This window comes from uncultured Maricaulis sp. (genome assembly GCF_947259345.1).
Lineage (GTDB): Bacteria > Pseudomonadota > Alphaproteobacteria > Caulobacterales > Maricaulaceae > Maricaulis.
Genome location: NZ_CAMYLS010000018.1, coordinates 1 through 99590, shown reverse-complemented (window position 1 = coordinate 99590; position 99590 = coordinate 1). Strand labels below are relative to the sequence as shown.

The following is a 99590-nucleotide window of genomic DNA, read 5'->3' as shown; positions in this document are numbered from 1 at the left end:
GCGTGCGATCAGGTCGCGGGGCACTAAACGACCGACCCCATCTACCTGGCGTGTTGGAATCGGGGTGGAGACAGCCCGGGAAAACTCCGCGGACGGGATGTCGGCGATGTCACGTTATTCAAATCAAACCGGTTGACGGCATTGGCCGGCATCCCGTTCCCCCTCCCATCCTTCCGGCGCGAAAGCGTGCGGGGACAAAGGCGTGCGCGCCCGAAACACCTGCTGCTTGACACATATAAACATATCTTTATACGTGAAGCTGCGCCGATTTGATGTCTAGCTTGCGGGCGCGGAATAAGTGCGGCTAAAGCGGATCGATCGAGGCACGGCAGACGCCATCCTTTTCATTCGCCTCGTCAGAATCCCGCAATCGGCGTGTCCGCGCTTTCCGCCCAGACGGAATGTGGAAGAATGTCTCTGGTTGCGGCACTTGATTATCCCCTCGATACGCCCCCGACGACGGCCCTGACGCCGCGCCTGCGCGTTGTCCTGCTCGGTTGCGGCACAGTGAATGCCGGCGTGCTGGCCGGTCTGGAAGCGATGGAGACCCAGGTCGAAATTGCGGCCATCGTCACCCGCAAGCCGCGACGCAAGGGCGATGAACGCTATGCCTGGCTGACCGATTTGACCGCGGCCTTCGACACCGGACCGGATCTCGTCATTGACGGCCTGCCCGATTGCGCCGCAGCCGAGAAAGCCCTGACCCTCGCAGTCGAGCGTGGCATTCATGTCATTTCCGCCAACAAGGCCGTCATCGCCCGACGCCCCGACCTGGAAGCCCGGGCCCGGAAGGCCGCCACAGGTTTCGCCTATTCTGCTGCAGTCTGCGGCGGTGTCCCCGTGCTGGAGACCGTGGCCCGGCTGAAGGCGGCCGGCGAAAGCGTGACCCGGGTTCGCGGCGTGCTCAACGGCACCTCGAATTTTGTCCTCGGCCTGCTTGAAAAGGGCGTCGGCTTCGACGAGGCCATCGCGGCGGCCCAGGCTGCCGGCTTTGCCGAGGAGGACCCCAGCGCTGATCTCGACGGGCTGGATGCCGCGGCGAAGCTGGCCCTGATCGCCCGCGCCGCCTTTGACATTGCGCCCGATGCCTATGCCATCCCGGCCGACAGCCTGTTCGACCTCTCGGTCGGCCAGATCCTCGGGGCGCGGGAAAACGGATTGCGTTATCGCCAGGTCGCCGAGCTGGAGACGGGTGAGGATGGCGTGACCGCCAGTGTCCGCCTGATCGCCCTGCCGGCCGATCATCCCCTCGCCCGGGTCGAGAATGAGGAAAATGCCGTCGAGGTCAGCTGCGCCAGCGGCACCACGATCGTGCTCAATGGCAAAGGGGCCGGTCAGACACCGACCGCCGGCTCGGTCCTGTCGGATGTGCGCGCCCTGCTCGCCGAGGGCCGCCATCAATGAGCGTGACACTGGAACACCCCCCGGCCCTGCGATGTCGGGATATCTCCACCATCGCCCTCACTGGCACCGGCTCGCCGGTCAAGGTCACGGGCCGCGTGACCGGGCCGGACGGCGCCCCTGCCGTGCTGGTCCTGGGCGGCATTTCCTATGGCCGGGTCGTTGCGGACACGGCGCAGGAAAATGGCTGGTGGCGTCAGCAGGCCGGACCCGGCAAGCCGATCGACACCAATCGCTACCGCATACTCTCCTTTGATTTCATCGGCGCGGAGGTCCACCCCTATCCCACGACACAGGACCAGGCCCGCGCCATTCTGGCCATCGCCGACGCCGCCGATATCCGCGATGTCGCCATTGTCGGGTCTTCCTATGGCGGCATGATCGGCCTGGCCTTGGCCGAGCTGGCACCGGAACGGGTGCGCGAACTGGTTGTGGTCTCGGCGGCCGACCGGGCCAGCGAGATGACCAAGGCCTGGCGGTCGATCCAGCGCGACACGGTCGAGCTGGCCTTGCGCCTCGGCGATGGCAAGGCGGGGCTGGACCTGGCCCGCCGGATCGCGGTCACCACTTATCGCACGCCGGAGGAATTCGAGGCCCGCTTCGCGGCGCCGGATCCGGACAGCCGCGACGCAAACGGCGTCACCGGCTATCTCGCGGCCCAGGGCGAGCGCTATGCCGACCGGGTCGACCCGGCGCACTTTTTGGCCCTGTCACGCTCGATGGATGAACATCGCGTCGATGTCCGCGCCATCGCCTGCCCGGTGACCTGGCTCGCGGTCGTGGAAGACCGCCTGGTCCCGGTCGACCAGATCGCCGACGCTGCCAAACGCACGCCCGACAGTCGCCTGATTACCTTCAGCTCGCTTTATGGCCATGATGCCTTCCTGAAGGAGGATGCCATCATCGCCTCCACACTGAACGAGATTTTCGGGAGCTGACATGTCGAGCGATCAACGTACCAAGGCCGTCCGGGCCGGGCTGAACACCGACCGCAGCTGGAATGCCGTCATTCCCCCACTCTCGCTCTCGACCGCCTATCGGCGCGAGGACCCGGCCATCCAGCCGGCCTTTGACTATGCCCGCACCGGCAATCCCGGACGCACCCTGCTGGCCGACGCCATTGCCGAGCTGGAAAATGCCGCCGGCGCCATCGTCACCGGATCGGGCATGTCGGCGATCGATCTGCTCCTGCACGGCCTGCCGCACGGCGCCCGGGTGCTGTGCTCGCATGACGCTTATGGCGGCACGCGGCGCCTGCTGGACGCGCGCGGTCGCGGCGGTCGTCTGGTGCCGGTCTATGTCGAGACCAGCGATCTCGACCAGGTCGCCAATGCGCTCAACCAGGACGCCGCCCTGATCATCGCCGAGACGCCGTCCAATCCACGCCTGCGCATCTCCGACCTGAAGGGTCTGGCGCGTCTGGCCCGCAATGCCGGGACCGAGCTGGCGGTCGACAATACGGTGATGTCCCCCATCCTCCAGCGACCGCTGGACTGGGGCGCCGACTATTCCGTCCAGTCGGTGACCAAACTGCTCAACGGTCATTCCGACATGGTCGGCGGAGCCGTGTGCTGCGCTGACCCGGAGCGGGTTGCCGAGCTTGCCTGGTGGGCCAATTGCGTCGGGGTCGGGGCGGCCGCCTTCGACAGCTATCTCGCCCTGCGCGGCCTGCGCACCCTGCCTTTGCGGGTGCAGGCCCAGTGCGAAAGCGCCCTCGCCGTCGCCCGCTGGCTGGAGGCCGATCCGCGCATTGCCCGCGTCGATTATCCCGGACTGGAAAGCCATCCGGGCCATGAACTCGCGGCCCGTCAGCAGGACGGGTTTGGCCAGCTGATCAGCCTGGAACTGGCCGAGGGCGCGCCCGACCCGCGCGACGTCGTGGCCTCGCTGGAGATTTTCACGCTGGCGCAATCGCTGGGCGGGGTGGAAAGCCTGTGCTGCATCCCGGCCCTGATGACCCATGCCTCCATGTCGCCGCAAGCGCGCGCCGAAGCGGGTGTCGCCGACAGCCTGATCCGGCTTTCCATCGGACTGGAAAACGCCGAAGACCAGATCGCCGATCTCGACAAGGCCTTGTCGACGACCGACTAGACCGCGTCGGACCGGACCCGCGCCACGGCCTCATGCCAGCCCTTGCGATCAGCCGCGCGGCGATCCGCGTCGCCGCCGGGCGCGAAACTGCGGTCGGCTTTCCAGACCTTGCGGCCATCCTCGAGCGAGGCAAACAGGCCGCAGCCCAGACCGGCCAGGAAGGCCGCCCCCCAAGCGGTGGCCTCGACACTGGCCGGGCGGACGGTCTCGATCCCGGTCAGATCGGCCAGACGCTGCAGGAAGGCGTTGTTGCGGGCCATGCCGCCATCGACCCGCAGGCTGCGCGCCTCGACCCCGTCGGCGGCCATGGCGTCGAGCAGGTCGCAGGTCTGGTGGACCGAACTGTCCAGCGCCGCCCGGGCGATCTCGGCCCGGCCCGATCCGCGGGTCAGCCCGACCAGGGCGCCGCGGGCATCGGCATCCCAGTAGGGCGCGCCCAGACCGGTGAAGGCCGGCACGAGATAGACACCGCTATCAGGGTCGGCGCTATCGGCCAGCGCCTCGATTTCCGAGGCCTTGGCGATCAGGCCGAGCCCGTCGCGCAGCCATTGCACGGTAGCCCCGGCCGACAGGACCGAGCCTTCCAGCGCATAAGTCGTTTCGCCAGCGATACGATAGGCGATCGTGGCCAGGAGCTTGTTCTTCGAGCGGACGGGCTTGGCGCCGGTATTGATCAGCAGGAAGGCGCCCGTGCCATAGGTCGATTTCATCTCCCCGGGCTCCAGGCAGACCTGGCCGATGGCCGCCGATTGCTGGTCACCGGCCACGCCGCAGATCGCCAGTTCGCGGCCCAGCACGGTCTTTTCAGCCGTCCCGAAATCACCGGCACTGTCGCGCACCTCCGGAAGCAGGGCGGCCGGCACATTGAACAGGTCCAGCAGGTCCGGATCCCAGCGATTGGCGCTGATATCATAGAGCGCCGTGCGGCTGGCATTGGTCGCATCGGTGACGTGAAGCGCGCCGCCGGTGAGTTTCCAGATCAGCCAGCTATCGACGGTGCCGAAGGCCAATTCGCCCGCCTCAGCCCGGGCGCGGGCCCCGTCCACATGGTCGAGCATCCAGGCAATCTTGGTGGCCGAGAAATAGGGGTCGAGCACCAGGCCGGTGCGCTCGGAGACCCGCTCGGCATGGCCGGCCTGACGCAGGGCGGCGCAAGTATCGGCGGTGCGCCGGTCCTGCCAGACGATGGCGTTATGGATGGCTTCGCCCGTCGCCCGGTCCCAGACCAGCGTCGTTTCGCGCTGATTGGTGATGCCGATCGCCTCGGCCCGCCAACCGGCCTTTTCCGCCGCGGCGAGCGCTTCGCGGGCCGTCGCCCGGACGGTGGCCCAGATCACGTCGGCATCATGCTCGACCCAGCCGGGCCTGGGATAGATCTGCTCGAACTCGCGCTGGGCGGTGCAGATGACCTCGCCCTCGGGCGAGAAGACCACAGCCCGCGAACTCGTCGTGCCCTGGTCGATCGCCAGCAGCGCCTTGCGTTTGGAAAACATCGCCATCCTCCCCGATCGCGGCCGGTCTGCTTGCGGCCTGTCCCGCCCGTCGAGTGACTATAGCCCTGACGGCGGCCGAGAAAACGCGTTAGGTTCACCCCAAACGGGAGGATGCATGAGCGACGCGACATTCAGGCTCGAGCGGCTGGCCAGCCCCAGCGGCGCCGATCTGGCGATCTATGCCCAGGATGCCGAAGGCACGCCGCGCGGCATTGTCCATATCAATCACGGCCTCGCCGAACATGCCGGACGCTATGCCCGCATGGCTGACCAGCTGTCCCGGCGCGGCTATCATGTCATGGCCCAGGATCATCGCGGCCATGGCGCGACCGAGGCCGCTGATGGGGGTCCGCGCCGCTTTGCCGACGAGAATGGCTGGGACAAGCTGATGCAGGATGTCGGCGCGGTTCACGCCGAGGCGCGTCGTCGCTGGCCCGGCCTGCCTCTGGTGATCTTCGGCCATTCCATGGGCTCGGTGATCGCCTTCAACCATATCCTGAGAGCACCCGACAGCGTCACCGCGGCGGCGATCTGGAACGGCAATATGGCGCTGGGCGGCCTGAAGGGGGTGATGCGAATCGTGCTCTTTTTTGAAGCCCTGTTCGGTGGCGGCAAGCTGGCGACCAGCCATACGCTGGACAATCTCACCTTCAAGGCCTGGAACAAGCGCTTCCCGGAAGGCCGCAGCGATGCGGACTGGCTGTCGCGCGACACGGATGAGGTGGACGCCTATGTCAATGATCCGGTCTGCGGCTGGCCGTCCACGGTCTCGCTCTGGCGCGATTTCCTCTCCGGTGTCGCCTATGCCGAGGATGACCGCCATCTGGCCGCCCTGCCCAAGGCGTTGCCAATGCATCTGATCGCAGGCTCGAAGGACCCGGCGACCGAGGGCGGCAAATCCATGGAGGCCCTGGCCAAGCGCCTGAAGAAAGCCGGGCTCACCGATGTCCGTCTGGAAGTGCTCAAGGATTTCCGCCACGAGACGATGAACGAGATCGGCCGCGATGCCCAGATCGACGCCTTCGCCGACTGGCTCGACCGGGTCACCGGCTGATCCATGGCAGCCCGCGATGTCGTCATTATCGGCGCTGGCGCCGCCGGCCTGATGTGCGCCATCGAGGCCGGCAAGCGCGGTCGCTCGGTCACCTTGATCGAGCATGCAAAGGCCCCGGCCGAAAAGATCCGCATCTCTGGCGGCGGCCGCTGCAACTTCACCAACATGCACGCGACAGCCGAGAATTTCCTGTCGCAAAACCGGCATTTCGCCAAGTCGGCGCTGAAGCGCTACACCCAGTGGGACTTCGTTGACTGGGTCAACGGGCATGGCATTGCCTGGCACGAGAAAACGCTGGGACAGCTCTTCTGCGACCATTCGGCCAAGGACATCATCGCTGCGTTGTTGAAAGACCTGCGCCAGACGGGTGGCGAGCTGCGTCTGTCGACCTCGGCGACCTCGGTCGAGCGCAAGGGCGAAGGCTTTGCCATTGCGCTGTCGGACGGCTCAAAGCTGGACGCGACCTCCCTGGTCATTGCCTCGGGCGGCAAATCCATTCCGAAAATGGGCGCGACCGGGTTTGGCTATGATATCGCGCGCCAATTCGGGCTCGACCTCGTCGAGACCCGCCCGGGACTGGTGCCGCTGACCTTTGACCCCGACACGCTGGAGCGGTTCAAACCCCTGGCCGGAGTCGCTGTGGACGGGGCTGCCTGTCACGACAGGATCCGGTTCGAAGAGGCCATGCTCTTCACCCATCGTGGCCTGTCCGGGCCGGCGATCCTGCAGATATCCTCCTATTGGCGCGAAGGCGACGATATCCGCCTTCACCTTCGCCCGGATCTGGACTTCTACGCCCTGCTGCGCGAGGCGCGGCAGGCCAATGGACGACAGGCGGTGCAGACCGCGCTGGCCGAGCACCTGCCCAAACGTCTCGCCCTGATGCTGGTCGAGGAGGCGGCGATTACCGGCAATCTGGCCGACCAGTCCGACAGGCGCCTGAGGGCCTTTGCCGATCGACTGGAAGCCTGGCCGCTGACACCGACGGGCTCGGAAGGCTATCGCACAGCCGAAGTGACGCTGGGCGGGGTCGATACGGCGGGCCTGGACAGTCGCACCATGGCTGCGCGAAACGTGCCCGGCCTGTATTTTATCGGCGAAGTTGTTGACGTTACGGGCTGGCTTGGCGGATACAACTTCCAGTGGGCATGGTCGTCCGGCTGGTCTGCCGGTCAGGTCGTGTGACAAAAAAGACTGGGCGAGGACATTTCGCGGATTTGTTCTCGCCATGAAACGGGATGGGGGGTATCTCTAGGGAAAGTGAACGACGTTCGCTGGCCGGGCGACGCGTCGACCGTTTCCGACGAGACAGATTTGGTCATGAAGTTCAATTCGTCCTACCTTTATGCGGCCGGCATCTTTCTGGCCGTGGTGTTGCTGTTCACGGTTGGAACCGCCCTGCGCAGCGACGCCGTCATCCAGCCGGACGAAGCCTCAAGCACGCACCCACTGTTTGAAGTCGTCACCCGGACGGTCACTGCCTCGCCGCGCCCGGCCGAGCTGCGCCTGCGCGGCCGGACCGAGACGATCCGCGCCGTGACTGTCCGCGCCGAAACCGGCGGCCGCGTGGTCGAAGCCCCCATCCAGGAAGGCAGCCCGGTCTCGGCCGGCGATGTCATCTGCCGGCTCGACGTCGATGCCCGCGCCGCCGGCGTCGATCAGGCCGAAGCCGATTTGCGCGCCCGCCAGCTGGAATATGACGCCGCCGTCGAACTGATGGCGCGCGGCCACCGCTCCTCCAACCAGGTCGCCGCAATGGAGGCCGCTCGCGACGCGGCCCGCGCCCAGCTTCGCGCCGCCCGGGAAGAGTTGGCCAATATCGAGTTGCGCGTCCCCTTCGACGGTTATTTCGACGGGCGCGATGCCGAAATCGGTGACTTCCTGCGAACCGGCGATCCGTGCGGCACGGTCCTTCAGCTCGACCCCATCCTGGTCATCGCGGAAGTCGCCGAGCGCGATGTGATGGCCTTGCAACCGGGCATGCCTGGCAGTGCACGCCTGCTCAGCGGACAGCAGGTCGACGGGACGATCCGCTTTGTGGAACGCCGCGCCAATCCGGCAACCCGGACCTTCCGGGTCGAGCTGGAAGTGCCCAATCCGGATGGCGCAATCCGCTCCGGCATTACGGCTGAAATCCGCCTCAACCTGCCGCTGGAACCGGCCCACCGCGTGCCGGCGTCCATCCTCGCATTGAACTCCGACGGTGATCTGGGCGTGCGGATCATCGAAAATGGCGACACGGTCCGTTTTCTCCCGATCGAGCTCCTCAGCGATGATGGCGAGCAGGTCTGGGTGAGCGGATTGCCGGACACGGCACAGATCATCGTGCTCGGACAGGACTTTGTATCGGATGGCACGCGTGTCGAGGTGCGTGAGGAGGGAGCGAGCCGGTGACCGGTCTCGTCGATTTCGCCATCGGCCGGGCGCGGATGATCCTGGCCATTTTCGTCTGCGCGCTGATCGCCGGACTGATCGCCTTCGCAACACTGCCGCGCGAAGCCGACCCCGACATTCCCTTCCCCTTCGTCATCGTCGCCGTACCGCTCGACGGGATTTCCCCGGAAGACGCCGAACGCCTGATCGTCCGCCCGACCGAAACCGAGATGCGCGCGATCGAGGGCCTGGAAGAGCTCAATGGCACGGCCAGCCTGGGCGCCGGCACGCTGGTGGCGGAGTTCGACGTTCCCTTCGACGCCGACCAATCGGTGCTCGATGTCCGTGAAGCCGTCGACATGGCGCGCCGGGAATACCCGGAAGATGTCCGCGAGCCGGTCATTCAGGAATTCAATTCCGCGCTCGCCCCGACCATCGCCGTTCAGATCTATGGCGAGGCGCCGGAGCGCGCCCTTTACCGTACCGCCCGCGCCCTCGAGGACGAGCTGGAGGCTCTGCCGCAAATCCTGCAGGTCGACATTCAGGGCCTGCGTGAGGAAGTGCTGGAAATCGTCATCGACCCGGCGCGGCTGGAAACCTATGGCGTCACCTATGCCCAGCTCTTCAATGCGGTGCAGTCCAATAATCGGCTGATCGCCGCCGGCTCACTGGACAGCGGCGAGGCACGCTTTCAGGTCAAGGTGCCGGGCCTGTTTGAAGAGGCAGAGGATGCGCTCAACCTGCCCCTGACCCGATCCGGCGATACCGTCGTGACCCTGCAGGACGTCGCCACAGTGCGCCGGACCTTCAAGGATGCCGACAGTTTCGCCCGCTATAACGGCGCCCCGGCCTATACTCTCCAGGTCGTGCGTCGCTCCGGCGAGAATATCATGGACACCGCCGCCGCCGTCCGCGCGCTGACCAATGAGATTGCCGCGACCTGGCCGGAAACCATTCGTCACGATTTCTCCCTCGACCTGTCGACCTATGTCCGCGACAGCCTGCAGAGCCTGACTTCCTCGATCATGCTGGCCATCATCCTGGTCCTGATCATCGTGGTCGCGGCCCTGGGCCTGCGCTCGGCACTGCTGGTCGGCATCGCGATCCCATCCAGCTTCCTCTTCTCCTTTCTCCTGCTCGACATCTACGGGCTGACCGTCAATTTCATGGTCATGTTCGCCATGGTCCTGGCGGTCGGTCTATTGGTCGATGGTGCCATCGTCGTCGTCGAATATGCCGACCGAAAACTGGCCGAAGGCGCGACCCGCAAGGAAGCCTATGCCAGTGCCGGCAAGCGTATGTTCTGGCCGATCGTCTCCTCCACAGCGACAACACTGGCGGCCTTCGTGCCCTTCCTGTTCTGGGATTCCATCCCGGGCCAGTACATGGCCTTCCTGCCACTGACCCTGATCTTCGTTTTGAGCTCGGCCCTGGTCATGGCGCTTGTCTTTCTGCCGACCCTGGGCTCGGTCTTCGGTCGCAAGGGCGGGGTAGTTGATACCAACAGCGCGGTCGCGCATCTCAACGCCCAGGAAGATGGTGATCCCACCGACCTGCCCGGGCTCACTGGCCATTACGCTCGCCTGATCGCCCGGCTTGTCAAACGGCCGGTCATGGTCGCACTCGCCGCGGTCACCATTGTCGTCGGCGTTGTATTCAGCTTCGGCGCGACCGCCTCGAACATGCGCACGGAATTCTTCCTCGATGCCGAGCCGGAGCAGCTTTATGTCTTCGTGCGGGCCCGCGGCAATCTCTCCCCGGCCGAGCAGTATGAGCTGGCGCTGGAAGCCGAGACCCGGCTGGCCGGCATTGAGGGGATCAAGGGCTATTACACCGTCGCTGGCACACCGCCCGGCCGCTCGCCTTTCGACGGCGTCGGTGCGGCACCGGCGGATAGCGTGGCGCGCATCTTTGTCGAGTTCGAACCCTTTGGCCAACGCCCCAATGGCCGTCTGATCGAGCGGCAGATTCGCGAGGCCATGGTCGGGATACCCGGGGTTATCATCGAGGTCCGCCCCTTCCAGCAGGGACCGCCGGTCGGCAAGGATATCCAGGTCGAGCTGCGCTCGAATGATGCAGAGGCACTGGAGGCAGCCACTCGTCTCGTGCGCGGCTATGTCGACCAGATGGACGGGCTGGTCGATATCGATGACACCCTGCCGCTGCCGGGCGTGGAATGGCGGCTTGATGTCGACCGCGAGGAAGCCGGGCGCTACGGCGCCGACGTGACCCAGCTGGGCGCCGCCGTGCAGCTGGTCACAACAGGCACACTGGTCGGCCGCTACCGTCCGGACGATGCCGATGAGGAAGTCGATATCCGCGTCCGCTTTCCCGCTGCCGACCGCGACATTTCACGGCTCGACGATCTGCGTGTGAACACCCAGACCGGCGCCGTGCCAATCTCCAATTTTGTGACCCGGGAAGCGCGCCAACGCCTCGACTCGATCTCGCGCCGTGACGGCAAGCGCGTCCTCATTGTTCGCGCCAATGCCGATGAAGGCTATGCCGGCAATATCCTGTTGACCGACCTTCGCGGCTTCATTGCGGACCGCATCGCCGACGGCACCATTCCGCGCTCGGTCGAGGTCAATTATCTCGGTGCCGACGAGGAGAATGCCGAGGCCGGCGCCTTCTTTGCCAGCGCCATGGCCGCCTCACTCTTCATGATGGCGGTCATCCTGCTCTGGCAGTTCAACAATTTCTGGCATGTCCTGCTGACCCTGCAGGCTGTGGTGCTGTCGGTCATCGGGGTCTTGCTCGGCGTAATGCTGACCTTTCCCTATATCTCCATCCTCTTCCTGGGCACGGGCGTGGTGACGCTGGCCGGGATTGTCGTGAACAACAATATCGTCCTGATCGACACCTTCCAGCGCCTGCGCGGCCTCGGCATGTCGGTCGATGAGGCGATTGTTCGGACAGCAGCCCAGCGATTGCGACCGGTCATGCTGACCACGATCACCACGATTTTCGGCCTCTTGCCGATGGTCTTCCAGATCAATGCCGACTTTGCCCACGGCACGCTGTCGATCGGCGGTCCGGCCAGCGAATGGTGGGTGCAATTGTCCTCGGCCGTGGTTTGGGGCCTGGGCTTCTCGACCCTGCTGACCCTGCTGCTCACGCCGGTCATGCTCGGCGCGCCGTCCCGCCTGGCCGGCTTCTTCGGCTTCGCCCGCAAGGAGAGCGGGCCGGGGACGGCCGAACCGGCTCCGGCAGAATAAACCGCTCTAACGCGACACCCGGACCAGGCGCCCGTCCGCCTCGTCAGTGAGCAGCCAGACCGCGCCATCCGGAGCCACACGGACATCGCGGATACGGGCTTCCAGTTCACCGAAGAGGATCGCCTCACCGACGACTTCACCGCTCTGCAGATCGACACGACGGACATGGCCGGACGGGGTGTCGGCATCACCGGCGATCAGGGCCGCGACGAGCAGATCGCCCTCCCATTCGGGAAACATGTTACCGCGATAGAGCGCCATCCCGGCCGGCGCGATGGAGGGCGTCCAGACGTGCAGGGGTTCCGCCATGCCCGCATAGGCCTCAAACGGCGTCACCAGCGCCCCGGTATAGTCCGTGCCCTCGCTGACGATCGGCCAGCCATAATTGCGGCCCTCGATCAGGACATTGATCTCATCGCCACCGCGCGGACCGTGCTCATTGGCATAGAGAATACCGCTGACCGGGTCGAAGAGCACAGCTTGCGGATTGCGGTGCCCGATCGAGAAAACGCCGGGCGCGGCGCCTTCAAACGGGGATGGCATCGGCCTGCCATCCAGGGTCAGGCGAACGAAACTGCCGAGATGGCTGGACGGAATCTGAGCCTGCTCGCGAAAATCGAAACCGTCTCCAATGCCCAGCACCAGCGTTTCGGGAACCGGCGCATGGCTATCGGCACGATGATCCGTAATGCTGCCGGGCAGAAAGCTGATCCGGCCGCCATAATGGACATTGGATTGTCGGTGCGGCGCAGCTTCGAACAGAATTTCGAAGTCCTGAAGGGCTTCGCCCTCAAACCGGCCGCGACCAAGATAGAGCGTGTTGTCGTCCGGCTCACCCGCACTCCAGGTCAGATAGACCTCTTGATTATCCGCGAAGTCCGGCGCCAATGCCACGTCCAGCAGCCCACCCTGACCGGACCAGAGGACGTCGGGCACACCGCTGACCGGGGTGGAAAGGTCGCCATCAGGTGTGACAATGCGCAAGCGGCCGGGCTTCTCGGTGACAAGCATCCGGCCATCAGGCAGGAAGGCCAGGCTCCAGGGGTACTCAAGGCCCTCGGCCACGGTGTCCAGTTCTGGCGCGCGACTTTCCGACTGCCCGATTGCGGGCCCGGTCATCACCGCTGCCACCAAGGCCAGACTTGCCCAGATCATGCGCATCGCGCCACTCCCGAATTGTCGCAACCGGCGTCACCCTATAGGCTCCATCGCAGGCTGTAGAGGGCCCGGATGGGTCAGGAAGATGAACCGGTTGCGTATCACGGCAAGTTATCTGGCCGCCGTCCTGGTCGGAACGTTTCTCGTCAGCCTGGCCAATACGCATATCGATCTGCAGGCGCTGGTCGCAATCGGGGCCGACATTCCGCTGGCTGTCCGCCTCGACGCCCTTGGCCGTGATCTCGCCGGTTTCGGCCCGACGCTGGCCGCGCTGACCGGCATCGGATTTGCCATCGCCTTTCCGGTCGCCGGCCTTGTTTCCCGGGCATTGGGACCCGGCTGGCGCTCTATCGGATATTTTCTGGCGGGCGCCGTCGCCATCATCGTGATGATTTCGGCGATCACGATTTACTATCGCACCGCCCTCGGCTCGCTGATCACACCGGTCGCCTCAAGCCGGGAAATCAGTGGTTTGCTGATGCTGTCGATCGGCGGCGGCCTGTCCGGGCTTCTGTTCGCGCGTCTCAAACCGGCCGCACATTAACCGTGGCATTCCGCATTCTATTCAATTGAATTTCGAATTCGGTCGGGTTGGCAGACCGATCCTTAAATCGCCCCTGTCTAGCCTGCAGGTCACGAGAAGGGGTGCTGATGACACGTATTCGCGAAACCGTCCGGTCCGATCTGCGCAATATCGTCAAGGGCGGTGCGACCTCGCGTATCCTCGACCTGCACTCGATCGCTGGGCGCTACGGCGAATTCGACGCCCATGCCGACGCCCCCTTCTTTCTCAATTCCCGGCTCAACCGCTGCTTCATCGTCAAACATACCGTGCGGGCGCATGAGCGGCCCTATGTGATGTCGAGCCAGCCCGTGGTGACCAAGGTGCTTGTGCCGCTTGCCCATGATGATCTCGCGCTGGGCGGCCACGCCGTTTTCGTCGAGGAAATCGGCTTTGCCAACAAGATGCGCTCGCTGTTCGAGAGCAAGGAAGAGCCCCATCTGATGGATCTCGACATGATCCGCCTTCGTGAACTGGCCGCCCTGCCTTCCTTCGACCCTTTCCTGCTGGCCGAGCGGTTCCGCGATCATGTCCGCCCCATTGATGAATGCTACTTCAACATAACCGATGCCGAGGTGGAGCGGATGGAGCAATCCGTCGCCAAGCAGATTGTCTCAGTGGTAGCCTTGGCGTTCGGGACGACTGATGCCGGCCGAGATGACGAGCGTGCGATGCGCTTTACGCGCCAGCTCCTCTCCGGCGATCTGGACGGCCGCATGCAGGCTTTGCGCAAGTCGCTCGACATGACCGAAATCGAGTTCAAGACCGGCATCTTCGGCTGGAAAGGCATTCTCTATTATCGCTGGAGCATGGGCGAAGCACTTGATGCGCTGAAATCCTTCATCACCCAGCTCAAGGCCGTAACCATCGTCGGAGCCTCGGATCACGAGTATAACGAGCTTCAGCACATGCGCCGCTCCATAATCGAGGAAACCCGGCATCGCTGGAAAAGCCTGACCTCGGTGATGGATGAATATGAGCTCGTCTTCGGTCGCTTCTGTCGCGGCGAGGACGCCAACGGCTTCCGCAACTTCCTGCTGAAAGCCCCGAGTCTCTTCTACGACGTGGGAAGCGACCTCTCCGTTGTCAGTCATATCCCGGGCTATTGGACCTATTGGTCCAAGCAGAATTCCAAGGGTTTCCTGCAAGCGCGCGAGGCGGTGATGCTGTTCTCTGACTTCATCGCCAGCGTAACCCGGGTTTCGCCCGGCAGCGAAAGCCGCCTGGACGATGCTCGCCGGCGCACACATTCACCCATCCCTCACCCGGTCGTCCAGACGTTCAGCGCCGCCTGACCAATCCCACGCCCGTTCACGACCCGTCTGACAATGCGCCGCGCGCCCCGACCCGTCGAAAGATGACGGTCGACATGCGAGACCCGGACCTGCCCGGATCGAGCCATTCCCGTCCGCTGCCGAGCCGTTCGCGAACCGCCCCCTGCCGCGCCACGTCATCCTGCCCTAGGCCAAAGCTCTGACGAGCCGAGCCAGCCGCGACCTGTGCTGGACGGCTGAGTGTTCATGGTCCAACACAGGATGACGACAATGAAGTACGCAACCCTCATCGCCGCCACGGCCACCCTCTCCTTCAGTGCGATCGCCCATGCCCAGGAGGAAACCTATGTCTCCGGCCAGTTCGGCCTGCGCGCGGTCGAGGAAACTGACGCCAGCTCCGGTAGCGTCGATATTGAAAGCGAGTTGGGCAATGCCGCCTACTACGCCATCGCCGTCGGCCGCCGCTATGACGGCATGCGCTTCGAGATCGAGCTGGCGCGCCGCGGCGGCGAGATCAATAATTTCTCGATCGCCGGCACTGACCAGGCAGTGAGCGGGGAAGGGCTGGCCGCGACCAGCCTGATGGCCAATGCTTTTGTCGACTTCAATACCGACGGTCGGGTCTCGCCCTATCTCGGTGGCGGGCTGGGTCTGGCCCGGGTGACGGCCGATTATGCGGGCGCGGGTGGAACGGTTTCCGGGGACGCCTCCGCCCTCTCATTCCAGCTGATCGGAGGCGCAAGCATCCAGATCTCCGAGCGCGTCGAACTGTTCTCGGATCTGCGATACATGCGCGTGATGGAAACCGATCACGCGCTGACGGCCCCGCTCGGCTCGTCAGACGTATCCTTCCAGTATGACGGATACACGCTCGGGGCCGGCGTCCGCGTTTCCTTCTGACACCCGCCGATCTACTGGAAGAGCGCGCGCACCTGGCCGATGAGGGATCGGCTGACGGGCGCGCGCTCACCCGTTTTCAGGATCAGCTCGTGACGATTGCCGGGAAAGGACTCCAGGCGTTCCACGCCATCGAGCCTCACGATCCAGGACTTGTGCACCCGCATGAAATTGTCCGGCATCAAGGCGGCGAGCTTGCCGATCGACTTGTCATGCAGCTTCACGCGGCCATCACCCAGCACCACCTCGGCGTATTTGTCAGCGCCACGGACCAGGCTGACCTCGTCCAGCGACACCCGTTCGATGCGACGCCCATTGCGAAAGCTCAGATAGCGCGCCTTCTCTGATCGTGTTTCCGCCTTGCCGCGAAAGCGTTCAATGGCCAGCGCAATCCGCTCGGCCTCGAAGGGCTTGGTGACGAAATCCAGAACGCCATGATCAAAGGCCCGTGCGGCCTGGTCGGCATAGGCCGACACGATAATGGTATGGGCGGAATGGCTGGTCATGCGATCCAGAATCGAGAACCCGTCCTCGCCATGCAGATTGAGATCGAGCATGACCAGGCCGAAATCGCCGGTCTGCAATTGATCGACGGCCGCCTCGACACCATCGACCCGTTCGATCCGCCCGGCCCCCTCGCCCAGCGCGGCCCGACAATGGCGTTCGACCCGGCGGGCGACGATGGGCTCGTCCTCCACGATCAGAATATTGACCCGGCTCATTCACCCACTCCGGCGATATGGATCCGACTGACCCAGTCCTCCCCGTCCGGCGCCGCCTCGAAAGACCAGCGCCCGGGCGCGAACTCCTCCAACCGCGCCTCGATGTAGCGCGTGCCCGAACCCGAGCCGAGCGCAGATGCGGCGCGCGCGCCGAGGACGGGTACGCGCAGCAAGTAAGTGGTCCCGGACCCATTCGCTTTGGCGGTCAAGGACAGGGTCACGCGCTGGCCATCATAGCGATTATGGCTGATGGCATTCTCGATCAGCGTATGGAACAGGCCCGGCGGACATTCCGCCGTCTCCTCCAACCCCTCCGTCTCCAGGGTCAGCTGCGCCTCGAGCCGCAAGGCCATCATTTTCAGATGACTGTGGCACAGGGCCAGTTCCTCACGCAGGGTCACACGCGTCTGCTCGATCATGCTGGCCAGGGACCGGAACTCCTCGGACAGGGCCCGAATGAAATCCCGGGCGGCAGCCGCATCCGTCTCCTGCAATTCCAACGCGACGGTGAGGCTGTTCATGATGAAGTGCGGCTGGATATTGCGCTTCACCAAGGCCGCCTGCAGGCGCGAGGCTCGCAGCTCGGCCCGCCGAATTTTGATCTCACCCAACACGACATCGACGATCATGCTTACCGAGATCAGGGCAACGAGCAGGGCGAGGAATATCCGCAATTGCTCGCCGAACACGAGGATCGCCGCGAGGCAGATCAGCGATGCCGCGGCATAAATCGGGGCCTGACGCGGCCGACGCGACCAGGCTGACAGGCTCATTGCGCCGGCCAGAAGTGCCAGAAGCAGGAAAGCCTGCTGATCACTCTCCATGCCGCCGAAGGGCCAGGGCAGGAGCGCGACCACAAGGCAAAGCCCCGCGAGGACGGCCCAGAGCCGAGGACGACCGAGCATCAGACGCCGATGGATGATGGCGGCGGCAAGCGTATAAATCGCCATGCTGGCGAGAGTGAGAAGGATGACCGCGGCGAAAGGCGGCAGGAGCGGCACGGCGAAGGCGCGGCCGTCGGTATCCAGCAGGAAGATCACGATCGCCCCGGCGCAAAGGCCGACCACCATGATCAGCTCGATTCGGCGCGTGCCCCAGATCCAGATCCCGGCCGCGGTGAAGAGGAGGAAGCCTGCCAATAGCGCCGCCGCACCGTCCATCGCATCCCGTCGCCGATCTGCCCGCGCGACGGTCGCCGCCTCATCAAGTTCGAAGCGCAGAAAGGCCGCATCACCATCTGCCACGCTGGCGCCGTCGATCCGAAACGCCAGGACATGCCGCCCCTCGGTCAGCAGGCTCGCAGGCACACCGATATGGGTCAGCTCCGGCCGTTGCGCATCGCCCGGTTCGCCCGGGCGGCCACTCCCCCCGATTGCCCGCCCGTCCAGAAAGACCTCATAGGCCGCATTGGACCGGATGGAGAGTAGGGGGCTGTCCAGAGCGGGAGCGCCGAGGCGGGCGCGAATCCAGAACAGTCCATCCTGGGCGCCGGAATAGTGTGCCAGAGATTGCCAGTCACTGGTGTCGAGATCAGCGGCGCTCCAGCCCGGATCATCCCCGGCCTGCCACACAATGAGCGTCTCGTCCGACTGTGCCGTCGCTCCCGCCGCGGCGAGCAGGATGGCCGGGCCCAGCACGAGCAAAAGCAGGAAGCGGGGCATGATGATGTTTGGCATGGCTCCTCACGGGCTGCCAGCACAGGCCTTGATGAAAAAGGCCGACCCAGCGGGGCCGGCCTTCTCCCGATCCGGTTGAAAGACCGGTCTACTCGATCGTGACTGGCATCAGATTATCATCCGAATTGCGGTCGATCAGCTTGTTGTAAGGATCGATGCCGACATAGAGCGGCTCTTCATCGACAATCAGTTCGATGCGCATCGTGGTCTCGTTGATGCGGTGCTTGTCCATGTAGAGCACGTGATCATTGCCCTCATAGGCATCATCGAGATTTTCCGTGAAGACACCGATATCGATCATGTAATCAATGTCCTCCTCGGTCTGCTCACCGGCGCCATCGGCCTCGTATTTGTGAGCTTCGACCTCCAGAACGACATCCCAGCGACCATCTTCGCGTTCACTTGCCGTGGCCGAGGTCACATTGAGATCAAAGAGAACGATGCGCTCGAAGAAGTCGTGGATGATGGCCTCATGCTCGGGACCGGCCTCCTCGCGCAGGATACGCAGGAAATCCAGCGTTGTCGCATAAGGATCGGACGAGTAGGCCCGCTCGTCGATCAGGCGTTGCATGGTCCGGTTGACGGTCTCTTCACCGACATAGTCCTGCAGCGCATACATGATCACCGAGCCCTTGCGGTAATGGATGTATTGCTGGTTTTCGACCCGGTAGAGCGGCTGCTCCTCGATCGCTTCGGATCCCCGGCCCGACAGATAGCTGTCGAGCTCGAACTTCAGGAAGCGACGCATGTGATCCTCGCCATATTCCTGGCGCATGATCATCAGGGCCGAATACTGGGCGAAGGTCTCGATCAGCATCGTGCCACCCTGGACATTCGCGGACATGACCTGATGCGCCCACCACTGGTGCGCCGCTTCGTGAGCGGTCACGTAGTAGACATAATCAATGTCCTGCGGGTCCGAGAGATCGGCGATGAAGCCAATCCCTTCCGAATACGGGATCGTATTCGGGAAGGACTGGGCGAAAGTCGCATAGGCCGGGAATTCCAGGATGCGGTACTGGCGATACTGATAGGGCGAGAGGTGTTCGGAGAAATATCCGATCGAGTCCTCGCTGGCCTCCAGCATGCGTTCGACATTCCAAGCGTGATCGGGATGGTAGAAGACCTGGTAGAGAATACCGTCAGTCTCCCGCTCCGCCACTTCATATTCCGCCGAAAGCCAAGAGTAGAAGTTCAGGATCGGGCGATCCATGACGTATTCGAAACAGGCACGCGCCTGGCCGTTCTCACCCGTCTCTTCCCAGCTCCGCTCCAGATAACCCGGGGCGATCGCGGTCTGATCCGCCGACGTGCAGACTTCCGAACGGAAGGTCACATAGTCGGAATTGGTGATCCCGTTCTCATACCAATGGGTTTCATCCTCGAGCGGGAAAGCCCGTTCGATCGGCTCCAGGCCTTCGCGACGGCGTTGCTGCCGGTCGGTCAGGCGCCAATTGCCGTTAAAGCCGATGATCGGCATGGACTGACCATTATTGAAGAAGGTGCCGTTGTGATTGACGGTGGTCACATTCCCCGAATTGCGGAAGCCCGGATTGGCGTTCTCGACCGCAAAGTCGAAGCGCCGGGTTTCACCGGGTTCGAGCGGCGTGCCGAGATCGAATGAATAGAGGTAGAAACCCTCATCTGACGAGGCCAGCTCGCCGCCTTCAATCTCCTGCGAGAGTATGGTCGTGCCCTGGCCGTAGGAGATCCACAGCGTATCGATCGCCGTGTCTTCCTTGTTCTCCAGCACATAATGACCGCTCGCCGTATAGCGACGCTCACCGGGATAGATGTCGACATCATAGGCGGTCTCGACAATCGTCGGCTGCGGCACGTCCTGCAGGTGCAGATACTGACGCTCATACTCCGCCGCCAACCCCCGGGCATCCGGCCCGGAAATATAGGTGTTGAGGATGTTCGTGTTGTAGAAAATCCAGCCACCCGTGCCGCCAGCGCCGACAATGGCAATAATGGCGACAAGTCCGGTGGCGGGCGAATAGCCTGACACCATTCGACCGACGCGCTGGAAGATCGGGCTCAGGGCGCCCCGGCTCCACAGCTGATAGGCCAGGACCATCAGCAAGAGGGCCCAGAAGCTCCAATAAGCGGTGAACCAGAGCGAAATGCCGAGGAAATGGCCATATCCGTTCATGTCGGAGTAAGGCGCGCCCGGCAGGGCACCGAACTGGTAGAGATTATGGTCAAACCCGATCTGGCTCATCACCAGCGTCGCGATGAAATAAACCAGCATCGCCGCCATGCCGAGCCAGCGATTGTTCAGCACGACCTGGAAGAAAATCGCCAGGGCTGACAACAGGACGGACGGGATGATGAGCTCCATCACACCGCGTATGGCGTACTGGCCGATTTCCAGACCCGTATAGCCCATGGCCAGCTGCGACAGCATGCCGGCCACGACAGCGACCACGGCCAGTGAAGTAATCACCACCGCCATCGACACGAATTTCGCGGTGATGAAGACCCAGCTTTCCGTCGGCGTGGAGTCGGTAATTTCGTTGAAACCGAAACGGCGCTCGCGCCACATCAGTTCGGCTGCGTAATAGATCACGATCACGATCGGGATGATCGAATAGGCCCCGTTGATCGTGTTCATGATCACGCGCGTGACCGGGAAATTGTCGGTCCCGTAAATGCCATTGGCAAGGAAGAAGCCCGGGATCGTGTTGAACAGGCCGAGGGCCAGAATGATCCAGAAGGCGATATTGAGCACGACGCCCTTCACTTCGAAGCCGACCCGCGCCGCAAATTGCTGGCGCGATGCCGAGCCGCCCAGATTGGGCGTGGCCCGCGGCAGCTCGATATCCGTGATGGCATGGCTTGCACCCTTGGCAGCCACGGCCGACTTGCGCTTGGCGCCTCCACCGGCATTGCCGCGACGGAAGCGGAAAGTCACGAGATTGACGATCAATAATGCGAGACCAATCCCGATCCACATCAGGCGATTGGCCAGCAGCGTGCCTTCGAACGGTACCACCTGGCTGTTCTGTTCGAACGCCGTCCAGTAACGCGTCGCCTCACCGAATGTGTTGAAGCCGAAGGGGTCAATCAGAGCGAGGGTCTCGCGCAGGGTCGGTTCCTGACCGGCAATGGCTGAACCAACAAAATACAATACAAGCAGACCAACAAATCCGGCCCAGACCAGCATGGTCGAGCGCGTGAAATTGGCGACCGTGAACAGGATTGTCCCGACCACCCACATATTCACCAGGCCGAAGGCCAGATAGACATAGACGAACCAGTCCAGCCGCGTCGGGCCGATCAATTCCTGGTCCAGCCAGGGCATGACCGAGCCGATCAGGAAGGCCAGCGGGACGCTGGCGAAGCACAGCGCCGTTGCCAGAAAACCGCCAATGAAACGGCCAAGGACAAAGTCGAACTCCTTGATCGGACGCGAGAAGAAGAGCTCCTCGGTCTTGAAACTCCGATCCCGGATCACGCCGGAGGACAGGAAGGCCACCGGGATCAGGCCGCCGAAGAGCGAAAAGATCAGGACATTGATGGTGAGGGCGTTGGGCGAGTTGATATTGGTCGCGCCACCGCCACCGACCTGGATATTGTCGATCGTGACCCCGCCATAGACGAGGAGGAAGAAGATCGCGAAAACCGCGATGAAAACGGGAGAGAAAAGCTGGTAGCGGATCTCGAACCCGGCGATCTTGGAGAGCATGATGTGCTCCTTTCAGCTGGGTTGAGACTTACGCGGCCGCCGCGTCGGACTGGCCGCCGCGGATGGTCGAGAAATACACATCTTCCAGATCCGGCGTCGCCGCGGCGAAATCATCGCCCGGCTGGCTGTCGGCCAGCACGCGGATCATCACCTGACCCATGGTCAGGCGTTCGGAGATGACATTGTGGCGGGTGCGCAGTTCGGCGAGATCGGACTTGGCGGCGGTCTTGGACCACACCTTGCCCTCAAGCGCCTTGACCAGATCGGCCGGAACGCCCTGGGCGACAATCTTGCCCTGGTTCATGATCGCCATTTTCGGGCAGAGGTCGGCGACGTCCTCGACGATATGGGTCGACAGGATGACCACGACATTCTCGCCGATTTCCGAGAGGAGATTGTGGAAACGGTTGCGCTCTTCCGGGTCGAGACCAGCGGTCGGCTCGTCGACGATGATCAGCTGCGGATCACCCAGGAGAGCCTGGGCGATACCGAAGCGCTGGCGCATGCCGCCGGAATAGGAGGCGACGGACTTCTTGGCATGCTGGGAGAGATTGGTCTGTTCCAGCAGGGCTTCGACGACCTGTTTGCGCTCCTTGGCATTGGTCAGACCCTTGAGGACGGCGAGATGGTCGAGCATGGCCCGCGCCGACATGCGCGGATAGACGCCGAAATCCTGCGGCAGATAGCCCAGCGTGGCGCGCAGCGCCTTGGGATCCTTGACGATATCGATCTCATCAAAAGTCGCCGTACCGCTGTCCGGCGCCTGCAGGGTCGCCAGCGTGCGCATCAGCGTCGACTTGCCGGCGCCGTTCGGGCCCAAGAGGCCGAACATGCCTTTGGGTATGTCCAGCGTGACCCCGTCCATGGCGCGCACGCCATTGCCATAAGTCTTGGTGAGATTATTGATCGTCAGCATATGTGTCCCTCGCCCGCTCGCGCCGGCGTCCCTCTGAAATCGCTTTGGACCAAGCCTAGGCCTCGCCCGATTATGGCGCAAATGAGGCTTTGTTCAGGATTGGCGCTAGAGGGACGCTGAGAGCGGATTGTCCCCCCTAGCGAAATCCTGCCGGAAACGGGTGACCGGCGAGCCGCGGACTAGTATGCGATGGCTCATGGCTCCACCGCTTCTCACGCTTCAGAACATCCACCTCACCTTCGGGGTCACACCGCTGCTCGCGGGGGCCGAATTGCAGGTCGAGGAAGGCGAACGCCTGTGCCTTGTCGGGCGAAATGGATCGGGCAAATCGACCTTGCTCAAGGTCGCCGCCGGTCAGGTTGAGGCGGATGAGGGCGACCGTTTCGTCCACCCCAGCGCCACCGTCCGCTATCTGGAACAGGATCCGGATCTGACTGGTCACGCCACCTTGCGCGAGTATGTGATGGCCGGGCTGGCGCCAGGCGATGCGGATTATCGCGCCGACTATCTGCTGGAAAAGCTGGGCCTGACCGGTGAGGAGATACCCGGCGAAGTGTCCGGCGGGGAAGCGCGCCGCGCGGCGCTGGTCCGCGCCCTGGCACCGGATCCGGACATCCTGCTGCTCGACGAGCCGACCAACCATCTCGACCTGCCGGCGATCGAGTGGCTGGAGGAGGAGCTGCGTCATTGCCGCTCCGCCCTCGTCCTGATCAGCCACGACCGCCGCTTCCTGGAAAACCTGACCCGCAAGACCGTCTGGCTCGATCGTGGCCAGACCCGGCAGCTGGACAAGGGTTTCGGTGCCTTCGAGGCCTGGCGCGACACGGTGCTGGAGCAGGAACAGGACGAGCTGCACAAGCTCGACCGCAAGATCGTCCGCGAGGAAGACTGGCTGCGCTATGGCGTCACCGCCCGGCGCAAGCGCAATGTCCGCCGCCTGGGCGAGCTCAACGCGCTCAAGCAACAACGCCGCGATCATCGCGGACCGCAAGGTACAGTGAAGCTGGAAAGCACCGAGGCCGACGCCTCCGGCAAGCTGGTGGCCGAGGCGAAATCGGTCTCGCTGAGCTATGGCGACCGGGCCATCGTCAAGGATTTCTCGACCAAGATTGCCCGCCATGCCCGCATCGGCCTGGTCGGTCCCAATGGCGCCGGCAAGACGACGCTCCTGAACATCCTGACCGGCCAGCTGGCCCCGGATGAGGGCTCGGTCCGGCTCGGCACCAAGCTTGAAATTGCCTCGCTCGACCAAAAGCGCCTGGCTCTCAAGGATGACTGGACCCTGTCGGAAGCACTCACCCAAGGCTCGGGCAACCAGGTCGAAGTCGCCGGCAAGACCAAGCATGTCATGGCCTATATGAAGGACTTCCTCTTCCCGCCGGAACAGGCCAACACGCCGGTCCATGTTCTCTCGGGCGGTGAGCGGGCCCGGGTCATGCTGGCCCGTGCCCTGGCCCTGCCGTCCAATCTCCTCGTGCTCGACGAACCGACCAATGATCTCGACCTGGAGACGCTCGATCTCCTGCAGGGCCTGATCTCGGACTATGCCGGCACGGTCTTCCTGGTCTCCCACGACCGGGACTTTCTCGACCGCTGCTGCACGTCCGTCATCGTCTCGGAAGGCGATGGCATCTGGCAGGAATATGCCGGTGGTTATGGCGATATGGTCACCCAACGCGGCGCCGGCGTCAGCGCGCTCGACAAGACGGGCGGCAAGGCCTCAGGCGGCAAGGCCGGGTCAAAGGCGGCAGCCCAAGCCGCCCAGTCCAAGCCGGACCGCAAGCGCATGGCCAACAAGGATCGCTACGCCCTCAAACTCCTGCCCGGCGAGATCGACGCGCTGAGCGAGGAGATCGCCCGACTGGAAACCGAAATGGCCGATCCGGCCCTGTTCGCCGATAGCGCCCGCTTCACAAAGGTTTCCGAACGCCTCGGCGCTGCCATGCAGGAGCGGGCCGACAAGGAAGACCGCTGGCTGGAACTGGAAGCCCTGCGCGAAGAGATTGAGGGCGAGGGCTAGGCGCTAGCGCTGCGGCGGATTGGCCAGGACGAAGCCGATCCAGCGCTCTTCCGAGACAAAGCGGGGGCGTTCGTTCAGATGGACGAAACGCGGCCCCAAGCCGGCCTCGACGATCTCGGCCTCGCTCAGACCCTGCGCCGCCATCTGTCGGATCACTGAGACCGAGTTTCGCAGCTCGGCAGCCCAGCTCGCGAGGTCGCCCAGTGTTGCCACACGCGGCGCGGCGGGCCCGAATGTCGAATGGCCCGGGACGACGCGTGTCTCCGCCGGGAAGGTCTCGACCATCCAGTCGATATTGGCGAAATAGCCCGCCGGATCGCCGCCGCCGGCGACGTCAATGATAGGGTAGCGGTCGAGGAAGAAATGATCGCCCACGGCCAGCACACCCGCGTCCGGGAAATGGATCCAGAGATCACCTCCGGTATGGGCAGCGGCGTTCGGGAAGTTCCCGATCCGGACCGCACCGCCACCGAGCGAGATCTCACCGTCCACCGCGAGGCGCGTCATCCCCGGCTGGACGGGCAGATCGTCGAACTGATGCGCGGTCGCGATCTGGACGAGCGGACGCGGCAGGGCCGGGGCGGCGTCCATATGGTCCCGGTGGGCGTGGGTGGTGACCGCATAGAGCGTCCCCTCTCCCAGTTCGCCTGCCACCGTCTCGGAAAGCAGCTCCGCCGTGTGCTCGAGCCCCGGATCGACAACCAGCACAAAACCCTCACCGCGATAAAGCAGGGTCGAGGGATTCCCGACCGGCGTATTGGCGCGCAGGAAATCGAGATTGTCGGCCAAGGCCATTGGGGAGAAGTCCGGCGCGCCCTGGGCAGAAGCGGAAAGGGGGGAAAGAAGCGTGGCCGCCAGCAGCGCCACTGCAAGGCCGGAATACCCGGCACGCCATGTCATCATTGCAAACTCCGTCACCGGTCACGGCGCCAAGGCGCCGCGACCTGATTGAAACCGTTTGCCCGAAATCCTCAGCGCAGGGCGCGAGAGTGTGCCGGCCCGAGGAGTACCGCGTTCAGGAGCAGAAGGTCCAGCCCTTCGAGATAGGCGCGCGTTGTCGGTGATTGCGTGATGGCCACGACCTGACCGGCGCCCTGACGGGTCGACAGGACGAAAGGCTTCAGCGCCAGCTGGTCGGCATACTCCTCCCAGAGATAGCCGCCGGCGAGCAGCTCCTCACGCGCGGCAAAGCGCAGCGCGGTCGTCGCATCGCCCATCGAGACCGGGGCATAGATATCCGACCCCATCACCAGCGCCGCGGCACCATCCGTATATCCAGCCGACATCCAGGCATTGGTGTTGGCCTCAACATTGACAAGGGCCCCCGGCGAGGATTCGGGCAAGGCTCCCGCTTCCGCCTCGAGGACCTGCAACTCGCCCTCATTGGCCAGCACCGTACCATCGACGATCTCGCCGGACCCGGCAGACGCGTCGCGCGGGGCATCGGCGGCTCGCTCGCGCTGGGCCGGGATCAGGCCGGTATCGGAATCGGCCAGCCAGCGGGTGGCATCGCCCAGACCAACCAGGATGCCACCGCCGCGCACATAGGTGCGGATGGCGGCAGTCCCCGAACTGCCCAGCGCACCGGACAGGCCCGTCCAGCCCTGCTCGGGGATGATCAGCACATCGTAATTGTCCAGCTGGGCGCGGCTGACCGATCCGGTCCGGATCACCGAGACCGGAATGTCATAGCGGCGTTCGAGAACATAGCGGGTCGCACCGGCGGACGTCGGGTCCGTACCCTCGTCCCACAGCATGGCGACGCTGGGCGCGCGCAGGGTCAGGAAATTGCCGCTGCCCGGATTGGGGCCTTCATCAACCCAGCTCGACTCCATGCCCTCGAAATGCGCCCCGCTCTCGGCCGCGAGGCGGCTGATCAAGGCATCAAGATCCTCCGGTGCGCCATGGCGCGGAATGACGACAGAGCCGCGCGGGAAACGGCGATCTCCGATCCGGAAGGCCAGGTCACTGGTCCGCATCATCACGCCTTCGCGCCCGAGCGCGGCGACGAGCCGGGCCTGGCCGGCATCGGTCCAGGGAATGACATAACCCCAGTCAGCGCTGTGGTCCGTGGTCACCCGTTCAATCGGGGCTTCCGGCTCCACCGCCTCGGTCGAGATAGGCGGCGTACGACGGCAGGATGTGGCGTCGACATTGCTCATGAGCGGCAGCGACCAGGCGGTCACGTCATACAGCTCGTGTCCCAGCCCCTCGGCACGCCGCCGTTCCTGCTCGGCCATGAAATCGGCGGGCAGGTCTGTGGTCGGCACCAACAGGGTCCGGGCCAGGCGCCCGGCCGGCTGATCAAAGCGGACCAGGAAACCGCCCTCCTCAAAGCGGGCGCCACAGGCCGAGACGCCGGGTGCGACGCGGCCGACCTCAATGCCCTGCGCGGCGAGATTCCGGGCCATGCGTTCCGCGCCCCAGCGATTGCCGCTCAGGGACAGCATCATCGCCTGCGGATCAGTTGAACTGCTTGCCGCGCTGTCGCGGAAGGCGACAAAGTCTGACAGGAAGCGCTCGCGGTTTTCAGCGACGACCTGGGCTGTGGAAATGCTGGCCACGAAGTGGTGGTCCACCCCATCGCCATAGGTCAGCAGGGACCCGTCGCGGCGGCGCCATTCCAACCCGCGCGCCGAGCCCTGCTCATAGGTCATGGCCACGGCGCCCTGCAGGGTCGGCCACATATCGCCATAACCCGGATAGAAGGCGTCATAGACTTCACGCGTGAAGAAGGCATAGCCGAGGCGGTCAAACCAGTTGCCGTGATTGCGTCCGATCAGCTCCTGGGCATCGCGCTGGGATTGCACGATTTCCGGATTGAAGGGCTCGGCCGAGGGGGCAAAGAAATAGGTGCTGTCGCCGCTCATCTCGTGCGCATCCACCACGACGACCGGTCGCCAGTCGAGAATGGCCTGGGTGCGGCCACGGGTTTCCGGCTGGGTGCGGGCAAACCAGTCGCGATTGAGGTCAAACAGATAGTGGTTGTAACGTCCGCCCGGCCAGGGCTCGTCATGCTCGGCGGTGTAGCGGTCAGCGCTGGACTCCAGCCCGCGCGCGGCCCGGAAACTCTGGATGAAACGGTTGCGGCCATCGGGATTCTGGGTCGGGTCGACGACGACAATCGTGTTCTCGAAAATCGTCTCGACGATCGGGTCATCCTGCGCTGCCAGCAGGTGATAGGCCGTGCGCAAACCGGCATCTGTCGAGGAGATTTCGTTGCCGTGCACGCCGTAGGACAGCCAGACCACCGCCGGCAATTCTGCGATCAGCGAGGCGCGACTGGCCGCATCAAGGCCGCGCGGGTCGGCGAGGCTGGCAAGACCGGACTGGATCTCGTCAACACGGGCCAGCGTGTCGGGGCTCGCAATCACGGCATAGGCGAGCGGACGGCCTTCCCAGCTTCGGGCGTATTCAACCACTTCGACCCGGTCCGGCGCGGCGGCCTCAAGCGTGTAGAGATAGTCGATCGCGTCCTCGGGCGGCGTGATTTCCTCGCCAAACCCATAGCCGAAAGCCGCTCGGGAATCCGGGATGGCCGGATCATAGCGGGTCTCGAAGGGCGTCGTCTGCGCCAAGGCGCCTCCGCAAGCGGTGATGACGGCAAGGCTGGCAGCAAAAATGGCGCGGTACATGAAACCCCCCGGGCAAATTGATGGCGCAGTTAATCAGGTTTTGAGGCGCTGGCAAAAGCCCTGAACCAGCAATCTACGGCGTGACAATCGCAAATCCCGGATCAGGCTGTTCCAGCATGGCAAAAAAGCCAAACAGGGCGAGCCTGTCGCCGCTGACCGCGAACTCGTCCGAGCCGATCATCTCCATCAGCCCGGCCTCCTGCTGCAGCAAGCGCAGCCAGAAGGCCCGGGTAAGGGTGACACTGGCATCGGCCGCATCGACCGGCGGTCCAGCCTGATGGTGCATCACGCCGTTGGACAGACGGATCACGTAATGCTCATCAACATCGGTAAAGGCGAAATTGAAGATGCGGTCCTGCCGCGCTGCCGCCTCACCGTCCAACCGGGTCGCCATGGCGGCAAAGAACATGTCGAGCGGGATAGACTGCAGGATAGCCGTCCCGGCCGCCGTTGCGTCGAGCGCCTCGACGCCATGGCGCAACTCATAAGCGCCAGTCAGGTAGACATCACGCCAGGGGGCGCTTTCGGCGCGATAGCCCAATTGTTCATAGGACCGGGCCAGGAGTGAGCGCGCCGACGGCGAGTCCGGTTCTGCAAAGACAGCATGCTGGGACAACTCCGCCGCCCAGCGAAACTCACCCGACGCCAGGGCTTCATCGCCGAGTGCCAGTACCGCATCCAGACCGCCCATGGCCGCAACATAGCGATGCGCGGCCTCGCCCCTCGGCAGGGGATCGAGATGAGCCGGGACACCGTCATACCAACCGAAATAGCGTTGATAGACGGCCCGGGAATTATGTTTGAGCGTGCCGTAATAGCCCTGGACGGCGAAGACCGGCTGCAGGCTGTCCGGCAGGGTGATGGTTTCGGCAATCTCGTCCGGGCGGAGGCCTTGCGCAGCGAGACGCAGGGTCTGGTCGTGGATATATTTATAGACATCGCGCTGGGCGGTCAGGAATTCAGCGCTCTCGGACGCGCCCCAGACCGGCCAGTGATGGCTGTTGAAGATCACCTCGGTGCGCGACCCGAACCGCGTCAATGCCTCGTCAATCGCGTCCGACCAGGCCAGGGCATCGCGCACCTGGGCGCCGCGCAGCGTGTAGAGATTGTGCAGGGTGCGCGAAACCAGTTCGGCCCCGCACCAGGCCTCCAGGTCCGGGAAATAGACGGTCAGCTCGGCCGGTGCCTCGGTCTCCGGCGCATACTGGAATTCCATACGCACGCCATCGATCTCCAGCGTCTGACCTGTGTGATCAATAATATGCGTTGGCGCTGCGATCGTATGGGTGCCGAGCGCCGGGTGCTTGCCAAGTCCCGAACCGACATGGCCGCGTTCCGACCGCGGCAAGCGGGTCCCATACATATAACCGGCCCGCCGCCCCATCACGATGCCGGCCATGACATTCTCGCTGACCGCGGCCTCGAGAAATCCGGCCGGTGCAATCACCGGCGTATCCGGCCCGGCGACCGCACCGGCGCCGCCGAAATGATCGATATGGGAATGGGTCAGGATGACCGCGCTGACGGGCCGTTCGCCGAGTTCGCGATTGACCAGGTCCAGTGCGGCCTGCGCCGTCTCGACCGAGGTCAGAGGGTCTATGATGATCCAGCCGGTCTCACCGGCGATGATCGACATGTTCGCCAGATCATAGCCGCGCACCTGGTGGATACCCGGCGCGACCTCGAACAGACCATGCGCCTGGTTCAGCGCAGCCTGGCGCCACAGACCCGGATGCACGCTGTCCGTCGGCGCCGCCTCGAGGAAGGCATAGTCCGCCGGACGCCAGATCACCGCGCCGTCGGGATTACGGATCTCAAGATTCTCGTCGCGCCCGACAAAACCGCGCAGAACGAGGCGGTCGTCCTGCGACGGGTAGGCCGCCAGACGGGCGGAGGTTTCGGCATGGTCGCGCGCGACGCTCGGTGCTGCCGGCAGAAAACCGGCCGCGTCCGGCCCATCGGGCCCGCTGGTCGCCGCCGTGACCGGATCGCCCTCACCGCAACCCGCAAGCAGACAACACAGGCCTGCCAGAATGAGTATCGGTACCCGCATGACCGTCTCCCGAGAAAACACTGTTCACTTGAACCTAGCCGCCTTCCATCCGCATGGCGATGAAAAACCGAGCCCTCCGCAGGTCAAGCGCTAGAATTTGCTGGTTTTTTTGATGAAGCCCACTAGGTTTGTCGCCATGTTTCGCCACGCATACGTGGCAGTTGGGCCGCCGGGAAACCTCATGAAGCTCGATACGTCTTGGAATGAGGCCCTCAATGACCTGGGGGTTGCGGGCGCAGCGCCTCGCCAGGAGATGGTGGCCCGAGCGGACCGAACCCGTGTGTCCGCTGGCACAGCGATCATCGCCCAGGACGAAGCCGATGATCGGGTTTTCCTATTGCTCAGAGGACGGGCTCGGGTTGTCCTTTTGTCCGAGAACGGTCAGGAGATTTGGCTCGACGCTTTCGAGGCCGGTGCTGTTTTCGGCGAGCTCGCCGCGCTGACCGGAGCGCCGCGCATCTCCGGTATTATCGCAGAATCCGACTGTGACCTCGCCGTCTATGACGGCAGGACATTCTTTGATCTGATGCACCGGCATGGCGAAATAGGCTTGGCACTCGCTCGCATCCTGGCGCGACGTGTTCAGCACACCACGCAACGCATGTTCGAGCTTTCAGCCTTGTCGGCACCGGGGCGAATCTACGCCGAATTGCTGCGCATGTCCCAACCGGTCGGCTCGGACGGAACGGCGCGGGTTATCAAACCTGCCCCGTCCATGAAGGAATTGGCTTCGCGCGTGAACTCCACTCGGGAAACCGCCTCGCGCACGATCAATGACCTGCAGAGAAAAGGGCTGCTCCAGAAGCTTAAAGACCGGATCGAACTGGTTGATCCTGAACAGCTAGACCGGTTGCGCGGCTCCAGCTGATCGCGCACGTCTCAGCCGGGCCGCCGCCCGCAACGGCAGTGCGCGCAGGGCATAGAGCCTTTGCTCGGGCATATGGGAATCGATTCGGGTCTGGCCGACATACTCACTGCGAAAGTCAGAGGACGACATCGCCAGCGCCGCCGCAAAGGCTTCGCTGACAAAGATGGATCCGGGCACTGTCGCCGCCTCGATACGCGCCGCGACCGCCACCTGACCGCCAAAGAGTGAGGGGCGCTTTTGCAGCGGGTCCTTGCCTTCGTGAACCGGGCCAAAATGCCCGGCAATGCGCAATCCCAAAGAGGTCGGCAAGTCCTGGGCGCGCATGTCGATTCCGGCAAAGGCCAGCCTCAGGCTTTCCGCTGCCCGCGCCGCCTGCTCGACCGTCCGGAACGCCAGGAACATACCATCGCCCCAGCTGTCGGCATGCACGGGCAGGTCGGCAAGCGCGTCACAACATTCGGCCAGCGGTTTGAGCACCGACTGGACGAAATGCGGAACGCGATCATCCGGCACAGAGGATGAGCCGGCAATGTCCAGAAAGAGCATTGCCCGCATTGCGGGTCGGAAGCCGGGCTCCGGCGCAGAGTTCCGGGGCGCTGGCGGCGCTGTCTGGCGCGGACCGGGATAGGCGAGGCGGACCTGGTCAAGCCCGCACTCCAACCACAGCTCGCCATCGCGCCGGGTCCCGAATTCAGCATCAAGGCCGCGCTCCCCGCCGCCCTCGGCGATCAGCACCTGCAAGGGCCGTGTGGCGAGGACCTGCGCGCGCATACGGGCCATACCCATGGCCACCATGCTCGCGTAATTGATGGTCTCCGGTGACAAGATGCGCCGGTCGCTGGTCAATTCTATAACTTTCTCGGCCCTCTCCAGGCAGGCATCAAATCGGGCCCGCCAAGCGTCGCCGAAGGGATGGACGGACGCGTCGACAAACGCCGGCACCGGGACTGGCAAAACCAGATTCAGCTCGCAGCCGCGGGCCAAGGCCGACTCGGCGATGATAATGTCCGACCCGGCTGCCAGGGCGCCGTAGACCGCGCCGACATTGTTGCGCGCGAGGGTGATGTCGACGATATCCCTCAGCCGCGCCTCCGACCCTTTGGCGAGGCGCCCCTCCCCTTCACCCAGACCGAAGATGTGGCCGGCGAAATGGACAGGGCGAGGCGGCTCAAGCGCCCGCAACCAATCGGCGTCCATGCCGAGAACCGATACGAGCAGGCGAAGCTGACGCAAGGTTGTCGCATGGGCCAGGTGATTTTGCGGATCCTGCCGAAAAGCCTCTCTCAGTGTGGAGCGGGCCGCCGACAAATCCCCAAGCAAAAGATTGGCTTCCGCCTCGGATGCATAGCGATAATAGGCAGCTTCCGGTGTCGTGGCGGCATGTCCGAAACTGCCGAACAGGACTTCCCGCGCGAAACGTTCCGCCTGACCGGCCTCGCCCGCCAGCATGAACATGCTGGCGGCGTTAACGGCCGGATAGTGACCGCCCGTCCGAGAATAGACATCGGCATACTTGCGGCCGCTTTCGAGCGCCAAACGGGCAAAGTCCTGACCGTGGGCTTCAAGCGCGAGCGCCTTGAGCAGCCGCGCACCAACCGCGAGGCAGTCCTCGTCATCACGGACATCAGCGAGACGGTGATCCCGATACGCGGCAAAGGCGCGCTCCAGGGCGCCAGACCTTATCAAGCAGAGGACGGCCCTATGCTTCAGCCAGACGTCATTTGGCTGATCCTGTAGTCCTGCCTGGCAAAGATCATATGCGCGAGCGAGATCGCCGGTATTGAATCGGTTGATGATCTGTTCACGCACATCTGGTCTCCGGTCGCATGCCGCCGTGCGTGCTTCGATCTTTCCGATCAAGGCGGGTTAAGCTCAACGGATGGATCAATGATGATGCGCGTGGACTGATTGCCTGCATCCTGCGACGCGTTGATGAAGAGCGCGAATTCATATGTCGCAGGCGCCTCGACCGGCTTGGTTTGAAGTTGGAAGCTGTAAGGCTTGCAGTTTTCACCATTCAGCATGAGCCAGTCCAGTCCGCAGAAGGCGTGTGACGGATCCTTGCCTTTGAACTTGATACGAGCCGGTTCAAATCCCCAACCGGGCACATGGATATGGAATATCAAGCGTGTTCGACCATGGGCGGCCTGATCGAATGGGCAGGGCACATCGTTGGAGCAAGACGTCCACATACCCGCCAGTGCCGCCGAAACGGCGGTCCGCAGGGTCGAGGCGTCTGCGTTGGCGAAGTCATTCACGGTTTCCGCAAAGATTACGAAAATCTGAGAAATCTCGGTCTCGTCAAAGGCTTCCCGCCCGACATCATTGCCCGTCATGACAACAAAGCCATCGGAAGCGCGCGCGATCAGGCTGATCTGGGTCTGTATCGGGGCCAGATCACAAGCGCCCAGTAATTCTTCCTGGGTAACGGTCCCGTCAAATGCGTCCTTGTCGATCACAGCCATTCAAAATCCCCTGCAGTTATTTGGCGGGTCGCCTGATCGGGCAAATCAGCCAAATCCTATTCCGCATTCATCAGCGGCAGATCGAGTCGCTCATTGGCATAAGCGAGCTCGGCGATGGAATCGACGCGGAGACGATTCCGGATGGGCTCCAGTCGGCGGACAATATCGGAACGTATCCGTCGCGCCTGGGCAGTCTGGCCCTGCGCCGCCAGGGCATCGGCAAGCGTGTTGGCGCCTGCGGCGAAATAATAGGGCGCGCGTTCCAGCGCATCCGACCAGTTATCCACCTGCCCGAGAGTCGCCAGCATATGCTCGACCGATGTTTGCGCGGCCTCGTGATCACCACGCGCCGCGAAAATTCGCGCCTCGATCAGGCTCGCGTGCAATCGCGTGACAGCAAAACTGGCGCCTTCCGCACCGCCCCAGGCAGGATGGGCCATATAGCCCGTGGCAGCCACATAAGCGTCCCGCGCGCCAGACGGATCGCCGCTATAGAGCTCGGCCTGCGCCTGCCAAAGACGCTGCCGGACCGCAATCAGACGCCATTGCAAATTGTCCGGCTCGTGCGCGATCAGGGCTGAGGCCTCCAATGCGGAGGATTCGAGTATTGCCAGCGCCAATTCGATATCGGCATCGGTCGTGGTCTCGCTCGGCATGACCAGCAAGCGCGCAAGGGCATATTCCGCAGCGATCACGGTGCGCCGGACGCGCCAGTCCTCCGTCACATCAATGCGCCCGCTCTCATAAAGCTCCAATTGCTCGCGAAGCACTGCGATGGACGCGTCCCGGCCGTCCGTGATCTCCGAAACAGACGCGACCCAGGCGAGGGTCCTCGCGACATTCGACCAGGCCGGGTCATCGTCAGGCCGACCCGCTGCGATGACCCGGAATCGTTCGAGGGACGCTCTTGCCTCCACAAGCGCATCCGCCCACCGCCGCTGACCCACATACAAGGTCCCGATATTCGAGTGGGCATGACCGACCTCAGCCTGCCACTCGGCATTCTCCGGATCGGCTTCGATTAGCTGATAAGCGAGGTCTCGGTACTCGACGAAACGACGCTCCGCCATTTCCAGATCGCCCCGGCGCCAGGCGAAATACCCGACCCAATAACTGCTTTGAGCGTGCTCGTAGATACGTTCGGGCATCGTCGGATCGACCGCGAGAATACGGCTCGTGGACTCGTAGGCGATACGAAAATGCTGGTAGGCACTGTCCAGATCACCCTGCGCACTGTCGATTTCGCCCAGGAGATGGAAGGCGCGCGCCCGCCGGCCCAGCTCGTCTGTTGTCATGGCCGCCGGACCTTGGTTGTCGTAATACTCGATGACCTTGGCGCCCACGGCATCAAGTGCATCGAGCCGCCCGACCGGTTCCAGATTGTCTCGCAGATCATTCAACATGAACTCAATGAGGTCCTCGGCCTCGGCCTTGCGCCGTTCCGCCTCGGAGCGAGCCGAGACGGCCAGCAGCGTCAATGCCACCATGGTAACGGAAATTAGTACAGAGACGCCTGTGATGACGGTCACGCGGCGTTGCCGACGCTGGAGGTCGCGCTGGATCAACTGGTCCAGGCTAACCCCGATCAATCCTGCCACGAGTTTGAGCAGCGCCATGCGACGCCCGTCGGCCTGCCGCCGCATGTCGGCGGCGACCGGCTCGTTGACGACGCCATCAGCGCCGGGTTCCAGCAGGGCGGGCGGAAAGCAGGCGAGTCCCGGCTCAAGCTCCGGGTCTGCGTCAGGATCACCCGCCAGAACCGCGGCGAGTACAACACCGTCGGGATTGAGCTGACGATAGGCGCGGATCTCCTCATTGACCCAGCGTGACACCACGGAATCCGGCGAACAGACGACGATCAGTGTGTCAGAACTGGCCAGCGCTTCACGGACTGACGCTGTCAGGCTGCCGGTCGCGGCCAAGTCTTCCCGATCTCGAAATATCGGGGCCAATCTTCGAGGCACCGGCCCTTTCGGTGTCTCGCGTCCAACCAGCCGCGAGGGCACACGATAGGTTTCAAGCTGACGGTGCAGGGCACGCGCGAAATCCTGATCCCGATGGCTGTAACTGATAAATGCGCGGTAGCGCGTGCCCACACTCATCGCCTGTCCCCAAATCACGGACAACCATCATTGGTGTTTCGCAGCAGTCGTGCAACCGGGAGCCGTTACCCGCCAGCCTGGCAAACTCAGCTTTCAACACGTTTCCGGCATGCCCGCGCCAAGGCGCTTCGCTGGCAACCACAAAACCCGGCCCTCATTGCGCCGGGGTGGGCCAAGCGCGACGGGGTGCAAGGCGAAGTTGGGGCTTCGCATGGGCAAGGACTTGCACCCCGCCGTTCCCGGAACAGCAAGCTGCACGCGGGAGTTTGGGGCCGCTCGTGGAGCGGTTTGGAGAATCTAGCAACATGCTGCCTTGCAACATGTGATGGCGATCACGCCGGCATGGATTTTGACCTAGCCGCCAGCCAGCGGTTCGACCGCCAGTCCGGTCAGCTCGATTGTCACCCCCCCAAAGCCCGCGCGCGTATGCAGGCGCACCGGCAAATAGGCTGACTCTCCGGCGATCGGAGCGAGCCAGAGGACCAGCGGGTGCCGCAGTTCGGACTCACTTGGATAGTCTTCCGGATCATAGCCGGAAATCGGTTCATACCAGGCATGGCAGAGAAGTGCCTCGCCGCGCCAGGCGCGCGTCCGGACCCGGTCTGTCCCGACAGTTTCCAGACGAAGATCATAGCGCGCCTTGCCGTCGAATACGGCGAGACGGCCGTCACACCCCTCGCCGCCTTCCAGACGGCGCGACAATTCAAAGAAGGCCGTCATCGGATCGATCACATCTGTCCGGTCGCTGGCACTGGCCGGCGGCACGCCCCAGGAGCCAAAGGGCGGCTCCACATTGGATCGGGCCACATCATCCGCAAATTCAACCCGCACGGAACGGACTTTTGAACCGGTCCGCTCGACATGCTGATAAACGGCCGGCTCGCGGGCACCATTACCCCCCTGTCCGGAGACTTCTGCGCGAATATCGAAATCGGTGAAAAGCGCCGCGAGCCCGGCCGCCTCGATATAGCTTTCAGCCGCATATCCGGCGTCGCCGAAACGCGCATCGAGCGTGATTTCACCGACTTTGAAGAAGAGAACCGAAGACGCATAACGCGCCGAGACCCGCACAGCTTCGGATGCAGACCGGGGCGCAAGACCAGCCTCATCGCTGCCGGCAGCGCCCGTGGCCAGACCGAGACCCAGGCTCAGGCCGATTCCGGCCACAAGACAGAATTCACGCGTCGACATGACAACCCCCGGTACCAGGCACGCGACCAATCTCGCCCGGCCCTGCGACAGGATGATGGCAGGTCAGGCCGGAATCAATGCGTCATCGCGGTGCGACGCGACAGCAAGATCGGGGATCGCCAGCGCGCCCTCCTCAGCCGGCCCGGCGAGTTGGCGAAAGCCGGAGAACAGCTCCCGGCCCATGCCGATCTGGACCGCTGAAGGCGGCGTTGCCAGAGCGCGATTATCAAACCCGTCTGCCTTGATCTCGAGCGTGCCGGCGACCGCATCCAGGCGGACAAGATCATCATCAAGAACCCGGGCCAGCGGCCCGCCGAGCGCTGCCTCCGGGCTGACATGGATCGCCGCCGGCACCTTGCCGGACGCGCCCGACATGCGCCCATCCGTCACCAGGGCGACCTTGAAACCCCGGTCCTGCAAGGACCCCAGTGCCGGGGTCAACTTGTGCAATTCCGGCATGCCATTGGCGCGGGGTCCCTGGAAGCGCAGAACCGCGATGAAGTCGCGGTCAAGTTCGCCCGTCTTGAAGCGGTCGAGGAAATCATCCTGGCTTTCGAACACGACGGCCGGCGCCTCAACGATGCGATGCTCCAGCTTGACCGCCGAAACCTTGATCACGGCGCGGCCAAGTGGACCGTCGAGGAGTTTCAGCCCGCCATCGGCGGAGAAGGGCTCCGATACCGGGCGCACAATCTCGAGATCGCCGGACTCGGTGGCGGCCGGCTGCCACATCAACCCGTCGCCATCGGGGAAAGCCTCGCTGGCATAGGCGCGCAAGCCGTCGCCCATCACCGTCTTCACATCCTCATGCAGCAGGCCGGCATCGAGCAGTTCGCGGATGACATAGCCCAACCCGCCCGCGGCATGGAAATGGTTCACATCGGCCGGCCCATTGGGATAGACGCGGCACAGGAGCGGCGTGATATCGGCGAGCGCATCAAAATCGGTCCAGTCGACCAGGATGCCGGCGGCCCGGGCAATGGCGATCAGGTGAATGGTATGATTGGTCGAGCCGCCGGTCGCATGGAGGCCGACAATCGCGTTCACGATCGCCTTTTCGTCGACGATTTCGCCCATCGGGGCATAGGCGTCCTTGTCGGCGGTGATCGCGGCGGCACGCTGGGCTGCAGCCCGCGTGAAAGCCTCGCGCATCGGGTCGGCCGGGTTGACGAAAGCGGCGCCGGGAATGTGCAGCCCCATGATTTCCATCAACATCTGATTGGAATTCGCCGTTCCGTAGAAAGTGCAGGTCCCCGGCGAGTGGTAGGATTGGCTCTCGGCCTCCAACAGGGCATCACGGCCGACCTTGCCCTCGGCAAAGAGCTGGCGGACCTTGGCCTTCTCCGGATTGGGCAGGCCGGACCGCATCGGGCCGGCCGGTACGAAGATCACGGGGAGATGCCCGAAGCGCAGCGCGCCGATCATCAGGCCCGGCACGATCTTGTCACACACGCCCAGGCACAGGGCAGCGTCAAACATGTTGTGAGACAGGGCCACCGCCGTCGACATGGCGATCACGTCGCGGCTAAACAGGGAGAGCTCCATGCCCGGCTGGCCCTGGGTGACGCCGTCGCACATGGCCGGTACGCCACCGGCGATCTGGCCAACGGCACCGACCTGATTCAGCGCCTTCTTGATGATGTCCGGATAGGGTCCGAAAGGCTGATGCGCAGACAGCATGTCGTTATAGGCGGTGACGATGCCGACATTGGCCCAGCCACCATCTTTCAGGGCGCGCTTGTCCGCCCCGCCACAGGCGGCAAAGCCGTGGGCGAGATTTCCGCAGGACAGGGTCGAGCGATTGCGACCCGTCTCGCGGGCGGCCGCAATCTGGGCGAGATAGGCCGAACGGGTCGGCGCGCTGCGCTCGCGGATACGGTCCGTGACGGCGCGAAGGGTCGCCTTGATCGTCTGGGTCATCATCAGTCTTCCGTTCAGGCGGACGCGCTCAGCGCGTCCAGTGAATTTCGGGGCAATCGTCCGGCGAACGCAGTAGGACGCGGATCGGCATGTCTGCAATCGGGCCGGCCTCCATCGCGGCTTCAAGTGCGCGCTTCTTTCCGTCGCCGGCGACCAGAAGCAGGCTCAGCCCGGCGCCCGCCAGCGCGGCCCGGGTCAAGGTGATGCGATCCGTAAGCGCGCCGGTCACCGCGGTTTGCTTGGCCCGAATGGCGGCAACCGGCGGTCCGGTTTCGGCAAGCGCGACGTCCAGACCATCGGCCCGCGGGAACCAGGACGCCGTGTGACCATCCTCGCCCATGCCGAGGATCAGCACATCCGGCGGGAAAGACACGCCGACCAATGCGTCCTGCACGGCCGCCAGTCCGTCGAGCGGCGTCTCACCCGGCGCCTTGAGGCCGATCAGGCGCGCTGCCGATGCCGCGCCGATCATCAGGGTGGATTGCAGGAATGTCTCGTTTGACCCGCCCTCGCCAGGCTCGACCCAGCGCTCATCAACCAGAATGACCGTCACTTTCGACCAGTCGATCTCGGTGTCGGCCAGTCGACGATAGAGCCCTTCCGGCGTCGAGCCGCCGGATACCGCAAAGATCGCCTCACCCCGTTCAACAATTGCCGCAGCCAGGCGGTCCGCCACAGGCTGCGCCAGCGCCTCGGCCATGGCGGCCTTGTCGGCGTGTTCGGTGAAAGTGAGGTTCGGATTAGCGGTCAAGGCCATCAAACCACTCTCTCTCCTCACGGGCCAGCAGAAGCGCAGACTGGGTCGGGCCATCTGTGCCGGCCTGATAGCCATAGAGTTTGGCCTGGCTGTCTTCCCAGGACTGGATGATCCCATCGACCCAGCGCCACGCCGCCTCGACCTCGTCGCGGCGCATGAAAAGACTGAGATTGCCACGCACGACCGCCATCAACAGGCGTTCATAGGCATCCGGATAGTCCCGTTCGAAATGCTCGGCATAGGCCAGATTGAGCGGGACGTAGCGCAGACGGAGCCCGCCCGGCCCGGGATCCTTGGTCATCAGCATCAATTTGACGCCTTCATCCGGCTGCAAGCGGATGACCAGGCGATTGGGATGCATCGCGCCTTCCGCCGCGCCGACCACATCGTGCGGAATGGGCTTGAACTGGACGATGATTTCGGAGCGTCGCGCGGCCATACGCTTGCCGGTCCGCAGATAGAAGGGGACACCGGCCCAGCGCCAATTGTCGACATGCGCCCGCACGCCGACAAAGGTCTCGGTCTGGGTGGCCTGACCCACCTCCTCGGCATAGCCCGGCACGGTCTCACCCTCGACCGCGCCAGCCTGGTATTGGCCGCGGACCACATCCTGATTGACATTGGCCGCCGTCACCGGCCGCAAAGCCTTGAGCACTTTCAGCTTCTCGGTTCGTACCGCATCGGGATCCAGCGACGCAGGCGGCTCCATCGCCACCAGGCAGGCGAGCTGGAGGAGATGGTTCTGGACCATGTCCCGCAGGGCGCCGGAGCGGTCATAATAGCTCGCCCGTTTGCCGGCCCCGAGGGATTCCGCAACCGTGATCTGGACATGGTCAATCCCGTTGGCGTTCCAGATCGGCTCGAACAGGTAATTGGCAAATCGCAGGATGAGCAGGTTCTGGACGGTTTCCTTGCCCAAATAGTGGTCGATCCGGAAGATGTTGTTTTCTTTGAAAACTTCACCGACCTTGTCATTGATCGCGCGGGCCGTGTGGTAGTTTGAGCCGATCGGCTTCTCCAGAACGATGCGTGCGTTCGGCGTGTTCAGCTTGTGAGCCGCCAGCCCGGCGCAGATCGCCCCGTAGATCGAGGGCGGCAGCGCCAGATAATACAGCCGGATCTTGGTCTCATCCGGATCGAGTGCGGCAGCGAGGTCTTCCCAGCCAGACGTCTCACTGGTGGCGTCGACCGAGACATAGGTCAGGCGGCTTGCGAACCTGTCCCAGGACGCCCGGCGCTCTGGCGAGGTCTTTGCGGAAACAACATGAGTGGCGGCCATCTCCTGGAAGGCCGCCGATTCCATGGAATCCCGCGAGGCGCAGATGATACGGCTGTCATCGGTGATCTGCCCATCGCACCAGCGATGGAAGAGCGCCGGGATCAATTTGCGCAAGGCCAGATCCCCGGTGGCACCGAATACAACAATATCAAAGGGTTCGACGGGTACGAGTTCGGCCATATCCGGCTTCCTGCTTGACGCGCCGTGCCGTTGGTGCGTCGCGATCTACAATAATGTTACCCCTAACATAGGGCGGGCGACCGGTCGACCTTGATCTCCATCCTGGCACAATTCAGGCCGGTCTGCGCCTGCGCGCTTTGGGCGCATCCTCCAAAAGGTCGGGGCCGTCTAATTTCCCAATAAAATTGTGGAGACAGACGAGCATGACCAAGAATGCCCCGCGTTTTCTGGCCCGATACGCGCTGGAAACCGTACCGCGCTACACCTCCTATCCGCCCGCGACCGCCTTTCATGAGGGCATCGGACTGGCGGACTGGTCCGTCTGGATGCAGCAACAACCGGCAGGATCGGAACTGTCCCTCTACATTCACATCCCGTTCTGCAAATCCATGTGCTGGTATTGTGGATGCCACACCACCATCCCCAACCGGCATGACCGCATCGCTCGCTATCTCGATGCGCTGGACACCGACATCAAGCGCCGGGCCGCGCTGACCCCCGCCGACAGTCGCGTGTCTCATATCCATTTTGGCGGCGGCTCGCCGGATATGCTGCGACCGGCGGAGTTCGCACGCATCATGACACGGCTGCGCGCGCATTTCACGGTAGGGACGGGTGCCGAGATTGCGGTCGAGCTCGATCCTCGCGGGGTCACGCCGGACCTCTGCGCAGCATTGGCCGAACACGGCGTGACGCGGGCCAGCCTGGGCGTGCAGGACCTGTCCAGCGAAGTCCAGCTCCTGATCAATCGCATCCAGCCGCGCGGATTGGTCGAAGCCGCTGCAGACATGCTGCGCGCCGCCGGCATCCGGGCCATCAATATGGACATGATGTACGGGCTGCCCGCCCAGACCGAAACACGGGTGATCGCCACCGCGACGGCGCTGGCGGAGATGGGCGCAGACCGGGTTTCCGTCTTCGGTTATGCCCATGTGCCCTGGTTCAAGAAGCATCAGCGCGCCATCCCGGAGACCCGCCTGCCCGGCGCCTCGGCGCGTTTTGACCAGATGCTCGCCGCTGCCGCGACCCTCGGCCAGGCTGGCTATGACGCGATCGGCTTTGACCACTTTGCCTGCCCCGACGACCCACTGGCCGTCGCCGCTCGCGACGGCACACTGCGCCGCAATTTTCAGGGCTACACGACCGATGCCAGCGACCTCCTGGTCGGATTGGGGGCGTCAGCGATCAGCGAAACACCCCAAGGCTATGTACAGACCATCGCTGATCCGGTGCGCTATGCCGAGGCGGTCGAGTCCGGTGAAGACATGCTGACCCGCGGGGTCGCGCGGTCGCCGGAGGACTATGCCACCGCCACACGTCTTGCGGATCTGCTATGCCGTTTCGAGACCGAGCTGACCGCAAGCGATCGTGTCGATGCCCTCGAGCCCGTCATCGTCGACGGGCTGGCCCGGATCGAGGCGGGGCGGCTGATCGTCACCGCGCGCGGCAAGCCCTATGTCCGCAATATCGCCGCCCGCCTCGACCCGGCCTTCCAGCTCGCCGAAAACCGTCACAGCACCGCAGTCTGACGCCATAAAGGGGAGGACATCCCGCCTTGCGGGTCCTATAAAACCGGGATTGCGTTCCAAGGTGACCCGGTTGAAAACCGCCCTCCTCCCAGCCCTTGTCCTGTTGAGCTGTTCGGTAGCCCATGCCGAGCCGCTCGCGCGTGTCCAGGGCGTCCGGGATGCGGACCTCCTCGCCGCCATCGAGCTCGCCATCGGCGAGCGCGACACACGACCGGACACGCCGGCGACGAGTGCCATGCGCGATGCCCGGACCGCCGCCGACCGGACACGACGGCTCCTGCGTTCACGCGGATATTATGCAGCGCGTGTCGATACCTTCGTTGACGATGCCGGTGGCGCGCGCCTGCGAGTCCTGCCAGGCCCGCAATTCACCATCGGACAGGTCGATGCACAGACCGGTGATGCCAGTGACGCCCGCGCCCGTGCCCTCGAGGCGATCGACCTGCCGACGGGCGCGCCGCTTCTGGCCCAGACTGTCATGGATGCCGAGGCGCGTGGGCTCCGGTCGCTCCAGAATGAGGGCTGGCCGGACGCCGAACTCCTGGAACGCGAAGTGGTGGTCGATCATGCCGGTCCGGACGGGTTGATCACCTTCCGGTTCGAGCCCGGCCCCTTCTCGCGCTATGGCGAAATCAGCCGCGACACCGGTTCGTGGAATCCACAATTCATCGCGCGCATATCGCCGCTCGAACGCGGCGGCATCGCTTCACGCGAGGCGATGCTGGACTACCAGCGCCGCCTCGACAGCCTCGCAAGTGTGCGCTCGGCCCGGGTCACGCTCGGCCCGCCGGTTGATGGCACTGACGCACGCACCGTCGCGGTGGACCTGACGGCCGCCGATCGCCACACGATCGAGACCGGCTTGCGTTATTCGACCAGTGAGGGCGCCGGCGCGGATGTCGGGTGGACCCGCCGCAATGTCCTCGGCAATGACGAGACCCTGACTCTCTCGAGCACGCTGGCAACCCTGAACCAGTCCGCAACCGCGCGCCTGGAACGACCACATTGGCGGCGTTACGCCCAGACTCTTTTTCTGCATTCCGGGCTCACCCGTGAAACCACGGATGCCTACGATCAGGACGAAGTCGAGGCCGGGGTCGAGATCACCCGCCGCGTCGGCGAACGCCGCCTATATGGTGTCGGCCTGACGCTCGACAGCTCGCGCGTCACCGACATTGCCGGCGAGCGCGACATCATCACCGCCGCCCTTGATCTGAGTGGCGGTTATGACAGCCGCAATGACGCGCTCGACCCGACCGGCGGGCTGCGGGCCAGCCTGCGGGTCACGCCCGCACTGACCTTTGGTGATGTCGATGGCCGGTATGTTCGCGTCGAGGCCCGTGCCTCCGGTTATCACCCATTGAGCGACACGCTCGTGGCTGCGGTGCGGGCGCGGGTCGGATCGGTCCTGGGCACATCAGCTACCACACTTGCCGCCGATGACCGCTTCTACGCCGGCGGCGGCGGCTCGGCGCGCGGCTTCGAATACCAGTCTCTCAGCCCGATCGGATCGGACGGTGAACCCTTTGGCGGCCTGTCCGTCGTCGAACTGAGCACGGAATTGCGCTGGCGGGTCACGCCGCAATGGGGTGCCGTCGCCTTTATAGACAATGCCATCGCATCCGATCTCAACGCCCCCGAGTTTGGGGGCATGCGCAGCGCCATCGGTGTGGGTGCGCGCTATTATTTCGACTTCGCGCCGGTTCGCATTGACCTCGCCACACCGCTGGACCGCCGCACGGGCGAGCCAGGCTTCCAGATCTATCTCAGCCTCGGCCAGGCTTTTTGAGCATGGCGCTCCCCGCCCTCATACGCCGCATTGCCCTTCTGGCCGGCATGACGCTGATCATCCTTGGCCTGATGGCGGTCGGATTGCGTCTGGCGGCGGGGAATGCGCCGGGACGCTGGCTGGCCCACAGCCAGCTCGATGGTCGAAACCTTCCCGGCATTGGCCGTATCAGCGTGTCCGGGCTAAGCGGCGACCCGCTGGCCCGCCTGCATATCGACACCCTCACACTAAGCGATGATGAAGGCGTCTGGCTGACAGCCGAGGACATCACGCTCGATTGGCAGGCGCGCAGCCTGATGTCGCGACCGATCCGGATCAATGAGCTGATGATCAACCGGATTGCTGTGGCCCGCCGCCCCGTGCTTGCAGAGCCGGTTTCGCGGAACCGGTCCGGCTCCGACGGCGGCCTCCCCTCTCCGCCCGCCATCGATCTCCGCACGCTGGCGATCACGCGCCTTGTCCTCGCCGAGGGGCTGGCCGGGCCCGCAGCCGAACTCTCGCTCGAGGCCACTGCGCGCCTGCGTCCGGAGGTCAGCCGGATCGCGCTCGATGCCAACAGGCTGGATGCCCCGGGGGACCGACTGAATGCCGATTTCAGGCTGTCGACCGACCAGGTATCCGGAACACTGAGTGCTGTCGGCGCGCCCGATGGAACGCTCGCCGCCCTTCTGCGCATGCCCGGACACGCCGTACGACTGGATGGGAGCCTCGACGGGGACAGCGCCACGGGTCGCGGTACGGTGGACCTTGTCGCGGACGGCGAAAGCTGGGCGCGGGCGGAGTTGGCCTGGGACGCCACGCACTGGACCACAAGCTCACAGATTCAGCTCGCCAACTGGAGCCTCGTGCCGGACCGACTGACCGCCGAAGTCGAGACCGTTTCGGCAAGGGCATCGGGCCAACGAGGGGATGCCGTCACGATTGAGACGGTCACTCTGGAAAGCCGTGGCAGCCACGTCAGCTTGCGTGAGGTCACCTCGCCAGAAATCCTGGCGAACTACGAGATCAGCCCAGCTTTGCTCGACCGGCTGTCGGGCGGGCAAGCGGCCGTGGAATCGCTGACGGGACAGGCCGTCATCTTTCGCGGTACAGCTCCGCGCATCGTCCTCGAACCCGACCTTCGGGGCCTGATGTTCGACCCGGTCAGCGCGGCGCAAATCAATGGACGGGTCGAAGTCAGCCTCCCGAGCGGCCGCCCGCGGCTGGATTTGGATATCGAGATATCCGGGTTGGCAACGGGCCAGGCGGAGGCGGATCGCCTGCTTGGCGACGCTTTGCGGGTGACCGGGCGCGTGCATGACAGAGGTGGTGAGGACGGGTGGCAGATCGAGCCCGGCTTCTCGATCAACGCACCGCTGCTGACAGTCACCGCAAACGGCCATCTTCCACCGGGCACAAGCTGGCCAATCGGTGAAGCTCGGATCGAGATCGCCGAGACGCGGCAATTGCTCGATAGGGTAAGCGGCCCGGCCGCAGCCCAAATCACCTTCACCGAGAACCGGAGTTTGACCGCGCAAATCGACACCACAGCGATGACCTGGCCGGATACAACGCAGGGGCTGCTCGACGGATTACAGGCCGAGCTGCACCTTTCCGGCGAGGATGATGCCTGGACGATATCCCGGCTGTACGCCCGCAGCCCCGCGCTCGACCTCACCCTGACCGGCAATGCGCGCAACGCGCAGGACTGGCAGATTGGCGGCGACCTCGCCCTCGTCGGCGCACTACCGGTCGCCGCAGCCGAAATCGAGGGCGGCCTTGCGACGGCGTTTCGCCTTGTCCGGGATCCCGAGGCGCTGCGTATCCGCGCGGTGACCACCACGCGCCGGCTGCAGGCGGGACCACTGGATTTACAGTCGCCCCGGCTGGGCGTGCGCGGACAGTTAAGCCAGGGCCCGGACGAAATGAGCCGCCTGGAATGGGTCTTTTCCGCAGAGAGTGAAGCCGGGACCGCGCTGGCGATGAATGGGCGCTTCGAGTCCGGATCAGACCGCTTGGATCTGACACTGGCCAGCGGTCGGTATGGCGACGCCCGGTTTGAAGGTTCTGCGGGGATGGTCGGTAATGAATTGGCCGTCACCCTCAACGCCCTGCGAGAAGATCTAATGGCGCTCAATGCCAGCTATAGCGGCCACGCGGATGACCTTCTCGAAGGCCGGTTGGACGCCGAGCTCACACTCGAGTCCCAGCGTCTGGGCGCCGCCGACCTCAACGCCGCCAGCCTGACCCTGGCCGGCCCGCTCTCCGGCATGATACTGGCGGCCAGCGCGGATGGGCGCATGCGATCAAACGTCGATCTCAACGCGACCGGAGAGGCCGCCATCACCGCGGACGGGGTCTCGGTCAGCTTGTCTCCTTCGGGCAAATGGGCAGCCCACAACTGGAACACGTTGGAACCCATCCGCTTTACCACAGGCGCCGACGGCGTCTCGGCCTTCGCCTCCTTCACCCTCGGCGGCGGACGTCTCGACCTTGACCTCCAAACCTCCGGAATCAGCCCGGTCGCGAGTCTCACCATCGACAGCCTGCCAATGGGTGTGCTGGCCGACATCACCGCGATGCCCGCCACGCAGGGCGTGCTCTCCGGAAGCGCTGATCTGCGCGAGCGTGACGGAGTCTGGCGCGGTTCAGCGCAATTGGAAGCCACCGGCCTGCTGGCCGGTGATCTTCCGGACATGCCCGAGATGAATATGGTGCTGACCGCGTCGCTGCAGGACGAGGCCAATGCCAGCCTGCGCCTGACCGGCGGCGGCCTGGAGGCCAGCGGGGAGATCAACCGCGCCGGACCGACCCTCAATATCGCCCGGCCACAAGGGGAAGCAGATGCGCCCCTGTCCGGTCAGATAACGGCCAATGGCGAGCTGATGGCCCTGGCGGCGCTTGTCTTGCCGTCGGACATACTGATGGATAGCGGGCGCATCGACAGCGAATTCATCGTCTCAGGCACAGTCGGCGAACCCCGGTTGAACGGTACGGCCACCCTGCGCGACGGACAGATCAATGCGACCACGGCCGGCAGCCTCGTGACCGAAGTCGAGCTCGACCTCATTCTCAGCGAAGACAGCGCCGAGCTCACCCGCTTCTCCGCCTCTGACAATCGGGAGGGCCGGCTCTCCGGCAGCGGACGGGTGGCGCGGGACGCGGCCGGGCGTGTCAGCGGAGAGGGCCGCTTCACCTTCGAGCGTTTCGTGGCCGTTCGCCGCCCGGAACTGACCCTGCAGGCCAGCGGCGACCTCGCACTGACGCTCGACGAAACAGGGCTTCTGGTCAACGGCGAAAGCCGGATCGATCAGCTGCGGACCCAGCCCACACTCAATGGGGCAGGCTCCATTCCGCAATTGCAAGTGGTCGAGATCAATCTGCCGAAGGACCGCCGCGCAGCCAATGAGACTCGCATCCCGATCCGTCTGGATTATCGCGTCCGGGCCGAGAACGGACTGTATGTCTCGTCGCGCGCCTTCTCGTCGGAATGGGGTGTCGACCTGCATATCACCGGTCCGGAATCCAAGCCGGCGCTGAACGGGACAGCCAATCTGGTCGGCGGCACCGCCTTTGTCTTCAACCGCCGCTTCAGCCTCGCCAATGGGGTGGTGACCTTTGACGGAGCGCCTGGCGATGCCCGCGTTGATCTGACCGCCATCCACAGCCGCACGGGTTTTCGCGCCTCCGCCCGGGTCGAGGGGTCGGTCCAGGCTCCGACCATCACCCTGTCCAGTGATCCCGCCTTGCCTGAGGACGAAATTCTCTCTCGCCTGCTCTTCGACCAGTCGGTCAGCGAGCTGGGTGCTTTTGAAGCCGCTCAACTGGCAGCCCAGCTCTCCGGTCAGAACCTGCTGGACGTGGTCGGGCAATTGCGCGACCTGGCGGGCATAGATCGGCTCGACATCTCGACCAATGAGGATGGCAATCTGTCAGTTGTTGGCGGCCGACGCTTTGGCGACAATGTCTATGTCGAAGTCGGCAGCACCGGAGCTGCGGCCATCAATGAAGCCCTCATCGAATGGTCGCTGACCGCCGACCTGTCAGTCCTGTCGCGCGTCTCGGCTGACACCGACGCCTCCGTCGCCATTCGCTGGCGGCGCGATTACTGAGGCCTCGCAAGCGCTTGCCTCACACGGGAACGCGGAGTACGGCTGGGGTCAGCTTCACAGGCCGAACCTCGCTGAACTGATCGCCGCCCCTATCGGAAAGACGGACGCATGAAGACATTCTGGCTGTCGCTCATCAAGCCGAACGGTGCTTGGGCCGGGATCTTGTTGTTCCTGACCCTGGTCGCGATCGTCGTTGCCGGCACAACGGGGCATCTTGATGTCGTACGGGAATATCTCGATGCGCCCATGCTCACCTTCTCGGTCGGCAGCCTGTCGATCAGTGCTTATGACTCGCTGCGCGGCATCCTCGTGCTGGCGCTCGTCTTCTGGACCACGGCCATCGTCGCAGCCCTGGTGGAAGGGCGCCTGAGCAAGCTGACCCGGATGCGGCCAACCACGCGCATCCTGATTACCAAGGTCTTCCAGATCGCGCTCTACGTGGTCGCCTTCCTGGTGACGATGGACCTCATGGGCCTGGACCTGACCACTCTGACCGTCTTCTCCGGTGCGCTTGGAATTGGCCTTGGCTTTGGTCTGCAGAAGATTGCCTCGAACTTCATTTCCGGTCTGATCCTGTTGCTGGAGCGATCCGTCGAGCAGGATGACCTGATCGAATTGCCGGACGGCATAACCGGCTTCGTGCGCCGGTCGAGCGCCCGTTACACACTGATCGAGACCGTCGATGGCAAGGAAATCCTGGTTCCCAATGAGGACCTGATCACCAATCGCGTTACCAATTGGACGCTGACCAATACGCGCGGCCGGATCGAGATCGCGGTCGGAATCTCCTATGGCTCGGATCTGGAACAGGCCCAGGCCCTGATCCTCGAAGCCGCCCGCGAACACCCGTCCACGATCGAGGATCCTGCACCGCAATGCTTCCTGCGCAATTTCGGCGACAGTTCGGTCGATTTCATCCTGCTCTTCTGGATCGGTGATGTCGTGCAGGGCCGCTGGGCGCCGCAGAGCGAGGTCATGTTCACGATCTGGCGCAAGTTCCGCGAAGCCGGGATCGAAATCCCCTTCCCGCAGCGCGACGTCCATATCAAGTCGCCGCCTTCGCCAACGGAGGCCTGACATGGATGACAGCGCCGGCATTCTCTACGCGGCCTCGATCACCGGAGATGGCGGCGCCCATCCTCTGAGCGGCGAAGCGGTCGCCCATGAAATCCAGGATGATGCCCTCGCCTGGGTGCATCTGGATGCACGTCATGACGCTTCGCGGGACTGGATCGAGCGCGAGCTGGACTATCTCGACCCGCTCATCATCGACGCCTTGCTGGCCGAGGAGACGAGGCCGCGCATGCTGGAATTCGAACAGGGCGCGATGATGATCCTGCGCGGCGTCAATCTGAACGCTGACGCCCAGCCCGAGGACATGGTCTCGATCCGGCTCTGGGTCGATCCGCACCGGATCATCTCGGTAGAGCGGCGCCCGCTCAAGGCAGTGAAGGATATCCAGGACCGGCTCGCAATCGGGAATGGTCCCAAGGACGCCGGCGAGTTCATCGGCCTGCTCTCGGCCCGCCTGTTCGAGCGCATGGAACCGGTCATGACCGAGTTGCATGAGCGTCTCGACGAGGTTGAGGAGCGGGTCATGGAGGACCCGTCCATCTCCGAGCGTCAGGCGATCACCGCGCTGCGCAAGCAGGCCATCATTTTCCGTCGCTATTTTGCGCCCCAGCGCGATGTCATCGCCTATCTGCGCACATCAGAGCTCGTCTGGCTGAGCACGGCCCACAGGCGGCGTCTGCAGGAAAACCTCGATCGCATCACCCGTTATCTCGAAGACCTCGACGCCATTCGCGAGCGGGCGCAGATCGTCAAGGACGAGTTGGCCAATGCGCTGGCTGACCGGATGAACAAGAATCTCTATGTGCTGTCGCTGATCGCCGCGATTTTCCTGCCGCTGGGCTTCCTGACCGGTCTGTTGGGGATCAATGTCGGTGGCATACCCGGTGCCGACCTGCCCAGCGCCTTCTGGATATTCCTCGCCATCCTGACCGCGATCAGCGCGGTCCAGATCTGGGTTTTCCGCCTGTTGAAGTGGCTGTGAGCTAGCCGGCCGCCCGCGCATCATCGCGATCGGTGTCGGATTCGCTACCACGTTCCTGCATATAATCCAGGAAACCTGCGAGCGGCATCGGCCGACCGATATGATAGCCCTGCGCATAATCCGCGCCCATGCTGGCCAGGATGGCGATACTTTCCGCATCCTCCACACCTTCGGCCGTGACTTTCATACCAAGACTATGGGCCAGATCGATGGTCGATTTCACGAGAAGACGATCCGACTGCACCGTGCCGAGTTCCAGCACGAAAGCCTTGTCGATCTTCAACTCCTCCGCCGGGATCGAGCGCAGATAGGACAGCGAGGACAGGCCTGCGCCATAGTCATCGATCGAGACCGAAATACCGGCGTCGCGAAGCACATGGATGTTTTCCAGCGCCGCGTCCGGCTTGTTGATGACCGCGGTCTCGGTGATCTCGAAACAGATGCGGCCACTATGGCGGGAAAGCCGGTCCAATGCGTGACGAATGAACCGTTCGTCACTGACCAATCGTCCGGAGATGTTGATGGCAACCTGCAGGTCATGTCCCGCTGCCCGCATGCGTACCTGATCGGCGATCGCCCGGTCGAGCACCCATTCGGTGAGCGGCAGGATGTGGCCCGTCTCCTCGGCCAACGGAATGAAATCGTCCGGCCCGATGAAACCGCGCTCAGGGTCTTGCCAGCGCAGCAGGGCTTCGACCGCCGTGGTCTGTTGAGTGCGGAAATCGTATTTGGGCTGATAGGCGAGAAAGAGATGCCCGTTGCCCAGACCGTCCATCATCCGACTCATGAGCGACAGCTTCACGGTTGGATCACCATACCGTTCAGAATCGAACACGGTGACCGGCACATCGGCCTGACGCGCCTGGTCGAGGGCAACCGCCGAACATTCGATCACGCTCAAGCCGGTGTCGGCCGCCTTGTCGACGGAGACCAAGCCGACCGCAGCATGCACATCGACGCGCTCGTCCTCGATCGCAACAGCCTGGTTGGCGTTCGCGCACAGCTCGGCCGCGCCCCCCAATGCCATGCGAAAATCTGTCGCCGTCAGGACCACTCCGAGCGTATCGGAGGCGGTGCGACCGATGAAGGCCTCCGGACAGACCCGACACAAGCGTTCTTCGATCCGGGCAAGGATCCGGGAGGCCAGCCGGTAGCCGATGGCGGCCCGGATTTCGGCAAACCGATCAATCCCGATGGTCAAGGCGTAAACCTGATCGGCCGGGTGCGTGAGGAGCCGCATTTCGACCTCGCCCTCGAGCGCCGCCAGGTTCGGCAAACCTGTTTCGCTATCCCGCAGGGCCAATTCGCGAATGCGCTGCTCACGCGCGGCAATGGTTTCACCCATCGTGTTGAAGCTTGATGCCAGGCGGGCAATCTCGTCGCGACCGGCCAAATCAACCCGCATGGCCTCACCGTCGGCGAGCCGACGGGCGGCCCGCTCGAGGGCCTGGATCGGATTGGTCAGCCCGCGGGCCAATATCCAGGTGCCGACGATCAGGACCAGAAGTCCGGCCAGTCCGGCCGCGGCAATCGATACGAACATGCCGCGAAACGGCGCCATGGCCAGCGCGACGGGATATTCCAGAACCAGCGCGACGGGCAGACCGTCGATGAAGGCATCGATCGGCAGGATACTGGCCAGCGCCGCCTTGCCCGGTGTGTACCGGACCCCGCGGTCAAATTGCGCAATATCGATCTCGCCGCCCGTATAGTGGGTCAACCCCGGCGCGTCGGGATCCTGGGCCGTCCAGTCACCGTCCGACTCACGCCAGTACAGGCGGGCATCCAACGGGATGGAAGACAATTCTGTGAGGTCCGATAGCCCGGTTTCCGAGAGCCGATAGGCGAAGACCACCCAGCCGACCCGCGTGGGCGCCCGAACCGGTCTGGCCACCGCGTGGTGCGGAGCTCCGGCGATCAGCAGGACACCGCCCGCCGAATCACGACTGGACAATATCTCGAAGAGGGCACCGTCCCGCATTTCCAGACCGCTGGGCTCGACGCCGACGATTGAGCCGTTCTCGGTCATCACAAAGGCAAGGTCGAAGCCGAAACGCTGGCGCAGGTTTTCCAGCGCCGAGTCGATGGTCGGATCGTCCCGCGTGGCGACGGCGGCCCGAAAACCAAAATCGCGGGACAGGATGTCCGCGGCATCGCCCATCTGCTCGGCGTGCATGTCCCAGATGCGGTTGAACACGGCGGCGGTGGCCGACATCTCACCACGCACCATGCCGGTCGCACTGTTCTGAACCGTGAACAGCGCCGCGGCTCCGACACTGAGCAGCACAAGGCTGAACAGGCCGGCATAAATGACGGCCAATTTGGTGCGGAGAGAACGGAAGGTCAGCATCTTGGTCAGTGCTGCCCCAGAATGTCGAGCGTGACCTGCGGCGCCGGATCGACCGCCGGATCAAAATCCAGCGTCACCAGATTATTCTCGGCATTGCCATAGGGGTGCCACACGGTCAGCGTGGTCATGCCGGTCGGGACACCGGTCAGGACCGCAACACCATCTCCATCGGTCCGCACGGCGAAGGGCGTGTCGACGACCCGGATGAAGGCGATCATCTGGTCATGAATATTACAGCCCAGCGGCACGGCACCGGCAGCCGAAAAGGCGACGCTGCGTTCCTGCTCACGCCCGTAAAGCTCGAGTTCAAACTGATTTCCACGGGCGAAGGAATAGACGTGATGGCGCACCCGGTCACGATTGGGGAAGAACACCTCTGCGCCGCGCGGCACCACCAGGACGAAGGGGTCGAACTGGACGTCCACCTGTGCCATTTCAAGTGGTTCCGCCGGAATGAAATCCGCAGTCAACTCGCCAGGCAGGCTGACCACGGCGTTGGGCACGGGCTCGCCCGCTGAATTGGTGACACTGACCCGCAATTCCGCAGCGCCGGCAAGGCCCGGACAAGCGGCGAGACCGAGGGCGAGAAGCGCGAAGCGAAGCAGGCGACGTATCGAGATCATGACGAAGGCATACCTTGAAGAATTTAGGATTGCGTGAAGCGTCAGCGGGTCACGACATCGCCGTGCATGGGGGCGAGCCGCGCGAGGAAGCGATTCTGCATGGCGAAAGGAACACCCTCGGCATCCATCGCGTCCTGAAGGTTTTCAACCAGCGCGTTGAATTCTGCCGTGGTGACGCCGTGATCGACATGAACGGAGGCCATGGAGCGGCCAGTATAGTCACACGGACCACCCAGAATATAGCAGAACTGCTCGATCAGCGTCCGCCGCAGGCGCGGCCAGTCCGACGCGCGGAAAACACCTTCAATGCGCTCATCGGCCTGAATGCCCGCGATCAGCCCGTCCACGATCCGGGCAATACCGGCCTCGCCATTAAAGGCCGCCAGGACAGCCGGGTCCGTAATCGGCTCGGCACCGGCATTGGCGTTGGAGACTTCATAGGGATCCACTTCCAGTTCACCCGGCATGGCGTGCGGCGGCTGTGCTGCGTGGGCTGATACCGTGAAGGCGATGGACGTCAGGCCCGCGATCAAAATCGAGTTGAATGACATGGAGCGCTCCTAGAATCCGGCCTGGAGGGAAAGATAGAAGCCGCGCTGATCGTCGAAGGTCGCGATCGAGCCGAGGTCGACCCAGGCGGCTGTGACGGTCAGGTGCTGGTTGACCGCATAGGCGGCGAAGAGATCGACCCAGTCATCCTCGCCGGCAAAGCCGAGATTGTCCGGCTTGAACCGATACTCCGCCCCGATGATGAAGCGACGCGAGAGCATGTATCCGGCCGAGAACTCACCCTGAAGCGAGTGATCATTCAGCCCGCCATAACCCAGCAGGCCGGTCTGGTTGGCTTCCGTCCATCGCAGGGTCGCGTTCAGAAGGAGGCTGTGCTCGAGGAGGAGCTTCGTCGCGGCGAGATAGACGTCGTAACCGCTGTCATCTGCGGCCCCGACCGCCCGCACGATGGCGCCCTGATTGTTCGACTTGTGCTGAACGCCCAGTGCGACCTGCGGCACCCAACTGTCCTGATCATACACCGCATCGCCAAACAGGCGAATTTTCGCGCCGATCACGTCCTGCTCGAATGTGAAGCCCTGGCCCAGACCCAGCGCGGCGCCTGCGTCCTGTGTGTCGAAGCGCTGGCGCGTCCAGGACAGTTCGAAACGGTCATGAATACCAATCGCGAAACCGGCGGACTGAAAACGGAAATCCTCAAGCTCGACCTGGGTCGCATGGGCGGTCCCGCCAATACCACGCTCGGTCTCATTGCCGGTGATCAGCGCCCAGCTGGACAACCCACCACCACCCGACCCTTCGATCGTGCTGATGCCGCGGGTGAGAAGAAGCTTGCCGCCGGTTTCGAAATCCTGGGCTTGCGCCGTCGCGGCAAGGCTGGCGGCGGACGCCAGTCCCAGACCTGCGATCATGGTATGGATCAAAGTCAATTCGCCGGCTCCCCTTGCCACCTGGCGCGCCCACGCGCGCAGTCCGGATGGCAAGAGGGTTAACCGGCCGACGTTGAAATTTCCTTTATGCCCCAGCGCGCTGGTGCGGTATTTGGCACCGACGCTGCAGTCCTCGGCCGATGGCGCCTGCCGTCTCGAGACACCACAAGCACGAGGCGAAGGGCCGGCCGATCCATCGTGCCGCGACGGTCAACACTCATGTGGTCACCGGGGCGGTCTAGCCATTCTTCGAAATGTGGTAGAGCCATTGAAGGTGACGCTCGAAATTGCGCAGGACTTCGCGGATCAATTGGACCTTGGAGTAGCCGTAAACGCAGTAATGCTGGCCACCTTCCGACAGCATGACCTCGGCGCGGGCGTATTCCTCGTCCGGGCTCTCGGAGGCTTCCGCCGTCTCTTCGGACTCGGGCGTGGAGAAATAGGGCGCGTCATAGAGGCGTCTTTCCACACGGAACACGAATTCCGGCTTGTCTGAATCGTGGACACGCATGCCGGCCTCGCCCTTGGACTGGGTCAGCTCGACTTCATAGCCGTGCGTCTTCAGCTCTTCGGAAATTTCGGCCAATGCCGGCACAACGGTTTTCTCGATGTAGCCGTCAACCTCCTTGCCGGTCGGACGCGAGAACATGAGACGCAAGCGCGCCCGCCATGGCATGGTGGCGCCCTCGACCGGCAATTGGACCGCTGTCTTGACCCCCGCCTTGCGGGCTGTCTCGTGCGAGAAGGCCCGTATCAGACCGACAAAGGCGAGCAGCAGGATCAACGTAAACGGCAATGCCGCTGCGATGGTTGCCGATTGCAGGGCTGCAAGCCCGCCGGTGACCAGCAAGGCTGCGGCCACTCCGCCTTCCGCCAGCGCCCAGAACAAGCGTTGAGAGACCGGCGGATTGAGGCTGCCGCCCGACGCCAGGGTGGCTTTGACCAGTGAGCCGGAATCCGAAGAGGTCACAAAGAACGTCGCCACAAGGATGATCGCCAGCACCGAAGTAATAGAGCTGAATGGCAAATGTTCGAGGAAGGCAAACAGCGCCAGCTCGCTATTGCCATCCCTCACGACATTGACCAGCTCGTCCGCAACACCGGACAGGGCCAGGCGCAGGGCGCTGTCGCCATAAACCGTCATCCAGAAGAAGGTGAAGGCCGTTGGCCCGAGCAGGACGCCGAAGATAAATTCGCGGATTGTCCGGCCACGCGAGATGCGCGCGATGAACATGCCGACAAAGGGTGACCAGGAAATCCACCAACCCCAGTAGAACAACGTCCAGTCGCCGACCCAGGCCCCGTCGCCATAGGCGTCGAGATTGAAGGTGAGTGTGGCCAGTTGATCGAGATACTCGCCGATATTCTGGACATAGGCGGAGATCAGGAAAATTGTCGGCCCGGCCAGGACCACGAAACCGATCAGGGCAATGGCCAGATAGAGATTGAATTCCGACAAGCGGCGGATGCCAGCGTCCAGACCCGCAACGACGGACAGGGTTGCCAGCGCCGTGATCGCCGCGATCAGGATGAGCTGGATATCCGTCGAGATCGGGATCTCGAAAAGCTGATTGAGACCGGCATTGATCTGGGTCACCCCGAAACCGAGGGATGTCGCGACACCAAATAACGTACCCAGCACCGCAACGGTATCAACAACATGGCCGATCGGACCATAGATCCGGTCGCCGATCAGCGGATGCAGCGCCGATCGAATGGTCAGGGGCAGGCCGTGCCGGTAGGTGAAATAGGCCAGCGACAACCCGACCACGACATAAATGCCCCAGGCATGAATGCCCCAGTGGAAGAAGGTCAGCACCATCGCATGGCGCGCCGCTTCAACGGTTTCCGGGTCGCCTTCTGGCGGGAAGATATAGTGGGTCAGTGGCTCGGCGACCCCGAAGAACATGAGGCCGATACCCATGCCGGCGGAAAACAGCATGGCAAACCAGGGGGCAAAACCGAATTCCGGCTCACTTTCGTCCGGCCCCAGCTTGATCCGCCCCCAGTCCGAGAAGGCGAGGATCAACAGGGCCACCAGGAAGAAGCCCACGCTGACGGTATAGATCCAGCCAGTGGAATCCGTGATTGCGACGCGGAGGCTGTCGAAAATGCGTTCTGCCTGGTCGCCGGCAATGACCGCATAGGCCACACCAACAAGGGCCAGTATGGCAGCAGGAAAGAAGACGGCGGGTTCTATTCTACGCATTGGGTATTCCTCGCTTTCGCGTCAGCATCAGGCGTGGGTATGGTAAGCCTCAAGCGCTGGACCAAGCGCCTGTTTGAGCGGATCGAGATGGGTCTCGAATTTCTTCCATTGCGCGACGCCGCTATCGAAAATCGGTTGGCGTACTTGTTCCGAACTGGCGGTCCGCACCGCACGCTCGGTGGCATGGAAGTCGATACAGGCCTGCTCAAACGGCAGACCGCAAAAATCGAGAAGACGCCGCACCTGCCCGTCCAGGTCGGCGACGACGTCCTCATAGTTCACGCGGAGTATCTGGCCGGGCAGGACCCGATCCCAATGATCCATCAGCGAGACATAATTGCGATAGTAGTGCCCGATCTCTTCAAGGCCATAGGTGAATTCCTGCCCCTCGGCGAATAATTGCTTGAAGCCGGAGAAGCAGCAGGCCATCGGATGACGACGGGCATCAATGATCCGGGCATTCGGCAGGATCAGCTTGATCAGACCGATATGGCGAAAATTATTGGGCATCTTGTCGGTAAAGCGCGGCGCGTCGGCACGGTGGATGCGGGTATTGTCGATATAGTCCCGGCCCAGCTCCGCCAGCTGCTCTTCGCTCAACTCGTGCAGGATGCGCGGATAGCGCGTCTTGTCACTCAGGCGTTTGCGGCCGCGCAAACGATGCGAGAGGGCGAGGATATTGGGCAGTTCCAGTGTACCGTCCACCTGGCTGTGGGAGGCGAGGATTTGCTCCAGCAAGGTTGACCCGGCGCGCGGCAGGCCGACGATAAAGATCGGGTCCGGATCCATACAGCCCTTGCCGGACTGGGACTCGAACAGGGCGGCATCACAAATTTCGGCCTGGGCCCGGAGCTCGTCTTCCATCTGCTCGGTCGTGTAGCGGGTCTGGACCCGTTTCAGCGTATTGCCCTTGTCGTAGAAGGCGAAGGCCTCGGCGATCTCGTTGCGATCCTCGAAGGCCTTGGCGAGGGCGAAGCTGATATGGACGCGGTCCTGGAAGGCCAGGTCCGAGCCCGCTTCGAGCGCCTTCATGCGGGCGATTTCATCATCCGTGAAACGGTAGGTCTTGAGATTGGCCAACCCATACCAGGCGTCCCCGTGATCCGGCTTGCTGGCAAAGGCCGCGCGATAGCTGGCGATTGCCTCGTCCTGACGGCCCAGCGTCTTCAGCGCATGACCGCGCGAGGTCAGGGTCGCCGGATCGTTCGGCAGCGCCGCAAGAATTTCGTCGAACAGGCCCAGCGCCTCGTCATAGCTGCCGGTCTGCATGCATTCGATCGCATAGTGCGATTTGAAGATCGGGTTGTCGCGATCACCCTCATAAAGATGGCGCGCCTGGTCGAGTGCCGCAGTGAATTTCTGTCGCTTGCGCAGGACCTGGATATGGTCGAGCCGCAATTGCGTATTGTCGGGCTCGAACTCGATTGCACTTTCGAGCAGAAAATCCGCATCCTCGAGGACGCCGAAACGATTGCCCAGCTCGGCCAGGAGCCGCATGGCCTCGACATGATGCGGGTTCTTCTGAAGGAAGGCCCGACAAAGGCTTTCTGCCTTGAGCAGCTTGCCTTCGTGCAGGAGGTGGGTGACCGAGACGAGCTCACGCGGCAGCGCGTTGATGCGCTCGGCCTGGGCCGTTGCATTGCGGGCTTCCACCGGACGACCAGCCGCTTGGTGCAGCTCGGCCTGAGCCTGCCAGCTGGCGACCAGCGCCGGGTTGAACCGGCAGGCCCGCTGGTAGGCCATCAGGGCGCGTTCCGTCTTGCCGAGCGCGCGCAGGAGATGACCTTCCTCCTGGAAGGCGCGACCGAAATCGGGCGCGGTGCGCTTGATCCGGTCGAGCGCGGCACGCGCTTCGTCATATCGTTTGAGATAGCGAGCGCAGACCGCCTGCATGTAGAGGGCATCAGTATGATCCGGCGACGCATCCAGCACGGGCTGCAACGTCTCCAGAGCCGCATCGAAGCGGCTGTCATACATCTGCTTTTGCGCTGTGATCAGCGCCTGGACATGGGTGTCCGTCTCTTCTTCCACGCAGGGGTCTCCACCGGTCTCGCAGAACACAGAAAGCGTCCCTTGAAGGGACGCTTTCCATAGTGGCCCTAAGGCCCGTTGCTTGTCAGGGCCTAGTACTGCACCCCGACCCGCACGCCGATCGTACGCGGCCGGATCACCGTCACACGCTCACGGTCGAAGACGAAGTTGTTCGCAATCTCACCGCGTTCATCGGTGAGATTATTGGCGAACAATTCCACCGACCAGCTCTCACCGGTCAAACCGGTCGTGAAGTTCAACGAAGCATGGCCTTCAACTTCCACCTTGTTGATCTCGATGACGTCAGAAAAGCTGTCATCCGTGATCGTGATCTGGGGCATCACATGCGCCATCAGACCATTGTCCATCGGCCACTCATAGCGGGCGCGAACATTCGCCTGATAGCTCGGCGCGAAGGCGAGTTCGGACCCGACGAGGACGTCATTGGTCGGCACCAGCACTTCCGTGATCTCGGTATCGAGCAGAGAGAAAGCGCCGACAACTGTCAGGCCCGGGATGTCCGCCGGAGCCCAGGTCACTTCACCTTCAATACCGCGGATTTCGGCGTTGGCGGCATTATCCGAGAAGAAGAGATTGGTGATCGACGGGTCGAAAATCGTCGTCTGGAGATTCTCGATCTCGACCAGGAAGGCATTGCCGTTGAAACGGACCTGGTTGTCGAAGAGGTCGGTTTTCCAGCCGAACTCGTAATTGACCACTTCATCCGTATCCAGGGCGAAGGGCACGGTGTAGCCACCAGGACCCGCAGCGCCGCCCGGACGGTTCAGGAGACCCGGACGGAAGCCTTCCGACACGGTCGCATAGAAGAGCGTCCCATCGGTCGGGCGCCATTCCAGCGTTCCCTTGAAGATAAAGCCGTCAGTCGCGGCGACATCGGGATTGCCGAACGGATTATCCGGAGCGTAGAGCGCCGAGATATTGGTTCCGAAAACCTGGGCATCATCAGTCTGACCGAAGTTGAAGAAAGAGCCGTTCGCACTGCCCTGCAGGTCGACTTCGATATCGTAGTAGCGCGCTCCCAGCGTGATCGAGAACTGTTCGGTCAGGTCGAAGGTCGTCTCACCGAAAATGCCGTACTGCTCATCCGTGCGCAGCACATCATTGCGGAAAATGACGCCCGCCGGGAAGGGGCCCGGATCGGAGAAATAACCCGGAGAGGCATCGCCGACAGCGCCCGTCACTGCGAGATTGGTCAACGGATAGTTCGGTGCAAAACCGGTGGTCACGCCATCAAAGGAAACCGCATTGACCGAGCCCGGATAGGTGAAGTCATTGCGCTCGGCCACTTCCATGTCCGAGTAGAACCCGCCGAAGGTCGCGCGGATGCGACGATCTTCCGGCGTGTTGAAACGCAATTCCTGGGTGAAGACCTTGGTGCGCGTATCGGACTGCACGAACAGGTTCGGCGCCTGACAGGTGCCGGACGGGGCACCCCCCGGATAAGAGACCGAGCCGTCACAGATATAGTAAGGCAGATACTGGCCGACGAAGAGATAGTCGGAATAGTCGACGCGCTGATCGGTGTTCCGATCCGTGTATGCGCCGGTATAGACCATCTCCAGCGCGCCAAGGCGGCCTTCCAGCGTCCAGCTGGTATTGTGGAAATAGTCATCCAGCTCGTCTTCCTCGAAGCGCTGGATTTCCAGATCACCGAGGGTCGGATCCATGAAGAACACGCCTTCGGAGTCCAGCTGCTGCTGCATGTGCATGACAGTCAGGGACCAGTCCGCATTGAAGTCATACAGGGCGCTGAGGCGGAAACCGGAATAGGTCGTGTCGTTGAAGTCTTTTTCCAGCAGGCTCGAATTGTTGGCGTCGAGGAAGGTGACACCGGACAGGTCGGCGGTGGACTGGAACCCGGCGCGCGTGGCATTCACCGGAACGCCATTGTCACGCATCGTGCCGGCGGGACGGAAGCGCGCCGATTCCGACGCATTGCGCGTGCCGGGCACGTTGTCGATATAGCCACCCTGTTGGTCGACATAAACGACACCACGGATGGCGAAATTATCCGCCAGCGGCATATTGACGACGGCCTCGGCCTTGTTGGACATCTCGCCGTTTTCGGTGAAGGAAACTGCGAAATTCGTCGAGGCGGAGAAACCGGACGGGTCCGGGCGATTGGTGATCAGGCGGACCGTGCCAGCCTGCGACGACGAGCCATAAAGCGTTCCCTGCGGTCCCGGCAGGACCTCGACCCGTGCCAGGTCAGCCGCGTAGACGTCGAGATTTCGACCGGGCTGCGAGACCGGCTGCTCGTCAAGATAGAGGGCGACATTCGGCGCCAGACCGGCCACCCCCGCCGTGGTCAGGTTCGGGGTCGTGGAGGCGAGGCCGCGGATATAGATCGTGGCCTGGCCCGGACCGGAACCGCCAGCGGTGACACCCGGTAGCTGTTGCAGGTAATCGGTGAAAACATCGACGCCAAGCTCGTCCAGTGTCTCTTCGTTCATCGCATTGACGGCGAGCGGAATATCCTGGGTGCTTTGTTCGCGCTTGGTCGCGGTCACGGTGATAACGTCGACCTGGGCGGCGGCGAGGCCGGCTCCGGCAATCGACAGGGTCGCGGCGGTCAGAATGGTCGTGGAAAGTGCCCGTTGCTTCAGCATGACGTAATGACAGTCCCTTTTGGCGTTACGGTTGAAGGGCTGTGTAGAGTTTCCGGTACGCGCTGACCAGTATGCTTTGAGTTGAAACTTTCAGTGCGAAACATCCTTCGCCGCCCGACGCGGCACAGCATGCCAATATATCTTTGATAAAAAAGACGAAAAATAGAACCGTTACATGAATGCGACAGGCCGCGCCGAAATCCGGTTTCGCTTTGCTTACACCATGGCAGTCTGTGAATATTCGAAATCGAAGCAGATGGCACGCACACGGTTCGCGCAAATCTGTTGGAATGTGACGGGTCTGGCGGTACATCAAACGCGGGACAAATCGGGCAAGGCGAATGAGCGATCACGACGAAATTCTTGTGGCACTTCGGCGCATTACCCGCGCAATTGACCTGCAATCAAAACGCCTCGTCAAAGCGACCGGGCTCACCGCACCGCAGCTGGTTGTGATTGATACACTTCGCAAGCGAGGGGATTTGTCGCCCAGCGCGATCGCGCGTGCGGTCTCGCTCAGCCAGGCGACCATCACTTCCATCCTCGACCGCCTGACCCAGGCCGGTCTCGCGGAACGCGTGAAAAGCGACACCGACAAGCGCGTTGTAATGGCCCGATTGACCGACACGGGCCGGGCGGCCGGGGAGAATGCCCCGGAACTGCTGCAGGCCGGCTTCCTGCGCTCCTTCCGGGAGCTGCAACCCTGGGAGCAGAACATGCTGATCGCCTCCCTGCAGCGCATTGCCGAGCTGATGGATGCCGAGGACCTCGACGCCTCGCCCTTCCTCGATACCGGCGAAATCACCCGATGAGCCCGGCGCCCGACCGCGCACTGGCGGGCCTGAAAGTCGTCGAGCTCGCCCGCATCCTGGCCGGCCCGTGGATTGGCCAGACCCTCGCCGATCTGGGTGCCGACGTGATCAAGGTGGAAAGCCCGGCCGGGGACGATACCCGCAGCTGGGGCCCGCCCTGGATCGAGCATGAGAGTGGGCGCGCGGCCGCCTATTACCATTCCTGCAATCGCGGCAAGCGCTCGGTGACCGCCGATTTCCGCAAGGCCGAAGACCTCGATTTCGTACGCGCCCTGATCGCTGACGCCGATGTCGTCATCGAGAATTTCAAGGTCGGCGGACTGGAGAAGTACGGCCTCGATCATGCCAGTCTCGTGGCCGAACATCCGCGCCTGGTCTATTGCTCGGTCACCGGCTTCGGCCAGACCGGGCCCTATGCCCATCGCGCCGGCTATGACCTCGCCATCCAGGCGATGAGCGGTGTCATGGACATTACCGGCGAGGCTGATGGCCCGCCCCAGCGCCTTGGTGTCGCCTTCGCCGATATCTTCACCGGGCTTTACGCGACCATCGCCATCCAGGCCGCCCTCGCCCAGCGCAAGCGGAGCGGGCGCGGCCAGTTCATCGACATGGCCCTGCTCGACTCCATGATCGGTGTGCTCGGCAATCAGGCGCTAAACTACTTCGCAACCGGAACACCGCCGCGCCGGATCGGCAATGCCCACCCCTCCATTGTGCCTTATCAGGAATTCACCTGTTCGGACGGCCACATCATCATTGCCTGCGGCAATGACGGCCAGTTCGACCGCCTCGCCAGGGCGCTGGCGCTTGACGAGGCGATGCGCGACGCCAACCGGACCAATGCCCAGCGGGTCGGCAACCGGACAGAACTTGCGGGTGTGATGGCGGAAAAGCTTGCCGTCATGTCTCGTGATGAGGCCCTCGCCATGCTCGAGGCCAATGGCGTACCGGCCGGGCCGATCAATACGATTAGCGAAGCCTTTGACGACGCGCAGGTCCGGGCCCGTGGCTTGGCGATCACGTCGGACGGCATCCCCGGCCTGCGCTCACCCATCCGCATGTCCGACAGCGAAACCGGCGCCACAACACGCGCCCCCGGCCTCGGCGAACACACCGAGGCCGTGAAGGCTGAATTGCGCAGGAAAGGGTGGAGCGGACCCGGGAAGGAATAGGGGTCCGCTCCGATCAGCGGGTTGGCGCCGCCAATCTTAGCTGTTGAGTTTTTCGCCCTTGGCCGCCTTGTCGGCGAGCAGTGGCGAGACCTGGTGGCCATACGCCTTCAGGCCCTCGACGACGACGTCCAGGCCGATCGTGTCAGCCCAGAACATCGGGCCACCGGTATAGGCCGGCCAGCCATAGCCATTGATCCAGACCGTATCGATGTCCGATGCCCGCTGGGCCATGCCTTCCTCGAGGATTTTCGCGCCCTCATTCACCATAGGAAAAAGCAGGCGATCGCGGATTTCCTCGGCGGAATAGGATTGCGGCGTTTCGCCGGATTTGGCGACGAAACCGGCAATGATCTCCTCGACTTCAGCCGATGGCGTCCGGCGGCGATTCTCGTCGTAATCGTAAAAGCCCTTGCCGGTCTTCTGGCCGCGACGATCACGCTCGCACAAGACGTCGCGAATGGTTTCGCTGTTGGATTTTTCCTTGTTCCAGCCGAGATCGAGACCGGCCAGGTCGGACATCTGGAAGGGACCCATGGGCATGCCGAAATCAGTCAGCGCATCATCGATATCCCAGGGTTTGATGCCCTGCATGAGCATGGCATTGGCGGCCTGTTGGCGCGGTGACAGCATGCGATTGCCGATGAAGCCGTGACAGACCCCGGCAACCACGGCGACCTTGCCGATCTTCTTGGACAGAGCCATCGCCGTTTTCAGCACCGCCGGGGCGGTCTTGGCAGCGCGCACAATCTCCAGCAGACGCATGACATTGGCCGGCGAGAAGAAGTGCAGGCCCAGGACATGGTCGGCACGCTTGGTGACGGCGGCCATCTCGTCGACATTCAGATAGGAGGTGTTGGAGGCCAGAATGGCGCCCGGTTTCACGATCGCGTCCAGCTTGGCGAAGACGTCCTTTTTCACGTCCATATTCTCGAAGATCGCCTCGATCACCAGATCGCTGTCGGCAAGGTCATTCATGTCGAGCGTCGGCGTCAGGCGAGCCATGCATTGCTCGACCTGTTCGGCCGTGAACTTGCCGCGCGCTGCGGAGCGTTCGTAATTCTTGCGGATGATCGACACGCCGCGATCAAGAGCGTCCTGCTCGCGTTCGAGAATGGTCACCGGAATGCCGGCCGACAGGAAATTCATGGCAATCCCGCCGCCCATTGTGCCGGCGCCGAGAATACCGACCTGGTTGATCGGCAGGACAGGTGTGTCGGCGGCAATGCCATCGATCTTGCTCGCCGCGCGCTCGGCAAAGAACACATGGCGCAGGGCTTGGGACTGGGTGCCGGACACCAGCTTGCCGAAGAGCTCACGCTCTTTCTTCACACCCTCTTCGAACGGCAGGTCGATCGCGGCGCGGACAGCCTGGACGCAGGCCTCCGGTGCTTCGAAGCCCTTCAGACGGCGCATCTCGATCTTGCGGAAATTGTCAAAGAAATCATCGCCGAGGCTGGAATCGATCTTGTCCGTGCGGGCGCTGGAGACGGGATGGCTGGCCGCACCGATAACGCTCTTGGCAAAGGCAACGCCGCTCTCGACAAGCTGATCATCAGCGACAAGCTTGTCGACCAGGCCGATACGCTCGGCGGCGGCGGCCGGTATAGGGTCACCCTTTACGATCATTGGAAGGGCCGCCTCAACGCCCACAACCCGCGGCAGGCGCTGCGTACCACCGGCGCCCGGGAGGATGCCAAGCTTCACCTCCGGCAGGCCGAGCTTCGCCGAGGCGATTGCGATCCGGTAGTGACAGCCCAGCGCAACTTCCAGACCCCCGCCCAGCGCCGTGCCGTGAATGGCTGCGATCACCGGCTTCTTGCTGGCCTCGATCGTGTCGATCACGTCCGGGAGTGACGGGCCAACCGGCGGCTTGCCGAATTCGGTGATGTCCGCGCCGGCGAAAAATGTCCGCCCTTCACAGGTGATCACCACGGCCTTGATCGAGTCGTCCGAAGCGGCCTGGGCCATCGCGTCGGCAAGGCCCGCGCGCACGGCCTGACCCAGCGCATTGACCGGCGGATTGTTCGAGGTGACGACGAGCACGTCCCCGTCCTGGCGCGTTGTGATGACCGACATCCCGTTCTCCTGCTTTGCCGCCCGCTCCGGGGCGTTTCATTGGCTTGTTTCACGCAGCGGAACCCGTCCGCAGCGCGCTTGCAAGGCTGCATACCCTGCATTCGATATAGTAGGCAAGCGCATCACGCGCTAGGGCGTTATGCTGAGGCCTTGTGATAAATATCGTTCGCCAGTATCGTCAAAACAACAAATATAACAGCAAACCCGAAACAGGATTTCGTTGGGGATGGAAAATCAGGACACAGCAGCCCGGGCGGCTGCGGACTTGTCTGTGCCGGCCAGCTGGCCGGCCTGCACGCTGGAGCAGGCAAATGCGCTTCTGTGCGCGCCTGACACCAGGTTCGCCATGGACACCGTCACCATTCGCGGGGTGGAAACCCGGGTCTGGAAACACGCCCTCGGCACTCTTCCCGATCTGGCTCGCCATGCCCGCTCCCATGGCGACCACATCTTTACTATCCACGAGGATGAGCGCGTCAGCTATGAGGCCTGGTTTCGGGCGACACGCGCCCTCGCCGCCGAACTCGCCTCAATGGGGATTGGCAAGGGCGATCGGGTCGGCCTCGCCATGCGCAATCTGCCGGAATGGCCCGTCGCCTTCTTTGCCGCGACCAGCCTTGGCGCCATCATTGTCCCGCTCAATGCCTGGTGGACGGGTGCGGAGCTCGGCTACGGGCTGAAGAATTCCGGCGCCTCGGCGCTCATCTGCGATGCCGAACGCTGGGAGCGCATCGCCCCGGAAGTCAGCGCCCTGCCCGAGCTCGCCCACATCCTGGTCAGCCGCGGTGACAGCGCGCCGGATGCCCCGGCCCGGCGGCTTGAGGATTTGATCGGGACACCGGATCGCTATGCCGGACTGCCCGAGGGTGATTTGCCCGCCGTCGAGATCGCGCCGGACGACCCGGCCACCATCTTTTACACCAGCGGCACGACAGGGAATCCAAAGGGCGCGCTGGGTACGCACCGGAACATCCTGACCAATATCCTGTCGTCGGCCTTCGCGGCGGCCCGGGCCTGCCTGAGGCGCGGCGAGGCGCCCCCGGCCCCGACGCCGAAGATCATGCTGACCGTGATCCCGCTCTTTCACGTCACCGCCTGCAATGCCGGCCTGATGGGCGCAATTTTCGCCGGTCATTCCATGGTCTTCATGCCCAAATGGGATGTCGTCAAAGCCTTCCAGATTATCGAGCGGGAGAAGGTCAATACGACCGGCGGCGTGCCAACCATTGCCTGGCAGCTGATCGAGCACCCCGACCGCGTGAAATACGACCTCTCCTCGCTTGAAGCGATTGCCTATGGCGGCGCACCATCGGCGCCGGATCTGGTCCGCAAGATCAAGGACGTGTTCGGCGCCCTGCCCGGCAATGGCTGGGGCATGACCGAGACCTCGGCAACGGTGACCAGCCATTCCTCCGAGGACTATCTCAACCGCCCCGACAGTTGCGGCCCGCCCGTTGCTGTCTCGGACATCAAAATCATGGCCCCCGATGGCAGCCGCGAATTGCCGGTTGGCGAGGTCGGGGAATTATGGGCGCGCGGCCCGCAAATCGTCGCCGGTTACTGGAACAATCCGGAGGCGACGGCGGAGACCTTCATCGATGGCTGGATCCGCACCGGCGATCTCGCCCGCGTTGACGAAGAAGGTTTCTGCTACATCGTCGACCGCGCCAAGGACATGATCATTCGCGGCGGCGAGAACATCTATTCGACCGAGGTCGAAAATGTCCTTTACGAGCACCCGGCCGTCACCGACGCGGCCCTCATCGGCCTGCCACACCGCACGCTCGGTGAGGAACCCGCCGCCGTGGTCCATCTGGCCCCCGGCCAAAGCGCCACCGAGGACGAACTCAAGGCCTGGGTGCGCGAGCGCCTGGCCATCTTCAAGACACCGGTCCGCATCCTGTTCACGGACGAAACGCTGCCGCGCAATGCCAATGGCAAAATCATGAAGAGTGAACTGAAACCCCTGTTCGAGACCGAGCAGGCCTGATCCGCGCCGGGACCAACCCGGCCACTCAAGGGGAGAAAGCGATGCTGATCGCGACACTGATGATCGCCGGCACCAGCCTGCTGGCCCAGCCGGACGGCTATTCACCGCCGGATTATGACGCCGCCGAGAGCTGGCTGTGCCGGCCGGGTCGCGAAGATGCCTGCACAATTGATCTCGACACCACCATCATCGACGCCGATGGCAGCATGCGGGTCGAGGGTTATGAGGCTGCGCAGGATCCGGGCGTCGACTGCTTCTACGTCTATCCGACCGTATCGAATGACCTGAGCGGCAATTCGGACATGGTCGCCAATGACGAGGAAAACCGCGTCATCGCGGCTCAGTTTGCCCGCTTTGGCGAAGCCTGTCGCACCTTCGCGCCGATGTATCGCCAGGTCACCCTGACCGCGCTGCGCTCGATGATGGCCGGACAGGCGACCGATGCCGATGGCGTGACTGCCTATCTCGATGTCCACGCGGCCTTCGCCCACTACATGGAGCACGACAATAATGGCCGCCCCTATGTCCTGATCGGACATTCCCAGGGCGCGCGCATGCTGGAGCAATTGGTCGCCCGCGTCGTCGACGGCCAACCCGCCCAGGACACGATGCTCTCGGCCATGCTGATCGGCTATAATATCGCCGTGCCGCCAAGCGAGCCGGTTGGCGGCGCCTTCCAGGCCGTTCCGCGTTGTGAAGCGGCAGACCAGACCGGTTGTTTCATCGGCTATGTCTCCTTCCGGGCGGACGCGCCGCCGCCGGCGGCGTCACGCTTTGGCAAGCTGCCCGACCCGGCTGTCGAAGTCGCCTGCACCAACCCGGCCGACCTGGCGGGCAATTCGGATGCTCCGCTTGAGGCCTACCTCGCCACCGAGGGCGCCTTCACCTCATCGGAAGCGGCCGGTCCGTGGGTCGCGGGCGGCGACGCCGTGACGACCGATTTTGTCCGCGTTCCAGGCCTCCTCACCGGACAGTGCCTGAATAATGAGCATGGCAGCTATTACGCCATCTCCATTCATGGCGACCCGGCCGATCCGCGCACCGACAACATTGTCGGCGATGTCATCGCGAATGGAGTTGTTCTGGACGATTGGGGCCTGCACCTGCTGGATGTCGGCATCGCCCAAGGCGATCTGATCGACCTCGTCTCCAGTCAGGCGGCCGCCTTCGAACGATAGAAACAGGATCACTGCCCCGGGCTGGGGTGGCTGGTGAAGGCAGGGCGGGCCGCAAGGCTCGCCCTGTTTTCATTTGCGGTCAGACGAAGATCGCCACGCTCTGCATGCCGGTGATGACGGGCTCGCGATCGGCATTCCAGACCTGCATGATCTGACTCGACGAGCCTTGTCGCGCCAGGTCGGCCGTCGACCGGGTGAGCCACCAGCCATCCGTCGTGGCCGGCTCGGCATTGAGCAGATTGATCTGCCAGGTCATCGAGCTGATCGGACCCGGCTTGGCAAACAGCGCCATCGCAGCCGGCGGCAAGGCATCACCGATCGCCATCAGCTCGACCATCGGATGCAGGCCCTCGCGCTCGCTCAGACGCACCCAGCGCATAAAGTCGGGGGTGTGACGCGCCTCGATCGGAAGCCCGTGGCGATAGCTCAGATTGCTGGTGAAGAATTTCGGGTCCGGATTGGCCATGGCCGGCGCGGCGTCGGCGAAATCGGGAACCTCGGGCCGGGTCGTTTCGGCATAGTCGATACTGGAGTCCAGCCCGATCATGAAGACGAAGAGCGCCTTCAGCCCCAGCTTGCCATCGCCATAGACATTGGCCTCGATGAAGGCCGCTGTCCGGCCCCGACGCAGAAGCTCGGTCTTGACCGTCACCTCGCCCGCCAGCGGCCCGACAAAGGCAATCTGGGCCGAGCGCAAGGGCGGGAGATCGGGTTGGGATCGCAGCGCCGCCTCCAGCGCGATCGCCGCCGTCAGTCCGCCATAGGCGGTCCGCCCCTGCATCCATGTGTCAGGAATAAGCGCCGTGAGTTCGTCATTGCCGGAGCGCGCGTCAGCGAGGATTTGCGGGAGCGACATCAATCATCCTTGAGCGTATCGAGGGCGGCGCGGGCCGCGAACTGGGTCGAGGCCGCCACCGGGTGTGAGGTCGACAATCCGCCATCAACCGCGATCGCCTGTCCATTGACATAGCTGGATGCCGACGATGCAAGGAAGAGCGCCGTGGCGGCAATCTCCTCGGGCCGACCGCCGCGCTGAAGCGGGTTGAGCTGACCGATCCGATCCTCCTTGCCCGCCGCCCGGGCATGGTCATAAAGCGGTTTGGTCATGCCGGTCTCGGTCAGGCCGGGACAGATCGCATTCACGCGTATCCCGGAGCCGACCAGACTCTGGCAGGCATGCTGAACCAGATTGATCACACCGGCCTTGGAGGCGGAATAGGCCACCGGTCCGGCGCCATAGCGCAAGCCCGCAACCGACGCCGTGCAGATGATCGACCCGCCACCGGACTTCATCAATGCGGGCGCGCCATGCTTGATGGCCAGGAAGGGTCCGATCAGATTGACGCGCAGCACCTCGGCCCAGGTCTCGGCCGTGGTGTCGAAGAAATCGGGCAGCCCGCCGGTGATCCCGGCATTGGCGTAAATCACATCGAGCCCGCCAAACACCTCGACCGCCTCGGCGACGGCTGCGATCACATCAGCCTCGACGCCCGCATCCATGACCCGCACGCGCGCCTCGCCACCCGCTGCCTTGATGGCCTCGGCGGTCTGGTGCACGGCTTCGGACTTGTCACAGGCCAGGATCCGAGCGCCCGCTTGAGCGAAGAGCAGGGCCGCGGCGCGCCCGATACCGGACCCGGCGCCCGTCACAAGGGCGGTCTTTCCCGCCAGGCTGAACATGGACATGTCTTGCTCCCCGATCCGTTTCGTCCTGAGCGATGGGCCTGTCAGGCACCGGCCTTGCGGGCAAAGTCCCAGGCGGCTGTCGCCAGCGGGACCAGGCGCGCTACTGTTGCCTCCGCCTTGTCGCTCGAGGCATTGCCATCAATGATCCGCTTCTTGATCCCCTGGATGATGCCGACCAGGCGGAAGAGATTATAGGCGAAGTACCAATCCATCGCCGGCACGCTGTCGCGTCCGGTCCGCTCGCAATAGAGCGCGACAGTGTCGTCGAGCGTCGGGATGCCGGTGGCGGCGAAATCCAGCCCGGCGAGACCCGCCCCGCCATCGCCCGCCGGCATCGCCCATTGCATGGCGTAATAGGTGAAGTCGGCCAGCGGATCACCGAGCGTCGAGAGCTCCCAGTCGAGCACAGCCTTGATGCGGGTCCCGTCTGGTTCGAAGAGGGCGTTGTCGATACGGTAGTCGCCATGAATGATCGAGGTGCGTGTTTGCTCCGGCACCGTGCGCGGCAGGTATTCGATCAGGCCTTCAACCTCGGGAATGTCGTCGGTTTGGGACGCCCGGTATTGCTTGGTCCAGCGTCCGACCTGGCGTTCGAAATAATTCCCCGGGCGACCATAATCCCCCAAACCCACCGCTTCATGATCGATCGAATGCAGATCGGCCAGCGCGACCGTCAGGGCCCGGTACATCTCGCCGCGCGCAGCTGGCGCCTCGCCCGGCAGGGAACCGTCGGCCAAGGAGCGGCCATCGACCAGCTCCATGACGTAGAATTTCGCGCCGATCACCGTCTCGTCCTCACACAAGGCAAAGGGCTGCGCGACCGGGAAGCCGGTGGGATGCAGGGCGGCGATCAGGCGATGTTCACGGTCCACCGCGTGGGCCGATGGCAAGGTCGGCCCGAAGGGCTTGCGGCGCAGGACATAGGCCTGATTGGCGGCATCGAGACGATAGGTTGGGTTGGATTGGCCGCCAGGAAACTTGCTCAAGCGGATCGGCCCCGCAAAGCCGGGAATGGCGGTTTCAAGCCAGCGCGCAAGGCGCTCCAGATCGATTTCGTCTCGCGTCACGGCGTCAGGCGCTGCAGTCATGGGTCTTCCTGATTGTGCATTGGCAGGCGCGGTCATTCCGCACTGCAGCAAAGTTAGACCATACCGTTTCCTCGGTAAATGGTTAGAATGCTGTCAGACAGGACGGCAATTAGTGGAAGAAACGATGATATGGCAATGATTTCTGCGTCGCACGACAGAACCAGAAATTTACATACCGATTTTGCTATCTTGGCAGCGAGGGGGAAATGGCAGAAGGGTCGCGCGACTGCGTGACGATATCAACAAACTCTGCTAAGCGAATGATATGAATGCGACTCCGAAAACCGAGGACTCAGCGAAGACCCGCCGCTTCCACCAGAAGCGCGAGCGGATCCTCGACGCGGCAGCCACGCTGATCAATCGCCATGGCGTGCGCGGCATGACCTTCGTTGATGTCGCCCAGCTGGTCGAATTGAACACGACCAGCATCACCTACTACTTCAAACGCAAGGAATTGCTGGCCGCAGCCGTGCTGGAGCGGGCGCTCGAGCGGATCGAGGCGCTGGTCGCCGAGGCAGCCGCCGAGCCGACCCCACGGGCACGGGTGGAGCGCTATATTCGGCTCAATTTTGACCTGCAGGCGCGTATCAACGCCGAGATTGAACGTCCGATCGCGGTGATCTCGGACATTCGCGCCCTGAACGAACCCTTCGGCAGCGAACTGACGACACGCTATGTGCAGGTCTTCCGGAAGCTGCGCACCTTCTTCGACGCGCCGAAATCCCCGGAAGAAAAGATTCTCGGCACAATCCGCGCCCACGTTCTGGTTCAGAACATGTTCTGGCTCCCGGCCTGGCTTTCGCAATATTCGACCGGTGATTATGACCGCGTCATCCATCGGATGATCGAAATCTTCGAACACGGGATTGCACGCGACGGCGCCAGCTGGACGCCGGAACTCCTGCCCATCGACGAGTCCGAACTGAAAGTCGGGATTGAGGGCATGCCCGGCAATTTCGCGCGCGCTGCAACCTTCCTGATCAATGAGCGCGGCTATCGCGGCGCCTCGGTCGAGCAGATCGCCTCCGAACTCAATGTCACCAAGGGCAGCTTCTATCACCATCTGGAAGCCAAGGACGAACTGGTGCTGGAATGCTTCCGTCGCTCCTATGGGCGGGTCTCGCTGGTTCAGCGCGCCGCCACCAAGGCCGGCGGCAATCAGTGGCAGCAATTATCGTCCTCGATGGCGACCTTGCTGAATGTCCAGCTCTTCAGTGAATTCCCGCTCCTGCGGACAACGGCGCTGCAGGCCCTGCCGACCGATCTGCGCAATGACGTGCTGGATCGCTCCAACCGTATGGCGCGGCGCTTCGCCGGCATGATGATTGACGGCATCACCGAAGGCTCGGTCCGTTCGGTCGATCCGCTGGTGGCCAGCCAGGCCATCATGGGCGCGCTGAACTCGGCCTATGACCTGCGTGACTGGATCAAGGGCATCGATGCCGATGCCGCATTCGCCTACTACGCATCGACGCTCACCTACGGCCTGTTTTCGCCGCCGCCAAAACCCTTCAAGGGCTAGGGCAAGGCACGAAAAATGGCCCCGACCGACTGGTCGGGGCCCTCTTCATTTCCGGTTCGGAGGGATTAGAACTCGGTGTTGAAACCGACCCGGATGATCCGTCCGACCGGGTTTCCGGTGAACGGGTCATAATTGTAGTCCTGACGCGCAAAGCTCGGGTCTTCGTCGGTCAGGTTGATGGCCGTGAACGAGAAGGTCGAGGCTTCACCGAAATGATAGAGGAGATTGAAATCGGTCGTCAGCTGACTGTCGATCGTGGCCCCCTGCATCAATACCGGATTGCCCGCAATGTACGGGTTCGGCGCGAACGGACCTGTGCCCAGATCAGCACGCTGATCGCGATAGCTGTCCGAATAGGTGAAGGTCAGGCGGGTATCGATATTCCCGACCGTATACTCCAGGAAGCTCCGCGCCTTCCATTCCGGCACCGGGTAGGCGGTGGTCTGGAAGTTCATGAAGCCGACACCGTCGAAGCCCTCCTGGACAACGACACCTTCCACGGTTTCCGGACCGAGCTCATTGCCCAGCATGTAGGTCGCGGTGATTCCGGCATTGAGCGATCCGCCGAGAACATCCCCGAAATCATAGTTCAGGATGAAATCGAGACCGGAGCTGGTCAGATCGCCACCATTGACCGTTTCCGTCCGTACCCGTGCGATATTGGCGGCCGCACAAGTCCCGGCACCGGCAACGCCGCCGCCATCATTGAACTGGAAGCGCTCACGCAACCCGTCGAATGCCGGGTCAGTACAGTTCGCCGGATCGGCAAACAAAGTCGCGACCATGCCGGAAAGCGGCTCGGTTGTGATCGTGTCGGAAATCTCGTAGCGGAAATAGTCGACACTGGCCGTGAAGTTATCCGTCGCGAACAAAGCCCCGATCGAGTAGTTCGTGGCCGATTCCGGCGCCAGCGCCGGATTGCCGAACACGTCCACCGGACGGAAGCTCGACGCGATCACCTGCAGTGACGTGACATTCCGGTTTGCCAGCTGCTGGGCCGGCGGGCCACGGAAGGTCGTGCCGGCGGAACCGCGCAGGGCGAAGCCCTCCGTGATCTGCCAACGCGCCGTCAACTTGGGATCGAAGGTCGACCCCGTCTGCCCGCCATAGTCCTCGTAGCGAGCCGCGAGCTGGACGTTGAAGTCGTCCGTGACCGGCAATTGCAACTCACCGAACAGGGCATAGACATCATTGTCAGCGTCATTGTTCGCATTGGACCCGAGGAAACCCCAGGCACCAGTTTGCGGGTCACAGGTCGTATTGCCATTGACCGGCGTGTCCCGGCACGGGTTGACGGCGATATTATTGTTGTCGCCATAGACGGCCGAGAAGGTGTTGTGGCGGTACTGACCCCCGAACCCGTACAGGACCTGGCCTCCAGCCAGCTCCCAGCCGGTCTCGCCGCTGATCGTCCCTTCAGCCACGAACAGCTCGGTCTCCAGCGTGGTCGAGCCACGCACGAAGAACCAGTTGATCAGTTCGGCACTGTTCTGGTTGGGCTCTGAGCCGGGACGCTCAACACCGGTGACGGCGTTGCCCGTCGCCTGATTGCCGAACGGGTTATAGAACTGACACGAGCCTACGCCGGGTGTTCCGGTCGCAGGATTACAGCCAGCGCCACCCAGGCCGTTCAGCGCCAGCTGAACGCGGTCACCGAAGCTGTCATAGCCATCATAATAGCGCTCATAGCGATGATAGGTGACATTGAAGTCAAAAGACGTCGTGTCATTCAGCTCACCATTGAGCCCGGTCGATATCCGGAAGCTCTCATTCTGGCGAATGCCGGTGGCCGAGCCCAGATTGTCCGGATTTCCGGCGAACGCGGGATTGCCGCCAGCGAGAAGCGGCCGGAATAACAGGGTCGGGAAGAGCACAGCCAGCGTACCGGCCGGAACGATCCCGGGATTCTCCGCCACCATCTGCTGGAAGCCGGGGTTCGCAGCCGACACCACGAAGCCGCTCGGAGAGCCACCCACACCCGCTGTCGGCGCCTGGGTCAGGAGATAGGACGGCGAGGTGCGATAGTGCGGCACCTCGTCATGGCCGTAGAGCAGGCTCATTTCCCATTCGACCGTGTCGGTAAGGTCAACGGCCAGCTCGCTCCAGATCTGGTAGCGATCCTCTTCTTCGACGAGGGCGTCAAACCCGGTATATTGCGTCCGGCACCAGCCAGCCGTCGTGACGTAACCACCGAGCGGGGCGCAATCCGGGTCAGCACGCAGACCGCCGATCGGACCAAAACCAGCCGGCGTGATGCCAAGCGGCAGGAAGGTTGCGGGGTTGCCACCGCCTGTCCAGCCCCCTTCGGGGTTCGATTCAAAGTCCTGGACCGCAAAATCGCGATCCCGGGCCAGAAGCTCTGAACGATGCTGGTAGCCAGCGGCGATCAGGAAGCTGAAATTATCGCCCTGATGCCCGAAACTGCCTTGCAGCGTGTAGTCGCCATCCGTGTCGGAAATGAAGGAGTAGTCCCCCCCGAAGCGGAACCCGTCCTGGTCCGACCGGGTGATGAAGTTGACCACACCCCCGATCGCGTCAGATCCGTAAATCGCCGCGGCACCGTCCTTGAGGATCTCGATCCGCCCGATGGCCGCAGCGGGCAGAAGGTTCAGATCGACGAACGGGACCCCCGTCCCCGCCGGTACAAGGCGCCGGTTATTCAGCAAGACCAGCGTCCGCTGCGGGCTCAAGCCGCGCAGGTTGACGGACGCCATGCCTTCGGTGGCCTGCGACCGGCTGTCGAACTGGTTGGTATCGCCGATGACACCGCTGGAAACCGGCAGAGCCTTGATCAGCTCGACCGGCGATGGATTGCCCAAGCGGGCAAGTTCTTCGGCAGACAGGACATCGACGGGCAGCGCCGCATCCTCCGGGGTGCCGCGGATCGCGGAACCGGTGACGATGATCACATCGTCTTGCGCCTGCACCGTCGCGGACAGACCTGCCACCATGGCAAGTGCCGTCAACGCGCTGCTCGCACGCATGAGACCTTTAACAGTCATAATCTCCTCCCAGACTGGCGCGGCTGCCTTGTTTTTTGCATACCGCACATTCGATTAGATCAATCGGATTCTGACTAGTCAAGGAGATAGACGGCGTTTCACAAGTTATAATTGGCGATTTCGACGCTGCACTGCATCATGACTTGCCGCCTTAAGGTGACGCGGTTCGCGTACTGCGGAAACTAGAACGAGCAAACTGGCGACCAGGCTGATCAGCGAAATCACAAAGACCGGCAGCAGACCCGCCATGCTGGCAACAACGCCGCCGACCACCGGGCCGATTGTCGCCATACTGGTTTCAACCGTGGTCGAAAGCGCCAGCCGCATCGGGATATCGTCGCGATTTCCAAACTCCAGCACCAGCGTGGTCGAGCTCATCATGTAGCCGGACGCCGCCGCCCCCAGGCCGAAGAAGGCCAACAGGAAATGCCAGGTTTCCTGGGCGAAGATCATGCCGAACAGGGACAGCGCCCAGGTCGCGACGGTCAGGATGAAGGTGAGCCGGAAACCATAGCGGTCCCCCAGCGTGCCCCAGAGCAGATTGGTGATGGTGTCGGCGCCCAGGAAAGCCAGAGAGAGCAGGCCGATCATCGCCCCGTCAACCTCCAGCTTGCGCCCCGCATAGATGATGCAAAAGGGGATGACGATCCGCCCGGCCGTGGCCAGCATCTGGGCGATCAGGAAATTGCGGTAATCCCGGTCGACGAGCAATTGCGGGAATTCACGCACCCTTGCCATCACGCCCATCTGGACCTTTACGGTCGGACTTTCCGGCTCGCGCAGGAAGAGCCAGAGCGCGCCCAGGCCCAGACTGGTCAGCACAAAGGCAACCATGAAGGTCGTCGCATAGCCATTGCCCAGCGCATTGGTCTCGATGAGATGCACCCCCGCCCACCAGGACAGGGCCGCCGCGATGGCCCCGCCGGCAATATTGCGCCAGGCCTGCAATCGCCCCCGCATACGGATCGGGATCACCTTCGACAGCAGGACCTGGAAGGCGACACGCTGGGAGCCCAGGAAGAAGCCGAAGAAGAGCAGGAAAAGAAAGGTTGCCGTGATCAGGACGGAGCCGGTCAGGAACCAGCCGGCAACGGCCAGACCCAGCAGCTGAAGCCGCATAAGGATGCCGATCGTCATCGCCGCCGGCATGACCCGGCGGCGATGCTCGATATGGGCCGCGCCCATCACCGGAGATGCGATCGCGCCAAGCTGGATCAAGGCCTGGCCCAGACCGACAAAAATCGGCGAACCGGTCAGCATGTGCAGATAGGCGGGGACGAAAGTCGGCGCGAAAATCAGCCGAAACCCGGTCATGCCCAGCATGCCATGGGTGAAGTGGGCGATATAATTGCGCCGCAGATTACCCTCGACGTAGTCGCTGTAGATCTGCTCTCGCCCCTCTGGCGTCATCACGTCCTCCACCACGCCGGTCACAGGCTGGCCGGCGGGTGAAGGCGGGATGGGCGCGTCACTCAATAGTCGTTCAATCGGGCAAAGCGTTCGCGATGGAAGGCCCCGTTTCCATACTGGGCCTCGAGAATGCGCGCCCGCTTGAGATAGAAGCCGGCATCATGCTCGTCGGTCATGCCGATCCCGCCATGCAGCTGGATCAGCTCGCGCGAAACGAGATGCAGGGTCTGGCAGGCCCTTGCCTTGGCGAGGGCCACGCGGACCGGCACATCATCCCGCTCGGCATCAATGGCCTCGAGCGCCCCTTCGACGACGGACCTCATCAGCTCGATCTCGGTGAAGAGATTGGCCATGCGGTGCTGCAGTGCCTGAAAGCGCGACAGGATTTCGCCGAATTGCGAGCGCGTCTTGAGATAGGCCAGCGTGTCCTCGAAGGCCTGCACGGCAAGGCCGAGCATCTCCGCGGCGACACCGGCCCGGGCGCGGTCGAGCACCTGATCCAGCAGATCATCGCCGCCCGCCTCAAGCCGCGCGTGGGCGGGCAGTGAGACCTGGTCCAGCGTGATCGCGGCATGAGAGCGGAAATCGATCAGCTTGCGGGTCGAAACCGTGACACCGGACGCCTCGGCCGGCACCAGGAAGAGGCCGACCCCGCCCTCATACTGCGCCGCCACGACCAGAAGATTGGCCGCATCGCCTTCAGCGACAAAGCACTTCTCCGCGCTCAGCGTCCAGCCATCGCCCGATGCCTCCGCGCGCGCCTTGATCAGGTCCGGTGCGTGCCGCGGACCTTCATCCACCGCCAGGGCGGCAATCGTCTCGCCGCTGGCAATGCCGGGCAGCCAGGCTGATTTCTGCTCGTCGGACCCACCCAGAAGCAGCGCGCTTGTCGCCGCCAGCGAGGAGGCGTTGAGCGGGCTCGCGGTCAGCGTTCGCGCGCACTCCTCGAGCACGAGACCCAGGCTGAGATAGCCAAAATCCGAGCCGCCATAGGCTTCCGGAATGATCACCCCGGTCCAGCCCATCTCCGCCATCTTGGCGAACGCCTGCGGGTCAAAGCCGATCGCGGCGCCGGTATCGCGCACCTTGCGATAGGCCTTCACAGGCGATTCCTTGCGGGCCCAATCGCGCGCCATGTCGCGCAGCATGGTCTGTTCTTCGTTCAAAACGGCCATAGCCTTTGCTCCCCCGTCCTATTGATGGTCCAGCATCCCGAGGATGCGCTTGGCGATGACATTGTTCTGGATTTCGGTGGTGCCGCCATAAATCGACACCGCCTTGCCCCAGAGCCAGCCGCGGGTAGAACCGAGTTCGAGCGGATGGAACCCCTCGCCTTCCCAGCCCAGACCCTGCATGCCCATGATTTCCAGGGTCAGCTCGGCGCGTTCCTGGGTGATGCGGGCACCGACATTCTTCAGGATGGACGAGGCCAGCGAGACCTCGCCGCTCTTCGCCTCGGCGGTCACCCGGCGCGCCGTCGCCTGGAAGGCGCGCGCCTCCATGTCATGCTTGATGATACGGCCGCGCAGATCGGCGTCGGCGATCCGGCCCTGCTCATCCACACCAACATATTTCTTGGCGATATCGGCGAGCGTCGGCCCGGCTCCGCGCCCCATCCGGCCACCGCCGGACAGATTGGTGCGTTCGTGCTGGAGCAGGCGCTTGCCGATCGTCCAGCCATTGCCGATCTCGCCGACGATCTGGTCCTTCGGCACTTTCACATCAGTGAAGAAGGTCTCGCAGAAGGGCGAGGCGCCGGAGATCATCCGGATCGGCTTCACCTCGACCCCCGGCGACTTCATGTCCAGCAGGATGAAGGAAATCCCCTCATGCTTCCTGGTTGTGTCAGTGCGCACCAGGGCGAAGCACCAGTCGGCCCATTGCCCGCCCGAGGTCCAGGTCTTCTGGCCATTGATCAGCCAGTGATCCCCCTTGTCCTCGCACTTGGTCTGCAAGCTGGCGAGGTCGGAGCCGGCACCCGGCTCGGAATAGCCCTGGCACCAGCGAATCTCGCCACGACAGATCGGCGGAATATAGCGCTGCTTCTGTTCCTCGGAGGCGAACTCGAGAAGCGTCGGCCCAAGCATCATCACGCCCATGCCACCGATCGGGTTCCAGGCATTGATCCGGGCCATCTCCTCCTGAAGGATACGCGCCTGTTTGGCATCAAGACCGCCACCGCCATAGGCTTTCGGCCAGGTCGGCGTGCCCCAGCCCTTCTCGCCCATGGCCTTTTTCCAGGCCGCCGCTTCCGGGTCCGGTTTCGAATCCCCTTCGACCGCCGCCAGCAGGTTTTCTTTGCCGACGAGGGATTGCGGGAAATTGTCCGCGAGCCAGGCCGCGGCCTCGGCGCGGAAATCCTCCGCCGTCGAGTCGGGGCGTGTCATTTCGGTTGTCGCCATGATCAATCTCCACTGGGGGTGAAAAAGGGCAGGGATGGTCCATCCCCGATCGCTTCCGCGTCGCGGGCCTGCGGTGCCAGCCGGACACGCTGGCCGATGGCCAGGGCATCCAGATCATCCGCGACCAGATTGGTCAGCAGGGCCGGGCCCTCATCGAGCGTGACATAGGCCACCGCAAAGGGAGCGCCGTCGCCGCGCCGCATGACCGACAGGCTGTAAATCTCGCCCTCGCCCCGGGTGTCGAGCCAACGCGTCTCGGCTGATCCGCAATGCGGGCAGATATGGCGCGGGTAATAGTGAGCCTTGCCACAAGCCTCACAGGTCTTGATACGAAGGACGCCCTCGCCCAGCCCGTCCCAGAAGGCTTGCGTTTCCGGATTGGGCTGCGGGGCGGGAAGCTTGCGCGCACTCATGACTGACGCTCCAGGATGATGGTGGCGGCGCCGTGCCGGGCACCGAGCGAACCGCCAATGCCGGTGGCGACCGCGAGATCGCAATTGGACACCTGGACGGCAGGCGCCGCCTCGCCGCGCAATTGCCGGACGGCCTCGATCACCTTGGTGATGCCGCCGCGGAACATGGGATGGTTGTTGCAAAGCCCGCCGCCATCCGTGTTGAAGGGCAGCTTGCCGGTGCCGGAGATCAGATTGCCGTCGGCAACGAATTTCCCGCCCTTGCCCTTGGCGCAGAAACCCAGATCTTCCAGCTGCAAGAGGACCGTGATGGTGAAGCTGTCATAGATGGAGGCGTATTTGATGTCGGCTGGCGTCACGCCGGCTTCCTCAAAAGCGCGCGGACCGGATTGCGCCGCCGCAGAGACGGTCAGGTCGAGACCGAGACCCCCGGCCGGCCCCTTGGTCGCCTCCCCGGCCCCAAGCAGAGAGATCACCGGCCGGTTCAGCGTTTTTGCGATTTCCGGCGAGACCACGACCAGCGCGCCGCCGCCATCCGTCGTCACACAGCAATCAAGCCGGTGCAGCGGGTCGGCAATCATCGGACTGTTCACGACATCCTCGACCGTGACCACTTTGGGCAGCATGGCGTGGGGATTGTGCTGGGCATGGTGAGACGCAGCGACCTTGATCCAGGCCAGCTGTTCCGACGTGGTGCCGTGTTCGTGCATGTGACGCGCCGCACACATGCCGTAGCTGGTATGATTGGTCAGACCGACCCATTGCTCGAAAGCAGCCTCCGGCGCGCCGGGCCGGAAGCGTTGCACGGCTTCCGAGCGCGGCCGACCGGCCAGGGTGATCAGCGCCACCGAACACTTGCCCGCGGCGATGGCCTGGGCGGCATGGGCGACATGCTGGATATAGGTACAGCCGCCCATCTCGGTGGAATCCGTGTGCCGCACAGTCAGGCCGAGATAATCGATCATCGAGATCGGCCCGAAGCCGGGCGCATCGGTGGCACAGAAGTAGCCATCAACATCCCTCAGCGACAGACCGGCATCGGCCAGCGCCCCGGCCGCACACTCGGCATGCAGCTGCGGTGTGGTCATGTCCGGCGCCAGCCGGGTCGGGTGTTCAAAAGCGCCGGCAATACAAGCGGCGTTACGCAGGCTCATGCGAGCTCCTGTGAGTGATTGGCGATATTGATCATTTCGCGCCCGGTTGGGTGTGAGGAGCCCCCTCTTCACGAAGCTTCAGAGCTGCGAGGTTGGCTTCATGGCTGGCCCGGTCCAGGCGATAGAAATGCAGGAAGAGAGCGCCTGCGATATAGAGGAAGGCAACGCTGGGCACGTAGAGAATGGCCAACATGTCCACCGAAGCCGGATCGACATCGGCGGGCTGGGCGCGCTCCGGCAAATCGACAATGGTAAGAAGGATACCCGCCGCCATGAGGCCAAAACCCGTCACGCATTTCTGCATAAAGGAATTGGCCGCATAGAACAGGCCTTCCGCGCGGCGACCCGTTTTCAGGTCACTATCGTCAATGACGTCTCCGATCATCGCATGAACAAGGATGGCCGACGAAATGCCACAGGCCGAATAAATCGCCTGGATGACGAAGAGAGTCGGCAGCAGCGCGGGGTCACCGTCGTCAAAGAACAAGCCATTCAGGCGCAGGATGAAAGGCGTAATACCGAAGAGGATGGCGGCAATGGTGAGCACAAAGGCCGCGGCTCGTTTGCCAATGCGCTTCGAAATGATTGGCGCGAAGATCAGCGCAAGAAAGGCCCCGAGCAGGGGATCGGCCGCCATGATCGCCAGCTCTGCGGAATTAAATCCCCAGAAGAGCGTGCCGAAATAGAGCGACAGCGCCGACGCCATTCCGATGGCGGTGTATTTCAAAACGCCGAAGCTGAGGATCGCCAGGAAGGCCCTGTTTCCAAACGTCTTCGCCATCAGCTTGAGCGTCCCGAACGGGTTTCGACGCTCCGGTGGCGGCAGCTTTCGGAGATATTTGATCCGATGATGTGTCCCAACGGTCGAGATCATAACAGTGGCGAACATGAGAAGCGATCCGACCAGACCGAACGTATAATATCCGGCGGGGTTCAGCTGGCCGATCGGGTATTCCTCGGTCGGGGCAAGCCATATCCACAACGCCAGGACCGACATTCCGATGCCGCCCAGGTAGCCGAAGAAATACCGATAGCTGGCGATCGAGGTACGGTCGTCATAATGGGTCGAAAGCTCCGGTGCGAGCGCGGAGCTGGGAATTTCATAGAGCGTGATGAATGTCCGCACGGCCGAAGACAGGACAGCCAGATAGATCACCAGATCCCACCCCGCGATTCCCGAAGGCGGGTGCCAAAGGAAGAAGAAGGAGGCGGCCGCGGGAATAGCCGACAAGTACATCAACGGATGGCGTCGCCCCCATTTGGTGCGGAGACTGTCGGAAATCTGGCCGACAATGGGGTCAGAGACGGCGTCAAAGACCAGCGCGACCAGAATAGCCAGGGAGACCAGTGCCGCCTCGGCACCGATCACATAATTGTAGTACCACAGCAGGTAGGCTCGGAAGGCGACGTCCTTGACGCCGTAAGCCATCGAGCCGACGCCGTAGAGAAGCTTTGAAATGTATTTGAGCGGCGGCGCCGAGATCGGCGAAGCAGTATCAGTCATGTGTCCTCCACAAGGAATTGCGGATGGACGGACACGTGAAGCCCCGTTTCATCGATGTCGTCCTCCCATGGGGCGCGCCTTTTGGCGTCTGCCCAGTCACTTTGCCCGACAAGGCCGGGCAATACCCAGTCTCAATCAGCGCCCACACTCTCGGCCAGCTCGCGCACGATGTCGGCGGCGTCGCCGTATTTCTCCAGCGCGGCGGCCTTGAGATTGGGGATGGAATAGTCCGGAAAGATCGGGTCCTCGACATCGCGATAGGCGCGCAGATGCTGGCGCGCGACCGTCACCTTGTGGACCTCGGTCGGCCCGTCGGCGATGCCCATCACGAAGGCGCCGATGACCTGGGCTGCAAAGGGCATTTCCGGCGATACGCCCAGCGAGCCGTGAATGTGCAGGGCCCGGCCGGCGATATCCTTGTAGACTCGGGGCATCAGGGCCTTGATGCCGGCGATGTCCTTGCGGACGAGCTTGTAGTCCTGGTGCTTGTCGATCATCCAGGCCGTCTTGAGCGCGAAGAGGCGGAACTGCTCGAGCTCGATATAGCTGTCGGCGATCTGCATCTGCACCGCCTGCTTGTCGGCGATGACGCCATCGCGGGTCTTGCGCGACACGGCCCGGCGACACATCAAGTCGAGCGCGCGCTTGCAGGCGCCGACTGTACGCATGGCGTGGTGAACCCGGCCACCGCCCAGACGGGTCTGGGAAATCACGAACGCCCCGCCGCGCTCACCCAGGAGATGATCCTTGGGCACGCGCACATCGGTATAGCGGACATAACCTTCCGAGCCCTCCGGCTGGCCATAGACCGCCACATTGCGTACGATTTCGACGCCGGGCGCGTCGGTCGGCACGATGAACATGGACATGCGCTGATAGGGGTGACCGTCCGGGTCGGTGACCGCCATCACGATCAGGAATTCCGACCATTTGGCATTGGTGGAGAACCATTTTTCGCCATTGATCACCCAGTCATCACCATCCTCGACGGCCGAGCAGGTAAAGAGGAGCGGGTCGGACCCGCCCTGCGGCTCGGTCATCGAGAAGGCGGAAACGATCTCGTTGTTCAAAAGCGGCTTGAGATAGCGGGCCTTCTGTTCCTCGGTACCGTAATGGGCGATGATTTCGGCATTGCCGGTATCCGGCGCCTGGCAGCCAAAGACGGTCGGCGCAAAGGCCGAGCGCCCGAGAATCTCATTCATCAGGCCCAGCTTGACCTGGCCATATCCCTTGCCGCCCAGCTCCGGTCCGAGATGGCAGGCCCACAAGCCCTTCGCCTTCACCTCGTCCTGAAGCGGACGGACCAGCGCATTACGCTTGGGATTTTTGACATCATAGGGGTGAAAGCCGAGATGGATGAGGGGCTCGACCTTGTCGCGGACGAAGGTGTCCATCCAGTCGAGCTTGGCCTGAAACTCTGGATCGGTCTCGAAATCCCACGCCATTTCAGCGGCTCCGCCCCATGCTTTCATATTATCGGTATGAGCATACCTGTTTTTTGAAAACCGACAAGAGCGAGAAATAACAGCTGCTTTTGCATACCGACCATCCGGAATTTGAAGCTTGCTGCCCAAATTTGAGGAAAGGGTCCGGTTTTCTCTTGCCCCGCACCGGTGCAGGCGACTAAAACTTCATCACAATTCGTCGGCGCATAAGGGGAGAACAGGCGCAAACCGGAATGAGAGCATCGCCACCGATCCGCCCAAGCCGGGTCTTCGAAGCGCTGCCGAACCGCACGCCACAGCCCTGACCGCCAGTCCATACACCTCCTTCCCGAACCCACACCTTCCGCAAAGCAAAGAGATACAATCATGCGTGATGCCGTCATCGTCTCCACCGCCCGCACCCCGATCGGCAAGGCCTATCGCGGCGCCTTCAACGCCACGCCCTCGCCGACCCTGTGCGGTCACGCCATCGCGTCGGCCGTCGAGCGCTCCAAGGTCGATCCGGCGGAAATCCAGGACGTGATCATCGGCGCCGCCCTGCAGCAGGGCGTGCAGCACACGATCGGCCGCACCGCTGCCCTGCGCGCCGGGCTGCCGGTCACCGTGGCCGGCCAGTCGATGGATCGCCAGTGCTCCTCCGGCCTGATGACCATCGCCACCGCGGCCAAACAGGTCATCGTTGACCGCATGGATGTGGTCGTCGCCGGCGGCGTCGAGTCGATCTCCATGGTCCAGACCAAGGAAATGCGCGTCCAGCCGGACCCGGAACTCCTGGCCATGCACAAGGACATCTACATGCCCATGCTGCAGACCGCCGAGATCGTCGCCAAGCGCTATGGCATCTCGCGCGACCGCATGGACGAATACGGCCTGCTGTCGCAGCAGCGCACTGCCGCGGCCCAGGATGCCGGCAAGTTTGATGATGAAATCGTGCCGATGAAGTCGACCAAGATCGTCGTCGACAAGGCCACCGGCGAAACCTCCAAACAGGACGTCTTCCTCGAGAAGGATGAGGGCAATCGCCCGAGCACCGAGCTGGCCGGACTGCAGGGCCTGAATGCGGTCATCGAAGGCGGCACCATCACCGCCGGCAATGCCTCGCAGCTTTCCGACGGCGCCTCGGCCTGTGTGGTGATGGAAGCCGAGCTCGCCGCCAAGCGCGGTCTCGCCCCGCTGGGTCGCTATATGGGCATGGCCGTCGGTGGTACCGAGCCCGACGAAATGGGCATTGGCCCGGTCGTCGCGGTGCCGAAACTGCTCGAGCGCTTCGGCCTCAAGGTCGATGATATCGGCCTTTGGGAACTCAATGAGGCCTTCGCGGTCCAGGTCCTCTACTGCGCCGACAAGCTGGGCATTCCGGCCGACAAGCTGAACGTCAATGGCGGCGCCATCTCGATCGGTCACCCCTATGGCATGTCCGGGGCCCGCATGGTTGGGCACGCCCTGATCGAGGGCAAGCGCCAGGGCGCCAAATACGTCGTCATCACCATGTGTGTCGGTGGCGGCATGGGCGCAGCCGGCCTGTTCGAAGTCCTGTAGTCACATCGACCTCCGCAAATGGAAAGGCCGCGCCGGATTATCCGACGCGGCCTTTTCATGACGTCGACCGACCGGCGCAGTCGGCGCCTAATCATCCCGCAGACGGATCAGGCCCTCCTGGGCCGTGGAAGCGACCAGCTTGCCATCGCGCGTGAAGAGCTGACCGCGATTGAAGCCGCGACCGCCGCCCGACCACGGGCTGTCCGTGTCATAGAGCAGCCAGTCACTCATATCGACATCGTCATGGAACCAGACCGCGTGATCGAGGCTGGCCGACTGCATCTTGCGGGTCATCCAGCTGATACCGTGCGGCTGCATGCAGGTGCTCAGCAGCGCCATGTCCGAGGCAAACGCCAGGATGGCGCGATGCATGACCTGGTTGTCGCTGGCCAGATCGGTGGCGCGGATCCAGATCTGCCGCCGGGGGTCGCGCTTGCGCGGATCGACCGGCGACCAGGGATCGACCGGGCGCATCTCAATCGGTCGCGGCCGGGTCATGAAGCGGTAGAAGGGCTCGGGGATCTGGTCCTTCATCTTGCGCAGGAGCTCGACCTCGGTCGGGAGCGTGTCCGGCATGGCGACATCGCCCAGATCGACCTGGTGGGTCAGCCCCTTCTCCGGACGCTGGAAAGACGCCGTCATGTTGAGGATGGGTTTGCCGCGCTGCATGGCAATGACACGGCGATTGGAGAAGCTGCCGCCGTCATAATCGCGCTCGACCCGATAGATGATGGGGAAGTCCTCATCGCCCGGGCGCATGAAATAGGCGTGCAGCGAGTGGACCTGGCGCGCATCATCGATCGAGCCGACCGCGGCATTGAGCGCCTGGCCGATCACCTGGCCGCCAAAGACCCGGCCCCGACCGCCCGGATTGCGCCGTCCGCGATAGAGATCGACATCGATCTCCTCGACATCGAGCAGATGCACCAGGCCCGCGGCCAGCTCGGCCGGCGTATAGTCCCGGCGCTTCTTCTTTTCGCCTTGCGACGTATCAGCCCCATCCATGGCGGCATCCTCAGCTCGATCCGTGTGCGTGGCGACAAGTCTGGACCGCGCCAGCCCAAATTTCCAGCTTTCGGTACGGTACGATGCAGGATGCGCCGGGCAGAGAAAGGGGCCGGTCCCGGCAGGATCGACCCTTACTCAGTTCGGACCACAGGCAGGCTGCGCGTTAAGAGGCGACCAGCCGCAGGGATTTGGTCGGCGCATCCCATGGCAGGTGCTGGGCATCGAGGATGACCATATTGTCACGGTTCACGATTTCCGGCCGCGCGTGATAACCGAGCAGCTCCTTGACGTCCTGGTCGGTGTGACGGGCCAGCATCATGGTTTCGTCGGAGGAGAAGTTGGTCAGGCCACGGGCCACTTCCTCGCCGCTTTCCGAGTAGACGTGAAGCACGTCACCCTTGGTGAACGTGCCGTGGATCTTGACGATATCCTCGTGGCTCACGCCACTCGTGCTGGTCGCCAGCGCTTCGGCCGCGGCGTCATTGAGCACCAGGCTGCCAGCGCGCTGCAGGCGATTGGTGAGCCAGACGGCCCAGGACGAAGCCGGAGTCCCCTTGGCCACGCATTTGGTGTGGCGTCGCTCGCCGGACAGGACGGCCGAGACCGGACGATCAATGGTCCCTTCGGCTATCAAGGTGGTGCACCCGGCATTCTGGGCCAGGTTCGCCGCCTGGATCTTGGTCAGCATGCCGCCGGAGCCGAGCGAGCTCGTGCCGGAGGTGACTTCGAGATACTCGGTGACGTCATCAATCGTCTCGACGAATTCCGCGTCCGGGTCGGACGGGTCGCGATCATAGAGGCCATCAATACTGGTCAGGATGACGAGGTGGTCGGCCTGGATCATCTGGGCCACCTTCGCGGCCAGGCGGTCATTGTCGCCAACGCGGATCTCTTCGGTCGTGACGGTGTCATTCTCGTTCACGATCGGCATCACATCGCGTTCGAACAGACGCTGGATCGTATTCTTCGTATTGAGGAAGCGGCGGCGCTCCTCGAGATCCTCAAGTGTCACCAGGATCTGGGCAATGTCGAAACCGTGCTCGTGCGCGACCTGCTTGTAAGCGTTCAGCAGAAGCGGTTGGCCGCAGGCTGCAGCGGCCTGCTTGTCGAGCACGCCCGCTTCTTCCGGCGATGTCTTCATTGCGTTCAGGCCAAGCGCGACCGCGCCGGAGGAGGCCAGCACAACATCATGACCTTCATCGCGCAGGCGGGCGATATCCGCCAGCAGCTCGTTCAAGAAGGCATAGCGAAGGGTCAGCCGGCGATCATTGGCCAACAGGCTGGACCCGATCTTTACGACAATGCGTTTACGCTGGCTCACACGTTTCTCCTGATTGACGCGCCGGATTGGTGCGGCGCAAAACTGAGCCGCAAAATATTTAGCATTCGAAATTTATCAACCCCGGATTCCGCAAGAAATCGCCCTCAAAGGCCTTGCCTTAGCTACACAAGGCGTAATTTCTTATACGGGGCGTGCGATTCCGGTCCCTCCTTGCGACCGCATATATAATTTGAATTCGAAATTGTTTTTGCTATATACCGCCTCAACACGCGCTCGACCCGCCCCGGCGGTTCGGGCATTTTCATATGAGCAGGGCTCGATGACGCCGCTGCGCGATCATTCTAGGGAGTTGCCAGGGCATGGACATACTGCTGGTCGGATGCGGAAAAATGGGCGGCGCCATGCTGCGCCGCTGGCTCGACGCCATGCCGGCCCGGTTCACCACAGTGAACCGGAGCGGTCGCGCCTTGCCGCCGGGAACCGAGCATGTCTCCGGCGCGGACGCGCTGGATGGCCGACGCTTCGACGCCATCATCATCGCCGTCAAACCCCAGCAAATCCCCGACGTCTTGCCGGATTATACCGAATTTCTGGCCGAAGGCGGCTGTTACGTCTCGATCGCGGCCGGCTTCTCGGCGGCCTCGATCAGCAAGGTTGTCGGCGACAAGCCGGTGATCCGCATCATGCCCAATCTGCCGGCCCTGATCGGACGCAGCGTGAACGGACTCTACGCCAATTCCGCCTGCGGCCCGGCCCATCGCGATCTCGCCGACCAGCTGGCCAAGACCACCGGCACGGCGGTCTGGCTGGACAGCGAGGACGAACTCGACCGCCTCACCGCCGTCGCCGGCAGCGGCCCGGGCTATGTCTTCGAGATCGCGCGCAGCTATATCGCCGCCGCCGAAGATCTGGGCTTTTCCCGCGAGACGGCCCGCGCCCTGGTTCTGGAAACGATCGGCGGCGCCATCGAGATGGCGGCTCGCTCGGAGGATGATGTCGCCGAGCTACGCAATTCGGTGATGAGCAAGAAGGGTACGACAGAAGCCGGCATCAACGCCTTGCGGCGTGACGGCCTGCTGGACGCGCTGCTCAAAGACACGACCCGCGCCGCCTATGACCGAGCGGTCGAACTTCGCTGATTGCCGGTCCCGCACTTTTGAACAACACTCCAACCCCACAGGAAACCATGTCAGATCGTATGCAAGCCTATATCGAACAACTCGGCCGCCAGGCCCGTGAGGCCTCTCGCGTACTCGCGACGGCGTCCACGGAACGCAAGAATGCTGCGCTCATCGCTGCCGCAGCCGCCTTGCGGATGCGGGCGAATGACCTGCTCGAGGCCAATCGCATCGATGTCGACAGCGTCAAGGAAGCCGGCAAGCCGGCCGCCTTTATCGACCGCCTGATGCTGGATGGCGAGCGCATCGAAGGTGTCGCGAATGCGATCGAGTCGATCGCCACCCTGCCCGACCCGGTTGGCCGCGTCCTGGCCCAGATCGACCGCCCGAACGGCCTGCGCATCGAACGCGTCGCCGTACCGCTCGGCGTCATCGGGATGATCTATGAATCACGCCCGAATGTCGGCGCCGATGCCGGTTCGCTCTGTCTCAAATCAGGCAATGCGGTGATCCTGCGCGGCGGTTCGGAAAGCCTGAACTCCACGCGCATCATCGTTGACTGCATGAAGGAGGGCCTGCGTGAAGCCGACCTGCCGGAAGATGCGGTCCAGATGATCGACACCTCGGACCGTTCGGCGGTCCAGCATCTCCTGCAATGCACGCAATATGTCGATCTGGTCATTCCGCGCGGCGGCAAGGGCCTGGTCTCACTTGTGCGGGACCAGGCACGCGTGCCGACGCTCCTTCATCTCGACGGCAATTGCCATACCTATGTCCATGCGGCGGCAGACCTCGACAAGGCGGTCGCCATTGTCGAAAACGCCAAACTGCGCCGGACGGGCATTTGCGGTGCCACGGAAAGCCTGGTCGTCGACGAGGCTGTCGCGGCGGAGCTCCTGCCGCGCCTCGTTGACCGCATGAGTGATTGCGAGTTCCGCGGTGACGACGCGTCCATCGCAATCGATCCGCGCATCAAGCCGGCCGATGAGAGTGATTGGGATACCGAGTATCTCGACGCCTGCCTGTCGGTGAAGATCGTCAAGAACCTCGAAGAGGGCATCAATCATGTGGCCGCGCATTCCTCGGCCCACACGGATGCCATCGTCACCGAAGACCTCGACGCAGCCACCTGCTTCCTGTCGATGATCGACAGTGCGGTGGTCATGCACAACGCCTCGACCCAATTCTCCGATGGCGGGGAATTCGGCATGGGCGCCGAGATCGGCATTGCCACCGGCAAGATGCATGCGCGCGGCCCGGTCGGCCTCGAACAACTCACCTCCTTCAAATACCTGGTGCATGGCGAGGGCCAGACCCGACCCTGAAACCGGCCCTGCCAGCGGGGCGAATGACGCCCCCTTGAGCCGAGCACCGAATACCGCGACCTTCCACCTTTCGTTTCGCTGAACCCAAGGCAAGTCCATGGATATTGAAGCTCTTATTTCACTGGCGCTCTACTTCGTCCTGATGATGGCGATCGGCCTCTACGCCTATCGCAAGTCAACGGATGACGTATCCGGCTACATGCTGGGCGGACGCCAGCTTCACCCCGCCGTCGCCGCACTCTCGGCCGGCGCGTCGGACATGTCCGGATGGATGCTGATGGGCTTGCCGGGCGCCATCCTGCTGACCGGCATCTCGGAAAGCTGGATCGCGATCGGCCTGATGATCGGTGCCTATTTCAACTACAAACTCGTGGCCCCGCGGCTGCGGGTCTATACCGAGGTGGCCGACGACGCGATCACGATTCCGGACTATTTCGAGAAGCGTTTTGCCGACAAGTCGCGCCTGCTTCGCGTCATCTCCGCCATCGTCATCGTGGTTTTCTTCACGATCTATACCTCGGCCGGCGTGGTTGCGGGCGGCAAGCTGTTCGACGCCTCCTTCGGCCTCAATTACCAGGTCGGCCTCTTCCTGACCGCCGGTGTCGTGGTGGCCTATACCCTGTTCGGTGGCTTCCTGGCCGTCAGCCTGACCGACTTTGTCCAGGGCGTGATCATGTTCATCGCGCTGATCCTGGTGCCGGTGGTGACCATCATGCAGCTGGGCGGCTTCGGTCCGACCGTGGACGCGCTGAGCACGCTCAGTGTAGACGTCAATGGTTGGGACAAGGCCTATCTCTCCATGATCCCGCAGGAAAGCATGGGCCTCGCCATAGTCGGCATCATCTCGACCATGGCCTGGGGTCTGGGCTATTTCGGCCAGCCGCACATCATTGTGCGCTTCATGGCCGTGAAGTCCCTGAAGGACGTCAAGATCATGCGCCGTATCGGCATGAGCTGGATGCTGATCACCGTGATCGGGGCAGTTCTCACCGGTGCCGCCGGTCTGGCCTATGTGAAGAGCCAGGGCATCCAGACGGCGGAAGGCCTCAATGTCGCCCGCGTCGTGGAAGCACCGACCGATGCCACGACCACAATGAGTGACCTGGATTCGATCGACACCACCGGCGCTTTTGCAGACGGCGATGTCGTTCTCGGTGACCAGGAGACGATCTTCATCCTGCTCTCCCAGGTCATTTTCCACCCCTATATCGCCGGCTTCCTGCTCGCCGCCATCCTGGCTGCGATCATGAGTACGATCTCCTCCCAACTCCTGGTCTCGTCGAGTTCGCTGACGGAGGATTTCTACAAGATCTTCCTGCGGCGCAATGCGAGCCAGAAAGAGCTGGTTCTGGTCGGGCGGCTCTCCGTCCTCGCCGTATCGCTGATCGCGATCGGACTGGCCTTCAATCCGGACTCCAACATTCTCGGCCTGGTGTCGAATGCCTGGGCCGGTTTCGGCGCCGCCTTCGGACCGGTCATCCTGGTCAGCCTGTTCTGGCGCGGCATGACCCGCCTGGGCGCAATCTCCGGCATGATCGCCGGCGCGGTAACGGTGCTGGTCTGGATTTACGGCCTGCAGCTGTCCGGCGTCATGTACGAGATCGTTCCCGGCTTTATCGCCTGCCTGGTCACGCTTTATGTCGTGTCCAAGGCAACCGCAAAGCCGGGACCGGACGTCACCGACTATTTCGACGAGATGCACAAGCGCATCAAAGCCGGCTAGTCGCGGACAATGCTCCGCTCAACAAGAAAGCGGCGGCCCATCGGGTCGCCGCTTTTTTCTTGCCCGGAACAGCAGGGCCTGTGTGTCAGGCCTTCATCGCCGCGGCCGCCGCGGCGTTGCCGGTGATGGCGTCCCAGTCACCGGCCTCGATCATCGCCCCGGTCGCGATCCAGGATCCGCCGACACAGACGACATTGGGCAGGGCCAGATAATCCGGCGCCATCTCACGGGTGATCGAGCCGGTCGGGCAGAAACGGATATCGGGCAGCGGACCGGCGATCGATTTGAGATAGGGACGGCCGCCCGCCTGCTCGGCCGGGAAGAATTTGAGCACCTCGAAACCGGCCTCGACCGCGCTCATCGCCTCACCGGCCGTGGCCACGCCAGGAAGAACCGGCAGGCCGGAGCCCAAAAGCGCAGGAATGAGTTCCGGCGACAGGCCCGGGGAAACCAGAAAGTCGGCGCCGGCAGCCATCGCATCGGCGACCTGTTCCGGCGTGCGGATTGTCCCCATGCCGATGATCATGCCCGGCTCGGCCGCCTTCATCGCGCTGAGCACGTCGAGCGCCGCCGGGGTCCGCATGGTCATTTCCACCACACGCAGGCCGCCGGCCTTGAGGGCGCGGGACAGGGGCGCGGCCTTTGCCACATCCCCGACAGTCAGGACCGGGATAACACTGGCAGCGCGAACGAGAGTTTCAAGCGTGATGAGGGTCATGAGAGACGAGTGCCCTGTTCTGCCAGTGCGGCGGCACCGCGCAAGGCGGCCCCGTCCGACTGGATGAGACGAATGGGTATATCGGAGACATAGCGCGTCATCGGGCCGCGGCCCAAAAAACGGGCCCTGAAGCAACTGGTCTCCAGCAGACTGCGGATGCGGGGCAGAATGCCGCCGCCCAGATAGATGCCCGCGCGCGATCCGGTCAGGACGGCGACATCACCGACATACCCGCCCAGTGCGGCACAGAAGAACTCCACCACTCTGGCGCCCATCGACTCCGGATCGGCGAGCGCTTCACGGGTGATGTCTTCCGGTCGGTAGCCCGGCCAGCTGGCGCCGTCGATCTGGCACAGGGCACGGTGGATATTGACCAGGCCACGGCCGGAGAGAATGCGCTCCCAGGAGACGAAACCATATTCGCGGGCAAGGACGCGGCCGACCTCGATCTCGAGATCGGTTCTCGGCGCAAAGCCGGCATGGCCGCCCTCGGTGGCGACCACCTTCACGGTCTCCCCATCAGGCACGAGCAGTCCCAGACCCAGCCCCGTCCCTGGCCCGAGCACGGCGATGGGCGTGCCCTCGACCGGATGACCATCGGAGATCTCGACAATATCGGCGGGCGGCGTCAGCGGAGCGCCCCGGGCCTGAGCCTCGAAATCATTGACGGCCATCAGGGCCGCCATGCCCAGCTCACCACCCAATTCGTCCGGACGGAAGCTCCAGGTCGCATTGGTCAGCTGGACCCGCCCCGACCGGATCGGCGAAGCCACCGCGAAACAGGCCCGGTCCGGGCGATCGCCCTCACAGCTTTCCAGATAGGCCATGGCGGCATCGCGCAAATGCTCGAAATCCTCATTCCGGAGGCGCCGCACCTGGTCGAGTTCGAAGCCGCGCGTGACGCTGCCGCGCGCAATGGCGAAACGGGCATTCGTGCCGCCGATATCGGCGACCAGATAGCGCGGTTCATTGCTCATTGCCGGCACGGCTCGTCCCCGAAGTCTGCGTGCGCTACCACCCCGATGCCAGGGCAGGCGCGTCATCTGCCTTTATGCGTCATCTCTATACGGCATATGTTACCCCTAACATAGACCCTGATTTCATCCGCCTCGACGACACGCCCTTTTCAGCCTGGCCGGAACAGGCCAGACAGATGGGCCGACAGAATGGAGACCGTGCATGACCGACCTCACCGGCAAGACCATCGCCATCACGGGAGCCTCAAGCGGGCTCGGCCGTCACTTCGCCGGCCTGCTGGCCGCAAAGGGCGCGAAACTGGCGCTCATGGCGCGTCGCACAGACCGTCTCGAAGCCGAAGTCGACACGCTGCGCGCAAGCGGCACTGATGCCATCGCCCTGCCGCTGGATGTGACGGACATTGCCGCCATCGGCCCTGCGCTGGACCGGGTCGAAGCGGAGCTGGGCCCGTTGTCAGTGATGATCAACAATGCCGGCATTGGCGGTGAAGGCATGGCCCTGGACATCACGCCGGAGCATTTCGACCAGACCTTTGCGGTCAATACGCGTGCCGTCTATTTCGGTGCCCGCGAAGCCGCCAAGCGCATGCTGGCCTCCGGTGTGGCCGCCGCCCGCGACGCCCGCATCATCAATATCGCCTCCATCGCCGGCCTGACCGTACTGCCGGGTCTGACCGCCTACTGCGCGTCCAAGGCCGCCGTCATTTCGATGACCAAGGGCCTCGCACGCGAGTGGGCTCGCCAGCACATCGCCGTCAATGCGATCTGCCCCGGCTATATCGAGACCGAGATCAACGCCCACTGGTTCGCCACCGAGGGTGGCCAGAAGCAGATTGCGCGCCTGCCGCGCAAGCGTCTGATGGACATCACCGCCCTCGACGACGCCCTCCTGATGCTCACCGGCCCGGCCGCCGGCCAGATCACCGGCACCGCCATCACCATTGATGACGGGCAGGTGCTCTAGCCGGCGCTCGGGCAGACGCCTATTCGAACACTTTCAGCAGGTCGCCGGTCGAGCCGCCTTCCTTGATCTCGCGGAGGCGTGCATAGACCAGGCCTGAGGCGATCAGGCCGATCGGAAGGACGACAGCCTGGAAGGCGGCGCTTACAACGGTCAGCCACCAGGGCGTTGCCGCGGCAATCGAGGCCGGATTCGAGGCACCGGACGTGATCTCGCCGAGATCCATCACGCTGGTGAAGATCACCGCAGAGTAGATGGCGGACAGGATCCAATTGAGAATGACCAATACGAGTATGATGCCCACGATAGCCCAGCGATAACCCTTGGTGAGCTCCTCGCTGCGCCCCAGCGCGGAGAAGCCGGCTTTCTCGAACACGATCGCCGGGACATAGACGTACAACAGCGCCAACACGTACAGACCCGGTACGATCAACAGCAGAAAGCCGATCATGGTCGCGATGCCGGCAATGATGCCCAGAATGAGAATAGGCAGAAAGCCGGTCACGGCGCCGCGGACAGCTTCACCGAGCTGGGCACCTTGTCCGGTATGAAGCGAAATCGACATGCGCACGACCACGGCCTGAAGCAGGATCACCAGAAACCCGGACAATGCCGCGATCGCCAGGCTGCTGGTAAAGCTGGCCATTGAATCAACCGTGCTGGGCATCAATTGTTCGCTGACCGGGTTCAGGACCAGGAGCGTGTAGATCAGGTATGGGACGAAGACGATCCCGAACATGAGCGGGAAGTTCTTGAAATAAAGGTCGAAGGTGCCGCCCAGGATTCGGCCGACGCCGAGCTCGGCTTTGAAACCGGGTGTTGGGTTGGTATCCGTCATGTATCCCCCTTGTGGTGCTGATGGTGGTGTAAACGTTGAAAACTAGTCGCCGTCACGGTGATGCTTGTCGTCACGCACATCCCCGAACATTCGCTTTTGCTCCAGGAAGGCCCGCTGTGCGGTGTAGAAGGCGTGCAGGAATTCGTGGGCACGACCGTCCGGCACCGGCTCTTCAAAGCCGATCTTGTACCGGATCTGGGCTGCGACCTGGACCAGGCTGTCCCGCCTGCGCAGATCGGAACGGCGTGTCTCCGACCGGCTCCGCAGCAAGCTTTCCAGGGTCTGCAATTCAAAACTGCCATAATGCTCCAGCTGTGCCGGCGCGAAGTCGAATTCAATCCTGGGCGTGGACGTCGACAAATCCGGCAAGAGCACGGCTTTTGGCCGACAGGTGACATAGGTGTTGGCGATCAGATCACCCAGACGCTGTCGCTTTGAATTGGTGAGTGGAATAATCAGAACGATTGCGATCCAGACCAGCAGGATCAGATTCCACACCGTGCCCAAGCTGCCGGACACAATCAGCATCGTGCCGGGCATGAATATTTCGACTTCCTTCATCAGGTTCCGCGCGACGACGGCATGCGTCGTCAATCCACGCCCATCGGCACCCAGGACCCGCAGGCCGGTCGCTCGCTTTCCGACGGTCTGCCCGTTCCAGAACAGCTCGGTGAGGATGTAGTAGGGCGCCCGGATCACCAGCATCAGGATGGCCGCGAGTGAGGTGACAAGCGGCTCGATTGTGAAGGGAAGCACCGCGAGCAGAAGGATGACCGACACCATCACAACGACCGTGATGAGAATGTCGAGCAGCTGAGCCCCGAAGCGGGCCGCAATCCCCGCGACCTCAAAGCGGATCGGCACCCCTTCCGGCGGAACCAGCTCGAACCAGCGGCGGGCGTTCTCGAGTTTGCGTGCCATCTCTGCAGGTGTCTGCAACCGGGCCATCACCGCGCCCTCCGCCCGGCCAGCATGAACCAGCCGAGCCACAGCAGGCCTATCCCCCAGCCCATCACAATCCGCAACGTCGTGTCCGTGATGAGCTGTCGGGCAAACCCTTCCAGAAGGCCGGCGACAAAGAGCATCAAGGCCGCCACCAGGGCCAGTTTCACTGCATCTTTCGAAGAGGCTCGCAAGGAGTCCTTGCGGGAGAGGCCGCCGGGGAAAAGGACGGCGAGACCCAGGCGGAAGCCGCCCGCCGCTGCCAGCGCCAGGGCGCTCAACTCGGTCACGCCGTGAATGGACAGCCAGCCAAACAATTCCATCCCCAGGCCCCGGTCCGCATAAAGCGCCCAGAAGGCGCCAAGGATGAGACCGTTATAGAGTGTCAGAAGCAGGCTAGGCACACAGGCGAAGACCCCCAGCGCAAAGGAAAACAGGGCGACCCGTGTATTGTGCGAGAACAAAAAGGCCGCGAAGGCGCCCAGCTGGGCCAACAGATTGCCCTCTGTGTCGAACAAGCCGGCGCGCAGGGTTTCCGTGCTGGCCCCCGGTCCGCGCTCACCGGCCAGCCCGGTCGGCACGAAGGTATAAAACCAGGCCGGGTCCTGCGCAAAGAGAAGCGCGGCGACCCAACCGCCCAGAAAGAGTGCCGCGAACGCCATCAAGATGGCCCAGCCGGACCGCCGCACAGCGGCCGAGGCGGATCCGCCGAAAAAGCGGCCCATCACACCGGACAGGCTTTCCTGCGGCGCATAAACAGCCAGGAAAGCCCGGGCCACGAGCGTTTCAAGATAAATCAGCAAACTCTTGTCGAGCGAGATATCGCGCGCCACCGAGAGTGATGTCGTTGCCTTGCGATACAGTGCTGCGAGCGCACGCGATTCCTCGAAGTCGAGCCGCCCGGCGCCGCCGGACTCGACCCGCTCGACCAGCGCTTCAAGCGCGCGCCAGTCGGCTTCGCGTTCAGCCCGGAATCGACTCGAGCGGATCGGCTGGCTGTCGCTCATGCAACCTCCCTCGCCTTGAGGTCGAGATAAGTCGAAACCAGGCGCGGTGTGAGCTGGTCAGGCCGGACATCCAGCACCATCACGCCCAGCTGGCCGAGGCGTTCGAGCACAATCCGCCGGTCGCGCAGCAGGTCGGCCGCGGACACGGCTTCAGCGGCGGCATCCAGTGACGGCACCGGCACGCGCGCCATGTCCTCCGTCTCCGGATCGCGCAAGGCGACAAAGATGACCAGATGGTCGCGCGACAGGCGGCCGAGATGCTCGACCATGAGTTCAGACGTCGTGGTGTCGACAAAGTCTGCGAAGATGATGACCAGGCTGCGTCGGCGCAGGCGTGTTTTCAGCGTCGCGAGGGCCAGGGTGGGATTGCTCTCGGCGCTTTCATAGCTCAGGGCCGCCAGCGCCCGTCGCAGCTTGGGGAATATCTGGCGCCCGGGCTCCGGCGGCATCCAGCTGTGCGGACGGGCATGGTAGGTATAAAGGCCGACCTGGTCGCCGCCGACCGCTGCCGCCCAAGCCGTCGCCAGCGCCGCATTGATGGCGTGGTCAATCTTTGGCAAGCCGGCGATGGTCTCACGCATCAGATAGCCATGATCGAGCGCGATGATAATGTTGTGGTTGCGCTCGGCCCGCGTCTCCTTGGACAGCATGCGGCGTTGCCGCGCCGAGCGTTTCCAGTCGACCCGCCGCAAACTGTCGCCGGGAACATACTCGCGCAGCTGGTGGAATTCCGACCCTTCACCCTCGGCGAATGACTCCTTCTGACCATGCAGGCTGGTGTGAACCGCCAGGTCGATCTGGCCCTGGGTTACGGGCCGGATATCCGGCATCACCGTGACCGAATGGGCCAGTTCCGAGCGCGGAATGAAATCGAAAAGCCCGAAGCGGGAGGGCCAGTTCAGCCAGACATGGCCAAGCGGCCAGTTGCCGCGCGCGCTGCCTTCCAGCGACAATTCCAGCACGGCCTCGTCGGTCCCGGCATGGAGCGCCGCCGGGCCGCGCACGCCCTCCGGCCAATCAAAATGCGCCATCATTCCGCGCGGAGCGCCGGGCGTGATGTGTAAGCGGAAGATCACGCTCTGCCCGGCAAAGATTGCGTTCGGCCCCTCCAGCTCAAGACGCCGGCGACGGCGCACACTGCCCGCCAGATCCAGCACGAGGATGGAGCCGAGGACCAGCCACGGCATGGCCAGCAGGCTGCCATCCTGCGTCGAAAAAGGCAGAAGGAGCGCGGTCACCGCGAGCGCAATCAGCGCCGCCCAAAGCAATCGCCTGGTGGGTCGCATCAGCGCGGCACCTCGATCCGGGTCAGAATGGCGCTCAGCACATCATCGGGTGTCCGCCCCTCGATCTCCGCCGTCGGACCGAGCTGGATGCGATGGCGCAGCGCCGGCAGAACGAGGGCCTGGACATCATCGGGAATGGCATAATCACGCCCGGCCAAGGCGGCGCTGGCCCGCACGGCCGCCGCCACCGCGTCGGCGGCGCGGGTCGAGGCCCCTTCGCGTACATCCCCGTCCGTGCGGGTCGCTCGGACGATGTCGAGGATGTAGGC

General features: G+C 63.3%; 70 protein-coding genes and 1 pseudogene. 27 read left to right on the top strand and 44 right to left on the bottom strand.

The window, feature by feature from the left end:
* The first annotated feature begins 411 nt into the window (after nucleotides 1-411).
* Genes Q0X62_RS08375 through Q0X62_RS08365 form a run of 3 tightly spaced genes read left to right on the top strand, consistent with a single transcriptional unit; the run spans nucleotide 412 to nucleotide 3492 of the window.
* On the top strand, nucleotides 412-1404 hold the full coding sequence (locus Q0X62_RS08375) for a homoserine dehydrogenase (protein ID WP_297733990.1): 993 nt from the start codon (nucleotides 412-414) through the stop codon (nucleotides 1402-1404).
* Nucleotides 1401-2339: a homoserine O-succinyltransferase gene (locus Q0X62_RS08370; protein WP_297733987.1), complete on the top strand. Its 939-nt coding sequence runs from the start codon at nucleotides 1401-1403 to the stop codon at nucleotides 2337-2339. Before Q0X62_RS08375 ends, Q0X62_RS08370 begins: the two co-directional genes overlap by 4 nt.
* A gap of 1 nt (nucleotide 2340) precedes the next feature.
* A complete protein-coding gene (locus Q0X62_RS08365; RefSeq protein ID WP_297733984.1) occupies nucleotides 2341-3492 on the top strand; it encodes a PLP-dependent transferase in 1152 nt (383 codons plus the stop codon).
* Here the strand turns inward: Q0X62_RS08365 and glpK are convergent.
* Nucleotides 3489-4985: a glycerol kinase GlpK gene (gene glpK, locus Q0X62_RS08360; protein ID WP_297733982.1), complete on the bottom strand. Its 1497-nt coding sequence runs from the start codon at nucleotides 4983-4985 to the stop codon at nucleotides 3489-3491. The genes Q0X62_RS08365 and glpK overlap by 4 nt on opposite strands.
* Before the next feature lie 115 nt (nucleotides 4986-5100).
* On the opposite strand from glpK, the gene Q0X62_RS08355 reads away from it, so the two are divergent.
* The 4 genes from Q0X62_RS08355 to Q0X62_RS08340 all read left to right on the top strand — a co-directional run bounded on the left by Q0X62_RS08355 (nucleotide 5101) and on the right by Q0X62_RS08340 (nucleotide 11630).
* A complete protein-coding gene (locus Q0X62_RS08355) occupies nucleotides 5101-6039 on the top strand; it encodes an alpha/beta hydrolase (protein WP_297733979.1) in 939 nt (312 codons plus the stop codon).
* Between the two features lie 3 nt (nucleotides 6040-6042).
* Nucleotides 6043-7224 (top strand): NAD(P)/FAD-dependent oxidoreductase, encoded by a 1182-nt coding sequence (locus Q0X62_RS08350; protein ID WP_297733976.1) that lies wholly within the window; start codon nucleotides 6043-6045, stop codon nucleotides 7222-7224.
* A 135-nt stretch (nucleotides 7225-7359) separates the two neighbouring features.
* Nucleotides 7360-8433: an efflux RND transporter periplasmic adaptor subunit gene (locus Q0X62_RS08345; protein ID WP_297733973.1), complete on the top strand. Its 1074-nt coding sequence runs from the start codon at nucleotides 7360-7362 to the stop codon at nucleotides 8431-8433.
* Complete coding sequence (locus Q0X62_RS08340; RefSeq protein WP_297733970.1) at nucleotides 8430-11630, top strand: efflux RND transporter permease subunit; 3201 nt, start codon at nucleotides 8430-8432, stop codon at nucleotides 11628-11630. The genes Q0X62_RS08345 and Q0X62_RS08340 overlap by 4 nt, the downstream gene beginning before the upstream one ends.
* A gap of 6 nt (nucleotides 11631-11636) precedes the next feature.
* On the opposite strand, the gene Q0X62_RS08335 is transcribed toward Q0X62_RS08340, so the two are convergent.
* Nucleotides 11637-12791: a PQQ-dependent sugar dehydrogenase gene (locus tag Q0X62_RS08335; RefSeq protein WP_297733967.1), complete on the bottom strand. Its 1155-nt coding sequence runs from the start codon at nucleotides 12789-12791 to the stop codon at nucleotides 11637-11639.
* Between the two features lie 82 nt (nucleotides 12792-12873).
* On the opposite strand from Q0X62_RS08335, the gene Q0X62_RS08330 reads away from it, so the two are divergent.
* The 3 genes from Q0X62_RS08330 (at nucleotide 12874) to Q0X62_RS08320 (ending at nucleotide 15524) form a co-directional block, all read left to right on the top strand.
* Nucleotides 12874-13332 carry a hypothetical protein gene (locus Q0X62_RS08330; RefSeq protein ID WP_297733963.1) on the top strand — a complete coding sequence of 153 codons (459 nt, stop codon included), beginning with the start codon at nucleotides 12874-12876 and terminating at the stop codon, nucleotides 13330-13332.
* A gap of 107 nt (nucleotides 13333-13439) precedes the next feature.
* The gene (locus tag Q0X62_RS08325; RefSeq protein WP_297733960.1) at nucleotides 13440-14645 is read left to right on the top strand and encodes a hypothetical protein; all 1206 of its coding nucleotides are present in this window, start codon (nucleotides 13440-13442) and stop codon (nucleotides 14643-14645) included.
* Between the two features lie 249 nt (nucleotides 14646-14894).
* Complete coding sequence (locus Q0X62_RS08320) at nucleotides 14895-15524, top strand: outer membrane beta-barrel protein (RefSeq protein WP_297733957.1); 630 nt, start codon at nucleotides 14895-14897, stop codon at nucleotides 15522-15524.
* Nucleotides 15525-15535: 11 nt separating this feature from the next.
* On the opposite strand, the gene Q0X62_RS08315 is transcribed toward Q0X62_RS08320, so the two are convergent.
* The 4 genes from Q0X62_RS08315 to Q0X62_RS08300 form a co-directional block, all read right to left on the bottom strand.
* Nucleotides 15536-16243, bottom strand: coding sequence for a LytTR family DNA-binding domain-containing protein (locus Q0X62_RS08315; protein WP_297733954.1), 708 nt, complete (start codon nucleotides 16241-16243; stop codon nucleotides 15536-15538).
* On the bottom strand, nucleotides 16240-17919 hold the full coding sequence (locus tag Q0X62_RS08310) for a histidine kinase (protein ID WP_297733950.1): 1680 nt from the start codon (nucleotides 17917-17919) through the stop codon (nucleotides 16240-16242). Before Q0X62_RS08310 ends, Q0X62_RS08315 begins: the two co-directional genes overlap by 4 nt.
* An 88-nt stretch (nucleotides 17920-18007) precedes the next feature.
* Complete coding sequence (locus Q0X62_RS08305) at nucleotides 18008-21610, bottom strand: M1 family aminopeptidase (RefSeq protein WP_297733948.1); 3603 nt, start codon at nucleotides 21608-21610, stop codon at nucleotides 18008-18010.
* Nucleotides 21611-21638: 28 nt separating this feature from the next.
* Complete coding sequence (locus Q0X62_RS08300; protein WP_297733945.1) at nucleotides 21639-22526, bottom strand: ABC transporter ATP-binding protein; 888 nt, start codon at nucleotides 22524-22526, stop codon at nucleotides 21639-21641.
* A 196-nt stretch (nucleotides 22527-22722) separates the two neighbouring features.
* On the opposite strand from Q0X62_RS08300, the gene Q0X62_RS08295 reads away from it, so the two are divergent.
* Nucleotides 22723-24546 carry an ATP-binding cassette domain-containing protein gene (locus Q0X62_RS08295; RefSeq protein ID WP_297733943.1) on the top strand — a complete coding sequence of 608 codons (1824 nt, stop codon included), beginning with the start codon at nucleotides 22723-22725 and terminating at the stop codon, nucleotides 24544-24546.
* Between the two features lie 3 nt (nucleotides 24547-24549).
* Here the strand turns inward: Q0X62_RS08295 and Q0X62_RS08290 are convergent, their stop codons facing one another.
* The 3 genes from Q0X62_RS08290 to Q0X62_RS08280 all read right to left on the bottom strand — a co-directional run bounded on the left by Q0X62_RS08290 (nucleotide 24550) and on the right by Q0X62_RS08280 (nucleotide 30234).
* Entirely contained in the window at nucleotides 24550-25449 is a 900-nt protein-coding gene (locus Q0X62_RS08290; RefSeq protein ID WP_297733940.1) for an MBL fold metallo-hydrolase, read from the bottom strand.
* 68 nt (nucleotides 25450-25517) lie between these two features.
* Nucleotides 25518-28181: a M14 family metallopeptidase gene (locus Q0X62_RS08285; RefSeq protein ID WP_297733937.1), complete on the bottom strand. Its 2664-nt coding sequence runs from the start codon at nucleotides 28179-28181 to the stop codon at nucleotides 25518-25520.
* A gap of 73 nt (nucleotides 28182-28254) precedes the next feature.
* Nucleotides 28255-30234: an alkyl sulfatase dimerization domain-containing protein gene (locus tag Q0X62_RS08280; RefSeq protein ID WP_297733934.1), complete on the bottom strand. Its 1980-nt coding sequence runs from the start codon at nucleotides 30232-30234 to the stop codon at nucleotides 28255-28257.
* Between the two features lie 181 nt (nucleotides 30235-30415).
* Here Q0X62_RS08280 and Q0X62_RS08275 point away from each other — a divergent pair, with 181 nt between their 5' ends.
* The gene (locus Q0X62_RS08275; protein ID WP_297733932.1) at nucleotides 30416-31102 is read left to right on the top strand and encodes a Crp/Fnr family transcriptional regulator; all 687 of its coding nucleotides are present in this window, start codon (nucleotides 30416-30418) and stop codon (nucleotides 31100-31102) included.
* On the opposite strand, the gene Q0X62_RS08270 is transcribed toward Q0X62_RS08275, so the two are convergent.
* From Q0X62_RS08270 to zwf, 7 genes are all read right to left on the bottom strand, one after another.
* Nucleotides 31076-32788, bottom strand: a complete 1713-nt coding sequence (locus tag Q0X62_RS08270) for an adenylate/guanylate cyclase domain-containing protein (RefSeq protein ID WP_297733929.1) — start codon at nucleotides 32786-32788, stop codon at nucleotides 31076-31078. The genes Q0X62_RS08275 and Q0X62_RS08270 overlap by 27 nt on opposite strands.
* A 170-nt stretch (nucleotides 32789-32958) precedes the next feature.
* Nucleotides 32959-33567: a hypothetical protein gene (locus Q0X62_RS08265; RefSeq protein WP_297733926.1), complete on the bottom strand. Its 609-nt coding sequence runs from the start codon at nucleotides 33565-33567 to the stop codon at nucleotides 32959-32961.
* 56 nt (nucleotides 33568-33623) lie between these two features.
* Nucleotides 33624-35669 carry a toll/interleukin-1 receptor domain-containing protein gene (locus Q0X62_RS08260; protein WP_297733924.1) on the bottom strand — a complete coding sequence of 682 codons (2046 nt, stop codon included), beginning with the start codon at nucleotides 35667-35669 and terminating at the stop codon, nucleotides 33624-33626.
* Nucleotides 35670-36023: 354 nt separating this feature from the next.
* Nucleotides 36024-36860, bottom strand: a complete 837-nt coding sequence (locus Q0X62_RS08255) for a DUF3108 domain-containing protein (RefSeq protein ID WP_297733920.1) — start codon at nucleotides 36858-36860, stop codon at nucleotides 36024-36026.
* Between the two features lie 63 nt (nucleotides 36861-36923).
* On the bottom strand, nucleotides 36924-38780 hold the full coding sequence (gene edd, locus Q0X62_RS08250) for a phosphogluconate dehydratase (protein WP_297733917.1): 1857 nt from the start codon (nucleotides 38778-38780) through the stop codon (nucleotides 36924-36926).
* A 28-nt stretch (nucleotides 38781-38808) separates the two neighbouring features.
* The gene (pgl, locus tag Q0X62_RS08245) at nucleotides 38809-39537 is read right to left on the bottom strand and encodes a 6-phosphogluconolactonase (protein WP_297733914.1); all 729 of its coding nucleotides are present in this window, start codon (nucleotides 39535-39537) and stop codon (nucleotides 38809-38811) included.
* Nucleotides 39521-40996, bottom strand: coding sequence for a glucose-6-phosphate dehydrogenase (gene zwf / locus Q0X62_RS08240; RefSeq protein ID WP_297733911.1), 1476 nt, complete (start codon nucleotides 40994-40996; stop codon nucleotides 39521-39523). The genes pgl and zwf overlap by 17 nt, the downstream gene beginning before the upstream one ends.
* Nucleotides 40997-41199: 203 nt before the next feature.
* On the opposite strand from zwf, the gene hemN reads away from it, so the two are divergent.
* The 5 genes from hemN (at nucleotide 41200) to Q0X62_RS08215 (ending at nucleotide 50461) form a co-directional block, all read left to right on the top strand.
* Nucleotides 41200-42525, top strand: a complete 1326-nt coding sequence (hemN, locus tag Q0X62_RS08235; protein WP_297733907.1) for an oxygen-independent coproporphyrinogen III oxidase — start codon at nucleotides 41200-41202, stop codon at nucleotides 42523-42525.
* 70 nt (nucleotides 42526-42595) lie between these two features.
* Nucleotides 42596-44314 (top strand): BamA/TamA family outer membrane protein, encoded by a 1719-nt coding sequence (locus Q0X62_RS08230; RefSeq protein WP_297733904.1) that lies wholly within the window; start codon nucleotides 42596-42598, stop codon nucleotides 44312-44314.
* Nucleotides 44315-44316: 2 nt separating this feature from the next.
* A complete protein-coding gene (locus Q0X62_RS08225) occupies nucleotides 44317-48405 on the top strand; it encodes a translocation/assembly module TamB domain-containing protein (protein ID WP_297733901.1) in 4089 nt (1362 codons plus the stop codon).
* A gap of 108 nt (nucleotides 48406-48513) precedes the next feature.
* Nucleotides 48514-49482, top strand: coding sequence for a mechanosensitive ion channel domain-containing protein (locus Q0X62_RS08220; protein WP_297733898.1), 969 nt, complete (start codon nucleotides 48514-48516; stop codon nucleotides 49480-49482).
* Between the two features lies 1 nt (nucleotide 49483).
* On the top strand, nucleotides 49484-50461 hold the full coding sequence (locus Q0X62_RS08215; protein ID WP_297733895.1) for a zinc transporter ZntB: 978 nt from the start codon (nucleotides 49484-49486) through the stop codon (nucleotides 50459-50461).
* Nucleotide 50462: 1 nt separating this feature from the next.
* Here Q0X62_RS08215 and Q0X62_RS08210 read toward each other — a convergent pair whose 3' ends face one another.
* The 7 genes from Q0X62_RS08210 to Q0X62_RS08180 form a co-directional block, all read right to left on the bottom strand.
* Nucleotides 50463-52811, bottom strand: a complete 2349-nt coding sequence (locus Q0X62_RS08210; protein WP_297733892.1) for an EAL domain-containing protein — start codon at nucleotides 52809-52811, stop codon at nucleotides 50463-50465.
* Nucleotides 52812-52816: 5 nt separating this feature from the next.
* Nucleotides 52817-53434 carry a hypothetical protein gene (locus Q0X62_RS08205; protein WP_297733890.1) on the bottom strand — a complete coding sequence of 206 codons (618 nt, stop codon included), beginning with the start codon at nucleotides 53432-53434 and terminating at the stop codon, nucleotides 52817-52819.
* A 41-nt stretch (nucleotides 53435-53475) separates the two neighbouring features.
* Nucleotides 53476-53985, bottom strand: coding sequence for a group 1 truncated hemoglobin (locus Q0X62_RS08200; protein ID WP_297733888.1), 510 nt, complete (start codon nucleotides 53983-53985; stop codon nucleotides 53476-53478).
* A 9-nt stretch (nucleotides 53986-53994) separates the two neighbouring features.
* Nucleotides 53995-54873: a DUF3034 family protein gene (locus tag Q0X62_RS08195; protein WP_297733886.1), complete on the bottom strand. Its 879-nt coding sequence runs from the start codon at nucleotides 54871-54873 to the stop codon at nucleotides 53995-53997.
* 238 nt (nucleotides 54874-55111) lie between these two features.
* Nucleotides 55112-57082 carry a BCCT family transporter gene (locus Q0X62_RS08190; protein ID WP_297733884.1) on the bottom strand — a complete coding sequence of 657 codons (1971 nt, stop codon included), beginning with the start codon at nucleotides 57080-57082 and terminating at the stop codon, nucleotides 55112-55114.
* A gap of 27 nt (nucleotides 57083-57109) precedes the next feature.
* Nucleotides 57110-59059 (bottom strand): sulfotransferase, encoded by a 1950-nt coding sequence (locus tag Q0X62_RS08185; protein WP_366946129.1) that lies wholly within the window; start codon nucleotides 59057-59059, stop codon nucleotides 57110-57112.
* 146 nt (nucleotides 59060-59205) lie between these two features.
* Complete coding sequence (locus tag Q0X62_RS08180) at nucleotides 59206-61743, bottom strand: TonB-dependent receptor (RefSeq protein WP_297733877.1); 2538 nt, start codon at nucleotides 61741-61743, stop codon at nucleotides 59206-59208.
* Nucleotides 61744-62084: 341 nt separating this feature from the next.
* Here Q0X62_RS08180 and Q0X62_RS08175 point away from each other — a divergent pair, with 341 nt between their 5' ends.
* Both Q0X62_RS08175 and Q0X62_RS08170 read left to right on the top strand, forming a co-directional pair.
* The gene (locus Q0X62_RS08175) at nucleotides 62085-62555 is read left to right on the top strand and encodes a MarR family transcriptional regulator (protein ID WP_297733874.1); all 471 of its coding nucleotides are present in this window, start codon (nucleotides 62085-62087) and stop codon (nucleotides 62553-62555) included.
* Nucleotides 62552-63727, top strand: a complete 1176-nt coding sequence (locus Q0X62_RS08170) for a CaiB/BaiF CoA-transferase family protein (protein ID WP_297733871.1) — start codon at nucleotides 62552-62554, stop codon at nucleotides 63725-63727. The genes Q0X62_RS08175 and Q0X62_RS08170 overlap by 4 nt, the downstream gene beginning before the upstream one ends.
* A 36-nt stretch (nucleotides 63728-63763) precedes the next feature.
* On the opposite strand, the gene Q0X62_RS08165 is transcribed toward Q0X62_RS08170, so the two are convergent.
* Nucleotides 63764-65803, bottom strand: a complete 2040-nt coding sequence (locus tag Q0X62_RS08165; protein WP_297733868.1) for a 3-hydroxyacyl-CoA dehydrogenase NAD-binding domain-containing protein — start codon at nucleotides 65801-65803, stop codon at nucleotides 63764-63766.
* Nucleotides 65804-66029: 226 nt separating this feature from the next.
* On the opposite strand from Q0X62_RS08165, the gene Q0X62_RS08160 reads away from it, so the two are divergent.
* Both Q0X62_RS08160 and Q0X62_RS08155 read left to right on the top strand, forming a co-directional pair.
* Nucleotides 66030-67793, top strand: coding sequence for a class I adenylate-forming enzyme family protein (locus tag Q0X62_RS08160; protein ID WP_297733866.1), 1764 nt, complete (start codon nucleotides 66030-66032; stop codon nucleotides 67791-67793).
* 41 nt (nucleotides 67794-67834) lie between these two features.
* Nucleotides 67835-68971, top strand: a complete 1137-nt coding sequence (locus Q0X62_RS08155; protein ID WP_297733863.1) for a DUF3089 domain-containing protein — start codon at nucleotides 67835-67837, stop codon at nucleotides 68969-68971.
* A 79-nt stretch (nucleotides 68972-69050) separates the two neighbouring features.
* Here Q0X62_RS08155 and Q0X62_RS08150 read toward each other — a convergent pair whose 3' ends face one another.
* Genes Q0X62_RS08150 through Q0X62_RS08140 form a run of 3 tightly spaced genes read right to left on the bottom strand, consistent with a single transcriptional unit; the run spans nucleotide 69051 to nucleotide 71745 of the window.
* Complete coding sequence (locus tag Q0X62_RS08150) at nucleotides 69051-69827, bottom strand: thioesterase family protein (RefSeq protein WP_297733860.1); 777 nt, start codon at nucleotides 69825-69827, stop codon at nucleotides 69051-69053.
* A complete protein-coding gene (locus tag Q0X62_RS08145) occupies nucleotides 69827-70651 on the bottom strand; it encodes an SDR family NAD(P)-dependent oxidoreductase (protein WP_366946128.1) in 825 nt (274 codons plus the stop codon). The genes Q0X62_RS08150 and Q0X62_RS08145 overlap by 1 nt, the downstream gene beginning before the upstream one ends.
* Before the next feature lie 47 nt (nucleotides 70652-70698).
* Entirely contained in the window at nucleotides 70699-71745 is a 1047-nt protein-coding gene (locus Q0X62_RS08140) for a phosphotransferase family protein (protein ID WP_297733855.1), read from the bottom strand.
* A 265-nt stretch (nucleotides 71746-72010) separates the two neighbouring features.
* Here Q0X62_RS08140 and Q0X62_RS08135 point away from each other — a divergent pair, with 265 nt between their 5' ends.
* On the top strand, nucleotides 72011-73267 hold the full coding sequence (locus tag Q0X62_RS08135) for a TetR/AcrR family transcriptional regulator (protein WP_297733853.1): 1257 nt from the start codon (nucleotides 72011-72013) through the stop codon (nucleotides 73265-73267).
* 65 nt (nucleotides 73268-73332) lie between these two features.
* Here Q0X62_RS08135 and Q0X62_RS08130 read toward each other — a convergent pair whose 3' ends face one another.
* The 8 genes from Q0X62_RS08130 to Q0X62_RS08095 form a co-directional block, all read right to left on the bottom strand.
* Entirely contained in the window at nucleotides 73333-76269 is a 2937-nt protein-coding gene (locus Q0X62_RS08130; RefSeq protein WP_297733850.1) for a TonB-dependent siderophore receptor, read from the bottom strand.
* Nucleotides 76270-76374: 105 nt separating this feature from the next.
* A complete protein-coding gene (locus Q0X62_RS08125) occupies nucleotides 76375-77745 on the bottom strand; it encodes an MFS transporter (RefSeq protein ID WP_297733846.1) in 1371 nt (456 codons plus the stop codon).
* Nucleotides 77742-78854: an acyl-CoA dehydrogenase gene (locus Q0X62_RS08120; RefSeq protein ID WP_297733843.1), complete on the bottom strand. Its 1113-nt coding sequence runs from the start codon at nucleotides 78852-78854 to the stop codon at nucleotides 77742-77744. Before Q0X62_RS08120 ends, Q0X62_RS08125 begins: the two co-directional genes overlap by 4 nt.
* A gap of 18 nt (nucleotides 78855-78872) precedes the next feature.
* Complete coding sequence (locus Q0X62_RS08115) at nucleotides 78873-80081, bottom strand: acyl-CoA dehydrogenase family protein (RefSeq protein WP_297733840.1); 1209 nt, start codon at nucleotides 80079-80081, stop codon at nucleotides 78873-78875.
* Between the two features lie 2 nt (nucleotides 80082-80083).
* Nucleotides 80084-80494 (bottom strand): OB-fold domain-containing protein, encoded by a 411-nt coding sequence (locus Q0X62_RS08110; RefSeq protein ID WP_297733837.1) that lies wholly within the window; start codon nucleotides 80492-80494, stop codon nucleotides 80084-80086.
* Nucleotides 80491-81648 (bottom strand): thiolase domain-containing protein, encoded by a 1158-nt coding sequence (locus tag Q0X62_RS08105; RefSeq protein WP_297733834.1) that lies wholly within the window; start codon nucleotides 81646-81648, stop codon nucleotides 80491-80493. The genes Q0X62_RS08110 and Q0X62_RS08105 overlap by 4 nt, the downstream gene beginning before the upstream one ends.
* Before the next feature lie 31 nt (nucleotides 81649-81679).
* A complete protein-coding gene (locus Q0X62_RS08100) occupies nucleotides 81680-83152 on the bottom strand; it encodes an MFS transporter (RefSeq protein ID WP_297733832.1) in 1473 nt (490 codons plus the stop codon).
* A gap of 131 nt (nucleotides 83153-83283) precedes the next feature.
* Entirely contained in the window at nucleotides 83284-84597 is a 1314-nt protein-coding gene (locus Q0X62_RS08095) for an acyl-CoA dehydrogenase family protein (RefSeq protein ID WP_297733829.1), read from the bottom strand.
* A gap of 366 nt (nucleotides 84598-84963) precedes the next feature.
* Between Q0X62_RS08095 and Q0X62_RS08090 the strand changes: the two genes are divergently transcribed.
* The gene (locus tag Q0X62_RS08090; protein WP_297733827.1) at nucleotides 84964-86136 is read left to right on the top strand and encodes an acetyl-CoA C-acyltransferase; all 1173 of its coding nucleotides are present in this window, start codon (nucleotides 84964-84966) and stop codon (nucleotides 86134-86136) included.
* 87 nt (nucleotides 86137-86223) lie between these two features.
* Here the strand turns inward: Q0X62_RS08090 and Q0X62_RS08085 are convergent, their stop codons facing one another.
* Together Q0X62_RS08085 and proB are read right to left on the bottom strand one after the other, a co-directional pair.
* On the bottom strand, nucleotides 86224-87141 hold the full coding sequence (locus Q0X62_RS08085; RefSeq protein WP_297733824.1) for an acyl-CoA thioesterase II: 918 nt from the start codon (nucleotides 87139-87141) through the stop codon (nucleotides 86224-86226).
* A gap of 166 nt (nucleotides 87142-87307) precedes the next feature.
* Nucleotides 87308-88465: a glutamate 5-kinase gene (gene proB, locus Q0X62_RS08080; RefSeq protein WP_297733821.1), complete on the bottom strand. Its 1158-nt coding sequence runs from the start codon at nucleotides 88463-88465 to the stop codon at nucleotides 87308-87310.
* Nucleotides 88466-88785: 320 nt separating this feature from the next.
* Between proB and Q0X62_RS08075 the strand changes: the two genes are divergently transcribed.
* From Q0X62_RS08075 to Q0X62_RS08065, 3 genes are all read left to right on the top strand, one after another.
* Nucleotides 88786-89565, top strand: coding sequence for a pyrroline-5-carboxylate reductase (locus Q0X62_RS08075; RefSeq protein WP_297733818.1), 780 nt, complete (start codon nucleotides 88786-88788; stop codon nucleotides 89563-89565).
* 47 nt (nucleotides 89566-89612) lie between these two features.
* Entirely contained in the window at nucleotides 89613-90869 is a 1257-nt protein-coding gene (locus tag Q0X62_RS08070) for a glutamate-5-semialdehyde dehydrogenase (protein WP_297733815.1), read from the top strand.
* A 97-nt stretch (nucleotides 90870-90966) separates the two neighbouring features.
* Nucleotides 90967-92592 carry a sodium/solute symporter gene (locus Q0X62_RS08065; RefSeq protein ID WP_297733812.1) on the top strand — a complete coding sequence of 542 codons (1626 nt, stop codon included), beginning with the start codon at nucleotides 90967-90969 and terminating at the stop codon, nucleotides 92590-92592.
* 85 nt (nucleotides 92593-92677) lie between these two features.
* Here the strand turns inward: Q0X62_RS08065 and eda are convergent, their stop codons facing one another.
* Together eda and glk are read right to left on the bottom strand one after the other, a co-directional pair.
* Nucleotides 92678-93310 carry a bifunctional 4-hydroxy-2-oxoglutarate aldolase/2-dehydro-3-deoxy-phosphogluconate aldolase gene (gene eda, locus Q0X62_RS08060; RefSeq protein ID WP_297733809.1) on the bottom strand — a complete coding sequence of 211 codons (633 nt, stop codon included), beginning with the start codon at nucleotides 93308-93310 and terminating at the stop codon, nucleotides 92678-92680.
* Nucleotides 93307-94287: a glucokinase gene (glk, locus tag Q0X62_RS08055; RefSeq protein WP_297733806.1), complete on the bottom strand. Its 981-nt coding sequence runs from the start codon at nucleotides 94285-94287 to the stop codon at nucleotides 93307-93309. The genes eda and glk overlap by 4 nt, the downstream gene beginning before the upstream one ends.
* A gap of 202 nt (nucleotides 94288-94489) precedes the next feature.
* Here glk and Q0X62_RS08050 point away from each other — a divergent pair, with 202 nt between their 5' ends.
* Nucleotides 94490-95251: an SDR family NAD(P)-dependent oxidoreductase gene (locus Q0X62_RS08050; protein WP_297733803.1), complete on the top strand. Its 762-nt coding sequence runs from the start codon at nucleotides 94490-94492 to the stop codon at nucleotides 95249-95251.
* Nucleotides 95252-95270: 19 nt separating this feature from the next.
* On the opposite strand, the gene Q0X62_RS08045 is transcribed toward Q0X62_RS08050, so the two are convergent.
* From Q0X62_RS08045 to Q0X62_RS08025, 5 genes and pseudogenes are all read right to left on the bottom strand, one after another.
* Nucleotides 95271-96086 (bottom strand): hypothetical protein, encoded by an 816-nt coding sequence (locus Q0X62_RS08045; protein WP_297733800.1) that lies wholly within the window; start codon nucleotides 96084-96086, stop codon nucleotides 95271-95273.
* Nucleotides 96087-96128: 42 nt separating this feature from the next.
* On the bottom strand, nucleotides 96129-97007 hold the full coding sequence (locus Q0X62_RS08040; RefSeq protein ID WP_297733797.1) for an RDD family protein: 879 nt from the start codon (nucleotides 97005-97007) through the stop codon (nucleotides 96129-96131).
* Nucleotides 97008-97033: 26 nt separating this feature from the next.
* Nucleotides 97034-98035, bottom strand: coding sequence for a stage II sporulation protein M (locus tag Q0X62_RS08035; protein WP_297733795.1), 1002 nt, complete (start codon nucleotides 98033-98035; stop codon nucleotides 97034-97036).
* Complete coding sequence (locus tag Q0X62_RS08030; protein ID WP_297733792.1) at nucleotides 98032-99321, bottom strand: DUF58 domain-containing protein; 1290 nt, start codon at nucleotides 99319-99321, stop codon at nucleotides 98032-98034. The genes Q0X62_RS08035 and Q0X62_RS08030 overlap by 4 nt, the downstream gene beginning before the upstream one ends.
* Nucleotides 99321-99590 (bottom strand): annotated as a pseudogene (locus tag Q0X62_RS08025) (magnesium chelatase); the annotation flags it as partial. The gene Q0X62_RS08030 and the pseudogene Q0X62_RS08025, both read right to left, overlap by 1 nt.

Bases quoted from the DNA above. Each gene is read 5' to 3' on its own strand.
- Q0X62_RS08375 (WP_297733990.1), top strand. From the start codon at position 412: ATGTCTCTGGTTGCGGCACTTGATTATCCCCTCGATACGCCCCCGACG.
- Q0X62_RS08370 (WP_297733987.1), top strand. From the start codon at position 1,401: ATGAGCGTGACACTGGAACACCCCCCGGCCCTGCGATGTCGGGATATC.
- Q0X62_RS08365 (WP_297733984.1), top strand. From the start codon at position 2,341: ATGTCGAGCGATCAACGTACCAAGGCCGTCCGGGCCGGGCTGAACACC.
- glpK (WP_297733982.1), bottom strand. From the start codon at position 4,985: ATGTTTTCCAAACGCAAGGCGCTGCTGGCGATCGACCAGGGCACGACG.
- Q0X62_RS08355 (WP_297733979.1), top strand. From the start codon at position 5,101: ATGAGCGACGCGACATTCAGGCTCGAGCGGCTGGCCAGCCCCAGCGGC.
- Q0X62_RS08350 (WP_297733976.1), top strand. From the start codon at position 6,043: ATGGCAGCCCGCGATGTCGTCATTATCGGCGCTGGCGCCGCCGGCCTG.
- Q0X62_RS08345 (WP_297733973.1), top strand. From the start codon at position 7,360: ATGAAGTTCAATTCGTCCTACCTTTATGCGGCCGGCATCTTTCTGGCC.
- Q0X62_RS08335 (WP_297733967.1), bottom strand. From the start codon at position 12,791: ATGCGCATGATCTGGGCAAGTCTGGCCTTGGTGGCAGCGGTGATGACC.
- Q0X62_RS08330 (WP_297733963.1), top strand. From the start codon at position 12,874: ATGAACCGGTTGCGTATCACGGCAAGTTATCTGGCCGCCGTCCTGGTC.
- Q0X62_RS08325 (WP_297733960.1), top strand. From the start codon at position 13,440: ATGACACGTATTCGCGAAACCGTCCGGTCCGATCTGCGCAATATCGTC.
- Q0X62_RS08320 (WP_297733957.1), top strand. From the start codon at position 14,895: ATGAAGTACGCAACCCTCATCGCCGCCACGGCCACCCTCTCCTTCAGT.
- Q0X62_RS08315 (WP_297733954.1), bottom strand. From the start codon at position 16,243: ATGAGCCGGGTCAATATTCTGATCGTGGAGGACGAGCCCATCGTCGCC.
- Q0X62_RS08310 (WP_297733950.1), bottom strand. From the start codon at position 17,919: ATGCCAAACATCATCATGCCCCGCTTCCTGCTTTTGCTCGTGCTGGGC.
- Q0X62_RS08305 (WP_297733948.1), bottom strand. From the start codon at position 21,610: ATGCTCTCCAAGATCGCCGGGTTCGAGATCCGCTACCAGCTTTTCTCT.
- Q0X62_RS08300 (WP_297733945.1), bottom strand. From the start codon at position 22,526: ATGCTGACGATCAATAATCTCACCAAGACTTATGGCAATGGCGTGCGC.
- Q0X62_RS08295 (WP_297733943.1), top strand. From the start codon at position 22,723: ATGGCTCCACCGCTTCTCACGCTTCAGAACATCCACCTCACCTTCGGG.
- Q0X62_RS08290 (WP_297733940.1), bottom strand. From the start codon at position 25,449: ATGATGACATGGCGTGCCGGGTATTCCGGCCTTGCAGTGGCGCTGCTG.
- Q0X62_RS08285 (WP_297733937.1), bottom strand. From the start codon at position 28,181: ATGTACCGCGCCATTTTTGCTGCCAGCCTTGCCGTCATCACCGCTTGC.
- Q0X62_RS08280 (WP_297733934.1), bottom strand. From the start codon at position 30,234: ATGCGGGTACCGATACTCATTCTGGCAGGCCTGTGTTGTCTGCTTGCG.
- Q0X62_RS08275 (WP_297733932.1), top strand. From the start codon at position 30,416: ATGAAGCTCGATACGTCTTGGAATGAGGCCCTCAATGACCTGGGGGTT.
- Q0X62_RS08265 (WP_297733926.1), bottom strand. From the start codon at position 33,567: ATGGCTGTGATCGACAAGGACGCATTTGACGGGACCGTTACCCAGGAA.
- Q0X62_RS08260 (WP_297733924.1), bottom strand. From the start codon at position 35,669: ATGAGTGTGGGCACGCGCTACCGCGCATTTATCAGTTACAGCCATCGG.
- Q0X62_RS08255 (WP_297733920.1), bottom strand. From the start codon at position 36,860: ATGTCGACGCGTGAATTCTGTCTTGTGGCCGGAATCGGCCTGAGCCTG.
- edd (WP_297733917.1), bottom strand. From the start codon at position 38,780: ATGACCCAGACGATCAAGGCGACCCTTCGCGCCGTCACGGACCGTATC.
- pgl (WP_297733914.1), bottom strand. From the start codon at position 39,537: ATGGCCTTGACCGCTAATCCGAACCTCACTTTCACCGAACACGCCGAC.
- zwf (WP_297733911.1), bottom strand. From the start codon at position 40,996: ATGGCCGAACTCGTACCCGTCGAACCCTTTGATATTGTTGTATTCGGT.
- hemN (WP_297733907.1), top strand. From the start codon at position 41,200: ATGACCAAGAATGCCCCGCGTTTTCTGGCCCGATACGCGCTGGAAACC.
- Q0X62_RS08225 (WP_297733901.1), top strand. From the start codon at position 44,317: ATGGCGCTCCCCGCCCTCATACGCCGCATTGCCCTTCTGGCCGGCATG.
- Q0X62_RS08220 (WP_297733898.1), top strand. From the start codon at position 48,514: ATGAAGACATTCTGGCTGTCGCTCATCAAGCCGAACGGTGCTTGGGCC.
- Q0X62_RS08215 (WP_297733895.1), top strand. From the start codon at position 49,484: ATGGATGACAGCGCCGGCATTCTCTACGCGGCCTCGATCACCGGAGAT.
- Q0X62_RS08210 (WP_297733892.1), bottom strand. From the start codon at position 52,811: ATGCTGACCTTCCGTTCTCTCCGCACCAAATTGGCCGTCATTTATGCC.
- Q0X62_RS08205 (WP_297733890.1), bottom strand. From the start codon at position 53,434: ATGATCTCGATACGTCGCCTGCTTCGCTTCGCGCTTCTCGCCCTCGGT.
- Q0X62_RS08200 (WP_297733888.1), bottom strand. From the start codon at position 53,985: ATGTCATTCAACTCGATTTTGATCGCGGGCCTGACGTCCATCGCCTTC.
- Q0X62_RS08190 (WP_297733884.1), bottom strand. From the start codon at position 57,082: ATGCGTAGAATAGAACCCGCCGTCTTCTTTCCTGCTGCCATACTGGCC.
- Q0X62_RS08185 (WP_366946129.1), bottom strand. From the start codon at position 59,059: ATGTATGACAGCCGCTTCGATGCGGCTCTGGAGACGTTGCAGCCCGTG.
- Q0X62_RS08180 (WP_297733877.1), bottom strand. From the start codon at position 61,743: ATGCTGAAGCAACGGGCACTTTCCACGACCATTCTGACCGCCGCGACC.
- Q0X62_RS08175 (WP_297733874.1), top strand. From the start codon at position 62,085: ATGAGCGATCACGACGAAATTCTTGTGGCACTTCGGCGCATTACCCGC.
- Q0X62_RS08170 (WP_297733871.1), top strand. From the start codon at position 62,552: ATGAGCCCGGCGCCCGACCGCGCACTGGCGGGCCTGAAAGTCGTCGAG.
- Q0X62_RS08165 (WP_297733868.1), bottom strand. From the start codon at position 65,803: ATGTCGGTCATCACAACGCGCCAGGACGGGGACGTGCTCGTCGTCACC.
- Q0X62_RS08160 (WP_297733866.1), top strand. From the start codon at position 66,030: ATGGAAAATCAGGACACAGCAGCCCGGGCGGCTGCGGACTTGTCTGTG.
- Q0X62_RS08155 (WP_297733863.1), top strand. From the start codon at position 67,835: ATGCTGATCGCGACACTGATGATCGCCGGCACCAGCCTGCTGGCCCAG.
- Q0X62_RS08150 (WP_297733860.1), bottom strand. From the start codon at position 69,827: ATGTCGCTCCCGCAAATCCTCGCTGACGCGCGCTCCGGCAATGACGAA.
- Q0X62_RS08145 (WP_366946128.1), bottom strand. From the start codon at position 70,651: ATGTTCAGCCTGGCGGGAAAGACCGCCCTTGTGACGGGCGCCGGGTCC.
- Q0X62_RS08140 (WP_297733855.1), bottom strand. From the start codon at position 71,745: ATGACTGCAGCGCCTGACGCCGTGACGCGAGACGAAATCGATCTGGAG.
- Q0X62_RS08135 (WP_297733853.1), top strand. From the start codon at position 72,011: ATGAATGCGACTCCGAAAACCGAGGACTCAGCGAAGACCCGCCGCTTC.
- Q0X62_RS08130 (WP_297733850.1), bottom strand. From the start codon at position 76,269: ATGACTGTTAAAGGTCTCATGCGTGCGAGCAGCGCGTTGACGGCACTT.
- Q0X62_RS08120 (WP_297733843.1), bottom strand. From the start codon at position 78,854: ATGGCCGTTTTGAACGAAGAACAGACCATGCTGCGCGACATGGCGCGC.
- Q0X62_RS08115 (WP_297733840.1), bottom strand. From the start codon at position 80,081: ATGGCGACAACCGAAATGACACGCCCCGACTCGACGGCGGAGGATTTC.
- Q0X62_RS08110 (WP_297733837.1), bottom strand. From the start codon at position 80,494: ATGAGTGCGCGCAAGCTTCCCGCCCCGCAGCCCAATCCGGAAACGCAA.
- Q0X62_RS08105 (WP_297733834.1), bottom strand. From the start codon at position 81,648: ATGAGCCTGCGTAACGCCGCTTGTATTGCCGGCGCTTTTGAACACCCG.
- Q0X62_RS08100 (WP_297733832.1), bottom strand. From the start codon at position 83,152: ATGACTGATACTGCTTCGCCGATCTCGGCGCCGCCGCTCAAATACATT.
- Q0X62_RS08095 (WP_297733829.1), bottom strand. From the start codon at position 84,597: ATGGCGTGGGATTTCGAGACCGATCCAGAGTTTCAGGCCAAGCTCGAC.
- Q0X62_RS08090 (WP_297733827.1), top strand. From the start codon at position 84,964: ATGCGTGATGCCGTCATCGTCTCCACCGCCCGCACCCCGATCGGCAAG.
- Q0X62_RS08085 (WP_297733824.1), bottom strand. From the start codon at position 87,141: ATGGATGGGGCTGATACGTCGCAAGGCGAAAAGAAGAAGCGCCGGGAC.
- Q0X62_RS08075 (WP_297733818.1), top strand. From the start codon at position 88,786: ATGGACATACTGCTGGTCGGATGCGGAAAAATGGGCGGCGCCATGCTG.
- Q0X62_RS08070 (WP_297733815.1), top strand. From the start codon at position 89,613: ATGTCAGATCGTATGCAAGCCTATATCGAACAACTCGGCCGCCAGGCC.
- Q0X62_RS08065 (WP_297733812.1), top strand. From the start codon at position 90,967: ATGGATATTGAAGCTCTTATTTCACTGGCGCTCTACTTCGTCCTGATG.
- eda (WP_297733809.1), bottom strand. From the start codon at position 93,310: ATGACCCTCATCACGCTTGAAACTCTCGTTCGCGCTGCCAGTGTTATC.
- glk (WP_297733806.1), bottom strand. From the start codon at position 94,287: ATGAGCAATGAACCGCGCTATCTGGTCGCCGATATCGGCGGCACGAAT.
- Q0X62_RS08050 (WP_297733803.1), top strand. From the start codon at position 94,490: ATGACCGACCTCACCGGCAAGACCATCGCCATCACGGGAGCCTCAAGC.
- Q0X62_RS08045 (WP_297733800.1), bottom strand. From the start codon at position 96,086: ATGACGGATACCAACCCAACACCCGGTTTCAAAGCCGAGCTCGGCGTC.
- Q0X62_RS08040 (WP_297733797.1), bottom strand. From the start codon at position 97,007: ATGGCACGCAAACTCGAGAACGCCCGCCGCTGGTTCGAGCTGGTTCCG.
- Q0X62_RS08035 (WP_297733795.1), bottom strand. From the start codon at position 98,035: ATGAGCGACAGCCAGCCGATCCGCTCGAGTCGATTCCGGGCTGAACGC.
- Q0X62_RS08030 (WP_297733792.1), bottom strand. From the start codon at position 99,321: ATGCGACCCACCAGGCGATTGCTTTGGGCGGCGCTGATTGCGCTCGCG.